This window comes from Cohnella rhizoplanae, from assembly GCF_948329515.1.
Lineage (GTDB): Bacteria > Bacillota > Bacilli > Paenibacillales > Paenibacillaceae > Cohnella > Cohnella rhizoplanae.
On sequence record NZ_CAOJCN010000023.1, the window covers coordinates 1 to 83,292 of the forward strand.

74 protein-coding genes are annotated in these 83,292 nt (G+C 57.5%); 48 read left to right on the forward strand and 26 right to left on the reverse strand.

Translation table 11 applies throughout. From position 1 onward, the window contains the following. Positions 1-467 precede the first annotated feature (467 nt). From PQG80_RS28910 to PQG80_RS23770, 4 genes are all read left to right on the forward strand, one after another. Positions 468-641 (forward strand): hypothetical protein, encoded by a 174-nt coding sequence (locus PQG80_RS28910; protein WP_432432803.1) that lies wholly within the window; start codon positions 468-470, stop codon positions 639-641. 102 nt (positions 642-743) lie between these two features. Further along, positions 744-1,418: a hypothetical protein gene (locus tag PQG80_RS23760; protein ID WP_271754154.1), complete on the forward strand. Its 675-nt coding sequence runs from the start codon at positions 744-746 to the stop codon at positions 1,416-1,418. Positions 1,419-1,565: 147 nt separating this feature from the next. After that, entirely contained in the window at positions 1,566-4,097 is a 2,532-nt protein-coding gene (locus PQG80_RS23765) for a TIR domain-containing protein (protein ID WP_271754155.1), read from the forward strand. A gap of 412 nt (positions 4,098-4,509) precedes the next feature. Then, a complete protein-coding gene (locus tag PQG80_RS23770) occupies positions 4,510-5,595 on the forward strand; it encodes an AI-2E family transporter (RefSeq protein WP_271754156.1) in 1,086 nt (361 codons plus the stop codon). Positions 5,596-5,653: 58 nt separating this feature from the next. Here PQG80_RS23770 and PQG80_RS23775 read toward each other — a convergent pair whose 3' ends face one another. After that, on the reverse strand, positions 5,654-7,081 hold the full coding sequence (locus tag PQG80_RS23775) for a hypothetical protein (protein WP_271754158.1): 1,428 nt from the start codon (positions 7,079-7,081) through the stop codon (positions 5,654-5,656). Between the two features lie 166 nt (positions 7,082-7,247). After that, a complete protein-coding gene (locus PQG80_RS23780) occupies positions 7,248-7,940 on the reverse strand; it encodes an ABC transporter ATP-binding protein (RefSeq protein ID WP_271754159.1) in 693 nt (230 codons plus the stop codon). A gap of 226 nt (positions 7,941-8,166) precedes the next feature. On the opposite strand from PQG80_RS23780, the gene PQG80_RS23785 reads away from it, so the two are divergent. Then, complete coding sequence (locus PQG80_RS23785; protein ID WP_271754160.1) at positions 8,167-9,648, forward strand: hypothetical protein; 1,482 nt, start codon at positions 8,167-8,169, stop codon at positions 9,646-9,648. Here the strand turns inward: PQG80_RS23785 and PQG80_RS23790 are convergent. Beyond that, positions 9,594-9,956, reverse strand: a complete 363-nt coding sequence (locus tag PQG80_RS23790) for a winged helix-turn-helix transcriptional regulator (protein ID WP_271754161.1) — start codon at positions 9,954-9,956, stop codon at positions 9,594-9,596. The genes PQG80_RS23785 and PQG80_RS23790 overlap by 55 nt on opposite strands. Positions 9,957-10,075: 119 nt before the next feature. Between PQG80_RS23790 and PQG80_RS23795 the strand changes: the two genes are divergently transcribed. The 4 genes from PQG80_RS23795 to PQG80_RS23810 are packed head-to-tail and all read left to right on the forward strand — an operon-like array spanning position 10,076 to position 12,728. Beyond that, complete coding sequence (locus PQG80_RS23795) at positions 10,076-10,753, forward strand: amino acid ABC transporter permease (protein WP_271754162.1); 678 nt, start codon at positions 10,076-10,078, stop codon at positions 10,751-10,753. A 26-nt stretch (positions 10,754-10,779) separates the two neighbouring features. Next, on the forward strand, positions 10,780-11,556 hold the full coding sequence (locus PQG80_RS23800) for an amino acid ABC transporter ATP-binding protein (RefSeq protein ID WP_271754231.1): 777 nt from the start codon (positions 10,780-10,782) through the stop codon (positions 11,554-11,556). 28 nt (positions 11,557-11,584) lie between these two features. Beyond that, a complete protein-coding gene (locus tag PQG80_RS23805) occupies positions 11,585-12,367 on the forward strand; it encodes a transporter substrate-binding domain-containing protein (RefSeq protein WP_271754164.1) in 783 nt (260 codons plus the stop codon). Between the two features lie 34 nt (positions 12,368-12,401). Further along, entirely contained in the window at positions 12,402-12,728 is a 327-nt protein-coding gene (locus PQG80_RS23810; RefSeq protein ID WP_271754165.1) for a beta/alpha barrel domain-containing protein, read from the forward strand. Positions 12,729-12,825: 97 nt separating this feature from the next. On the opposite strand, the gene PQG80_RS23815 is transcribed toward PQG80_RS23810, so the two are convergent. The 3 genes from PQG80_RS23815 to PQG80_RS23825 are packed head-to-tail and all read right to left on the reverse strand — an operon-like array spanning position 12,826 to position 17,152. Next, entirely contained in the window at positions 12,826-13,218 is a 393-nt protein-coding gene (locus tag PQG80_RS23815) for a carboxymuconolactone decarboxylase family protein (protein WP_271754167.1), read from the reverse strand. Positions 13,219-13,220: 2 nt separating this feature from the next. Beyond that, entirely contained in the window at positions 13,221-14,849 is a 1,629-nt protein-coding gene (locus PQG80_RS23820; RefSeq protein ID WP_271754168.1) for a thiamine pyrophosphate-binding protein, read from the reverse strand. Positions 14,850-14,887: 38 nt separating this feature from the next. Beyond that, complete coding sequence (locus PQG80_RS23825) at positions 14,888-17,152, reverse strand: EAL domain-containing protein (RefSeq protein ID WP_271754169.1); 2,265 nt, start codon at positions 17,150-17,152, stop codon at positions 14,888-14,890. 273 nt (positions 17,153-17,425) lie between these two features. On the opposite strand from PQG80_RS23825, the gene PQG80_RS23830 reads away from it, so the two are divergent. From PQG80_RS23830 to PQG80_RS23845, 4 genes are all read left to right on the forward strand, one after another. Further along, on the forward strand, positions 17,426-19,714 hold the full coding sequence (locus tag PQG80_RS23830) for a helix-turn-helix domain-containing protein (protein ID WP_271754170.1): 2,289 nt from the start codon (positions 17,426-17,428) through the stop codon (positions 19,712-19,714). 142 nt (positions 19,715-19,856) lie between these two features. Further along, positions 19,857-21,482, forward strand: a complete 1,626-nt coding sequence (locus PQG80_RS23835; RefSeq protein ID WP_271754171.1) for a type 2 periplasmic-binding domain-containing protein — start codon at positions 19,857-19,859, stop codon at positions 21,480-21,482. A gap of 15 nt (positions 21,483-21,497) precedes the next feature. Beyond that, the gene (locus tag PQG80_RS23840) at positions 21,498-22,463 is read left to right on the forward strand and encodes an ABC transporter permease (RefSeq protein ID WP_271754172.1); all 966 of its coding nucleotides are present in this window, start codon (positions 21,498-21,500) and stop codon (positions 22,461-22,463) included. Between the two features lie 16 nt (positions 22,464-22,479). Continuing rightward, positions 22,480-23,355 (forward strand): carbohydrate ABC transporter permease, encoded by an 876-nt coding sequence (locus PQG80_RS23845; protein ID WP_271754173.1) that lies wholly within the window; start codon positions 22,480-22,482, stop codon positions 23,353-23,355. 65 nt (positions 23,356-23,420) lie between these two features. Here PQG80_RS23845 and PQG80_RS23850 read toward each other — a convergent pair whose 3' ends face one another. From PQG80_RS23850 to PQG80_RS23865, 4 genes are all read right to left on the reverse strand, one after another. Next, a complete protein-coding gene (locus PQG80_RS23850) occupies positions 23,421-24,953 on the reverse strand; it encodes a vWA domain-containing protein (protein ID WP_271754174.1) in 1,533 nt (510 codons plus the stop codon). Positions 24,954-25,189: 236 nt separating this feature from the next. Continuing rightward, positions 25,190-26,176 (reverse strand): ABC transporter ATP-binding protein, encoded by a 987-nt coding sequence (locus PQG80_RS23855; protein ID WP_271754175.1) that lies wholly within the window; start codon positions 26,174-26,176, stop codon positions 25,190-25,192. A 20-nt stretch (positions 26,177-26,196) separates the two neighbouring features. After that, positions 26,197-27,015 carry an ABC transporter permease gene (locus tag PQG80_RS23860; protein ID WP_271754176.1) on the reverse strand — a complete coding sequence of 273 codons (819 nt, stop codon included), beginning with the start codon at positions 27,013-27,015 and terminating at the stop codon, positions 26,197-26,199. A 10-nt stretch (positions 27,016-27,025) separates the two neighbouring features. After that, positions 27,026-27,823 (reverse strand): ABC transporter permease, encoded by a 798-nt coding sequence (locus PQG80_RS23865; RefSeq protein ID WP_271754177.1) that lies wholly within the window; start codon positions 27,821-27,823, stop codon positions 27,026-27,028. A 152-nt stretch (positions 27,824-27,975) separates the two neighbouring features. On the opposite strand from PQG80_RS23865, the gene PQG80_RS23870 reads away from it, so the two are divergent. Further along, positions 27,976-29,550: an ABC-F family ATP-binding cassette domain-containing protein gene (locus tag PQG80_RS23870; protein ID WP_271754178.1), complete on the forward strand. Its 1,575-nt coding sequence runs from the start codon at positions 27,976-27,978 to the stop codon at positions 29,548-29,550. Between the two features lie 108 nt (positions 29,551-29,658). Here the strand turns inward: PQG80_RS23870 and PQG80_RS23875 are convergent, their stop codons facing one another. Continuing rightward, positions 29,659-30,291 carry an NAD(P)H-dependent oxidoreductase gene (locus tag PQG80_RS23875; RefSeq protein WP_271754179.1) on the reverse strand — a complete coding sequence of 211 codons (633 nt, stop codon included), beginning with the start codon at positions 30,289-30,291 and terminating at the stop codon, positions 29,659-29,661. Between the two features lie 132 nt (positions 30,292-30,423). Between PQG80_RS23875 and PQG80_RS23880 the strand changes: the two genes are divergently transcribed. Continuing rightward, the gene (locus tag PQG80_RS23880) at positions 30,424-30,783 is read left to right on the forward strand and encodes a winged helix-turn-helix transcriptional regulator (protein ID WP_271754180.1); all 360 of its coding nucleotides are present in this window, start codon (positions 30,424-30,426) and stop codon (positions 30,781-30,783) included. A gap of 376 nt (positions 30,784-31,159) precedes the next feature. On the opposite strand, the gene PQG80_RS23885 is transcribed toward PQG80_RS23880, so the two are convergent. Beyond that, on the reverse strand, positions 31,160-32,092 hold the full coding sequence (locus tag PQG80_RS23885; RefSeq protein ID WP_271754181.1) for a LysR family transcriptional regulator: 933 nt from the start codon (positions 32,090-32,092) through the stop codon (positions 31,160-31,162). Between the two features lie 204 nt (positions 32,093-32,296). On the opposite strand from PQG80_RS23885, the gene PQG80_RS23890 reads away from it, so the two are divergent. The 6 genes from PQG80_RS23890 to PQG80_RS23915 are packed head-to-tail and all read left to right on the forward strand — an operon-like array spanning position 32,297 to position 38,433. Beyond that, positions 32,297-33,910 carry an ABC transporter substrate-binding protein gene (locus tag PQG80_RS23890; RefSeq protein WP_271754183.1) on the forward strand — a complete coding sequence of 538 codons (1,614 nt, stop codon included), beginning with the start codon at positions 32,297-32,299 and terminating at the stop codon, positions 33,908-33,910. A gap of 54 nt (positions 33,911-33,964) precedes the next feature. After that, on the forward strand, positions 33,965-34,957 hold the full coding sequence (locus tag PQG80_RS23895) for an ABC transporter ATP-binding protein (RefSeq protein WP_271754232.1): 993 nt from the start codon (positions 33,965-33,967) through the stop codon (positions 34,955-34,957). Continuing rightward, positions 34,944-35,930, forward strand: a complete 987-nt coding sequence (locus tag PQG80_RS23900) for an ABC transporter ATP-binding protein (RefSeq protein WP_271754184.1) — start codon at positions 34,944-34,946, stop codon at positions 35,928-35,930. The genes PQG80_RS23895 and PQG80_RS23900 overlap by 14 nt, the downstream gene beginning before the upstream one ends. Continuing rightward, complete coding sequence (locus PQG80_RS23905; RefSeq protein ID WP_271754185.1) at positions 35,927-36,847, forward strand: ABC transporter permease; 921 nt, start codon at positions 35,927-35,929, stop codon at positions 36,845-36,847. Before PQG80_RS23900 ends, PQG80_RS23905 begins: the two co-directional genes overlap by 4 nt. 13 nt (positions 36,848-36,860) lie before the next feature. Further along, positions 36,861-37,703: an ABC transporter permease gene (locus PQG80_RS23910; protein WP_271754186.1), complete on the forward strand. Its 843-nt coding sequence runs from the start codon at positions 36,861-36,863 to the stop codon at positions 37,701-37,703. A 19-nt stretch (positions 37,704-37,722) separates the two neighbouring features. Continuing rightward, positions 37,723-38,433 (forward strand): glycerophosphodiester phosphodiesterase, encoded by a 711-nt coding sequence (locus tag PQG80_RS23915; protein ID WP_271754187.1) that lies wholly within the window; start codon positions 37,723-37,725, stop codon positions 38,431-38,433. A 96-nt stretch (positions 38,434-38,529) separates the two neighbouring features. On the opposite strand, the gene PQG80_RS23920 is transcribed toward PQG80_RS23915, so the two are convergent. From PQG80_RS23920 to PQG80_RS23950, 7 genes are all read right to left on the reverse strand, one after another. Further along, positions 38,530-38,973, reverse strand: coding sequence for a VOC family protein (locus tag PQG80_RS23920; protein WP_271754191.1), 444 nt, complete (start codon positions 38,971-38,973; stop codon positions 38,530-38,532). A 62-nt stretch (positions 38,974-39,035) separates the two neighbouring features. Beyond that, positions 39,036-39,917 (reverse strand): TolB family protein, encoded by an 882-nt coding sequence (locus PQG80_RS23925; RefSeq protein ID WP_271754192.1) that lies wholly within the window; start codon positions 39,915-39,917, stop codon positions 39,036-39,038. A gap of 33 nt (positions 39,918-39,950) precedes the next feature. Then, complete coding sequence (locus PQG80_RS23930; protein WP_271754193.1) at positions 39,951-40,403, reverse strand: VOC family protein; 453 nt, start codon at positions 40,401-40,403, stop codon at positions 39,951-39,953. Between the two features lie 52 nt (positions 40,404-40,455). After that, complete coding sequence (locus tag PQG80_RS23935) at positions 40,456-41,364, reverse strand: NAD-dependent epimerase/dehydratase family protein (RefSeq protein ID WP_271754194.1); 909 nt, start codon at positions 41,362-41,364, stop codon at positions 40,456-40,458. A gap of 24 nt (positions 41,365-41,388) precedes the next feature. After that, entirely contained in the window at positions 41,389-42,288 is a 900-nt protein-coding gene (locus PQG80_RS23940) for a carbohydrate ABC transporter permease (RefSeq protein WP_271754195.1), read from the reverse strand. 14 nt (positions 42,289-42,302) lie between these two features. Continuing rightward, positions 42,303-43,220: an ABC transporter permease gene (locus PQG80_RS23945; protein WP_334219846.1), complete on the reverse strand. Its 918-nt coding sequence runs from the start codon at positions 43,218-43,220 to the stop codon at positions 42,303-42,305. Positions 43,221-43,299: 79 nt separating this feature from the next. Beyond that, positions 43,300-45,006: an extracellular solute-binding protein gene (locus PQG80_RS23950; protein WP_271754196.1), complete on the reverse strand. Its 1,707-nt coding sequence runs from the start codon at positions 45,004-45,006 to the stop codon at positions 43,300-43,302. 488 nt (positions 45,007-45,494) lie between these two features. Between PQG80_RS23950 and PQG80_RS23955 the strand changes: the two genes are divergently transcribed. Further along, positions 45,495-46,328, forward strand: coding sequence for a 3-keto-disaccharide hydrolase (locus tag PQG80_RS23955; RefSeq protein ID WP_271754197.1), 834 nt, complete (start codon positions 45,495-45,497; stop codon positions 46,326-46,328). Between the two features lie 133 nt (positions 46,329-46,461). Here the strand turns inward: PQG80_RS23955 and PQG80_RS23960 are convergent, their stop codons facing one another. Then, complete coding sequence (locus tag PQG80_RS23960; RefSeq protein ID WP_271754198.1) at positions 46,462-47,502, reverse strand: LacI family DNA-binding transcriptional regulator; 1,041 nt, start codon at positions 47,500-47,502, stop codon at positions 46,462-46,464. A gap of 91 nt (positions 47,503-47,593) precedes the next feature. On the opposite strand from PQG80_RS23960, the gene PQG80_RS23965 reads away from it, so the two are divergent. From PQG80_RS23965 to PQG80_RS24030, 14 genes are all read left to right on the forward strand, one after another. Next, on the forward strand, positions 47,594-48,094 hold the full coding sequence (locus PQG80_RS23965; protein WP_271754199.1) for a heme-degrading domain-containing protein: 501 nt from the start codon (positions 47,594-47,596) through the stop codon (positions 48,092-48,094). Between the two features lie 465 nt (positions 48,095-48,559). After that, positions 48,560-49,078: a hypothetical protein gene (locus tag PQG80_RS23970; protein WP_271754200.1), complete on the forward strand. Its 519-nt coding sequence runs from the start codon at positions 48,560-48,562 to the stop codon at positions 49,076-49,078. Between the two features lie 136 nt (positions 49,079-49,214). Beyond that, positions 49,215-50,342 carry a YARHG domain-containing protein gene (locus PQG80_RS23975; RefSeq protein ID WP_271754201.1) on the forward strand — a complete coding sequence of 376 codons (1,128 nt, stop codon included), beginning with the start codon at positions 49,215-49,217 and terminating at the stop codon, positions 50,340-50,342. Between the two features lie 184 nt (positions 50,343-50,526). Further along, positions 50,527-50,994: a hypothetical protein gene (locus PQG80_RS23980; protein ID WP_271754202.1), complete on the forward strand. Its 468-nt coding sequence runs from the start codon at positions 50,527-50,529 to the stop codon at positions 50,992-50,994. Then, positions 50,991-51,998: a CehA/McbA family metallohydrolase gene (locus PQG80_RS23985; RefSeq protein WP_271754203.1), complete on the forward strand. Its 1,008-nt coding sequence runs from the start codon at positions 50,991-50,993 to the stop codon at positions 51,996-51,998. The genes PQG80_RS23980 and PQG80_RS23985 overlap by 4 nt, the downstream gene beginning before the upstream one ends. A gap of 48 nt (positions 51,999-52,046) precedes the next feature. Further along, positions 52,047-52,784 carry a glycerophosphodiester phosphodiesterase gene (locus tag PQG80_RS23990; RefSeq protein ID WP_271754204.1) on the forward strand — a complete coding sequence of 246 codons (738 nt, stop codon included), beginning with the start codon at positions 52,047-52,049 and terminating at the stop codon, positions 52,782-52,784. After that, a complete protein-coding gene (locus tag PQG80_RS23995; RefSeq protein WP_271754205.1) occupies positions 52,781-53,782 on the forward strand; it encodes a LacI family DNA-binding transcriptional regulator in 1,002 nt (333 codons plus the stop codon). The genes PQG80_RS23990 and PQG80_RS23995 overlap by 4 nt, the downstream gene beginning before the upstream one ends. Positions 53,783-53,803: 21 nt before the next feature. Further along, on the forward strand, positions 53,804-54,628 hold the full coding sequence (locus PQG80_RS24000) for an ABC transporter permease (protein ID WP_271754206.1): 825 nt from the start codon (positions 53,804-53,806) through the stop codon (positions 54,626-54,628). A 30-nt stretch (positions 54,629-54,658) separates the two neighbouring features. Next, positions 54,659-55,693 carry an ABC transporter ATP-binding protein gene (locus PQG80_RS24005; RefSeq protein WP_271754207.1) on the forward strand — a complete coding sequence of 345 codons (1,035 nt, stop codon included), beginning with the start codon at positions 54,659-54,661 and terminating at the stop codon, positions 55,691-55,693. Positions 55,694-55,721: 28 nt separating this feature from the next. Beyond that, positions 55,722-56,909, forward strand: a complete 1,188-nt coding sequence (locus PQG80_RS24010; RefSeq protein ID WP_271754208.1) for an extracellular solute-binding protein — start codon at positions 55,722-55,724, stop codon at positions 56,907-56,909. Continuing rightward, the gene (locus PQG80_RS24015) at positions 56,906-57,745 is read left to right on the forward strand and encodes an ABC transporter permease (RefSeq protein ID WP_271754209.1); all 840 of its coding nucleotides are present in this window, start codon (positions 56,906-56,908) and stop codon (positions 57,743-57,745) included. Before PQG80_RS24010 ends, PQG80_RS24015 begins: the two co-directional genes overlap by 4 nt. 467 nt (positions 57,746-58,212) lie before the next feature. Then, positions 58,213-58,377 carry a hypothetical protein gene (locus tag PQG80_RS24020; RefSeq protein ID WP_271754210.1) on the forward strand — a complete coding sequence of 55 codons (165 nt, stop codon included), beginning with the start codon at positions 58,213-58,215 and terminating at the stop codon, positions 58,375-58,377. An 83-nt stretch (positions 58,378-58,460) separates the two neighbouring features. Continuing rightward, positions 58,461-58,847, forward strand: a complete 387-nt coding sequence (locus PQG80_RS24025; protein WP_271754211.1) for a VOC family protein — start codon at positions 58,461-58,463, stop codon at positions 58,845-58,847. Between the two features lie 122 nt (positions 58,848-58,969). Beyond that, complete coding sequence (locus PQG80_RS24030; RefSeq protein WP_271754212.1) at positions 58,970-60,349, forward strand: serine hydrolase; 1,380 nt, start codon at positions 58,970-58,972, stop codon at positions 60,347-60,349. 121 nt (positions 60,350-60,470) lie between these two features. Here PQG80_RS24030 and PQG80_RS24035 read toward each other — a convergent pair whose 3' ends face one another. After that, a complete protein-coding gene (locus tag PQG80_RS24035; protein WP_271754213.1) occupies positions 60,471-61,139 on the reverse strand; it encodes a hypothetical protein in 669 nt (222 codons plus the stop codon). Between the two features lie 209 nt (positions 61,140-61,348). Here PQG80_RS24035 and PQG80_RS24040 point away from each other — a divergent pair, with 209 nt between their 5' ends. Continuing rightward, a complete protein-coding gene (locus PQG80_RS24040; protein WP_271754214.1) occupies positions 61,349-62,332 on the forward strand; it encodes an NAD(P)-dependent alcohol dehydrogenase in 984 nt (327 codons plus the stop codon). Positions 62,333-62,423: 91 nt separating this feature from the next. Here the strand turns inward: PQG80_RS24040 and PQG80_RS24045 are convergent, their stop codons facing one another. Next, positions 62,424-64,220 carry a cache domain-containing sensor histidine kinase gene (locus PQG80_RS24045; RefSeq protein WP_271754215.1) on the reverse strand — a complete coding sequence of 599 codons (1,797 nt, stop codon included), beginning with the start codon at positions 64,218-64,220 and terminating at the stop codon, positions 62,424-62,426. Beyond that, a complete protein-coding gene (locus PQG80_RS24050) occupies positions 64,217-65,782 on the reverse strand; it encodes a response regulator (RefSeq protein WP_271754217.1) in 1,566 nt (521 codons plus the stop codon). The genes PQG80_RS24045 and PQG80_RS24050 overlap by 4 nt, the downstream gene beginning before the upstream one ends. A gap of 180 nt (positions 65,783-65,962) precedes the next feature. On the opposite strand from PQG80_RS24050, the gene PQG80_RS24055 reads away from it, so the two are divergent. From PQG80_RS24055 to PQG80_RS24070, 4 genes are all read left to right on the forward strand, one after another. Further along, a complete protein-coding gene (locus tag PQG80_RS24055; protein ID WP_271754218.1) occupies positions 65,963-66,880 on the forward strand; it encodes an ABC transporter permease in 918 nt (305 codons plus the stop codon). A 22-nt stretch (positions 66,881-66,902) separates the two neighbouring features. After that, entirely contained in the window at positions 66,903-67,808 is a 906-nt protein-coding gene (locus PQG80_RS24060) for a carbohydrate ABC transporter permease (protein ID WP_271754219.1), read from the forward strand. Between the two features lie 58 nt (positions 67,809-67,866). Continuing rightward, positions 67,867-69,456: an ABC transporter substrate-binding protein gene (locus tag PQG80_RS24065; protein ID WP_271754220.1), complete on the forward strand. Its 1,590-nt coding sequence runs from the start codon at positions 67,867-67,869 to the stop codon at positions 69,454-69,456. A gap of 114 nt (positions 69,457-69,570) precedes the next feature. Further along, positions 69,571-71,226 carry a DUF4091 domain-containing protein gene (locus tag PQG80_RS24070; protein WP_271754221.1) on the forward strand — a complete coding sequence of 552 codons (1,656 nt, stop codon included), beginning with the start codon at positions 69,571-69,573 and terminating at the stop codon, positions 71,224-71,226. Positions 71,227-71,315: 89 nt separating this feature from the next. Here the strand turns inward: PQG80_RS24070 and PQG80_RS24075 are convergent, their stop codons facing one another. Then, positions 71,316-72,041: a 3-ketoacyl-ACP reductase gene (locus PQG80_RS24075; RefSeq protein ID WP_271754222.1), complete on the reverse strand. Its 726-nt coding sequence runs from the start codon at positions 72,039-72,041 to the stop codon at positions 71,316-71,318. A 178-nt stretch (positions 72,042-72,219) separates the two neighbouring features. On the opposite strand from PQG80_RS24075, the gene PQG80_RS24080 reads away from it, so the two are divergent. From PQG80_RS24080 to PQG80_RS24095, 4 genes are read left to right on the forward strand one after another with little or no spacing between them, the layout of a single operon-like run. After that, complete coding sequence (locus tag PQG80_RS24080; protein ID WP_271754223.1) at positions 72,220-73,698, forward strand: spore germination protein; 1,479 nt, start codon at positions 72,220-72,222, stop codon at positions 73,696-73,698. Between the two features lie 28 nt (positions 73,699-73,726). Then, a complete protein-coding gene (locus PQG80_RS24085) occupies positions 73,727-74,923 on the forward strand; it encodes a Ger(x)C family spore germination protein (RefSeq protein WP_271754234.1) in 1,197 nt (398 codons plus the stop codon). Beyond that, positions 74,923-75,168, forward strand: a complete 246-nt coding sequence (locus PQG80_RS24090) for a hypothetical protein (RefSeq protein WP_271754224.1) — start codon at positions 74,923-74,925, stop codon at positions 75,166-75,168. Before PQG80_RS24085 ends, PQG80_RS24090 begins: the two co-directional genes overlap by 1 nt. 3 nt (positions 75,169-75,171) lie before the next feature. Continuing rightward, entirely contained in the window at positions 75,172-76,266 is a 1,095-nt protein-coding gene (locus tag PQG80_RS24095; protein ID WP_271754225.1) for a GerAB/ArcD/ProY family transporter, read from the forward strand. A gap of 136 nt (positions 76,267-76,402) precedes the next feature. Here PQG80_RS24095 and PQG80_RS24100 read toward each other — a convergent pair whose 3' ends face one another. Beyond that, entirely contained in the window at positions 76,403-76,654 is a 252-nt protein-coding gene (locus PQG80_RS24100) for a WGxxGxxG family protein (RefSeq protein ID WP_271754226.1), read from the reverse strand. A 184-nt stretch (positions 76,655-76,838) separates the two neighbouring features. Between PQG80_RS24100 and PQG80_RS24105 the strand changes: the two genes are divergently transcribed. Further along, entirely contained in the window at positions 76,839-79,976 is a 3,138-nt protein-coding gene (locus tag PQG80_RS24105; RefSeq protein WP_271754227.1) for a hybrid sensor histidine kinase/response regulator, read from the forward strand. 608 nt (positions 79,977-80,584) lie between these two features. On the opposite strand, the gene PQG80_RS24110 is transcribed toward PQG80_RS24105, so the two are convergent. Continuing rightward, the gene (locus tag PQG80_RS24110) at positions 80,585-81,442 is read right to left on the reverse strand and encodes an SDR family NAD(P)-dependent oxidoreductase (RefSeq protein WP_271754228.1); all 858 of its coding nucleotides are present in this window, start codon (positions 81,440-81,442) and stop codon (positions 80,585-80,587) included. A 181-nt stretch (positions 81,443-81,623) separates the two neighbouring features. On the opposite strand from PQG80_RS24110, the gene PQG80_RS24115 reads away from it, so the two are divergent. Beyond that, complete coding sequence (locus PQG80_RS24115) at positions 81,624-82,091, forward strand: MerR family transcriptional regulator (protein ID WP_271754229.1); 468 nt, start codon at positions 81,624-81,626, stop codon at positions 82,089-82,091. Positions 82,092-82,280: 189 nt separating this feature from the next. After that, entirely contained in the window at positions 82,281-82,988 is a 708-nt protein-coding gene (locus PQG80_RS24120; protein ID WP_271754230.1) for a tyrosine-protein phosphatase, read from the forward strand. Positions 82,989-83,292 lie beyond the last annotated feature (304 nt).

Here is an 83,292-nt window from a genome sequence, read left to right on the forward strand (position 1 = left end):
CTGGCGAATTGAAATAAGTAAGGTGGCTCCGGGGGTGGAGTAGCGTATCAATGAAATTGCTGGTATCTGAAACAGAGCAAATCAATGCTCTGCTTTTTTTTGTTTAAATTTATTTTGAATACAGGAGCAACTGCTAAGTGTTCCAAGTACCATTTGAGAAGCATTTATAAATTGAATTAACCGTATTTACCCTTGATAATTGAAGATGTTTCCAAATAATTGTACTATTAGTAATAGGCATAAAACCCTAGTTTGGGAGTGTTGGGTTGTCCCACAAAACTTTTGTAAGTATCATCATGCTTATGTTCAATTCAGAGCTAATCATCTAAGGAATACTTATGTGGCAAATAATACATTAATAAATCGATCGTTATTAGATGCTTACGATGGTCCTAGTGATGATTATATTCTTCAAATGGTAAGGCAATATAGCGCAATATCACCTAAAAGAGTCGACCGTTACAATTGTGTTCAGCGAGGCCCACACGCAGAAATGGGTAGACTGGGAGATTTATGCTTCTCCGCGACCACATAAAGATAGGACGCGAATGGTCTTTTTGGAATATTCTCGCCTAATCAGTGATTTCCCAGCTAGGTTACTTGACTATATTAATAGTGGTTATGCAGTGACGATAAATTGAAATAATATCTCTTGGCAGTACCCTAGCAAGATAGATGAAGCATTCGCGAATAGACATAAAGACTATATCTCGTTGTGAATACGAGGGGAGACAGCGAAACAGTTGATGGCAAATCGCAGACGTAAGAAGGGGAGTCACACTTTGGTATTATTTGCGTTATTATTTATGTCTCTTTCAATAATTTTATTTACTATTAGTTTTTTTAGAGCATATAATCCAGGGAAGTTATCATTATCCGCCCCTTTTGGTTTGGGAAATATCGAACTAGATCGAGCGAAGCTAAGTGAAAAAGAGCTTGATATTGCGTGGAAGCTCTATGTACAGCTCTCTACAAGGAAAGCAGCAATTCCCTTAGAAGATAGTGATATCATCACTGAGGTATACGATTCTTGGTACCAGCTATTTTCAACAACAAGGGAGTATCTCATTGAGATGCCTGCTAGGGATATTGAGGATAATGAAAACGCACAGAAAATTATTGCCCTTGCACTTGATGTGCTAAATAAAGGATTACGTCCTCACTTGACAGAGTGGCAGGGGAAATATCAGAAGTGGTACGAAGATGAAATACAGTTAGATAAATATAAAGGAAAATCGCCACAAGAAATTCAAATAATTTACCCACAATATGATGATCTAATAAAGGACATGCGCAGAGTCAATATTGAACTCCAAAAATATGCTGATCAATTAAAACGCTTCTCCCATGAAACACCTGCCAATAAACCTACTAAAATCATTTCATGGTTCAAAGAGAAATGGAATACGACTGTTTAAATTATAAAGCTACGCTCAGCAGAGCACGGGTTATTGAAAATACTGTAGTTTTGCTTGAATTTTTTAGAAGATGTATTCGGAATTCATTTACTGTGCAAGATAGTTGGATATAGTACACGAAAAAGCCGATTGAGGAGTGCGACTCATATGAAAGCCTTTTTATCCCATTCTTCTAGCGATAAAGATTTAGTTCGAAGTGTTGCTAATGAATTAGGTAGACAATTTTGCATCTTTGATGAGCAAGCATTCTCAACCGGAGAAGAGTTCATTTACTCTATTGAAGAAAAACTATCAGAGTCCTCATTATTTGTTTTTTTTGCAAGTAGACAAGCATTAGAGTCTGCTTGGGTAAAGTTTGAACTACACGAAGCTGCGTACAGAAAAATTCAACAGCAAATCGACAAGATATTAGTTTTTTTAATTGATTCGATTGAAGTTAAAGAACTGCCCATGTGGTTGACAAGAGGAAAAATAGAAAGTGTTATATCACCGAAGCTAATAGCAGGAAAGATAAGACAGGTAGTTGATTCTCTCATGAGAAATCAACAGTTTCCTTATTTTGTTGGAAGATTATCTAACATTCAGGAGGCAGAAAATAAACTTATGCCTACGGATGGTTCGCACCCCCCAAAAATTATAAGTATCTTCGGCTTACGGGGGATTGGAAGGAGAACATTCACAACTAGGCTATCAAATGATCTATTAAATCTAGAACGGACTCAAACAATTCAAATAGAAAGTGGTGACTTGCTTAAAGATGTAGCAGTAAAACTGGCTGATATCGTTGAACCTTATGCAACAAAGGAAGGCCTGGAATACTTAATTGAAAGAATAAAAGCGGAAACTAATCAAGATACAATTAGTAGAATAATAAGTTACTTAAAAACACTCGTTAGAAACTCCATTATGCCAGTTTTTATTGATGAAGGTGGCCTTCTAGACGAGAACGCAATTATTTATCCTTTTGTAAGGGAATTAATTAGGAATATCCCAGTAGATGAGGATATATATTTAACCCTTGTCACTACGCGTAAGCCAATTTTTGAAGAAAGTTTTGGAGACTCTGTAATTCCTACAATTCGTTTAGATCCCCTTAAAAACGATGAGACAAAAAGGTTAATTGCAACACTGTCAAACAAAGAACAGCTAAAGCTAAGTGCAGTGCAGATTGCGGAATTAGCTGAATATGTTACAGGGTTTCCACCTTCATCTTATCATGCTATAGCACTTAGTAAGGAGTATGGAATAGATCTCATCCTAGCAGACAAGAGTAAGTTGGTCGAATTTAGGTCCACTTCCTTTATTAGGTTTTTGAAAAGTGATGTTAAATTGAGTGACACGGAGAAGGGGATATTAAAAATATTGGTAATCTATTCACCATTGCCTGTTGCTGTATTGGGGGTAGTGGTGGATCCAGAAAATCAGAACAATTGCCCGGACGCAATAATTAATTTAATCAATCTAGCACTAATAATTCCTGATGAGTTTGGAAACTATAGCATATCAGATCCAATTAGAGAGGCAGTTTATAGGGAGATAGGTAGGCCAGATCCAATGGTAAGTAAAGTTGTATACGAAAGATTAAATGAGTATATACAAAGTGCTGAATCCCCACATTTAGATTTATTTAGGGTGCTGTTTAGGGCACGAAGTATGTTTGAGCACTCAACAAAATCACAAGACGACAAATCAATAAAACTAGCAAGCGACATAGTACGCCTGACTGAGGAGCTGTACCATTCTCGGGATTATATGAGTTGTATTTCTTTTGCAAAAGATGCTCTACTAGAACGTCCGGATAATGTTAAGGCTAGGAGTTTTCTGATTCGGGCGTTAATTCAAGAGGAGCACTGGAAGGAAGCTCAGACCGAAATTGATATTTTGAAACGGGAAAGCAAGCTGCGAGATGCATATTATCTTGAAGGTTTTTTAGAAAGAAAAAGAGGCAGATGGCCTGAAGCTATTGCAGCATATCAAAAATCTTTGGATCATGGGCGCACAGGGACAGCGGTTTATCGTGACCTTGCACAATGTTACTTTTTACTTAATGACTATCCTAGTTCGAGGAAGTTTATTGAGTTGGCCGGCCAAGATTTTGATAATAGATACATTGTTGACTTGCAAATTCAAATATATATGAAAGAGGGCGATCAAGAAAAAGCCAGAGAAAAGCTATTAATATTAAAAGATATTGATTCACTTTCATACTATTTACATAGACTCTCAACGGTTGAGTATCAGTTTAACTCTCTTGGTGAGGCCTATAAGGCATCGAAAGGAGCAGTCGAAGCTGATAGTAGCCCTTCATTTGAAATGTTAGCGCAACTTGTAAATTGTGCAGTAGAAATTGGTGAACTTTCTATCGCGCTGGACAATTTAAAAATATTGGATGATAAGTATAGAAGGGTTAAAAGTGATGTACGGAATGGATTGAGAAGTAAATACGAGATTGCCAAGAAAAATTACCGTGATGCACTTAGTATTTTAAGTAACTTAAAGGAGAAGGATAAACCAGTAATCAAAGCGATGCGTTGTGAAGCAATAGAGGGGCTATTAAGGGAACACTCGATGTCGGATCGAGATAGAATAAATCTGCAGGAAGAATTAGATATATTGAAGAGGGATTTGGATGATGTGAATACTACTGAACTACGTTTTTATTTAGACCATGCCAATTAGCCACTATATACACTGCTATGGTTAGCTGAACCCTCTGAAGAACATACAATCTTAGTTCGAGGTTACGCCGTGAACAGTGCTTGTAGCAAAGCAAATAGCTAAACAAAAGATCGCTAATTCCTTTACAGGAGTTTGCCCAATCTATTTCCACAAAAGTAACTCCGCAACTTTGGTGTCGAAGTTATGTGACTGGAAAAATGTAAATTTCCATTATTGAGCCTTGAAGGTGTACTACCGACTTCAAAAGGTTTTCCCAGTGAATATCTTACACACATCGTCATGCTGGCGTTCAGCCGGACGATGTATTTTTTATGCTCTCAAATCAACAAGAAATCAACACTCAATCTTCCATAGACCTCCTGGTTTCTGCTCCTCCCCCCACCGGGTAATAGAGCCCAAAGGAGGGGCTGTCATGCCGCAAGCGAAGTTTTTTCGCATCATTCTCAGCATTATCTTCGTGCTGATGGCAATCTATTTTCTCTTCCTTGATCGATTCTTGTTCGCGCCGGTCGTTCGGCTGTTCGAAATTCTGATCCTACCGATTACGCTGTCCGGCTTTTTCTATTACCTCCTCCGCCCGATCGTCAACTTTCTACATCACCGGGGGATGAAGCGTTTGCTTGCCGTAACGCTGCTTTATCTGGTGTTTGCGGGTTTAATCGCGCTGTTTGTCTGGCTGGTGTGGCCGACGCTGCGCGATCAAGTGAACACCTTTATCAACAGCGCGCCCGAAGTGGTAGAGGACCTGAACGATCAGGTTCAGGATAAGACCGAAGACGGGAGCGTGGTCTCCGCCGTCCTGCCGGAGTCGTTCGATTTGGAAACCCGGCTTTCGGAATACGCCCAGAAGGCGGCCGCTTGGGCTTCTACGTATTTAACGAATTTGATATCCATCCTATCCCGTGCCGTCTTACTGATCGGCGTCGTGCCGGTCATTCTCTTCTTTATGCTCAAGGACGGGCGTAAGCTCGAGGATTCGCTGCTCTACTTGGTGCCGCGCAAATACAAGGCCGAAGGACATGCGGCCCTGTCGGAGATTGACGAAGCGCTCGGTTCGTTCATCGTAAGCCGGGTTGTGCTGAACATCATTCTCGGCGGACTCATGTACGTCGGCTTCCTGTTCATCGGGCTTCCGTATGCACTGATGCTCGTGCTAGTAGCCGTCGTGCTGAACTTTATTCCGTATATCGGCGCCATTATATCGGCTATTCCGATCCTGGTTGTCGCGTTTATGGAATCGCCCTCCATGGCCCTCTGGTCGCTGCTCATTATTCTGGTTGCGCAGCAGATTCAGGACCATATTCTGACGCCGATCATTTTCGGGCGGACGATGGCGATTCATCCCGTTACCATTATCGTGCTGCTGTTGGTTGGCGGCGATCTCGCGGGCGTGCTCGGCATGCTGCTCAGCATTCCGGCCTATATTGTGGTTAAAATATTGCTGACGCACATCTACAAGCTCTTCTTCCAGGAGAAGGTGGAAGAGATTGTAGAATAGCGGCGATCCAAGGACCAACGGAGCATCCGGCGCAAGCCCGTATGCTCTGTTGGTTTATTCATTTCACCCTAAAAGTACGCGGTCCCCATCTCTTAACCAGAATGATCGCCGTCACGAAGTAAACGGCCGTGATTGTGACTATGGCTATAGCTAGTCCCGCGGCATCGGCCTTCAAGAGGAGGGCCAATACGAAAGCCATAGAAACGGCAATGTTGACGAGAAAGAAAAAGGGATTTTTCACGTTGAGCTCGGTCGAATAAGGCTGCAGGATGTAATACAGGAACAGATGGTGGATGGAGAAAAATACGGATAGCGCAACCAGGCAGACCCACGTAAGGAGCAATTCGCTCGTCGGGACTCCCCCGGCCGTCAGCGCAAATCCGGTCAAGGCGGCTCCCATCCCGCCGGCAAGCGTGAGGTTAAGCCCGCAGATGCGGTATAGCCGTTGGCGGAAATGACGGTCGGCGTCATTGCGGTAGAAGCTGTAACGCATGAGGCTGAGATCGCAGTTATAGAACAAGGCCTTGCATGCTTTTTCCCCAATGGACAGAAAGTTCATGATCCAGATCAGCCAAGGCATTCCCTTGCTCCAGTTTGCAGCCAGGGCGGAGGCCCGTTCAGGGTCGGTCACAGAGAGCGCGACGCCGATTAAGCCTATAGCGCCGATAATGGCCATTCTGTTCCACAAGGGGCGCGATAGGAGGCTGCGATGCCTTGCGAAAAACAACGCATGGAGATAGGCATACCCTTCACGGCTGTTAAAGGGGACCGTCTGCCCGTCGCTATGCGTATAGTCGAGGTCCTTGTCCTTTGACTTGACTTGCATTTTATTTGCTTCGCTGAACATTTTCCCGAGATCGAGCAGCGGATCGTCCCGTCTCGCGGCGGCATCCACTGCGGTTCGATAGTCGGCATATCGTGCTAACCGCACCGCGGCGATCGCGCCCAGCGCCGCAATGACCATCGTAACGGGCCACAGCAGCAGCAGCTTGCCGCCGGAGGGAATCCAATTTAGAAAAATCGGCGCATAAGCAGCCGCGTAACCGAGTCCAATCGCAAGCCAAACGACCGCCGTATTTTTGATGAGCACGTTTCCCGTTTTCTGAAACAGCTTGAGATGAAGATATTCGCAAAACACCCGCCAAAGCGTGACCGACGCGGCCAGCGCGATCCCTTGAATAAAGGGGACGTCCAGTAGAGAGGCGAAGAGCAGCATAGCCGGTATGTAGTAGATAAAGTAAGAGAAATAACGATAGCCCAGCGACGCTTGCATATAGGCGGCAGGCTTCATCCGCATGAGCTTTACGGCAATGTACTTCTCTCGCTTCGTCTCCAGAACCGTGATGCTCGCGACACCCGCAACCAAGAAGCTAAGCAGCAAAAAGATATGCAAAAATAGCGACAGCTGATCCTCCTGGGATAGGGTCTCGTTCCCTACGACGGCCGGCAAGTAAACCATCAAACCCAGAAAAGCCAGCTTGGACACGAAGCCCCAGACGATTTGCAGAAGGAACGCGATGACGGCAATCGCCTTTTTCCCTTTCAGATTGGCATATTGCGTATCCTTAACGGCTCTGCCGGCCAACGGCAGCCTCTGGGCGTAATAAATCAGTCGATTGACGGCGGAGGAAGTCCGGATGGAAAACAGCGTGCTAAATGTCCTCAGCATGACTCGTATCCTTTAACAATGAAATAATGCTTGGCTCGAACTCCGCGCTGCCTAGCCAATCGGCCGGTACGGCGGACAATCGGCCGTTGTTCAGCACGACGATCTCATCGCATAAGTCGGCGGCCAACTGCAAGATATGGGTAGAGAAAATGAGGATATGATCGCGTTTCATTTCGCGCAGCATATTTTTCATCTCATGCGCCACGATCACGTCGAAGGAGGTCAGCGGTTCGTCAAGCAGGATGACCGGCGGTTTTGAAATGAGAAAAAGCATCATCTGAATTTTGTTTTTCATGCCATGGGAGTAGTTTTTAATAAGCCGGTGACGATCTTCCCCCGACATGCTCATGCGATCGAAGTAAGCGTCGATATTGGCGTCAGGATGCTTATCCCGGTTAATATCGAGGAAGAATTTAATGAATTCATAGCCGGTCAGAAATTCGGGCAGGATCGGCAGCGAATACACGTAACCAATATCCGCCTCGGCCAGTTTCCGCTCGCCTTCCCCATCCTTCAACCGCGCATGTCCGCCATCGATCTGGGTTTCGCCGCTCAGACAATTAAACAATGTCGTTTTCCCTGCGCCGTTGCGACCTAGCAGTCCGTATATTTTACCTTTTTGAAAATGGAACCCTGCGTCCTGGAGCACTTTTTTATCCCCAAAGCTTTTGGTCATTCCCTGTAGGATGAGTTCGATGCCGGTTACCCCATTTCTGATGGTATATGGTCACTCGTCTATTACGCAGCTGTAACCGGACCGTTGCGGACATTCCCGGGCAGGCGCGAGGCAGTTCCCGTTTGGTAACTATCTTACCGATCCGTGTCTATCGCACGAAAAAGTGCATTCTATTCGCATCGGAATGGCTGTGATAGGATGATCCAAACAGAAGGGAAGGTGCCGCATGTCAGCGTATCGTTTGGATGTGGGAAAGCAGAGGATCGTGTGGGGCGTAAAGCTGGATCCTGTCGCGGGTGAAACGCTTGGCCCGGAAGACGCGGCCGTGAAGCCTTCTGCCGAGAATGGATTCTGGGAGTGGGACTTGCCGAACGGGGTGTACACGGCCAGGGAGATCGTCAAGGCATTAGGGGTGCTGCTCGAAGCGATTGACGTTCAATTGGGGGAGGCGGCGAATCGCGAGGCGCTGCTGGCGAATATCGAGAAGACCCTCGCAACAGCCGGGCGGGAAACGGCGCTTCCCCTAGGCGCCTTGGCGCTGCACGATCATGGGAGGCTGGAGCTGTCCACGCAGGCTAGCCGGATCGGGGAGACGCTGGCGCAGTGGGCCCGCGCGTACGACGGAGAGGCGCACGGCCTGCGGGAGCTCGGCGGCGAGGTGCTGGGGCGTCTCGTATTCCGAAGCCGGTGCGACCATCATCTCTGGACCCATGAGGTGACCGATATGCTCACGGGGCCGGCGAGCGGGCCGTCCGTCATGCAGCTGTTCAACGAGTATCTGCACGAGATCGTGCTCCTGCGGGACGCGCTTCTCCCGTTCGAGAATTGGCAGGAGGTACCGCTGGAGCTGACGGCACGGCAAACCCGGGGGCTGCGGTATACCGAAGAAGCTCATGCCGCGTTCCTCTCGCAGCTTCTGGCAAGGCCGCTGGACCACAAGTCGCTTGTGCACTATGCGGCAAGCCTGCTGGCACCGGAGCTGTCGGCCGACGGCTATGGTTTTCAATATCGGCATGGGACGATTCTGCCGGCGAGCCTGGGGACCGAGCTGGCCGAGGCGCCCCGGTATCTTCTCCGGTGGTACCCGGTACGGATGGTCGAGTCAGACGAACGGGATGCGATCGCTTTTGCATATGAATACTCCGACTATTACACGGCGCCGCGATCGCAGCTGGGAACCGGTTCACAGGAGAGCGGGGGAGAAGAGGCGGAGACGGGGTTGGGCGGCATCGTCGAGGCGAGCCTGCAGGCGTCCCTGGCTCCGAGCGGCCAAGCGGTCATTTCGTTCCAGCTGCGTGCGAATGCAGACACGTATGCCGTCGATTTGGGCCAGATCTTTCGGGGCCATCGCTTTCATTACCGCACACCTCCTGCAGACGAGAAGCCGATCAGCCCGTCCCCGATCCCAGAGAAGTCAGATATCGCCTATCACGCTGCGGCGCATGTCTTCTCCCTCTCCGGATTGGTGACGAGTGAAGCGGGAACGCATCAGCTCGCGAGCGGAGGAAATGAACTCGTCGCAAGAGCGCTGCTCGGGAAGCTCTACCCGGAAAATGTCATCCTGCTCGAACGCGGCGATGCGGACGAACTTGAGGCGGCAAAGGACGCAGGCAAGCGATTCGGCGCAAAGTTTCTCCTCCTCGCAGGGCAGGATCAGGCTCGCTTGTCTTCCATAGAAGAAGCTTCGGCGGGGAAGCTGTCGATATAATCGGCTCCGAAATCGCACAGCTGCTTGAGAAGAGGGACCAGCCGCATGCCGCGGTCGGTCAGATCGTACTCCACCTTGGGCGGAACCACGGGATACACGCTGCGCGCGATCAGCCCGTCGCGTTCGAGATCGCGCAGCTGCTCGGTCAGCATCTTGTGGGTGGCGCCGGGCATGAGCTTCAGCAGCTCGCCGAATCGGAAGGTTTGGTCGGCCAGATGGCTCAGGATGAGAATCTTCCATTTGCCGCTGACGAGCTCCATCGCGATCTCGGAGGCGCAGCGGTATGCCTTATCCCGGAAATGGATCATACAGGCCCTCCCCCCTCTCTAAATCCAAGTAATTCAATCTAATTACAAAAGATTTTAACAAAACGGCAAGACCGCTTCAACCCTTTTCTTCAGGCACTCGCAGGCTCGAGGTGACATTCATGGCTCCAGAACGATTCGACCGCATCATGGAGATTGTCTCCATGTCGCTGCTGCCCTTGCTGAAGGGCACGGTCCTGTATACGATTCCGATCTCGCTGCTGTCCTTCGCGCTGGGACTCGTACTTGCATGGGTCATCGCCCTCGCGGGCTTATCGGCCAACGCCTATATCCGGATTCCCGCCCGGGTGTATGTGTGGATCATTCGCTGTACGCCGATTCTGGTGCAGCTCTTTCTCATATTCTATGGCCTGCCAAGCTTCGGCATTCTGCTGTCGCCGTTCGCCAGCATCGTGATCAGCCTAACGATCTCGGAGGCGGCCTATTCGTCGGAGATTATGCGGGCAGCCATCCTGTCGATCCCGCGCGGTCAATGGCGGGCGGGCTACGCGCTCGGCATGTCGGGGAGCCAGAACTTCATCCGCGTGATTCTGCCGCAGGCGTCCCGGATCTGCGTGCCAAGCTTGGGCAATCAATTCATCACGCTGTTTAAAACCTCGTCGCTGGCCGCGCTCGTGACGCTCCCCGATTTGTTCGGCGCGGCCAAACTGATCGCCGCCTCAACCTTCGAGCCGATGCTGCTGTACCTTATCGCGGGCACGTATTATCTCGTTCTCTGTTCCGCGCTCACGATCTGGCAGTCCCGGCTGGAGCGGCGGCTCGGGGCCTATCAGACCTAAGGAAGGAGGGAGCGGGCGTGACCCTCTTGTTAACCCTTCAAGGCGTAACGAAGCGATTCGGCGATGTGCCGGTCCTCAAGGACATCGATCTTGAACTGTCCCAAGGGACGACGACGGTTGTAATCGGGCCGTCCGGCTCGGGCAAGTCGACGCTGCTGAATTGCATCAATCTATTGGAGATCCCGACCGGCGGGAGCATCCGTCTCGGCGAGCGGCAGCTCCGCTTCTCCCCGGCGGAGAAGCCTAACCCGAAGGCCATCCTGGCCTTTCGCCGGCAGACCGGAACGGTCTTTCAGGGCAACCACCTGTTTCCGCATATGACCGCGCTCGAAAACGTCATGATCGGTCCGGTCACCGCGCGCCGGTTAACCCGCGCCGACGCACAGGCCCGCGCCGTCGCGCTGCTGGAGCAAGTCGGTCTCGGGGCCTACCGGGACCGCTACCCGTATCAGCTGTCGGGCGGACAGCAGCAGCGGGTCGGCATCGCCCGGGCGATGTCGATGGAGCCGCAGATTCTCCTGTTCGACGAACCGACCTCGGCGCTCGATCCGGAGCTGGTCGGCGAGGTGCTGGAGGTCATGCGTGCCTTGAGCCGCTCCGGCATCACGCTTATCGTTGTGACGCACGAGCTTGAATTCGCCGGCCGGGTCGCGGACCGGGTGCTGTTCATGGACCAGGGCATGATCCTGGAGGACGGGACGCCTGAGGCAGTCTTCGCGCATTCCCGCCAGGAACGGGTTCGGCAATTCGTGAGCCGCTTGGCGCCGGGTTTCGCTTCGCCTATTCCTGCGTATTCCATTTAATTTTCATATTATCGGAGGATGGTTGATCGTGTTCAGAAAACTGGTGATTCTCGCTGCTGCGGCAGGATTGCTCTTGAGCGCATGCAGCGTCAACAAGGGCCAAGACGGCAGCTCGCTTGCGCAATTGAAGAAAAAAGGGGAAATCGTCGTCGCCACCACCGGCACGTACCCGCCTTACTCGTTCCACGACGCCAGCGGCTTAACCGGCTTCGATATCGATATTTCCAAGGAAGTCGGCAAGCGGATCGGCCTGAAGGTGAAATTTGCCGAGGTCGAGTTCGCAGGCATGTTCTCGGGCCTGGACGGCGGCCGCTTCGATACGATTCCGCAGCTGTCCATTACCGAGGAGCGCCAGAAGAAGTACGACTTCTCGGATCCTTATCAATTCTCCAACTTGACCCTGATCGTGCTCGAGGAGAACAAGGAGATCAACGGCTTCGAGGACCTGAAGGGGAAGAAGACGAACGGACTTGCCGAATCCGTACAAGGGGCGCTTGCGTTAAAATATGGTGCGGTACTGGTGCCGGAAAATGGCGACTCCGTCGAGCTGCTGCAATCGAAGCGGGTCGATGCCCTGATCTATAACAGCTTGTATTTCCTGGATTTGCGCAAAAAGCGACCCGATCTCAAGATCAAGGTGGTCGACCGGTCCAGTGACCTCGAAACGGCGGCGTTCCTGTTCCGGAAGGGCAATGCGGATACGGTGGAAGCCTTCGACGAAGCGCTGAAGGCGATGCACGCGGACGGCACCTACGCCAAGATCTCGACGAAGTACTTCGGTAAAGACATTTCCGAAGGCGTGAAGCTATAAGATTGACTCTGAGTGGCCAGCGCCATCGACGCACATGTACATCGCCGCGCGGCCAGAGCGCCCCGGCGATGTAACATCATTATTGATCCAAGAGCGAGCGGGGGAGCGCGTTCCCGTTATCGGCGTCGGCGGCTTATGGACGCCGGAAGATGTCGTTCAAGCGCTCGGAACCGGCGTTGCTCTGGTTGGGCTTGGCCATGCCATGCTGCTGAATCCGGATTGGGTGGAAAAGGTTCGTTCCGGTCGCGAAGCGGAAATCAAAACGACGCTCTCGCGCGCCTCGCAAGAGGAGCTGCGGATTCCGGATCGGATGTGGGGGATGATCACCCATGTCCCGGGGTGGTTTAACGTGGTGGATTGAACGCGCGAATCTTTTATAACCGTTCACATTGAAAAGAGCACCCGCTCAGGTGCTCTTTTGTCACGCCTTACGCCTTATAGCGTACACATGCCCGCAACTAGACAATCTCTTTAATCCCTCGCTGCTCGAACACACTCATGACTTGTACCATCGCGCTGCATGCTTTTGGAAAGCCGACATAAGCGGCGCAATGGATGACGAGTTCGACGATTTCTTTTGGCGTCATCCCCACATTGAGCGCCCCGTTGATATGAAAAGCCATTTGTTCAAAGGCGCCCTGTGAGATTAACGCGGTCAGCGTAATGGTTTCTCTTTGTTTATAGTCCAAGGTTTCTCTGGAATAGATCTCTCCGAAGCCAAAGGAAACGAGGAAATCCGCAAAATCGGGATAAAACTTTTGAAAGGCTTCGATCGCTTTCAAGCCTTGTGCGCCGACCATCTCATTGAGAACTTCGATTCCCTTGTTATAATGCTCCGGATCTCTGCTCATATTTATCCCCTCTTCGTCGTTGGTGGCAGTTCAGTTGGATCAACCATCGCTTCGATAACGACAGTCGCCTTTGCCAGTTTAGCCTTTTCTATTGCCTCTCTCAGTTCCTCGGCATCGAAGCATTTAAAAGAGAGAGCCCCCATGGATTCCGCAAACTTTTGAACGTCTAACATCGTGGGATACACCGTCCCTACGGCTTTTCCTAAGTTCAAAGTCATCCCGGTATCCACCATGTCGATCTTCCCGTTATTGAACACGATAAAAATGACATTCGCTCCGTAGTTAACGGCCGTAGAAATCTCGGTACCATGCATGAACGTGCATCCGTCCCCGGTCAGGCAAACAATCTTAGCATCCGGCTTGGCCATCTGGGCGCCAATCGAATAACCTATCGCATGGCCCATGGTGCCGAACACGTCATCAAAAAAGAAGGTGCCGGGTCTCTTGATGCCGTAATGCTTGATCGCATAAAAGGTGTGACTCCCATCGTCTCCAAAAACAATCGTATCGTCATCTAAAGCTGCGCTCATCACTTTAACGGCTTCAACCGCAGACAATGGAGATTTAATTTCCACGGAGGGGGCTTCCACTTTATAATCGCGAATATCGAAGGGCATTTTCGTAATTTCTTTATAATCCAGTTTATCGAATAAGGCATGGAGATTGGTCTGAATGTCTCCCATAATCGGCAGGGTTTCCACTTCCATAGATTTACCTATAAAAGTTTGGTCCATATCGAACTGGATGACTTTTTTCGGATATTGGGAAGGCTTGAGACCGGCAAGGGACATGTCGGACAGCTTCGTTCCGATGACGATCATCAGATCTAATCCGCATTCCACGTAAGCGCTGGATTCCTCGGTCCCCCCCAGACCAAAAGCCCCCAGCGACAAATGGTGATCGCTCTCAAATACGCCTTTGCCCCCTGGCGTGGTCATGACCGGAATATTGAAAATCTCGGCTAACATTTTCACTTCTCGATAGGCCCTGCTCGAATGTACGCCTTTCCCGAGAAAGATCACTTTTTTGCCAGGAAGATTGATTATATCCCTGCACTTATCCAAGTTTGAAGCAACAGGATAGACCGCCTCCGGCAGGTCCATCTCGAACTCGGGTATCCTTTCGGCTAAAACGTCTGCAGCGACGGAGAGATGAACCGGACCTTTAACGCCGGAGTAGGCTTTTTCCAAGGCATGCTGAAAATAAGACTTAAAGGTATCCGCTCTTTCCACTCTGGCGCTAAACTTGGTCACGGATTCGAACATCTTGACGAGATCCGTGCCAAACATCGTCGAGTCTTGACCTAACGCTCTGCCCGAATCCTTGATCGAAGGATGTCCGGTGATAAATAAAACAGGCAGATGAGAGGCTTTGGCTTGACCGGCAGACGTTAAAAGATTCGTGCCGCCCGGCCCCGAAGTTCCGATGGCGACGCCCAATTTACGATTCATTAATGCGTAGCCGGCAGCCTCGAAGCCAGCCCCCGACTCATGCTTGGACAAGACGAACTCGATCCCGGAATGATGTAAATCCAGAATGAGCGGCGTGACAGGCTTGCCTGGGATGCCAAATACGTGGTTGATCCCCCACCTTTTAAAGTGGATTGCTAATATCTCGGATATCTTTTTCATATTAACCGTCCATCTCGCTTGAGGAATTATTAATACCGTTATTTGTTTATCGTGTCATTCAACGGATAAAACGACTTTTCAAAATCTTCGACGGACAACGGTTTGCTAAAATAATAGCCTTGAACGATATCGCATTTTTTCATCTGTAAAAAATCGAGCTGGTCTTTGGTTTCCACGCCTTCTGCTACGACGTCCAAGTTTAAATTGTGAGCCATGGAGATAATGGTGCTAACGATGTTCAAATCGTTTTTATCGAACATGATATCTCGGACAAAGGATTGGTCTATTTTTAAAGTATGGATAGGGAACTTCTTTAAGTAGTTCAGAGAGCTGTACCCGGTCCCGAAGTCATCGATGCTTATTCGTACGCCCAAAGCGTTCAATTGACCTAACACGTTTATCGCGCGCTCCACGTCCATGGTCATCGTTTCCGTAATTTCTAATTCCAAATAATGAGGGTCCATTCCGTTTTCATTTATAATATGGGAAATGACTTCGACCAGGTTATCCTTTAAGAATTGCTGCGAAGAAAGGTTCACCGCGATTCTGAATTTAGGAAATCCCCGTTCAACCCACCGCTTGCTCTGATCGCAGACCTCGTTTAACACCCATTCGCCAACCTGAGAGATCAACCCGTTTTCTTCCAGGATGGGAATGAATGCGGCTGGCGCAACAATGCCGTATTCCGGGCTGTTCCATCTTAGGAGCGCTTCCGCTCCGATGATTTTCTTATTTATGATGTCAACCTGCGGTTGATAGTACAGGATAAACTCTTTATTTTCTAAGGCCCTTCTTAATGACACCTCCAAGGATAGTTTATCTTTCTCCTTAGAATGGGACTTCATGTTGGCGTCGAATAGGGTATAGTTATTCCTCCCTTTTGATTTCGACTTATACATCGCATTATCCGCGTATACCATGAACGTCTCGGCGTCCGTCCCGTCATTGGGGTAGATGGCAATGCCGATACTCGCGGTTACATGGAACTTGGAGCCGTTGATCGTGAAGGCCGTGTCGAATAAGTCGATGATTCTCTTCCCGATTTGAGTCACTTCTTTTGCGTCGTTTAGGCCATGGAACAGGAATATAAACTCGTCTCCGCCCATTCTAAATACTTTCCCATTGTCGCCTAAGAAATCGATCAGTCTGCTAGAAACCTGTTTGAGTAAAAGATCGCCGTTTGAATGTCCGAAAGCATCGTTAATCGTCTTAAAGTGATCCAGATCCAGGAACATCAGTGCCAGATCAATATTGCTGCCTGAAGTCAGGGATGAAGAAATATGAAAATTCAGGGTCTCATGAAGCGAGCGTCTATTGGGCAACGACGTTAATTCGTCATGGTAGGCCAAATAATTGTGCCGTTCCTCATTCAGATAACGTTCCGTGATGTCTCTGAGTTGAGAGTAAGAACCTATAAAATTATGGGTTTCGTCATAGATGGGTTGGGCGTCGAATAAACAAACGACCTTTTGATCATGAACGGTTCTTAAAATCATTTGCACGTTATCAAAACTCTTTTTATTTTGGATGACCTGGTACATGTGACGACTTATTTGACATTCCGGGTGCCGGTTACTTCGATCGACGATGTTGGTGTCTTTGAGAATACCGAAGGATTCGACCACAAAGTCGTTGACCGAATTGATGATCCCGTCGGCATTGGTGATGATAATGCCGTTTCTATTTTTATTTACGATAATTTGATTGAGCATATTTAGCTTTTTATTCTGTTTTCGCAGCAGCAGCTCTCTCTCGATAGAGTCAACTACCGTGGATAACATGGTTAAGAAAAACGGATTATGCAATTCGGTTGCGGTCATGATACATATGCTACCGAGTAAATCGTTGATATCCGTATAATGAAAAGCCACTCCATAACAGGCCGAGCCATGAAGGAACGTATGGTAATGATTGGAGCCCACGAGTTGAATCGGATGGCGCTGTTGAAGAGACAAGCTCACCACGTTCGTACCCATATCTTCTTGCGTAAATTGGGCGCCGACTTGTATGCCTAATTGTTGTATGGTTGTTTTTATCGTTTCGTCGCCCACCATATGAAGCAAATAGCCTTTTTCATCCGAGATGACGATCAGTAACGGGGTTCCGCTTAACGAGTCCAAAATCTTTTTAGAAAAAAAATCAACAACGGATAAAATCTCGCTGTACGTCTTTCTTTTATTCGACAGTTCTTCGTCCGACATCGAATGCTTCGGTTTTCTAATTTCATTCGGATCCATTCCTGCTTCAATACATAGCCGTTTAGACGCGACGATATAGTCCTGTTCATGGTTCGGCTGTATCATTCTAATCACCTCCGATAATTCTAGCATTTTATATCAACGTAATCCTTGAACTTTACTAACCCGTAACTACATCTTTCATTATTATTCGGCAATAGATGATATTTAACCTTCAACGTTTCCTGCGGATTTTGGGACTTTAGCAATAATGATGGGCAAAAAAGGGTGCCTTCCTATCGACGATAGCAACTATTCACACCCCCCAACCTATGCTAAACTTCTTCCCATCATCTATTTTCCAGTCTGTGTCAATTCGTTTCCGAGGGAGGAGTCGCGGTGCTGCGCAATCGCAAAAGTGTTTTTTTGACGCTATGGCTCTCGTATATCGTCATTTTGATCATTCCCGTCTCTTTTTCCGCCGTCATGTATACGCGAATGGAGAGCCGGCTGATCGGGAACGCGAGCCGATCGAATCTGGCGATGCTCGAGCAGGTGCGTCAGGTGGCGGACAACCATCTGATGGATATCGATCAATTGGTCGTGCAGATCGCCACGCATCCCAAGCTGCAGACGATGTGGACGATCGAGGAGAGCGGCAAGTACATCCAGTATCAGGAGGCGGTGCAGGCGCTCAAGAATATACGCAGCGGCACCGGCTTCGTCGATGATTTCTTCATCCATTTGCGACAGCAGGACGTGATTCTGACGCCATCTATGAAAACGGATACAAACCTATATTTTAACAATCTTTACATGTTCCCGGGAATGAGCATGAGCCGGATCCGCTCCGAGCTGCTCGGGGACTACCACTTCAAGACGTTCTGGCCCGTGCAGCAGCTGAAGGTCGACGCGTCCATGAAGAACGTCATTCTGTGCGCGGTCTCCCTGCCGCTGGGGGACGAACGGCACATCTGGGGGACCTTGGTGATGATGATCGAGGACCGGCAATTTTTCGACTTGCTGAAGCAGATCGAGTGGGTGAACAGCGGCGCGATGTTCATACTCGACGAGCATGATAGGGTGATCCTGTCGACGTCCGGCGGCGGGCGGCTTCCGGAGGGGCTGCGGGAGGAGTGGTTCCGGTCGGGCAGCGGTTATAAGAAGGATGCGTCGGACCTGATCTCGTATACGACCGGCAAGAGCGGCTGGAAGTACATCTCCGTCGTGCCGGAGAGGGTCGTGCTGGCCCGGGTGAACGATATCAAGCTATGGGCGCTGGTCCTGCTCGGACTGGCCGTAGGGGCAGGGACGCTGGCGGCCTACTGGATGGCGTACCGGAGCTACAGTCCGATCAAGGATATGATGATTGCCCTCATGAAGGGCAAGAATGCGGAGAAGCCCGCTCAGCTGAACGAGTATGAGTTCATCAAGACGTCGATCGCGCAGACGCTGGCGGACAGCCGGGAGGCCAAGGAGCAGCTGGACGAATATATTCCCGTCGTGCGCGCCTACTTCCTCTCCCGGCTGCTCAAAGGGCAGGCGGAGCCGGCCGCGCTGACGAAGGAGTCGCTCGCCTTCATGGGCATTCGCCTCCCGCATGAGGAGGTCAGGGTCATGCTCATCGAGCTGGACGAGAGCGGCGAGCTCCTCCGCGACGGCGGCGAATGGGACTGGGCGCTCGTGCGGTTCCTGTTCAACGTGAGCAGCGAATTCATCGGGGAGAGCGGCTATGCGGCCGAGATGGAGCTGAATCGGCTGGCGCTGCTGCTGAGCGTGCCCGCGAGCGGAGAGAATCTGGGCGAGCTGGTGGATAGCCTGAAGCGGGTCGTCGAGGAACGATTCCAAATGAAGATCGCGATCGGCATCAGCTCGGTCCGGTCCGGCCTGCGGGAGGCCAGCCGCTGCTACACGGAGGCGGCGAGCGCGCTGGACTACCGGATCATCCACGGCTCCGATTCGGTCATTTATTACGAGCAGATCGACAGGACCGGGCGCGGCTACTACGACTATCCCATGGAGATCGAGTCGCAGCTCATCAACTATATGAAAAGCGGTGCGCGCGACGACGCCCTGCGGCTGCTGGACGAGCTGTACGAGACGAACATGGGGAGCGGGGCGATTACGCCGGAGATGGGCAAGGCGCTGTTCTTCGATCTCCTCAGCACGATGCTCAAGGTCATCCATGCGCTGAAGCTCGGCGAAGAGCAGCTGCCGTCCGCCGTCCGCGATCCCGCCAAGTTCGTGGCGGCGGGCAAATCCGCGGAGGATATGCTCGGCCGGCTCAAGTCGCTCTGCCGGGCCGTCTGCGACAGCGTCCTGGAGGCGAAGTCGGACCAGAAAGACCGGCTGAACGAAAATCTCAAGCAATACATAGCGGATAACCTCGCCCACAACGGGCTCAGCCTGACCGCGATCGCCGGTCACTTCGGCATGACGCCGCAGTACATTTCCGGATTCTTCAAAAAGCAGAACGGCGTAAACCTGACCGACTATATAACCGAGATTCGCATCCGTCACGCGAAGCGTCTGCTCGCCGGATCGGAGCTGTCCGTCTTGCAGGTGGCGCTGCAGGTGGGGTACGCGACCGATATCGGCTTCATCCGCGTGTTCAAGAAGCTCGAAGGAATCACGCCGGGCAAATACCGGGAAACCGCTCGGCAAGGGGGCAGGTTGAAGAACGGTTAGTCGGCTGAAAAGCGGTTGGTCGCCCATATGAAGAGCGGTTGGGACTTCAGTCAACGGACTGTAGGCAGACCGCTCTTGTTCTCTTTAAAGTGAAATGGCGGAGCACGCAAGCCGCGAACGAAACTACGGGAGGGTTCATGCAATGAAGAATGTTCTGAAAGTGCTTACAGCATCGGCGGCGGCAGTATCCTTGACGACGGCTTTGTTGACCGGGTGCAGCGGAAACGAAGCTTCACCCGGCGCATCGACTGCGGCCGCGTCCAAAGGGGCGGCGCCCGCGAAGGAAATCGGTTATCCGAAATCGCTGACGTACTGGGTCTCGCTCAACCCGAACGCGGCGGCCACCATGAAAAGCTATAACGAGATCGCCGCATACAAGGAAATGGAAAAAATCACGGGCACCAAGGTCGACTTCCAGCATCCGCCGGTCGGCCAGGAGGCGGACCAGTTCAACCTGATGCTCGCCTCGGGCAAGCTGCCCGACGTCATCGAATACGGGTGGGGCGGCGCCGCGAAGGGGCCGGACAGCTTGATCAAGGAGAAGCGGATCCTGCGGCTGAACGAACTGATCGAGCAGCACGCGCCTAATCTGGCCAAGGTGTTGGCGGAGAATCCGGAATTCCGCAAGCTGGTCACGACGGACGAGGGCAATATCTACGTGATGCCCTTCCTGCTGGGCGATCCCGTCCTCGCCGTCGTGAACGGCCCGGTGCTGCGCAAGGACTGGCTGGATCAGGTGGGCCAGCAGGTGCCGACGACCCTGGCGGAATGGGAGACGGTCCTCACGGCCTTCCGCGACCAGGATCCGAACGGCAACGGCAAGAAGGACGAGATCCCCTATTTGTTCTCGATCGCGGATATGGACTTTAACCATTTGTTCGTAGGGGCATGGGGCATCGGCTCCGACTTCTACAATGATGGCGGTACCGTGAAGTACGGACCGATCGAGCCGCCGTTCAAAGAATTTCTGGCGACCATGGCGAGGTGGTACAAGGAAGGCCTGATCGACCAGGATTATGCCACGACCGACGGCAAGCTGAAGGACGCCAAGGTCACGAACAACCAGCTCGGCGCGTTGTCCACGTACCCCGGCAGCGGCATCTCCCGCTATACGTCTCTAACCAAGGCAGGCACGCCTGGCTTCCAGCTCGTCGGCGCACCGTATCCGGGGCTGCAGGCGGGCGACAAGGTGATGGGCCAGTACACGATGCCGTTCACGGGGATCGGGGCGGCGATCACGACCTCCGCGCAGCATCCGGAGGAGATCATCAAGTGGCTCGACTACAAGTATGGGCAGGAAGGCCACATGCTGTTCAACTTCGGCATTGAAGGCGAGAGCTATAAGATGGACAACGGTTATCCGAAGTACACGGATCTGATCATGAACAACCCGGATAAGCTGCCGGTCACGCAGGCCATGGCCAAATACTTCCTCGCCAGCTTCAACGGTCCGATCGTGCAGGATAAGCGCTACATCGAGCAGTACTTCACGATGCCGGAGCAGCGCGAGGCGCAGCAGGTCTGGTCGCAGGCCGACCATAGCAAGGAGATGCCGCTGATCACCCTCACGGCCGACGAGAGCTCCAAGACGTCCTCGATCATGAACGACGTCAAGACCTACCGCGACGAGATGATCAACAAGTTCATCATGGGGACCGAGCCGATCGATAACTTCGGCAAGTTCGTCGACACCATCAAGGGGATGGGCATCGACGAGGCGATCAAGGTTCGTCAGGCGGCATTGGACCGCTTCAATCAACGGCAATAATAGGAGGGCATGCGGATGTCCCTGATGCCTAAGCAGCGGTCCGGCGCGGCAAAGCCGGCGATCGAGAAGGACGGCTGGAAACGCGGTACCCTTCGCGATCTCAGGATCAACAAGTATATCTATATCATGCTTGTCCCGGTCATCGCGTACTACGTTCTGTTTTACTACGTGCCCATGTACGGCCTGCAGATCGCGTTCAAGGATTACGCCCCCGGTCTGGGCATGTGGGGCAGCGATTGGGTAGGCTTTCGGTATTTTCATGACTTTTTTAACAGCTACTACTTCTGGAGACTGCTTCGCAATACGCTGCTGCTCAGCTTCTACGAGCTGCTGTTCGGCTTTCCCGCCTCTATCATCCTGGCTCTCCTGCTGAACGAGCTTCGCAGCTCCCGGCTCAAGCGGTTCGTGCAGACGGTGACGTACATGCCGCACTTCATCTCGCTGGTCGTGGTTGCCGGGATGCTGGTGGACTTTCTGGCGAGGGACGGCCTCATCAACAACATGCTGTCGTGGTTCGGCGCGGAGCCGATCGCCTTCCTGCGCGAGAGCGGCTGGTTCCGGACGATCTTCATCTCCTCGAATATCTGGCAGAGCGTAGGCTGGGGCTCCATCATCTATCTGTCCGCGATGTCCGGCATCGACCCGTCCCTGTACGAAGCCGCCCGCGTCGACGGCGCCAGCCGCTGGAGACAGACGCTGAGCGTCACGCTGCCGGGGATCATGCCGACGATCGTGATCCTGCTCATTCTCCAGATCGGGCACTTCATGAGCGTCGGCGCGGACAAGATCCTGCTCCTCTACAACAGCTCCACCTACGAGACGGCCGACGTCATCGGCACCTTCGTCTATCGGAAGGGCATTCTGGAATCCAACTTCAGCTACAGCTCCGCCGTAGGTTTGTTCAACGCGCTCATCAACTTCTCGCTGCTCGTGCTAGCCAACGCCATCAGCCGCAGGACCAGCGAGAACAAGCTTTGGTAAGGAGGTGCGGTCCCACATGACACGCAGCCGGGGAGAACGCCTATTCGACGGGGCGAACGTCGCGATCGTGCTTTTGCTTTCCGCGGTTACCCTTTACCCGTTTTTATACGTGCTGATCGCCTCGGTCAGCGACCCCGCGTGGGTGGTGAAGATGCGCGGCCTGGTCTGGTTCCCGCACGGCTTCTCGCTGGAGTCGTACAAGCTCGTGTTCGACAACCCCGCCATATTGACGGGATACGGGAACACCCTGCTCTACGTCGTCGTCGGCACGGCCTTGAACATCCTCATGACTTCGCTTGGAGCGTACGCGCTCTCGAGACAGAACGTGAAGTGGAAAAACCCGGTCATGTTCCTGATCGTGTTCACGATGTTCTTCAACGGCGGGCTGATCCCGACATACCTGCTGGTCAATAATCTCGGCATGCTCGACAGCCGCTGGGCGCTTATCGTTCCGAGCGCGATGAGCGCGTATAACCTGATCATTATGCGGACGGCCTTCCAGAGCGTGCCGGCCAGCCTGGAGGAATCGGCCAAGCTGGACGGGGCGAACGACTTCACCGTCCTGTTCCGCATCGTGCTGCCGCTGTCCATGCCGGTCGTCGCGGTCATGATTCTGTTCTACGGCGTCGGCCATTGGAACAGCTGGTTCAACGCGCTGATCTACTTGCGCAACCGGGAACTGTATCCGCTGCAGCTCATCCTGCGGGAGATCCTCATCACCAACAGCACGGACTCGATGATGACCGGCGTCGGGGGCGCGGACAAGATGCCGATCGGGGAGACGATCAAGTATGCCGCGATCATCGTGGCGACGGTGCCGATCCTGCTGCTGTACCCGTTTCTGCAGAAGTACTTCGTCAAGGGCGTGATGATCGGGGCGGTCAAGGGATAGGGGTTCCTGCCGGCCGAAACGCAAAACGGGATGCGCAGAGACATTTCTGCCGCATCCCGTTTTCGTTATTTCCCCCGAATATCCATAAACGCCCTAACCAACGCCCCGAACTCCTCCTGCCGCTCGCTGGCCGCGTGCTTCTCCGCCATCTGAAGGACCTGCTGAAGCCGGCTGTCCCCGACGCCTTCGCTGTCCTTCATGATCTGGGCGAACTCGGCGACGGCGGCGATGAACAAGGTGGCATCGGAGAGCGCCTCGGAAGGACCGATCGGGGCGGCGGACTCCCGCGACCGATTGTTGTCGTCCACGTCCTTGTATCGGATCGTGACCTTGCCCCAAGGCTTCGCAGCGCCGTCCTTCAACTGGAGCTCATACAGCGCGGTAACGGAATGCCCGGCTCCGACTTCGCCGCCGTCGACCTTGTTGTTGCGGAAGTCCTCGTCCGCGACCGCGCGGTTCTCATAGCCCAGGAGGCGGTAGCCCTTGACCTGCGCCGGATCGAAGTCGACTTGGATCTTGGCGTCCTTGGCGATCGTCTGCAGCGTCTCGGTCAGCTGCTCCTGGAAGATCTTCTTCGCTTCGTCGATGTCGTCGATATAGGCGTAAGCGCCGTCGCCCTGGTCTGCCAGCTGCTCCATCAGCACGTCGTTATAATTGTCCATGCCGAAGCCGAAGGTGCTGAGGTACAGGTTCTGCGCGGCGTAATCCTCGATCGTGCGGAGAATGCCTTCGGGACCCGTCTCGCCGATATTGGCCACCCCGTCCGAGCACAGAATCACGCGGTTTATCGCCTTTTCGTCGTAAGTTTTGCTCGCCATTTTATAGCCTAACAGCAGCCCTGCTTCCGCATTCGTCGAGCCTTCGATCTGCAGCCCGTCGATGGCCGCCAGAATCGCGTCTTCATCCTCGACCGCCGTAGGCTGCAGCACCGTGCGCGCCGTCGAGCCGTACACGACGATGCCGATCCGGTCGTTCGCCTTCAACTGATTGACCAGCAGCGACAGGCTGCGCTTGACCAGGCCGATCCGGTTGTCTTGGTCCATGGAGCCGGACACGTCGATGACGAACGTCAGATTCGCGCGCTGGCGCGACTCCGATTCGATCTCCTTGCCTTTGATGCCGATCCGGACGAGCTGCGTACCCTCTTGCCCGAACGGAGAGGGGCCCGCATCGACATGGATGGCGAACGTATCGTCCTTGGGCGGGGTATCCTTCAAGTCGAAGTAGTTAATGAATTCCTCCAGGCGGATCGCTTCCAGGGGCGGCACGTTTCCGTCTTGAATATAGCTGCGCGCCAAAGTATAAGAGCCGGTATCCACATCCATCGCGAAGGTAGACAGACGATCATTCTCTGTAGATACATAGGGGTTGGTGCCATAATCCTGAAAAAACATATCGGAGGGTGAGGAGGGCTGAGGAGCTGTCGTGCGGGAGGCTTCAGCCGCTTTGGAATCCGCTCTGGAATCCGCTCTGGAATCCGCTCTGGCTACCGATTGCGGCGCACTGCCGTCGGATGAATCGTTATCGCTGCTTGCGCTGCAACCGGCAACCGTGACGCCTAGCAAGAGTACGAACATCGTGCGCATCGTTCTTCTCATCTTGCACACCCCCGATTAATAATGAACCGTTCTCTTGTAATCCATGCTATTCAAGCGCTTTCTGTTACAGAAATATTACAAGCATATTTCCGTCGCGTAACAGAGCGATTAGCCTTTAGACGATCCAGCGCTAGGCCATGTTGCAACTTCTGTAAAATTTACCCTCTAAGGAGATAGGCTTCGGTCCATACAAACAAACGAGCGCCCCAGCCTTCGTCAGGCGGGGGCGCTCCATTTCAAGTCGTCTTATACACCTCGCGGATCGCGTCCTCGATGTCCGGCTCCTTCACGCTGAGGTCCCGGATCGGCAGCTTGCCCGACAGGTCGGCGATCAGCTCGGCGGCGGTGATGCGCGACTTCTCGAACTGATACCAGACCTTAAGGCCCTCCTGTCTGACGATCGTCGCCGCGGGGTGGTCCAGATCGAGATCCTCGCACGGCCGTTCGAGCTCGGCGACGAGCAGACGGTGCGGCGTCAGCTTGGCGATGATCGCGTCGATCGGCCCGTCTTCGACGACCCGTCCGTGATTGACGACCACCAGCCGGCTGCATAGCTGCTCGACATCGTCCAAGTCATGCGTCGTCAGAATGACGGTCAGGCCGCGCTCGCGGTTCATCTCCTTGATGAAGCCGCGGATCGCATGCTTGGCGTCGGCATCGAGCCCGATCGTGGGCTCGTCCAGGAAGAGGACGGACGGCTCGTGCAGCATCGCCGCCGCCAGGTCGCCGCGCATGCGCTGGCCGAGCGACAGCTGGCGAACGGGCGTATCGATGAACTCGTCCAGCTTCAGCACGTCGCTCAGCACGGCGAGGCTCGCCTCATAAGCCGCCTTGTCGATCTGGTAGATGCGTCGCAGCAGCTCGAACGATTCGCCAAGCCGCAGGTCCCAGTACAGCTGCGTCCGCTGGCCGAATACGACGCCGAGCTTGCCGACGACGGCTTTGCGGTCTTCCTGCGGCGAGATGCCGCATACGCGGACCGACCCGGAGGTCGGATGCAGGATGCCCGTCAGCATCTTGATCGTCGTGCTCTTGCCCGCGCCGTTCGGTCCGATATAGCCGACGATCTCGCCCGCCGCGATCGAGAAGCTGATGCCGTCCACGGCGCATACCTTCGTTTTCTTGGGCATCAGCAGACTACGGATCGATCCCCGCAGGCCTCTGCCCTTTTTGGCGATCATATATTCCTTGACCAGATCCTTGACCTCGATAACCGCGTTCATGTCGTACCGCTCCCCGTCGTTTAAGAGCCCGCGCTCTCGTATTTACGCATGCCCAGCCGGAATAGCCCATGTGCCAGGAAGAAGCTGACGATGCCCACCGCGGGCGTCCACAGCGCGAAGCTGAGCGGCAGCTCCAGTCCTCCGTCGTCCAGGCCGAGGAACTCGGCAGCCGGATAGAAGCTGATGAACCCGATCGGGATCAGGAAGGTGAGCAACGACTGCAGCGCATAAGGGTACAGGCTGAGCGGATACATCGTCGTGCGTTCCAGCGTGATGACGGCAAAGCCGACGACCGCCCCGTTCCGCTTGGTCCAGAAGGCGATCGAGCCGAGCGCGATGAACAAGGCAGCGCGGATGAGCACCCCGCCCAGCAGCACGAGGATCAGCTTGGCGATGGCGGCCGCCGTCCACTCGAAGCCCGTCAGATAGCAGCCGTATGCGAAAATGACGATGCCCGGGATGCAATCGATCAGGCCGATGAAGTTGACGTAGCTCGCCACCAGCTGAAAGAAGACGTTCATCGGACGCAGCAACAGCCGATCGAATTCTCCGTTGATGACCTTGCGGTCGATGGACCAGGTGTTGATGAAAAAGACGACAAGAATGCCGTGGCTGATCAGCCCGAGACCGTACAGGAACGTCAGCTCGGGGAAATCCCATCCGCCCAGCGGCTGAAACCGTTCGACGATCACGCGAAGCATCCAGATGCCCGTGAAGTAAGAGGTCGGAATCATCAGCAGCCAGCTGACCAGAAACAACGGATACTCCAGCTGCCGCTGCACGGCGAGCCGTGCGAAGCAGGAGGCGACGGATAGGTAATGCCGTAACGTAGCGATCATCGCGAACCCTTCATCCTCCCTGAATCAACGTCTTGGTCTTGGCCCGCCGCCAGACGGCCGCGAGCAGGAGCGCGAGAAGCGCGATCCAGACCGCCTGCACGGCCATGTCGCCCAGCGCTTCATACGTGCCGACCCTCCCGATATAGATGCCGAGCGGCGTCTGATAGGTATACTGGAAGGGCAGGAAGGCGGAGACGGTCTGTACGGGCCCGGGGAAAAACCATATCGGCACGAAGGCGCCGGACAGCACGCGCAGGATAACGTCCTTCACCATGCCCATATTGCCGAGCTCCATCACCCAGAACGCCACCATGCCGACTAGCGCCGAGAGCAGCCAGAGGATGCCGTAGCTCAGCAGGCAGCTGGGGATAAAGAGCGCCAGACTGAGCGGATCGGCAGGCCCGGGAAAGCCGAAGAAGAGCGCGGCGAACAGGAACAGCGGGATCGCGTTGTTCAGGATCGAGCTGAGCATGCCGCCGATATCGTCGGCCAGGTAACCGCCGAGCAGCGGGAGGGGGCGGTACAAGTCGGTGGCGATCTGCCCCTCTCTCATTTTCACATAGATCGTGTCCTGCACGTTGCAGACGAACAGCGCGCCGAGCGTGCTCGACAGGATGGAGTAAGTGACCATGTCGTCGACGCTCAGCGCTTCTCCCGCTCCGCCCCCGCCCCTGTAAGCCGCCTGCCAGATGAATACGGAGGCGAGCATCAGAATGAGGTTGGTGAAAATCGAGGTGAGCCATTCGAAGCGGTAGGTCAGGTTGGTGAGCAGCTTCATCTTGGCGATATACAAGTATGCCTGGAGCATGGGCGCCCCCTCGTTTGGTTAGATCTGTAAATTATAAGGCTCCTTTGTGAGCCCTACAACTGTTAATTTGGTAGATTCCCCCTCATAGAGGGATATCTCAAGCGAGAATGGTATAATCACGCTAGCATGCTGGAACCGGAAGGGTGATCGCCATGAGCGTTATACGGTTGGAGAACGTTACGAAGAAGTATGAAGACTCCATGATCTTTCGCGATATTTATTTTCGGGTGATGCAAGGGGAACGGATCGGTCTCATCGGGCGGAACGGCGCGGGCAAGTCGACGGTATTTAAGCTCATCCTGGGTCAAGAAGAGCCGAGCGCCGGCAGAGTCGAAGTGGACCCTCAGGTGCGAATCGGGTATTTCTCGCAATTCTCGGAGCTGCATGGCAGCCTGTCCGTTCAGCAAGTACTTGAAGCGTGCTTCGAGCAGGTTGCCCTGATCGAGCGCGAGCTGCAAGAGGTCGGAGAAAAGCTGGGCGTCGTTACCGACGATCGGGAGATGGACGGGCTGCTCGCGAGGCAGGCGGAGCTATTCGAGCAAATGGATCATCTCGATGGTTGGAACGTGTCCGTCGAGATCAATACGGTGCTGACGAAGCTCGGGTTTAACGACAGATCGCGTCATCAACCGATCGACGAGTTGTCCGGAGGCTGGCGCAACCGCGCTGCGCTCGCGAAGATGTTGATTGAGCAGCCCGATGTCGTACTGCTGGACGAGCCGACGAATTATTTGGATATCGAAGGCATCGCGTGGCTGGAGCAGTGGCTGTACCGGTTCAAGGGCGCGATGGTTCTGGTGTCGCATGACCGCCAATTCATCGATAAGGTCGTCACGCGCACGATCGAGATCGAGAACTATCATTTTCAGGAATACGAAGGCAACTACACCGATTACGTCCGCAAGAAGAAGATGCGCAAGAAGGAGCTGGACCGGCAGTTCGAGTGGGAGGAAGAGCTGCTGCTCATGGAGTCCGAGGCGATCGACGAGCGCGCGAGCCGGAAGTCCGGCTCCAAGGACCGTCTCTCGCGCAAGCTGGCGGATAACAAGAAGCGGATCGAGCCGCATCCCGTTAACGTGCTGATCACCGATATTTACGAGAGGCTGCGCTTCCCGGACAAGCTATGCGAGGTGAAGGGAATCGGGCAGACCTACGAGGGCCGGCGGATCTTCGAGAACGTCAGCTTCGATATTCAAAAGGAAGACCGCCTGGTCATCGCGGGACCGAACGGAAGCGGGAAGTCCACGCTCATCAAGGCGCTCACCGGGGCGGAGAAGCCGGAGTCCGGCGAGATCGTCTGGGAGAAGGGCGTCAGCTACGCCTACTTCAACCGGATGTGGGAGGAGCTCGATCCCAAGGATACCGTCAGCCACGCCGTGAATACGTATGGACTGGGACTGGATGCCCCGCGCAAAAAGGTGAACAAATTCCTGGCGATGCTGCAGTTCTCGGAGGCGGATCTGAGCAAGGCGATCGGCCATCTGTCCGGCGGACAAAAAGCGCGGGTGGCGCTGGCCAAGTGTCTGCTGTCGGGCGCGGCCGTGATCGTCCTGGACGAGCCGACCAACCATTTGGATCTGACGAGCATTCAGGTCATGGAGCAAGCGCTCATCCATTTCCCCGGCGCCGTCATCACGGTAAGCCACGATCGCTTCTTCATCGATAAGATCGGGACGAAGATGCTGTCCTTCGATCCTGCCAATGGCGTGACGCTGCAGAGCCTGTAGGGTCGTAGACGGCAGAAAGGCGACCATTCCGCGTCGAAAGAAAGGAAAGGAAAGGCTACAACCCGGCCGTAACCGGATTGTAGCCTTTTTACGATTGCGGGAGCCCCATTAGAAGCGTTTGGCCGCTTCCCTGGCATGCGCGATCGCTTTTTCTTTTACCGATACCGCCTGATCGGATAATGCCGTTCCTTCCACGAAAATAGCCTCGACCGACTCAACCCCATAGAATCGTAATACCTTCGTCAAATAGCTGTATCCCATCTCGAGTTGAGCGAGAGGTCCCTCCGAATAGACGGAACCGCTAGCTTGAATATGCAAGGCTTTCTTGCCCGGTAATAAGCCTACGGGGCCTTCTTTGGTATATCTGAACGTCTTCCCCGGGATGGAGGTCGCATCCGTGTAAGCCTTCAGCACCGGCGGGAGCGAGAAATTCCACATCGGCGATACATATACATACTTATCGGCGGATACGAATTGATCGACGACTTCCTCAAGACGATCAACTTTTGCCTTCTCGGCGTCAGATAGTGCATCCGACGTTGAACCGGACCGAAGCTTCTCCCAGCCGCGCAAAACGTCAGCATCGAAAGGCGGAATATTCTCTTTGTAGAGATCCAGATGAACGACCTCGTCCGCCGGATTTTCCGCGCTGTACGCTTCAATAAATGCTTTGCCTACCGCGAGGCTGTAAGATGACTGATGATCCAGCGGATGCGCGGTGATGTAGAGTACCGTTGCCATGAATCAAACTTCCCTTCTGTAATCGGATGAGTTACGTTTCCTGGGGTGATCATATTATATTTACTTACTTATGTTAAGTAGGCACAAATATGTGGTATAGTATGAAAAAAGGTACCGTAAGGTGGGCGATGTATGCAAAAGAACCCCGGCCAATGTCAGTTCGTCGTGGCGATGGATTCGATCGTCGGCAAATGGAAGCCCACGATCCTCTACCATTTGCTTCAAGGTAAACCGTTGCGGTTCAATGAGCTGCGAAGATTGCTGCCCGATATCACGCAAAGGATGCTAACGCTCTATCTGCGCGAATTGGAGGAGGAAGAGATCGTGAAGCGAGTCGTGTACCCGCAGATCCCGCCGAAGGTGGAATACTCGATCACGGCGTACGGCATGAGCCTGTCACCGGTTCTGGAGATGCTGCATCGGTGGGGAGTGGCCCATATTGAGCGGAAGCGGCTTAAAGAGGCGGAAAATGAACGAACGGAAACGGACTAGCGTTTGCATGCAAAAAGGCCCGAGAGCTTTGGCTCTCGGGCTTTTTTGGTAAACAGGCGGACATTCGTTAAGAACGGAAGGAAGAGCGAGCCGCGCAAGCGAGAAAAGCAACGTTACAGGAGCGGACAAGGGACTGGCGCGTGCGGCAAGCGAGAAAAGCGCGGCTCCAGGTGCGAGATGCGGCGGCAAGCGGGAAAAGCAACGTTACAGGAGCCGATAAGGGACTGGCGTGTGCTGCAAGCGAGAAAAGCGCGGTTCCAGGTGCGAGATGCGGCGGCAAGCGAGAAAAGCAACGTTACAGGAGCGGACAAGGGACTGTCGTGTGCTGCAAGCGAGAAAAGCGCGGTTCCAGGAGCAGGCGCCCGCGCCTCTCCCTCTAACCTGCAGGCCGATCCTTGCTATGGAAGGAGCTTTGCGCGATACGGATAAACTGATGGGCGGCGGCCGCCAGGCCCCGTCCTTTCTTGTAAGCGACGACGTAGCTGCGCGTCGTATTCTCCGCCAGGATCCGGCAATAAGTAGGCGGCTCTCCCGTAACGGTCGTGCCGATGAGGATCTCCGGCACGAACCCGACGCCCATGCCGGTGGCGACCAGCGCGTTCACCGTATCCCAGTTCATCGTCTCGAACACGATCTGCGGTTCGAAGCCGGCCTCCTCGCACAGACGCAGCCCCATGGACGTGAACTTCTGTTCCGGCTTGAGGAATACAAAAGGCTCGTTGCGGGCGAGGCGCAGGTCCATGAAGGGCAAGCCGTTCGACATCGCCGGCGTCAAATGGGCGTGAAGCCTATGCTGCGGAGGAATCGCCAGCAGGATCTGCTCCTGATAGATGGGGAGATGCTCGATCTCCCTGTGATGAAGCGGCAGCGGAAGCATGCAGAAGTCCAATTCGTCGTTGACGATCAGCTCTTCGAGATTGGCAGAATAGCTCTCCACGATGTCGAGCTTCACCTGGGGATGCTGCCGTCTAAAAGCCGGGATCATTCTAGGCAGGTAGTGGTTGCCGTAAAAGGGGGAGATGCCGATCCGCAAGTTGTCCTCCCGCTTGCCCGCGATAATCGAGATCTCCTGCGTCAGCTGTTGGCTGCGCTTGAGAATCTCGCCGCCTTCCTTCACGAACAGTTCCCCGGCGGCCGTCAATTTAAGCGTATGATTCTCGCGGAAGAACAACGGCGCATGAAGCTCCAACTCCAGCTTCTTGATGCATTGACTCAGGGCCGGCTGGCTGACCGACAGCTTCTGAGCCGCCTTGGAGAAACTCAGCTCCTTCGCTACCATGAGCGCGTATTGAATGTCGCGTAGCTGCACTTCCGCACCTCTATTATAATTTTTTATTATACGAGTATTATATTCGCTTATCGGCCGATTTTCAATAATCATCCATTATCCCTTATTATATTGGGATTTAATCTGGTTCTGCATGAGATTTTACAGCTGGTTTACGCTTTCTCTCTTGTCCTTGTCTATAATTATTTTGAATAATACTTCAGACATAGAAGGGACGTTATACGAGTGAGAAAGTCGAAATTTTCGCTGATCGCAGCACTTATCCTTTGCTTCGCCCTCTCCGCATGCAGCGGCGGCAACGCCTCGAACGATTCGAAGGAAGGGTCAGCAGCAGGCACAGGCACAGGCGCAAGCGCAAGCGCAGCCGCAAGTACAGGCGCAAGCGATACGACGGCTTCCAAGGAACTGGACGTTCTGCGGGTCGGAGTCGCCGAGCTCCCCGCGAATATGGACCCGATCCGAGGCGTCGGCAACGCCACGATCCGCATTCAATACAACGTCTTCGAGACCCTGATGCAGGCAGACCAGAAGAACGACTCCGCCTTGAAGCCGATGCTCGCCACCGAGTGGAAGCGGATCGACGACAAGACGCTGGAGGTGAAGCTGCGCCAAGGCGTTAAGTTCCATAACGGCGACGAAATGACGGCCAAGGACGTCGTGTTCAGCTTCGACCGCCTGAAGCAGAACATCGACGGCTCCGAGCTGGCAGCCTCCCTGCTCGCCGGCATTACGTCCGTGCAGAAGATCGACGATTATACGGTTCGATTCGTCACCGGGAAGAACGACCCGATTCTGGAGCAGCGCCTGGCTTCCAGCTGGGGCTCCTGGATCGTCCCGGCCGACTATATTACGAAGGTGGGCAATGAAGAATTCGCCGCGAAGCCGATCGGCACCGGCCCCTACAAAGTCGTGTCCTATTCCCCGGACAAGGTCGTGCTGGAGAGGTTCGACGATTATTGGGGAGAGAAGCCGAGCGCCAAGCGGATCGAATACGTCAACTACCCGGAGACCTCCGCCCGCATCACGGCGCTGATCACCGGAGAAGCGGACATCATCACCCAATTGCCGCCCGATCAGATGTCCGTGATCCAGAATGAACCGAACCTGAGCGTCGAGAGCCTGAACATCAGCAATCTGCACATGCTCGTCTACAATACGAGCTTCGGTCCGCTGAAGGACAAGAAGCTGCGTCAAGCACTGAACCTGGCCATCGACCGCCAGAAGCTCTCCGATGCGCTGTGGGGAGGCAAGGCGATCGTCCCGAAGGGCCATCAATACCCGGAATTCGGCGACCTGTATCTGGACGATTACCCTACGCCGGCGTACGACCTCGAGAAAGCAAAGCAGCTGGTGGCGGAGTCCTCTTATAAAGGCGAGACGATCGAATACGAACTGAAGTCGAATTACTACACCTTCGCCAATGAAGCCGCCCAAGCCATCGTGGATATGTGGAAGCAGATCGGCGTCAACGCCAAGGTCAAATTTACGGACAAGGTGACGCGCGCGCAAGTGTCCAACTGGTCCAACACCATGCGCTTCCCCGATCCGTTAGGCGGGCTATGGCTGCTCTGGGGACCCGAGACCGATGCCCGCGCCGAGTACTGGCAAGACATGCCCGACGGCTTTATCGCAACCGGAGAAGAGATGGAATCCGCGACGGATCCGGCGCAGAGAAAGGAATTGGCCAGAAAGCTCATGAACATCTGGGACGAAGAAGCGCCGGGCACCGTGCTCTATTATCCGTATGAGAACTGGGGCGTCCGCAAGGGACTGGCATGGACGCCGTATCCCTCGCAGGCGATGGACTTCAGGGCGGATAACTTTAAAGTCGTTGAATAATCCCGGCAAGCGAAGCATCGCGGCAAAAGGAAGGAAGGTGACGTCCCCTTGAACATGCTGTTATCCGTCCGCAATCTCAAGACCTACTATCGCTCCGGCAGCAGCGTCGTTCCTGCGGTAGACGGCGTGAGCTTCCACCTGCGCAAGGGAGAGGTGCTGGGCATCGTCGGCGAATCCGGCTGCGGGAAGAGCACGGTCGCCCGCTCCTTGATCAATCTCCTGGACAAGTCCAATGCCCGGATCGAAGGCGGCGAGGTGCTGTTTCATGGCGAAGATCTGATGAAGCAGAGCCGCAAGGCGTGGAGCCGCATCAGAGGCAAGAAGATCTCGATGATTTTCCAAAATCCGCAGTCCGCGCTGAATCCGGTCTATACGGTAGGCGATCAGATCGCCGAAGCGTTGACCGTCCATCAGAAGATGTCGCGCAAGGAAGCCAGAGACCGGGTCGTCGAGCTGCTGAAGCTGGTGGGCATCCCGGAGCCGGAATCGAGATTGACGAATTATCCTCACGAGATGTCCGGCGGCATGCAGCAGCGGGCGATGATCGCCATCGCGCTGGCGTGCCATCCGGAGATCGTCATCGCCGACGAGCCGACGACGGCGCTCGACGTCACGATCCAGGCTCAGATACTAGCCCTCATGGACCGGATCAGGGCGCAGTTCCAGATGGGCATGATTCTCATCTCGCACAACATGGGCATCGTGGCCGAGATGTGCGACAGGATCATGGTCATGTACGGCGGCGTTGTCGTAGAAGAGGGGGAGACGGCTGCGATCTTCGCGGCACCTTCCCACCCTTATACCAAGGGGCTGCTGGCCTCCATTCCAAGCCTCGACGAGGACAGAGATACGCTGTACGCCATTCCGGGCTCCGTGCCGCGGCTGACCGCGCCGGTCGGTCACTGCCGGTTCGCCGGGCGGTGCGCCTATGCCAAGAGCAAGTGTTGGGAGAGCGAGCCGCCCCTGATCGAAGGGGAGAATGGACATCGGTCGAGATGCTGGCTGATGGAGGCGCCAGATAGGGGTCATGACGATGAACGAGAATAAGGAAGTGCTGGCCGAAGTCAAAAACTTGAGAAAGAGCTTCCCCGTGAACAAAGGGATGCTCTGGAGACGTCGGTCCGGGGCGGTCCGAGCCATCAACGACGTCAGCTTCAACATCTACAAGGGGGAGACCTTGGGGCTCATCGGCGAATCCGGCTGCGGCAAAACGACTTTGTCCAGAATCATGATGGGGCTCACGGACGCCACGGAGGGCGAAGTTTTGTATAAGGGACAGCAGGTCGGGGCCGGCGCGCCCTCCGCATTCCGCAAGGAGGTCCAGATGATCTTCCAGGACCCGTATTCCTCGCTGGACCCGCGCATGAACATCCGCAGGATCATCGAGGAGCCCATGCGGATCCATACCAAGCTGAGCGCCCGGCAGAAGCTGGACCGGATCCTGTTCATTCTGGAGAAGATCGGTCTCGACGAGGATGCGCTCGAGCGATTCCCCCATGAATTCAGCGGGGGGCAGCGGCAGCGCATCGGCATCGCCAGGGCCCTCGTTCTTCAACCCGAGCTGTTGATCTGCGACGAACCCGTATCGGCGCTGGACATGTCGGTGCAAGCCCAGATTCTGAACCTGTTCAAGCAATTGCAGCAGGAAATGAAGCTGACCTATCTATTCATCTCGCACGACATGAGCGTCGTCAAGCACGTCAGCGACCGGGTGATGGTCATGTATCTGGGCCGGATCATGGAGCTCGCGCCCAAGCGGAAGCTCTTCGGGAACACGCTCCATCCTTATACGTCGGCGTTGATGAGCGCCATTCCGCTGCCGAACCCCGAGCTTCGAAGAGCGCGAACACTGCTCGAAGGCGACCTGCCGAGCCCCTTGAATCCTCCGGCGGGGTGCCCGTTCCAGACGCGCTGCCCGAAGGCGCAAGCCGTCTGCCGCACCCGTATGCCCGCATTGCAAGAAGCGGAGAAGGATCACTTCGTCGCCTGCCATCTGTATAGCGGGGAGGCGGGGGCATGACCCGGTTCATCGTGAAGCATCTGCTCAAGGCCATCCTCACCATCTGGTTCATCGTGACGGTCGTATTCGTCATCACGCGGATGTCGGGCGATCCTACGGACGGGCTGCTTCCGGACGATGCCTCGGCATCGGTGAGGCACGAGATGCGCGTCTCCATGGGCCTCGACCGGCCGATCCACGAGCAATACGCGGAATATTTGGGTGACGTCCTCGCCTTCGACATGGGCGACAGCTACTATTATCTGCGCCCCGTGAATGAGCTGTTCGCCGAGAGAGCCGGCCGCACCCTTACGCTAGGCGTCGCATCCTTCGTCATCGCGATCGCGATCGGCGTGCCGCTGGGCGTTCTGGCCGCCATCAGACGCAACTCCCTGGCCGACCGGTGGATGATGGGCTTCTCCGTCGCGGCGGACGCCATCCCCGGCTTCGTGCTCGGGATCCTGCTGATCTTTCTCTTCAGCCTGGGCCTGCGCATGCTTCCGAGCGGGGGCAGCGGCACGGCGGCGCATTATGTGATGCCGCTGATCGCGCTTACCCTGGGTTCCGTCGCCAATATTGCCCGGTTGACCCGCAGCTCGATGCTGGACGTTCTTCGCCAGGATTACCTGGACAGCGCCCGAGCCAGAGGCGTACGGGAAACCGCCGTCATCTTCAAGCACGCGCTGAGAAACGCCCTGATCCCGGTCGTCACGATTATCGGGCTTCACATCGGCGCGCTGATCGGCGGCTCGGTCGTCGTCGAGACGGTATTCTCCTTCTCCGGGCTCGGCTCGCTCATCGTGTCGGCCGCCCAGCAAAGGGATTTTCCCGTCATTCAGTACGGGACGATGCTCATCGCGATCGCCGTCACCTTCACCAATCTGCTGGTGGACCTGAGCTACGGCTGGTTCGATCCGCGCATACGCAAACCACACTGAAAGAGGGATGTCTATGATCGCGCGCAGATTCAAAGCGCCGCTCTTCATCGCCGCGCTGATCGCTTCCTTTCTGGCGATATTCGTATTGGCGATGCTCTCGCCCGTGCTGTTCCCGGTTGATCTGGGCGCCACCGATCTGCTCAACCGGCTGATTCCCCCTATCTTTCTTAAGGGAGGCCAGGCCAAGTATGTGCTCGGAACCGATTTTCTGGGCAGAGACTTCCTGATCCGGCTGTTCTATGCGACCCGCAATTCCTTGCTGATCGCGATAGCGGGCTTGCTGATCTCCTCGGCGATCGGCACGCTGCTGGGCGTACTGGCAGGACTGCTCCGAGGCTGGGTAGATCTGGTCATCAGCTTCGTGATGGATGTCCTCATGTCCATTCCTTCCATCATCATCGCGATCGTTCTGGCCTCCGCCATGGAAGCCGACTCCGTGACCATCGCCTTGATCGTCGGATTTACCGGATTCGCCAGCTTCACCCGCCTCGTACGCGGTCAGACGATTCAGCTGAAGGAAATGAGCTTTATCGAGAGCAGTCGCGCCTTGGGCGCCTCCACTACGCGCATTCTATTCGAGCATGTGCTCGTCAATATTTCTTCTCCGTTGATCGTGCACGCGTCCATGAAGCTCGGTTCGTTCATATTGCTGGAGAGCTCGCTGTCGTTTTTGGGGCTGGGCATTCAGCCTCCGGACACTTCGCTCGGCGCCATGGTCAGCGACGGACGCGACCACTTGATCAACAATTGGTGGCTGGCCATCGTGCCCAGCCTGATTATCGTCATCATCGTGCTGCAGGTCTCCTTGGTCGGCGATTGGCTTCGCGATCGATTGGACCCCAAACTTAAATCTTAGAGGAGCTTGAACATAGAATATGTTACTCATAGCGCATAGAGGCGGCACGGACCGTTACCCTGAGTTAACCCTGCAGGCGGCTAAATTCTCGTTAGCGCTTGGCGCCGATTATGTGGAGCTCGACATTCGGTATACGCAGGACCGCGTTCCGGTTATCGCCCATGATTCGGATGCCTTGCGCATGTTCGGCGTCCCGGACAGCATCGGCGATCTCACGGCCGAGCAGTATCGGTCCCTGCGATTTACAGGCCATTCGCTGTTCCACCCCCATACCCTGGAGGAAGTGCTGGCCAGCGGCGTCGCGCCTATTCTTTTTCATGTCAAAGGGGGCGGGAAGGATCTGCTGCCCATCCTCGAGATGATTCGCGCTTATGCGTACGAGGACAAAGTCGTGCTTGGCGTTGTCAACGTCTCGGACGTGCAGTTCGTCAAAAGTCTAGTTCCCGAGATCCGTGTACTTGCCTTCTCTCCCCTCCCCGGGCAAGTCGAAGCGTTCATCGAGGCGGGGGCGGACATCATCCGTCTGTGGGAGGCATGGGTGAGCGAAGAATCCGTAGCCCGGATTCGCCAAGCCGGCAAGCAGGTATGGATCATGGCGGGCAACAACGCCGGCAGGATGACCGGCTATACTTCCATAGACAACATCGCGCTGTGGCGTAAAATGAACGTCGACGGCGTGCTTCTGGATAAGGTGGAGGAGAATCTCCCCTACGTGAAGTCTAGTTCTTGAGCTTCGCCGCGCTTCGATCTGCAACGTAAAAACGGCCCGGCGTCATTTTAATGACGATCCGGGCCGTTTTTAATGCCGTATTGAACGTACCTGCCATCAATCGATATCGAGCAGCTCCAGAATGACGCCCAGGTCGTCCGTGCTGTCGACATACGCGTACTTGTCGCCGTGCTGGATGAGCGGGAAGCCGAAGTCTTCCAGCTTGGCGGCGGTCGCCATCATCCGGTCCTTGGCCTTGAAGGCGAAATGGTGGACGCCGGGGCCGTTCGTCTCGAGGAATTCCTTCCACGTAGAAGGGTCTTCCGTCGGCTCGATGAACTCGATGACCGTATTCTCCATATGGAAGAAGGAAAGCCTCACTTTGCCGGGCGTTGACGCTCCCCGGTAGGTGACGGTGTCGCTGCCGTCTTCATTGGCCATGATGATGGACGGGGCCGGGACGCCGAGCAGCTCGGCGAATTTGTTGGTGGCCTTCTCGACGTCGCGGACGACCATGGCGATCTGACAGACGAAGGTGGTGCCCAGAATCGTATTCGGCATGGGATCGGCTCCTTAGGAGTGGACTTGATGCGTGATGACTCGTGAAGACTTGTGAGGACGAACTACTCGCTGAGTCTATAGCTGACGAAGGCGAAGGTCCGGCTGTCCGGCGCCCAGGAATTCACGTTCAGCGTACCCTGCCCGCCGAACAGCGAGACGAGGGTGCGGGACTCGCCGCCGGCGGCGGGCATGAGCCGCAGCTCGACCTGCTTGTTGGCCGGGTGATCGCCCGGATCGACATCGCCCTTGCGGTAGGCGATATACACCACCCACTGCCCGTCGGGCGAGACGTGCGGGAACCAGTTGTTGCTCTCCTCCTGCGTCATGCGGACTTGGTCGCTGCCGTCGGCATTCATGCGCCACACCTGCATGAGCCCCGACCGCACGGAGTTGAACCAGATGTGCTTGCCGTCCGGCGAATACTCGGGGCCGTCGTTCAAGCCAGGCGCGTCGGTCAGCTGCGTCTCGATGCCGCCGATCGCCGGGATCGTGTAGATGTCGTACTGGCCGTCTCTCTCCGCGCAGTAGGCAAGCGTGCTGCCGTCGGGCGACCAGCCGTGCAGGTAGCTGGGGGCGAGCGGCGTGATGAGCTCGGGGCGCCCGCCCTGCAAGGGAAGGACGTAGATCCGCGACTGGCCGTCCTCGAACGTGTGATGGCTCACGGCGACGCGGTCGTTGTCGGGCGACAGGACGTGGTCGTTGTTGCACTGTACGGCGAAGCCCGAGTCGATCTCCAGGCTGGTGCCTGCGGCGAGGTCGTATTCATAGAGCCGTCCCTGACTGTTATAGATGAGCCGTCTGCCGTCGCGCGTCCAATTGGGCGCTTCGATCAGATGATCGAACTCGGCCAGGACGCGGCGCTCGCCGCTGTGAATGTCGACGGTCTCGAGGATGCTGACGATCGGGCTGGCTTCCATCTTGCGCGGTTCCTTCAATCGGTTCATTGTGCGAGTCTCCCTTGTCTGCGCCGTGCGGGCTTAAGCCCGCGGCTTGATGTTCAGATTGACGCCCAGATCGTCCTCGCTGTCCACGATCGTCCAGCTGCTGCCGGGATAATAGCCGATCGTGCGCATCGCGTAGCCCATCTCCTCGAGCTCGCCGACGATCGCGTCGCGCCGCTCGCCGACTTGGAAGCCCAGGTGATGGACGCCGTTGCCGTGCTTGTCGAGGAATTCGCGGAACGTGCTGTCCCGCTCGTCCGGCTCGTGCAGCTCGATGACGAAGGAGCCGACTTCGATATTCGCCAGCTTCAGGCCGTATTCGGCCGGCTTGCCGCGGTAGGTAAGATCGGGATTGGGAGCGGGCGGCTGATAGCGGATCTCGGGGACGGGGATGTTGAAGAAGCGCGCCCAGGTTTCCGCCGCCTTCTGGATGTCGTCCACGACGATCGCGATCTGGATGAAGCCGTCGAAGGAGAGCGTGTTTATCATAAGGGTCTGTCCTTTCTTCTGGTTGGATGGGTAGCTCGACGCGGCGGCGGCTCTACGGCTCCAGCGTGCTTAAGTATAGCAGGTGCTCCTTCATCCGCTCGTCCGCCGTGAAGGAGAAGCCGAACGAATCGCGAATGCGCGATACGTCGATCGGGGTGCCGTCCGGTGCGGGCCGGCCCTTGTCGATCAGCGTGATCTCGCTCCGCGAGCCCAGAAGGTCGACGGCCATCTGCGCGATCTGAGCCCAGGTGCGGTGCTCGGTGCTGACGGCGGTGAAGTAGCCGCGATTATGCTCCCGGATGTCCGCATGCAGGAGCGCCATATATACCTTCGCGAGATCGCCGGCCCATATGAACTGGGTGCCGTCGTTCTTGACGAAGGTCATCGGCTCGTTGGCGCGGGCTTTTTTCACCATGTCCATGAGCTTGAGGTCCGGATAGAGCGGCCCGCCCTTGACGCATGGATTGCCGAAGGTATAGCCCGGCCGTATCGCGTTCGCCTGCAGGCCGTACTCATATGCGATCGCCATGAGATACGCCTCGGACGCGGCCTTGGCCGCTCCGTAATAGTTCATCGGCCGGATATAGCCGGTGTCGTCGTGGCGCGCCGTGCCGAAGCTCGCGATGGACGAGGTGAAGAGCAGCTTCATGACGCCAGCCTCGGCGGCCGCCTGGAAGAGGCGGATCGTAGGCAGCGTCTCGCGAACGGCGTTCTCCTCGGCCGTGCCGCCGAGCCACGACAACGCGACGTGTATGCAGGCGTCCTGACCTTCAAGCCCTCGAGCGATGGCGGCATAATCTTCCATAGAGCCTTCCACAAAGCGGATGCGTTCATCCGCCTCGAAGGCGGCTACCTTGCGCGGATTGCGGGCCAGCAGCGTGAGCTCGTGCCCGTCGTCGAGCAGCGCCTTGGCGACGTAGGAGCCGATGAACCCGGTGCCCCCCGTGACGAATATTTTCATGCCGGACACGTCCTTCCCATCTTCTTATTCCTTGACGCTGCCCATCACCAGCCCGGTCGTGAAGTACTTCTGCAGGAAGGGATAGAGGCACAGAATGGGGATCATGGCCAGGAACATCTGCGCGGCGCCCGTCGTGCGCGCGCTGACCAAGGATAAGTACTTGGACAGATTGCCGCTGAGATCGGTGTTGTTGCGGATGAACTCCTCCGGGTTGACGACGACGGTCTGCAGGTAGGTCTGGAGCGGATAGTTCTCGATCCTGTTCATGTAGATCATGCCGTCGAACCAGCTGTTCCAATGGTCGACGAACGCGAACAGCGTCACCGTGGCGATCGTCGGCGCCGAGACGGGGAGCACGATGCGTAGCAGCGTCTGGACGTGACCGGCGCCGTCGATATAAGCGGCCTCGAGCAGCTCCTTGGGGAGGCTGCGCATGTAGTTCATGACGACCAGCATGCTGAAGACGGGCAGCGCGCCGGGCAGCAGGAGCGCCCAGATCGTGTTGATCAAGTCGGTGCTCTTGACCACCATATAGGTCGGGATCAGTCCCGCGTTGAACAGAATCGTAACGACGAAGAACCAGGAGAAGAAGGAGCGCGCCCGGAAGTCCCCTCTGGACTTGGACAGCGGGTAGGCCGTCATGATAATGAGCAGCAGGTTGAGCGGCACGCCGATGGCCGTACGCTTCAGCGATACTACGAGCGAATCGAAGAACTTGGAGGAATTCGTGATGAACTCGTAGGAGACGGTCGTGAAGTTGACGGGGAAAAAGGTGACTTCACCCGCGGCCACGGCGGTCTTGTCGGAGAACGAGACTGCCAGCAGATTGATGAAGGGCGCGATGCAGGCCAGGGAGATCAGCGTTAGCAGCACGGCGTTGCTCACCAGGAAGATTCTGCGCGATACCGATGTTCGTATATGCATAATCCCATCCTCCGCTAGAATACTTTGTACCCGGTGAACTTGTCGGCCAGGTAGTACGAGACGACGATGAATACGAAGGACACGCCCGACTTGAACAGACCTGCGGCGGTGGACAGCGAGTATTGGGCTTGTTCAATGCCGAGCCGGAATACGAACGTATCCAGAATATCGCCGGTAGAATAGACGACGGGACTGTACATGTTGTAGATCTGGTCGAACCCGCCGTTCAGGATGTTCGCGAAGCCGAGCACGGTCATGAGCACGACGATCGGGACGATGCCGGGCAGCGTCACGTGCAGCGTCTGCCGCCAGCGGTTGGCGCCGTCGATCACGGCGGCCTCGTAGAGCGCCGGATTGATGCCCGACAACGCGGCGAGATAGATGACCGATCCGAAGCCGAACGTCTTCCATACGTCGCTCACGATCATGGTCCAGGGAAAGGCGTGCGCGTTGCCCAGGAAGAAGATCGGATCGAGCCCTGCCTTGGCGAGCAGGATGTTGACGACGCCCTCGCTTGGAGAGAGCAGATTGATCAGGATCCCCGACAGGATGACCCACGACAGGAAGTGCGGCAGATACACGAGCGTCTGGAACACCCGCTTGGCCAGCAGATTCCGGATCTCGTTCAGCAGCAATGCGAACACGACCGGGGCGAGGATGCCCGCGACGATTTTGCCTAGGGCGATGACGACGGTATTGCGGATGACCGGACCGATGTTCGGCATTGCGAACAGCGTATGGAAGTTCTGCATCCCGATCCACTTCTGGTCGCCGAACATTCCCTTGGCGGGAATGAACTTCTGGAAGGCGATGATGACGCCCGCCATCGATCCATAGCTGTAGACGGCCACGAGACAGAAGGCAGGCAGGATCATCAGGTAAAGCGGGAGTTCCCGGGCGAACCGGTCCGAGAGGGCAAGCCTTGATTTCACGAAGGGTCACCGCCTTTCAGGGATTACGGGCGTCCGGGCTGCGAAGAGAGGTCTCCCGCTCGCAGCCCGGGCGTCTCGATCAATTCGCGGGGTACAGCTTGTCGAGCTCGTCGAGCGTCTGCTGACCGCCGGCCTTCAGCCATTGCTTGACGAAGGTGTCGAAGGCATCGGCGGGCTTCGCGCCGGTGATGATGTCGGTGAAGGTCGTGATCGTCAGCGTGTCGAGCGAGGAGGCGTTGGTCAGCCAGGCCTCGGGCCGCTCGATGCCGAGCGCGCTCTGGACGATCGCTTGGTCGGGGATGTACTTGTTCAGCACGATCGGCAGCGAGCCCGACTTGGACATCTGTCCCCAGTTGCCGTAAGCGTTATCGTCCTTGGCCAGGGAGCCGTCTTCGAATCCGGTGATATAGTCGTAGTTCGGCCTCGCGCCCGGAGGGAGCTCATCCGGCGAGCCCTTGTCGAGCGCCTTCAGGATGTCGGCCGCGTACACCTCGCCGGGCTGGTCGATATAGACCGGAGAGAGCCGGTATTGTTCGTTCGCCCAATACTTCTCGTAATCTTCCTTGGACGAGTAGTTGACGGTCTCGTCGTACAAGTTGAGAATCTTGATGGCGGCTTCGGGGTTCTTGAAGTCTTTGCTGACCATCGTCATCTGTCCGACGGCGTTGCTTTCGATCCCGACCTTGTAGTCGATGCCCGCCTTCGTCGGGATGGCGTACGGGCGGACGATGACGCCGTCCTTCTTGTAGACGTTGTTGTAGGGATACCAGGTGCCCCAGTTGTTGCCGTAGGCCATGCCGATCTTGCCGCTCGTGATGTCCTCGACCAGCGCCGACTCGTTCTTGGCGGTGAACTCCTTGTTGATGAGCCCCTTCTTGTACATGTCGGCGAGCTGGGCGAGCGCGTCCTTCATGCCCGGCTGGATCCAGGAGAAGGTCATCTTGCCGTCCGCGCCGCGGTAGAACACGCTCTCGTCGTAGCCCGGCACGCCGAAGGCCGCCGCGAGGCCCAGGATGCTGCCGTGGCCGGCCTTGATCAGATCCTTGTTCAGGGCCAGCCCATAGGTGTTGCCGTTGACGCCGTCTCCGTCGGGGTCGCCCGTCGCGAACTTCTCCGCGAGCGCGACCATCTCTTCGATCGTCTTGGGCGGCTGGGAGTTGGTGTTCTTCAGCCAGTCGTCGCGGATCCACAGGAACGGCGCTTCATGGAAGTTGTCGTTCATGCGGGGGATCGCATACAGCTTGCCGTCGATCGTCGCGCCCTTGAACGAATCGGCGAAGCGTTCTTTGTAGGCCTTGAGCGAGTCGGAGGCGTACTTGTCGAACACTTCGGTGAGATCGGCGAGCTGTCCGTTCTGCGCCAGCTGTAGGAAGACGTTGGCATCCTGCGTCTTGAACACGTCGGGCAGATCGCCGGAGGCGATGATGGCGTTCAGCTTGTTGTTGTAGGCGTCGGTGCTGCTGTCGGCGGAGAACGCTACCTTGAGATTAATGTTCAGCTTGTCATGGATCAGGCGACTCCAGCGGTTGTCGTCCCACGATTCTCCGTCGAGCAGCTTCGAGGCGGCGGCGGTTTGTACGGCCCAGGACATCGTGACCGGCTTGTCGTACTTGCCGAGCGGGTCCGACGGCTGAGCGGCGCCGCTTGCCTGGGCGCTGGACGAGGCGGCCTGGCTCGCGCCGGCATCGGACGAATTCGAACCGCTGTTGCAGGCCGACAGGCCGACGATCGCGGCCAGGCCGAGCAGGACGTGAGGCAACGTTTTACTGGCTTTCGTTTTCTTCAAGGACAACCCCTCCAATTCAATATTGGCCTTTCTTGGAGACTCTGAGGGCGGCGCGCATCGGTTTGGACGCGGTCGCAAGCTCGCGAGCATACGGCGGGCGAGCGCTGATCGGTTCGCCGGGTTCATGGCGGTCGAATAAGAAGGCATCCCTCCTAGGCGAAATAAACGCGTGTTAATTTTTGTCTAAAGATGGCTGAAGGCTTGGAGAGTTAGCTAGAATCGTTTGAAATACGTTTGTGAACACGCGTTCATTTTGCGGAAACAATAAGTCCAAACAAAGTACGAGACTTGATTTGGACGGTGGTGGTGGAGTTATGCTGTAAACGCGTGTCTGTGCGCTCATCATACGAAACAAATAAAGCGCTGTCAATCCTTAAATTACATGTTTTATTATGATAATATCTTGCATATCTTCTCATCACCGTTGAATAAACGCGTGTTAATGCTATCATCCGGGAAGAAATAAACAAACCGCTTAAGGAGGATCTATGGCGCCAACAGAGGATTCCTACGTGTCTCTCTTCGACGGCAAGACGCTTGCGGGATGGCATGCGGTGCCCCGCCTTCCGGTCGCTCGCGCGCCGGGAGCGCCTGAACCGGACCCGGCTTCGGAAGCGTATCTTCGCGCTTCGCGGACGTCCGGCAGCTGGACGGTGGAGGAGGGCGCGATTATAGGCCGTCAGAATCCGCCAGGCAGCGGTTACGGCGGATACCTGCTCAGCGACGGCGTATACGGCGATATCGAGCTGATCTTCGAGGCGCGGCCGGACTGGCCGGCGGATACCGGGATTCTCGTCCGGGCCTCCAAGCTTGGATCGCAAGGGTACCAGATTCTATTGGATCACCGCAAGTCGGGTAATATCGGCGGCGTGTACGGCAATGGGATCGGAGGCTTCCACGGCATTGCCTTCACGCTCGACGCGGTTATGGACGGCGACGGACGGCCGACGGGCTTGCGATTGGAGGATCCGGCTTCGAGCCTGGAGCCCATGACGCCCGACAAGCCGGCGCTGCTCGATTATGCGGCGACCGGAGAGCAGTTTCTGTCCGTCTGGAAGTGGGACGACTGGAATGAATTCCGGATTCGGGTCGAAGGGGAGATCCCGCGGATCACCGTTCTTATCAATGGACGGAAGATATCGGAGGTCGATACGGCCGCCATGGGACATCCGGCGTACGATGCCGAGGCCGTTCGGGAGCTGCTGGGAGACAAGGGCCATATCGCCTTCGAGGTCCATGACAACGACCCCGGGATGGGAGAGGCGCGGTGGGGGCCGAACGCGGCTTGCCGTTGGCGCCGTATCCGGGTCCGGGAGCTGTGAGGGAACGGCTGCGGACATGCCGAAGAAGCCCGCTTCGCAAGAAGGGGCCGGGGATTGGACCGGCGTCTTCCAGGGCTGCGCGTCGGCGTTCGCCGCGCAGATGCAGCCATAGGGCTGCAAGGCCCGCCAGCGCTTATATTCTCCGGCAGGAATCCCGCACGATCAGGCTGCAGTCGGACGCGATCTCTCTGGCGACCGCGGTCTCGTCTTCGATGGCAGAGATCACGCAGGTGGTCAGGCGCCGCAGCATGTCCGCGAATTCGACGCGGATCGTCGTCAAGGCGGGGTGATGCTTCGCGCTCATCGCGTGATCGTCGAAGCCGATGACCGATAGGTCCTCGGGCACGCGCAGACCGTGCTCCTTGAGCGCGCGGATCGCGCCGAACGCGACGCTGTCGTTGGCGGCGATCAGGGCCGTAGGCGGCGCGACCCCGCGTCCGACGAGCGATTGGATGGCCTCGTACCCGCTATTTTCCTGGAAGTCGCCCTCGAGCACCCAGTCCGGATTCACCTGCAAGCCGCACATGCGCATGGCGGCGAGGAAGCCCTCGTACTTGGTCCGGCCGGATAACCGGTTCATGTTGCCGTTGATCGTGCCGATCGCCGTATGGCCGAGACCGGACAGATAGGCGACAGCCATTTTCATGCCCGCGTCGTTGTTGAAGGTCGAGACGATCCGGTTGGACTCGGGCCGCTCCGGGAGCTCCTGGTCCACGATGCCGACCGTGAAGCCGGCCTTGACCAGATCTTCGATAAAGGGCTCGTGGCTCGCCGCGCCGATGAAGATGCCGCCGTCGATGCGGTGCTGATAGAAGATATCCATTACGCCCTTGATCGCTTCGGTATCCTGCGTGTCCCGAATGATGTGGGTGAGCACGTAATAGCCGTATTCGGAGGCGTTCTCGATGACGCTGACGATCAGCATGTTGGTCAGGGCGTCGCTCGATACGCTTCCCTGCGAGATCAGGAACAGCCCGATCGTCCGGATTCGCTTCCCGGCGAGGATCTGAGCGGAGACATTGGGGACGTAGTTATGCTGCCGAATGATCTCGAGGACTTTCTCCCGCGTCCTGGGGGGCACGTTCGAGTAGTTGTTGATGACGCGGCTTACCGTACTTCTTGATACGCCGGCCAGACGCGCGATTTCGGTGCTGTTGGCTTTTGTAGTTTTCATAGGACCACCCTTTATGAACGCGCGTTTATCCTCTATCATACACAAGACTGTAAATCGTTGTCAATCCTTATATGAAAGGGGAAAATTGCGAATGAACAAGGAAAATCGGGTGCTGGAGGAGCTGCTGATGGAGGAGGAACGGCTGCAATTCGCCTCCTTCACGAACGAGACGGCGCTGCAAATCGGGCTTGCGATCGTGCGCAAGGCTACGGCGGATCGCCAGAGCGTCACCATCGATATTCGCCGCGGCGGGCACCAGCTGTTCCATTATGCCTGCCCCGGCACCTCCGCGGACAACGACGATTGGGTGCGGCGCAAAGCCCGGGTAGTGGAGCGGTTCGGACATAGCTCCTATTACATGGAGACCGAATTACGTATGTCCGGGACAACGATCGCCGAGCGGTACTTCCTCGACCCTGCCCTGTACGCGCCGTACAATGGCGCCTTCCCGATCCAGATTCGGGGGGCCGGCGTCATCGGCGTCATCGCCGTGTCCGGGCTCGGCGGAGACCAGGATCATCGGCTGATCACGACGGTGCTGCGGGGGATGCTGGGGGAGGAGATGGGCGAAGAAAGTCGCGCAGGACGGTAATAGACGCTGGATCTGGACAAACCCACTTATGGCTGAAGTCATAGGTGGGTATTTTATTTTCTCTTGTAGCCATGTCACTTTCTGAGTAAATTACTATATAAGCACAGGAGGAGGGTGTCGAGTGGCGGATGCATAAACTAAGGTTGCTCACAAAGTTTTATACAGTCGTTTTGGAGCTCCCGCTCGTTCGCGATCAAGATGACTCGTTTGCTGTAAAAGCAGGGACATTCAACTTAGTCTTCGGACAAACTTCTGCAGAAGAAAGACCCTTCTACCACTTTGCCTTTGACATACCAAGAGTAATCAAGTGGAGGAATCCATCGCTTGGCTAACCGCAAAAGGCGTGTCGCTTCATCCGTTTTCAAATAACGTTCATCAGATATATTCGAACACCTGGGACGCCACATCTATTTATTTTAATGATCCCGCGGGCAATGTTGTCGAATTGATAACTGGAGCTAGGATATGAACAACAGTATAATTGCGCAAGAAGATTTATACCCTTTGCCCGTCGTGTTCAAAGGGAAGCTAAAGCGACGGATGCATTTTTTATGCGGCTCGTTGGTCTGCATCTTTACCGGCTTCATTTTCATTCCAGGCGATGACATAGTAAAGATTTTACTTAATGCGATGTGTGCGTTGTTTGCTCTCTTGTTTGGATTTTTCTGGTTTGCATTGGCGGTTTGGAGAAAACCATATGTAATACTAACCGAAGAGTGCTTTGAGTATAAGTGGATATTCGGTCATAAAACCGTTGCGCTATCGGCCATTTATCATATGGCGTTTCTTTCGGATCAAGGCGTTACTGTTCTTGGTTTCTGGGCTCATCAGCAGGGGAAACGAACTTTTTGGGAAAAGACTGACCGGTTATTCGGCAGAGACTATACGTTTGCCATTCCGGTCCTAACCTTCGCGACCATCGACTTTGACAAGCTGTGCCGGACGCTCTTGTCGAAGATCCGTCATCAACTGGATCGGCAATAATATTGGCTACGCATGGAGGAAGACAATAGAGTGCCTCGTATAAAATCTCACAACATTACCACTAACAAGCAGAAGGTTTATCCAACTCCCCGCCGAATTTTGTGTTGGATAGAAGATGAGATGGGGCGCATAGTTAATGAGTAATCGGAAGTTGATCCTCCCTGGCATTGTCGCAATCGCCGCTATCCTCCTATCCGGGTGTGAGAAGGCGGGGGCGGGGAATACAACCGCAACCGCCGGTCTGCCGGCAGCCGTGCATGCTGCCGATCCCATTAGACTTTACATTCTGCGCGACAGCGGCACTCAAGCGCTGGCCGCAGCGCAGATCAGCAACCTGGACGGCCGCTTACTCGAACTGGCCCGCAATGAAATCTACGCGAGGCACGGATACGTGTTTAAACGCAAGGATTTGCGGGATTATTTCGGCGCGAAGCCTTGGTATCATGCAAGCTCGGACTATAAGGATGATTTAAGTCCCGTTGAGAAGCAGAACGTTGAACTTCTGCGTGTATACGAAGCCAAGTACGCTGCCTATAAGCTGGTGGCGGCACATTCGGACGACTACCATCTACGGAATTACGAGGGGAACGCGAGCTTTAAAGGACAGCAGATGGAAGTTGATCTAGATGGGGATGGCATAGATGAACGGGTCCGGCTGATTCCCCCGGCCTCGGAAATGGCTCCATTCAGGCTGAAGGTTAACGACGCCGTGATAGAAATAGATAGCGAGCTTTTACCGTACTTTGATGTTGTGGATCTGGATGTCGATGATCCCTATCTCGAGATCGCCGTACAGATGGATTCGAACATGGTCTCTTGGAGAAACACTTCCTTTTACGAATACGCCGGCCGGACGATCAAGCTGATGGGCGTGCTTCCCGACTTCTCGGCGCACAGCTCCATGTTCGACGGACATGGGCGGGTGGTCAGCGCAGAACAAGGTCGGACCTTCCAGACCTGGTATCGCGACGCGGTATTCCAACTAGGCGCGGACCGGAAGCTTCACGAGCAGCAGCAGGATTTCTACCCGATGGAGCCGCCTACCCCTCTAACGATCAAGAAGGAAGTCATCGTTCAGCGTTCGAAAGGGGACGAGAAGGAGACTTATGCGCTGCAGCCGGGCGACAGCGTGAAGTTCCTCGGGAGCGACGAGCGCGAATATGCGAAGCTGGAGACTTCTGCCGGCGACATCGTATGGTACTTCACGGGCAATGAATACGCGGAGCTTACTGACTTTTTTGACGGACTGATTCTATATGGTTGACCGCTTCGTCCTCATCGGACGGAGTTTTTTTATTTATTAACCTAACGAGAGCAACTTGCCCCTAAATGATTAACATCCCATTATCAATCCCGAGACACTGCACAAACATTCTCCCTGTAAATTGAACGTGTGAGATCGTTCCCATACGGTTCGATCCACTACACCAGGAAGGGAGCTTGCGATCATGCTGCTCGACATAGAGAAGCACGTCACGCCGGAGCATTCCCGGTCGCATCTCCGGTTCCCGTTTCGATTGGAGCGGCCCGCCGCCAAGTTGAATATTCGTTTTTCCTACACGCCCAAGGTGCTGGAGGAGGACGCCGTCGCCAGGCGGCTGATGGAAATAAGCATCGAGCGGTACATCGAGCCGGAGAGGCAAAAGGCGGCGCTCGAAAACCTGGAGCGGTATCTGCCGCTGCAGAATCTCATTACCGTATCAGTGGACGACGCAGACGGTTATCGGGGCGCTTGCCACCGACACGACCCGGCACAACAGCTGTATCTGTCCGAAAACGGCGCCTCTCCCGGATTGATCGGGGGACGGATCGGGGTCGGAGATTGGGCGGTCACGCTCAGCGTTCACTCGGTCGTAACGGAGTCGTGCGCCTGCCGGCTGGAAGTATGGGTGTCGGGAGAGGAAGGATTCGAATGAAGTGGGTAGCAAGCGAGCTGCACACGCATACGGCGCACAGCGACGGCAAGCAGACGCTGCCGGAGCTGGCGCGGGGAGCGAAGAAGCTCGGTTATGATTGCATCGCGCTCACCGATCACAATACGATGTCCGGCCTCGCGGACAAGGAAGCGGTCGAGCGCGAGACGGGGCTGGCGATCCTGCCGGGCATGGAGTGGACGACCTTCTACGGGCATATGGTGACCGTCGGGCTCCGGGCATTCGTCGACTGGCGCCAGGCGGAGCCGGACAATATCCGGGCCGGGCTGACCGAGATTCATCGGCATGGCGGCGTCGCGGGCCTCGCGCATCCCTTCCGCATCGGCAGTCCGGCTTGTACCGGCTGCTACTGGGAGTTCGAGGTCGAGGATTGGAACGAATTCGATTATATCGAGGTGTGGTCGACGACGTTCGCGCCGATCCGGCCAGACAATCGGCGGGCCTACGCCTTATGGACGGACCGCCTGAATGCGGGAGACCGCATCGCGGCGACCTCGGGCCGCGACTGGCATGAGCAAAAGGCGACGGACGATCCGCTGTCCGTTACGTATCTGGGCATCGAGGACGAGCAGGCGCCGCTCGCCGAACAAGCGCTGCTCGCCCTTCGGGCGGGCAGGGTCGCCGTCACGCTCGGACCGCTCCTCACGCTGGAGATCCGGTCGGGCGCGACGGGGCGGACCTACGGTATCGGAGCCGTGGTGCCGGCGGCTGCGGACGAGGGCGTTTCAGCCTCATGCACCGCTCTGGTCAGTCTGCAATTTTCGGTCAGAGAAGGCCTGTGGGAACTGCCGCCGCAGTCGTACCGGCTCGCGATATGGAGCAACAAGGGCGTGGTCGCGGAGCGCCGGATAGAGGCGACGGATGACGCGACGTACAGTCTTGACATCGACGCCGGCGATACGACTTGGACCAGAGCCGAGCTGTGGGGCGTCGTGAAGGGCATATATACGCTGATCGCCTTCACGAACGCCATATATTTTGCCTAAGTAGGATTGCTTCGCATCGTACGCATAGTGCGCATAGGAGGAACTAGCATGGCCGCATTTCCACGTATAACGGCACATACCGGCTGCGAGCATACGCCGGACAATTCCATCGCGTCGGTGGAGGCGGGCCTCGGGCTGCAAGCCGACATCATCGAAGACGATATTCGCGTGACCCGGAACGGCGTGCTCGTGCTGCATCATGACGATGAAGTACGGCTGTCCGACGGTACATCGGGCCGGATCTCCTCGATGCGGCTGGAGGAGCTGCGAAGCGCGTTCCCTGCTCCGTTAGCCGAGTTGGAGACCGCGCTCGGGATGGTGGACGACGCAGGGAAGCTGATGAACCTGGATCTTAAGGCGGATGCCTGCATCGAACCGGTATCGGAGCTCGTCCGCAGGCTCGACATGAGGGATCAGGTCTTCCTGACAGGTTGCGACTATAACCGTTCGCGGCTGGTCAAGCTGCAGGCGCCTCATCTGCGGAGGCTGCTGAACGTCAATGTTTCTCGATACATGCACATGGACTTCGAGGAGGCCGCCCGACTGGACTGCGAGGAAGCGCTCGATGCCGGCTGCTTCGGACTTAACGTTCCGTACCGGCTGGTCCAGCCGGCGCTGCTCGAGCTGGCAGCCGACCGTCGGCTGCCGGTGTACGTCTGGACGGTCGACGAGGAGGCGTTGATGGAGCAATATGCGGGCATGGGCGTTCACTCGATCACGACCCGGAGGGTCGCCGCCCTGCAGGCGCTGAGGCGTGATTGGCAGAAGGAGAGCGGCCCCGCATGAGCCACAACATCAAGGAAATCGCCAAGCTGGCCGGCGTATCCCGGTCCACCGCCTCCCGCGTCATATCGGGCAAAGGCTATGCCAGTCCGGAGGTGCGGGAGCGCGTGACGGCGGTCGTCGAACGGCTGCAGTACAAGCCCAATGCCGTGGCCCGGGCGATGGTCTCGCAGCGGACGCACAATATCGGCGTGATCGTCTTCCGCGAGCGGCCGCCGATCGTCTCCCACCCGCTCTACGGCAAGCTGATCGATTCGATTCTGACGGCCGCCGAGGCGAAGGGTTACTCCGTATTCCTCAAGACCGATCAGGAGATGTCGCTGCGGTCCACCGACTACTTGCTGGAGCAGCGCGTGGACGGACTGATCCTGATCAGCAGGCTGCGCAAGAACGTCATCGATTATGTGAAAAAGTTCCGTATTCCCTACCTGATGGTCAACGGTTCGACGGACGATCCGGAGGTCATCCATCTGGTGAGCGACGACGAGGCGGGGGGCGCGAACGCGGCGACTTACCTGCACGGTCTCGGCCATCGGCGGCTGATGATCATCGCCGGACCCCAAGAGCATCGCAGTCATAATCTGCGGCTGGCCGGCTTCAAGAGAGGCCTGGAGGAAAAGGGCGACATCGAGAAGCTGGCCGTCGTGCCCAGCCCGGAGTCGACCTTCGAGCAAGGCTACCGTCTGATGGCGGAGAACGCGGAGGCATTCGCGGAGGGAGGCTTCACGGCGTTGTTCGCCACCAACGACATGCTCGCGCTGGGCGCCATGAAGCTGCTGCTGGAGAGAGGCTGGTCCATTCCCGGGCAGGCCGCCGTGATCGGCTATGACAATATCGGGCTCTCGGGCATGTATTTCCCGGCGCTGACCTCCGTGAATGTCGACCTCGACGCGATGGGCCGCGACTCGGTCGAGCTGCTGGACCGTCTGATCCGCGGCGAGCCGGACCTGTCCAAGTTGAATGAATACCCCAGCGAGATCGTCATCAGACAATCGACCTGATCCAAGGGAGAGTGAGTACGGGTGCTATGGTACTTCCGCGGCATCGGCAAGCGCAAGATCGTCGAGTTCGTGCTGCTGGCCGCCTTCATTCTGTTTTTTGCCGGGCCGCTGCTTAATCTGGTCGTGCTCGCCTTCAGCGGGCAATGGGCGTATCCCGACCTGCTGCCCAACCAATGGTCGCTTAGATGGTGGCGCTTCGTCTTCCAGCAGGACGACGTTGTCCAGTCGATCGGCCTGTCGTTCCTCATCGCGTCCATCGTGACGGTACTGTCCATCGTCATCTGCATCCCCGCCGCTTATGCCTTCGCGCGCCTGCGGTTCCCGTTCAAGCGGATGTTCCTGTTCTCCTTTCTGCTGACGCATGCGTTCCCCAAGATGGGGCTGTACGTGTCCATCGCGGTGCTCTTCTACAAGCTGGGGCTCATGGACACCTTGCTCGGCGTCATTCTGATCCACATGATCAATGTCCTTATGTTCATGACCTGGATCCCGACGGCCTCGTTCCGCAGCGTTCACGCCGCGCAGGAGGAATCCGCGCGCGACGTCGGCGCCTCGCCGTTCCGCGTGTTCCGCAGCATCACGCTGCCGATGGCCATGCCGGGCATCCTGGTCGCTTCGATCTTCACCTTCCTGAACTCGCTGGACGAGGCGCAGGGGACGTTCCTGGTCGGGATGCCCAATTACAAGACGATGCCCATCATCATGTATTCGATCATTACGGATTTTCCCAGCAGCGCGGGCGCCGTCTTCTCGATCATTCTCACGGCCCCGACGATCCTGCTGCTGCTCCTCTCGCAGCGCTTTGTGAGCGCGGACGTGATGTCGAGCGGATTTCAAGTCAAATAAACGGACAACGTCCGGCGTATGGAGGCGCTTATGAGCATTCAGCTGTCGATTCGTGGCATGGCCAAGCGATACAAGACGGGCGAGGGCGTGTCGGATATTAACCTGGATGTGCGAAAGGGAGAGCTCATCACGCTGCTCGGTCCTTCCGGGTGCGGCAAGACGACGGTGCTGCGGAGCATCGGCGGGTTCCTGAAGCCGGATGCGGGCGACATTCTGATCGAGGACCGTAGCGTCATCGCGCTGCCGCCCGAGAAGCGTCCGACGTCCATGGTGTTCCAGAGCTATAACCTGTGGCCCCACATGTCCGTGTACGATAACCTAGCCTTCGGCCTCCAGATCCGCAAGAAACCGAAAGCGGAGATCCGCGAGTCCATCGCCGACGTCCTGCGCCTGGTGCGTCTGCCGGGCGCCGAGAAGAAGTCGCCTGCGCAGCTGTCGGGCGGACAGCAGCAGCGCGTCGCCCTGGCGCGTTCCCTGCTGCTCAAGCCGGCGGTCCTGCTGCTGGACGAGCCCTTTTCCGCCCTGGATGCCAAGCTGAGGCACGAGATGCGGGAGGAGCTGCGCGAGATCCAGTCGCAGACCGGCCTGACGATGGTATTCGTAACCCACGATCAAGAGGAGGCGCTGTCGCTGTCCGACCGGATCGTCGTCATGAACCACGGACGTATCGAGCAGATCGCGGCGCCGCAGAACATTTATAACGAGCCGGAGTCGCTGTATGTCGCGCAATTTATCGGTAAGATGAACTTTCTGGAGGGGGTGGTGGAGGCGGACGTCATCCGCGTGGGAGAGCTGGCCGTTCCGAATGCGAAGCGGCTCGCGGGTCCGGCGGCGGTCGTCGCGGTCAGGCCGGAGGATGTGAACCTGGACAGCGGGATCAAGGAGGGGCTGCCCGGCGCCGTCAAGCAGATCATGGTGCTGGGGCATTATGCCGAAGTATCGGTCAATCTGGGCAAGCATGGAATCATTCGTTCCTTCCAGTCGAAGGACGCGGCCCAAGCGCTGAGCCTCGGTCAGCATGTTCGGGTTTCTTTTGCCAAAGTGACTTCATTTCCAAAAGAGTAAGGAACCTATTCTAGGAGGATGATTAACGATGTCTCGGATAAATACACGCTTTACCGCGCTTGGCGCCCTGGCGCTGACCTTCTCCATCCTGTCTGCCTGCGGCAGCGCCAACACCAACGCGAGCTCCGGCGGCTCGGCCTCCGCGCCCGCGCCTGCCTCCTCGTCCGCTTCCCCGTCCAAGGCCGACACGGTCAAGTTCGACTTCTATTTCTCCGGCTCCCAGAACGTCAAGGATCTGTGGGACACGCTCATCCCGATGTTCGAGGACCAGAATCCGAACGTCAAGGTCAACGCCGTCTATATCCCGTCCGGCACCGACAATCAGACGTACAACAAAGTGCTGGCGGCCAAGAAGGCGGGCAAGGGCTCGGGCGGCATCGACCTGGTCGAGGACGGCATCGTCACGGTGACCCAGGGTCAGGAAGACGACGTATGGGAAAAGCTGAGCGCGGGCAGCATCGCGAATCTGGCGAACGTCGACGCGCAGACGATGACGGATGCCGGCAACATGGCCATTCCGTACCGCTCCTCGGCGGTCATCCTCGCCTACAACAGCGAGAAGGTGGCGACGCCGCCGAAGACGATGGACGAGCTGCTGGCCTGGATCAAGGCCAATCCGGAACGATTCGCCTACAACGATCCGTCGACCGGCGGCGCAGGCAGCTCGTTCGTGCAGACGGTCCTCTACAAGGACCTGCCTGCGGACGCGATCCACAGCAGCGACCCCGCGATCATGGAGCAGTGGAAGACAGGCTTTGACGAGCTGAAGGATCTGGGCAAGTATGTGTACGGCGAGGGCATCTATCCGAAAAAGAACCAAGGCACGCTCGATCTGCTGAACAGCGGCGAAGTGGATATGATCCCGGCATGGTCCGACATGGTCCTGCAGCAGCTCGCGGCCGACCAGCTGCCCGCGTCGACCAAGATGGTCCAGATGACGCCCGGCTTCAACGGCGGTCCGACGTATCTCATGGTGAACAAGCAGTCCGAGAAGAAGGACGCCGTCTACCAATTCCTGAACTACGTGCTGTCTCCGGAAGCGCAGACGGTCATCGTGGACAAGATGAACGGCTTCCCGGGGATCGAGGTCTCTCATCTGTCCCAAGAAGTGCAAGATAAGTTCAAAGGCGTCATCGAAGGCTTCCGCACCTTCAACCTGGGAGACCTGGGCACGGAGATCAATAAGCGCTGGCAAAGCGATGTCGCTGCGCAATGATCAAAGGACGCAAGGAAGCGGTATTGGGGCTGATCATGGTCAGCCCCGCTTTTCTCCTCCTGCTGATCATCGTCGTGCTGCCGATCGTCCAGACGTTCGTCGTCAGTCTGCATAGCGAGGATGGCGGGTACGACCTGAGCCGTTATGCCTTTCTGTTCACGGATCGTTTAATGCGGATGAACATCGTGTTCACGCTCAAGGTCACGGTGATCTCCAGTCTGCTGGTGCTGCTGGTCAGCTACGCGATGGCCTTGTTCATGAGCTTCAGCTCCGGCAAGCTGGTGGACCTGATCCGCAAGACGTATATGATCCCGCTGTTCATCCCCGGCGTCATCGCGACCTACGGCCTTATCAATCTGCTGGGCAACCATGGCTGGCTGTCGCGTATGCTGCTGCCGCTCGGCATCGCGCTGCCGCGCCTGATCTTCGACGAGAAGGGGATCGTCATCGCGAACCTATGGTTCAACATCCCGTTCACGACGATGCTGCTCACCTCCGCGCTGGCCGGCATTCCGGCCTCGGTCATCGAGAGCGCCAAGGACATCGGAGCGGGCAGGCTGAGCGTTTTCCTCCGCGTGATCTTTCCGTTGTCGTACAAAACGTTCCTCGTCGCGCTGACCTTCGTCTTCATGAGCGTCATCGGCTCGTTCACCGCGCCTTATCTGCTCGGTCCGAACTCGCCGCAGATGCTGGGCGTGTCGATGCAGCAGGTGTTCGGCATCTTCCGCGAGCAGGAGCAGGCCGCGGCGATGGCCGTCTTCACCTTCCTGCTGTGCTCCGTCCTCGGCTACTTCTACATCCGTTCGATGGCGAAGGACGAGGCGGCGCGGATGTGAGCTTCAGGTGCCGTAAGAGAGAAAAACCGCTGCTTTTGTAAATGTCGGAGAGAGATCTCCGATTTACGGAAGCGCGGTTTTTTATGCGCATAAATTAGTTGCAATAACATTCTATTCGGCAAATACTTACGATTAGTTGCAATAGCATCCTATTGAAGAGGGGGAACGGTCTTTGAGCGAACATCGGACATCTAACCTAGAGTCGAATGACAGCGCCGCTCCGGAATCGCACGGACAATATATCTCGGCCATCTACCGCCATATGCAGGTGCTGATCTCAGCCGAGCTGGCGCCGCACCGGATCGGACCCGGGCAGTATATTTTTCTCAGCCGTCCACGCAGAAGTCGCTCAGCCGGCAGCTGCTGATCGACAAGACGACGACGGCCAAGGCGATCGCCAAGCTGGAGGAAGAGGGCTACGTCGGAGGGAGGCCGATCCGGCCGACAACCGGTATCATCTGCTTTTCTTGACCGATGCGGGGCATGAGGTCGTACCGAAGGTGCGGGAGGTGCTGGCGCGCGTGAAGAGCAAGACGCGAAGGGGCATCGACGACAACGACTATGATCATCTATTAGGCATGCTGGGCATAGTGCTGCGCAATCTGACTGAAAAAGAGGAGACGGAAGAATGAGCGATCCTACGTCCACGACGTTCGTCTATTGAGATCGCCCGCGCCACGAGTACGATCGGATGATCCGAAAGGAGAGGTAAACGATGATAGCTGCTCCATTTATCGTGGTGGACCATTGTCAGGACGAGATCAAGCACTATCAAAGCATATTCGGCGGCGAGATCGAGATTCTGCGCAGGCACGGGGAAGCGGTGCTCAATGCGGACCTGCATGTGGAGGGGGCAACCCTGAAGTTCGCGGATACGCTTGCGGCGAAGCCGGCTCGGATCGGCGACTATGTCCGGGTTTTTCTGAACATCGAGACGGAGGGCCGGTTCCGGGAGATCTACGACAAGCTGGCTGAAGGCGGGACCGTTCTTGTGGAGGTATACGCGGCCCCCTTTAACGGCCTGCTCGCCATCGTGACCGACCGGAACGGCGTGTGCTGGGTGTTGTCTTATTACCGGCAGCGCGTAAACCATCCCTGTTAATCGCTTACATCATGTTATTTATGACATAAATACTAACATTTACTTTTCATTACATTATACAGAACAAAGTTAATGTTATATTATGTTACATGAGGTAGATAACATGAGGGGGCATACGCGCTATGGCCAAGAAATCATCGATCCTGAAAATCACGCTTCTCACGTCTCTACTTACCGCATCCTTGCTCCCCGCTCTCCAACCGTCGAGCGCCTCGGCAAGCGGCGCAACTCCGGATCTCGCGGGAATCGCCGGCGTCGTACAACCGATTATCGACGACGCTTGGGCCAAGGGCATTCGCGTATCGGTCGGCATCGAGGACCTGAGCGGCGCCTACGGAGACGACGGCATCCTGCTGGGCAGAGACGATACCTACAAGCCCGCCAGCACCATTAAGATGGCGCTCGTCTCGACGCTTATGCAGCAAGTGGATCAAGGCGTTCTGAAGCTAAGCGACGCGGTCACCGTCGAGCCTTCCGACGTGGTGGGCGGTACGGGCTCGCTGCAGAAGGAGACCTTCCCGGAGGACGTGACGCTTGAGCGTCTGGCCCGGCTGATGATCACCCAATCGGATAACACGGCTACCAACGTGCTCATCGACGTCGTCGGACTAGATAAAGTCCAGGCGCTGCTAGATAAGCTCGATCTGAAGGTCATGCATCTGGGCCGCAAGATGTTCGCGGCCGCGCCGACGCCGGAGCAGGACAACTATATCAATGCCAAGGATCTGGCGACGCTCCTGGAGGACATCTACGACGGCACGTTCTTGACCCCGGCCTCCCGGAACCAGATCATCGCCTGGATGGGCGCGCAAGAAGTGAATACGAAGTTCGGAGCGGCCCTGCCGGATGCGCCGATCGCTCACAAGACGGGGGAGAATGCGAACGTCACCCATGACGTCGGCTATTTTCTTCTCCCCGGCCGCGAGCTGGCGGTCAGCGTGATGACGGAAGTAACGACGACGGATGACTTCGATGAAGCGCAGGAGCTGGGCAATCCGGTCGTCCAGGAGATCGCCAAGGCCGTCTACGGTCAAATGCTGGCGGACAACGTGGCGGATGCCGGGAAGCTTGTGACGAGAGCCGAATTTACGTCCCTGCTCGCCCGCGAGCTTGGACTTAAGGCTTCAGAGGACGTGATGGCATTCACGGATGTGGCGCCGGGCACGGCGTATTACGAGGAGATCCTGGCTGCCCGGGCGGCGGGTATCGTCAATGGCTTGCCCGACAACAGCTTCGGCGGCGGCTCGGTCATCACGAGAGCGGAGATGACGGCGATGTTTATTCGCGCATACGAGCTTGTGCACGGCAAGATCGACGCCGGCGATGCGGTGTCCTACAAGGATCAGTCGCAGCTCCCGGGCTGGGCCGAGGAATCCGTACGGAAGGCAACCGCTCTGCATAAGATAGGCGGTTATACGGACGGCACCTTCCGGCCCGTGACGCAGGCCAAGTATGCGGACGGCGTGAAGGTCGTCTCCGGACTGTGGACCGTATCCAAATAAACAACGATACACCGCTACGCTAATTCCCATGCGCTGACACGGACAAAAGGCCGTAAGCCTGTTAATAGGCTTGCGGCCTTTTGTCGTTCGTGACGACAGCCGGATGACAAGCGGTTCTGCCTTACCCGCCTCCATCGGCGCGGTCGCGCGCCAGCCGGTCTATGGTGAGCCACAGGGACAGCAGCTGCAGCCACTCGAAGACGTTGACGGCGGCCGAGCTCTCGATCGGGAACGGGATCGCGCTGCCGGCGGCCATCAGGGCCGTGCCGGCGAACATCCAGGGCCAGCGCCGCCTGCGCCATACGAGGATGCCGGCGACGACGAGCGGGATGAGGATGAGGAGCACCATGATCGGCGGACCCGAGGATTCGACGGGCACGTACCGCAGCGCGCCGTACTCGCGGGATGGCGTCAGCTCGAGCCCGAGCGTCGACGTGAACAGCTCCAGCAGGATCAGCGCGGGCACGGCGATCCAGGCGATCAGGCGCGTCGCGGGCTTCAGCGCGAAGGGATGGCCCGCCCGGCCCGCGATGTCCCAGGCAATCGGCGCGAGCAGCGGGGTCACGAAGGCATGCAGCCAGAATCGCGACAGGTTCAGACGCTCCAGCAATGTACCCTCTCCGATCGCCCTCCCTAAGGCGACGATGCCATTGTCCCAGATGAGGCTGGCCGTTACGAGGAACAACAGATAGCGCGCTCCCATGTGGCGGTCCCGCAGTCCGATCCTTAAGCCGTAGACCAGCAGCACGGCATAGAGCGCGGCCAGTATCGCGTAGAGAAAAGTGTCCATAGCGGCCTCCTTTTCCGGAAATTCAGGGATTTACCGCTGATTTACCCGATTGCGGGCCGGCGCTAACCCCCGCGTCACGCGAAGCTAACCCCGCGTCATCGCAATCGGCGGCAAAGGGTTTACAACGTCTTCCCATTCGCATTAATGATATTATCAAATAGATAATAACAAAGTGGTTATATCTTACGGTGGAGGAGGAGGGGATGACGATGAAGGCTATGGTATATGAAAAGTACGGGCTGCCCGACGTCCTCCGAATCGAGGAGACGGAGATTCCGAAGCCGAAGGACGACGAGGTGCTGCTCGCGGTTCATGCTGCCTCGGTGAATTCATGGGACTGGGACCTGCTGCGCGGGAAGCCGTACATCAACCGGATCGGCGGGCTGCGCAAGCCCCGCTACCGCATTCTCGGCGCGGATGTCGCGGGGACCGTCGTGGCCGCCGGCGCCGCCGTCACGCGCTACCGGCCCGGAGACGAGGTGTTCGGCGACCTCTCCGGCTGCGGATGGGGCGGATTCGCGGAGTACGTATGCGCGCGCGAGACGGCCTTGACGCCGAAGCCTGCAGGGCTGAGCTTCGAGCAGGCGGCGGCCATCCCCCAAGCGGCCGTGCTCGCCTTGCAGGGAATGCGCGATATCGGCAGGCTGGATAAAGGCTGCCGAGTGCTGATCAACGGGGCGGGCGGCGGCGTAGGCACGTTCGCCATTCAGTATGCCAAGTGGCTCGGGGCGGAGGTAACGGGCGTGGATCGCGGCGATAAGCTCGATCTGCTGCGCGACGTCGGGGCGGACCATGTCCTGGATTATGCGAGAGAAGACTTCGCAGCGAACGGACCGCGGTACGACTTGATCCTCGACGTCGTCGGCAACCGGTCCGCGGTCGAGGTCAGGCGCGCGCTGCGGCCGGGCGGCGCGTATGTCATGGTTGGCGGCTCTCTGCCCCGCATCCTCCAGACGCTGCTCGCGGCGAAGCCAGCCGCATGGCTGGAGAAGAAAAACCTGGCGGTGCTCGTCCACAAGCCGAAGCACGAGGACCAGCTCGTCTGGAGTGACCTTGCCGAAGCGGGGCACGTCAAACCGGTCATCGACCGGCTGTATACGCTGAACGACGCGCCCCGGGCGCTAGCGTACTTTGGGGAAGGCCGCGTTCGGGGCAAGGTCGTCATCGCAATCCGGAGCACTCCGTCTTTCTAGGAGGCTCCGGATTTTTTTCGGTTCGCCCGGGCGTCCGATCAACAGCCAAGTCAAGCGGGCCGCCCCTGCCGCAATTCGCGGAGAGTGGGGGCTAGGCCTCCTCCTCCGCGACCGTGGCGGGAATGAGGATCTCGACCCGCGTGCCCTCCCCCTCCGCGCTTCGGTAGGTCAAGCCGTAGGGCTCTCCGAAGCGATGGCGGATCCGCATATGCACGTTCCGGCTGCCGTAAGCGCGGTCCCCGGTCCGCTCGCCGTGCAGTCGGGAGATGGTCTCGGCCAGCTCCCCGGCGCTCATGCCGATGCCGTCGTCTTCGACCGTTAGGCGAATATCGCCGGCATCCGTCCGCTCGCCCGATATGCGGATCGTTCCCGTCCGGTTTTCACGGCCCAATATGCCGTGCAGGATCGCGTTCTCGACGATCGGCTGCAGCGAGATCTTGGGTATCGCGTACCGGAGCAGGTCCTCGGGGACCTCGTTGAGAAAAAGAATCTGGTTGTCGTAACGGATGTTCTGGATCTGCGCGTAGAACGATACATGGTCGAGCTCTTCCCGGATTGCGATGACATCCCTGCCGCTGCTGAGGCTCACCTTGTAGAACCGGGCCAGCGTACGCACGACGTTCTTGATCTCGTCGTTCATGCCGCGCGCCGCCATCCAGTTGATGAGATCCAGCGTGTTGTACAGGAAGTGCGGATTGATCTGGGACTGCAGCGCCATGAGCTCCGCGCCCTTGGCCTCCTGGCCGAGCAGATATTGCTGCTCGTTCATGAGCGCGATTTTCTTGATCATATAGTTGTACGTCTGGATCAGCTCGCCGATCTCGTCGCGGCCCTGCACCGGGGAGAGGTCGGGAAGCTGGCCCGTATCCGCCACGCGGATGCGGCGGGTAAGCTTCGAGATCCGGCGGGTCACCGATATCGCCAGCACGTACGCGACGGCATAAGCGGCCGCCGCGATGCCGATCAACAGCAGCAGCAGCTGCTCGCGAAGCTGGCGGCTCTGCTTCATCACCTCGTCCATGGGGATCACGGTGACCATGCTCCACTGCGAGTAGGGGACGGGATGGGTCAAGTAATAGATCCCGTCCCGCGTGAACATGTCCGTCCGGCCGCCGACGGCAAGATTCGCCAGCGGCTCGGTCAGCGAAGAAGAGACCGGATCGGAGGAGAGAATGACGCCGTCGCCGCGGTCGTACAGCATCGTGACGCTGTTCTTGACGACGTTCGCCTTCCGGAGGATTTCCTTCAACTGGCCGCCATCGACATCGACGCGCAGCATGCCGACCGAAGTCGAATAATCGTTCGGATCGAGAATGTTCCGAACGACCGACAGGACCGGCGCGGACGTCGGCGCATCTCCGGACGACGACGTCTCGGGCATGCACCAGGTGTATTTTTGCTTGTCGTTCTTCAGCCGCTCGAGGCACGGACTTCCCTCGGACAGGCTGAGCGGGAGGAAGTTCTCCAGCTCCCGCGCATAGAGAAACGTGTCGGGAACGTACATGACGACGCGGTAGATGTCCAGATTGTCCCGGGCCGAGATCATGAGCTGCTTGAGCTCGATATATTGCTCCATCTGCTCGTTGATGTCTTCCGCCAGCAGCGGATGCTGGATGGCGTTCGCTACGGACGGATTGCCGACCAGCACGTCGGTCGTCTTGGCGATCCGCTGCACCCGGTAGCTTAAGTAGGCATACGTCTGCTCGAAGCCTTGCTCCGCCGAGTACGTGACTTGCCCTTTGAGGATCGCCGTGATCCTGTCCGAGGCGGCGTATTGGAAGATGCCGAGGGGAAAGACGATCAGCGCGAGATACGTCAGCATGATCTTGTGCCGAAGCTTCGTGTTATACAGCCACTTGCCGAACAGGCGGCTCAAGGAGGCCATCATGGGCGGAATCGATCCCGGTATTCGGACGGCGTCATGCCCGCTTGCTTCCTGAACTGCTTGGCGAAGGACTCCGCGTCCTTGAATCCGGCTTGGGAAGCGAGGTCGGTCATCTTGAGCCGTTCGCGGACCAGCAGCTGCTTCGCGATCTCGATCCGATATTCGGTCAAGTATTGCTTCACCGTCTTGCCCGTGCTCTCCCGGAAGACGGCGATCAAGTGCGACGGGGTGATCTGCAGGTGCTCCGCGATATCGCCGACGGACAGCTCGGCGTCCGCGTAGCGCGAATGGACGTACTTCATGACCCGGGAGGCCGTGCCGCCCCTGCCGCGTTCGGAGACGGCATCGCGCAGCCGATGCAGCGTCCGCCGGATCTCGTCCTGCACGTCGTCCAGGCAATCGCAGTCGTGCACGAGCTGCCAGGGCGGATTCTCGCCGGCGGACGGAGGGAACAGCTCGATGCCTCTGGCGGCCGCGAAGGCGTCCATATCGACGAGCATCCGGTAATATAGATCCTTGGTTGTGTTTACATGCATGGACGGACGTTCGCGCAGACGGAGCGTGAGGCGCTGCACGCAGCGGTCGGCCTCCTCGAATCGCTCCTGCCGGAGCGCCTCCTGCAGCTCGTTCAGGCAGGGCTTGATCGCATCCGGGTCGGCAGGGGAGTCGTCGCCGGCTTCGGCGACGACCGCGCCGGGCGAGCGATAGAATGCCTGCTGCATGCGTACGACCGCCGACGTATAGGAACGATTAAGAGAAGCGAGTCCCTCCACAGGGCGGCCTACGGCGACCGCGTATGGCCGGAACTCCCGGCCCAGGCCGGCCGCCATGGCCGCGCCGGTCTCCTTCAGCGCCGCTTCACTCAGGCCGCGATCCGTCCCGAACAGGTGGACGACATAGTGCCGCTCGTTTTTCCGCGCGAACAAGAATTCGAGCGAGGACGTCTCCAACGCCGCCGCGACGTTCGCGGCCACGGCTTCCGTCCGTGCCTCTGGCGCCGCGGCCTTCAGCAGAATCGTCGCGCAGGCGACCGGATCGGGGAGGCTGAACCCGGCCGTCCGCAGCCGCGCCCGAAGCGTCTGCTCGTCGAACGGCCCGCCGATCAGACGCAGCGCGGCCTCCTGCTTGATGAGCGCCGCGCCCGTCTCGATCGTCTCCGCCGCCGCCATCGCCGCTCCCCGCCGGCAGAGGTCCGCCCGACGCTGGGCGGCGGCCTTTGCGACGGCTTCTTCGATCTCCTCGATCTCGATCGGTTTTTCCACGTATTGAATCGCTTGCAGGGTGATCGCTGCTTTTAAGTAGGGTTTGTCCGCATAGCCGCTCATGAAGATGAGCTTGCAGTCGGGATCGGTCCGGCGGAGCTCGGTGGCGAACGCGATGCCGTCCATGCGCGGCATCCGGATATCGGTGAGCACGATGTCGGGCAGGTAATCCTCGGCTATGGCCAGCGCATGCTTCCCGTCCCAAGCTTCCCTGACTTCCGTAATCCCGATTCGTCTCCATTCGATGGCTTCGAGGATGCCTTCCCGGGTCATTCTCTCGTCTTCGACAATCAGCAGCTTCACGGGCCATCCCCTCCATGAGACCATATTACCTTCTTTTTCATTCGCGCTCTACGACTTTTGTCGAAATCGATATGGATGACAGAAAATCGATATTTTATCGGGTTATGCGAGCGCGAGTCTCCTGTTAATTTGAAGAAGCGGGCCGTGGGACGGTCAAGGAGGAAGAAGGGGGAAACACACATGAAAAGGGGCATCATCTCTAGGCTGGCGGCGAACAAGACGCTGCTTCTCATGATTGCGCCTGCGGCAGCCTACTTTTTTCTGTTCAGCTACATTCCGATGGCGGGCGTGATCCTGGCGTTCAAGCAATTTAATTACAAACTGGGCATATTCGACTCTCCCTGGGTCGGGTTCGATAACTTCCGCTTCTTTTTCATGACGGGCGACGCCTGGCGGGTGACTTTAAATACGTTCGGATACAACGCTTCGTTTATCATCGTGAACAACGTGCTGGAGATCGTGATCGCGATCTTGCTGGCGGAGCTAGGCAGCAAATGGTTCCGCAAGCTCGCGCAGACGACCTTGCTGCTCCCGTATTTTCTGTCGTGGGTCGTCGTGGGCGCCATCGCCTATAACTTATTCAATTACGAGCACGGCTTGATCAATACGATGCTCGCGTCGGTCGGCTTGGACCGTCTCGACATCTATACGACGCCGGAATATTGGAAGTACATCCTCGTGGCCGTCTCGGCTTGGAAAGCGGTCGGATACGGGGCCGTATTCTACATGGCCGCCATTATGAACGTGGACAAGGAATCCTACGATGCGGCGGAGATCGACGGCGCCAACCTGTTCCAGCGCATCTACCATATCACGCTGCCGGCGATCCGGCCGACGGTGACCATCCTCGTCTTGCTGGCCATCGGAGGCATATTCCGCGGCGACTTCGGATTGTTCTACCAGCTTGTCGGCGGCAACGGCTTGCTGTACCAAGCGACGGACGTCATCGACACGTACGCCTACCGCTCGCTGATGATCGACAACGAGATCGGCATGTCGGCGGCGATCGGATTCTATCAATCCGTCCTGTGCTTCGTCACGATCCTCGCCGCCAACTATCTGGTCCGGCGCACCGACAAGAGCAATGCCCTATTCTGAGCCAGTAAGGAAGGTGATCGCCATGAACGCGGCGGCAAGAAAGAAAATGCACGCGGACCGACTGCTCCTGAACGTCGTCGGCTATCTGTTAGTAGGGCTCGTGGCGCTCGCTTGCCTGATTCCGCTGATCGTCGTGATCAGCGGGTCGCTGACGAGCGAGACGCACATTTTAGAGGACGGCTTCCGGTTTTGGCCGAAGGCGTTCGATACCAGTGCCTATGCATTCGCATTGAAGGAGCCGGCTACCCTGCTCCGCTCCTACGGGCTCACGATCTCCCTGACCGCGGTCGGGACGCTGGCCGGCCTGTTCATCTCGGCGATGGCCGCTTACGTGCTGCAGCGCCAGGATTTTCACTGGCGGTCCGGCTTTGCCTTCTACTTCTACTTCACGACGCTGTTCGGCGGCGGCCTCGTGCCTTGGTACATCCTGATGGTCAACTATCTCCACCTGAAGAACACCTACGGTGCGCTGCTGCTTCCGCCGATGCTGAGCGTGTTTTACATTCTGATCCTGCGCACGTTCATGCGGAGCATTCCCGAGGCGATCACCGAATCGGCGAAGATCGACGGCGCCGGCGACTTCACCGTCTTCGTCCGGCTCATCCTGCCGCTGTCCAAGCCCGGACTCGCGACGATCGGCCTGTTCACGGCGCTGAACTACTGGAACGACTGGTTCAATTCGCTGCTATTCATCGAGAGCAGCAGCGAAAAGCTGTACACGCTCCAATACCTGCTGTACCGCTCGCTCGGCAACCTGGAGGGCGTGAGGAGAATCATGGAGGTGACGGGCCTGAACGTCGGACCGCTGCCGGGCGAGAATCTCAAGATGGCGCTGGCGATCATCGCGACGGGACCGATCGTGCTCCTATACCCGTTCGTTCAGCGGTATTTCGTGCAAGGCTTGACGATCGGCGCGGTCAAAGGATAATCCCGGGGCTTCCCCGGTTATCGCATAGCAGGTATATATAAATAGGGAGGAAATGAACATGCGCAAGAAGGCGTTCAGAAAAGGAAAATGGGGAATCGCGCTCATGATGGCGATGGCCTTCGTCGTCAGCGGATGCGGGAACAATAACAATGGTTCCGAATCTCAGTCTTCGGCAAGCGCTTCCGCGACCGGCTCTCCGTCGCAGGCAGCTTCTTCTCCTGCGGCGTCCGCCAACGCGGACATCGACACGAGCAAGGAAGTAACGCTCAAGATGGTGCTGCTCGGCGCCAAGCCGGCCGACTTCGACGAAGTCTACGGCGAAGTGAACAAGCGGATGAAAGGGAAGATCAACGCGACCCTCGACGTCAGTTTTATCGACTGGGGCGAGTACGAGCAAAAGTATCCGCTGCTGTTCGCGGCCAGCGAAGACATCGATCTCGCCTTCTCCGCCAACTGGAACAAGTACAGCCAGATCGCCACGAAAAACGGCTATCTCGAACTGACCGAGGAGATGCTCCAGAAGTACGCTCCGCAAACGTGGGAAAAAGAGCCGAAGGTCGCTTGGGAACAAGCTAAGGTCAACGGCAAGGTCTACATGGTTCCGCAAGATCAATTCGAGTACGAGCACAAGCTCGTCGCCATCCGCGGCGATCTGAGAGAGAAATACGGCATTCCGGAGATCAAGACGCTTGACGATTACCACTCGTTCCTGGCGACGATCTCCAGCAAAGACAAGTCCATCATCCCGAGCATGGGCGCGGGCGAAGGCTCCTGGCTGGACTTCACGCAGCCGAACGAATTCTACCACCTGTCTTATCCGCTCCCGATCGTCTACAAGATTACGGACGCGAGCGGCAAGCTGATGAGCTATGCGGATACGCCTGAATACACCCAGTACATCGAGAGAATGTACAAGGCGGCCCAAGCCGGCGCCTGGCAGAAGGACGCCATCGTCAGCAAGCTCGACCGGAAGCAGGCGTTCATCGACGGCAAGCTCGCCTCGCTCGAATGGAATATCGGCACGCTGACCACCACCAAAGTTTCCATCGCGAACGCGCACCCGGACTGGAAGATCGAGATCGTCGATCTCAGCGCCGACAAGAAGCGTTTGCTGCTTCCGTACATCGGCAACGGCATGTCCGTCGCCGCTTCGAGCAAGAACCCCGAGCGCGCGCTCATGGCACTCGACCTGCTGCGTTACGACCAGGAGATCCATGACCTGACGAACTACGGCATCGAAGGGAAGCACTACGAGAAGGTCGGCGACGACCAGTTCAAATCGCTCGAAGCGTCCGCGAACTTCCCGGCCATGAGCGTATGCCCGTGGGGCTGGAACTCGCTGAACGAGCGGACCGACGTCACTATCGCGGACGAGCGCAACGCGATCATGGAGCAATTCAAGGCCAACACGGTCAACCACCCGCTGCAGATGTTCGTCTTCGACGACTCCGCCGTGAAGAACGAAGAAGCCGCTATCAACAACATCATGGACACGTACGGCAAGCCGCTCCGCTTCGGACTGGTCGAGCCGAACGATCCGAAGCGAGGCGTCAAGGCGTTCCAAGAAAAGCTCAAAGTAGCCGGCATCGAAAAGGTAATCGCGGAAATGCAAAAACAAGCCGACGCTTTCCTGCAGGCGCAATCCTAATTTAATCTAGTTTTATCCCGAAGCCGGTCGCGGACGCCTAGTCCTTGGCCGGCTTTGAATAGTAGAACAGGATCGCCGATAGACATCCAAGATAACGGACATGGAGGGGCAAGCATGACGACGACTTTTTCTTTTCGATTGACGGATAGCCTGGAAAAGGTGCTGCCGAAGCGGCAGCCGCGCGCGATGGACGATGGCGCCGTCCTGTCGGGCTTGTACGGGGAGACGCTGTCTTTTCAACTCGCGTATGCCTGCGCCAGCGACGAATATGACGTCCCCAGCTACCTGTTCAGGCTGCATGCGCGTTCGTCGTTGGGGGACCGGATCAGGCTCCGCAAGGTAGAGCTCGTTCCGAGTTCGTTTCCTTGCTATGGCAAATGGGACGACGATTATCTCACGACGGAGCCGGGACTGCTGCCGGATCTGCTCACGCCCTTATCCCTCGACGAGCCGATCAAAGCGATCCCTGCCCAATGGCGTTCGCTGTGGATCGACGTACCGCTCGACGCCGGCATGACCGAGGACACGTATTCGATCGTCCTCTCCGCGGAAAAGCTGGACGGCACCCCGCTGTGGGAAGGCCGGGTCGACATTCGCCCGGTTCCGCTCGCGCTGCCCGAGCAGAAGCTCCTGCACACGGAGTGGTTCCACGCGGATTGTCTGGCGGACTACTACAAGGTTCCCGTATTCAGCGAGGCGCACTGGCGCGTTATCGACAACTTCATGGCCTCGGCCGCGAGCCACGGGGTGAACATGCTGCTGACGCCCGTCTTCACGCCTCCGCTGGATACGGCCGTGGGCGGCGAGCGGACGACGATACAACTGGTCGACGTGGTCAAGGAAGGGGACGGCTACGCCTTCGGCTTCGGCAAGCTGGAGCGGTGGGTTCGGCTCTGCCAAAGAAACCGCATCCCGCATATCGAGATCTCCCATCTCTTCACGCAGTGGGGGGCGCAGTTCGCGCCGAAGATCATGGCGACGGCAGACGGCCGCGAGACGAGAATCTTCGGTTGGGATACGCCCGCCACGGGAGAATATGCGGCGTTCCTCCGGAGCTTCCTCCCGCAGCTGAAGGAAGAGCTCAAGCGGCTGGGCGTCTTCGAGAATGCCTGGTTCCATATCTCGGACGAGCCGCACGACCATCAAAAGTCGACCTACGCCGAAGCCAAGGCTCTCGTGGCAGACTTGCTGGCGGACTGCAAGGTCGTCGACGCGCTGAGCAGCTTCGACGTCTACCGCGAGGGTATCGTGGATAAGCCGATCGTGTGCATCGACCACATTCAGCCGTTCATCGATGCGGGAGTCGACCGTCTCTGGGCTTATAACTGCTGCGTGCAGGCGGTGGAAGTCAGCAACCGGTTCATGGCCATGCCTTCGGCGCGCAACCGGATCCTGGGCGTCCTCCTGTATCTCTACCGCATGGAAGGCTTCCTGCATTGGGGGTTCAACTTCTACAACGCGCAGTATTCCGTTCGCCCGATCGATCCCTACCGGGTGACCGACGCGGGCGAGGGCTTCCCCTCCGGCGACCCGTTCCTCGTCTATCCGGCGCCGGACGGCACCGCGTACGACTCCATCCGCGGCATGGTGCTGAAGGAGGCGCTGTACGACCTGAGAGCGCTGGAGCTGCTGGAGGCGCGGATCGGGAGAGCGAAGGTCGAGACCCTGATCCAGGAAGGCGTGCAGGAGAAGATCACGTTCACGCAGTATCCGAAAGGCTGGGAATATATCGATCAGTTAAGAAAAAAGATGAACGGCATGCTGCGATAACGGCAGCGCGGCCTTGAACGAGCCGGCATATGAAAACGGACCTCCCCGTCGATCGGGAGGTCCGTTTTTTTTGCGGATTAGCGCGCGACTCAGAATGGATTCGTGTTCAACAAGCTCGCCGTCTTGATGTACATCCGCTGAGACAGCTTGAGTTGGGCCACGATGTATTCCGCGATATCCTCCGGATGCATGTACTGCTCCTCCTTGCCTTCCGCGATCAGCGACGAGCTCTTGGCGAGGTCGGTCGCGATCGTGCTGGGCGTCAGCGCGGTGACTCGGATGTTGTTGCGGCGGACCTCCTGGGCCAGCGATTCCGACAGGCCGACGACGCCGAACTTCGACGCGCTGTAGGCGCTGGATCCCGGCGCTCCGCTCAGCCCGGCCGTTGAGGAGATATTGATGATGTCCCCTTGGTTTTTGGCGATCAGCTGCGGGAGGACGGTGCGCGTCACATAGTACGTGCCCAGCAGGTTCACCTCGATGATCTTTTTCCACAGCTCCGGGTCCATCTCGGCCAGCTTCTCGAAGGTACCGATCCCGGCATTGTTGATCAGAATATCGGCGGTGCCGATCTCCTCGGCGATCTTGCCGATCGCCTGTTCGACCTGCTCCAACGAGGAGACGTCGGCCGCCGCGTAGGCCGTCTTGACGCCCAATGCCTGAATTTCGCGCGCCGTTTCCAGCAGGTCTCCCTCGGTTCGGGCGATCAAGCCGACATGAACCCCTTCCCTTGCGAGCTCGAGCGCGACGGCTTTGCCGATCCCTTTCCCGGCTCCGGTCACGATCGCTGCTTTTCCTTTAATCGTCTGCGCCACGGTAGACACTCCTTTATTTTGCGAATGGACAAACACGCCAATGCCATTATATCGAATCCCGTCGATCATCCCAAATCCGCATGCCTATCGTGCGATAAGCCGCGCAAAAAGGACGCACGCTGCATAAAATCGGCCGCTGGTTGGAAAACCTACCCACTGTCCGAATAACTGCACGGAGGTGGTACCCATCGCTGCGGATCGTTTATCGAAGCAATTGCCCGCGAATCTCGCCCGGCTGGGGGACGTCTACAAGCAGTGCGGGGACCTGGAGATCAAGGACTGGCGTTACGGTCCTGACCTGAAGCACCGCGCGGCTTCCGTGTACTTCAAGACGATATGCGAGGGCAATACGAATTATATGAAAAGCGCGCTGCAGGACCTCTCGAACCACGTGATCGGTCCGGGGCTGGACGTGACGCCGGAGATGATCCGCGTGTTTTTCGGCGCGCATGGCGTGTCGTCCGAGCATGCCACCCTGGAGCGCGACTGGTCCGCCGTCGATCGGCTTATGCTGCAGGGCTACTTGGTCTTGCTGATCGACGGTTGGGACTACGCGCTCTGCTTCGAGTCGGAGGAAATGGAGACGCGCCCGGTGGCGGAGCCCGAGACGGAGCCGGTCGTCCAGGGGCCGCGCGAGGGCACCGTCGAGAGCTTGAAAAAAAACATCGGCATGATCCGCAAGCGGATGCAGACGCCGGCGCTGAAGATACAATACTTCCGGGCGGGCGGACATACCAACACGAATATCGCCTACGGCTATCTGGAAGGCGTCGTCGATCCCGCGGTGCTGGCCGAGTTCGAGCGTAGGCTGCAGCCCATCAGGGGCAGGGGGGACATCGTCGACACCTCCTATATCGAAGAGATCATCGAGGACCGCCCGCTGTCCCCGTTTCCCCAGTTCCGGTATACCGAGCGTACGGATACGGCCGCGGCCGCGATGCTCAACGGCAAGATCGTGCTCCTGACCGAAGGCTCGGGCTCGATCATGATCTGTCCGGGCTTGTTCTTCGATCTGCTGCAGTCCAGCGAGGACTACTATCAACGCGTGCTCGTATCGAATTTTATCCGCTGGCTGCGCTTCATCGCCCTCATGATCGCGATCTCGCTGCCCAGTCTGTATATCGCGGTCTCCACGTTTCACACCGAGCTCATCCCGACCGTCCTGCTGCTGGCGATCGTGGATTCGCGCGAGGGCATTCCGTTCGGCGCCTTCGTCGAGGCCGTCATCATGGTGTTTTTCTTCGAGCTGCTCAAGGAGGCCGGCATCCGACTGCCGAGGAACGTCGGCTCCGCGGTCAGCATCGTAGGCGCGCTGGTCATCGGAGAAGCCGCGATCAATGCGGGGATCGCCTCGCCGATCATGGTCGTCATCGTGTCGCTGACGGGGATCGCCTCGTTCTCGCTGCCGCAGTACAACTTGTCCATCGCGCTGAGGCTGATCCAGTTCCCGCTCATGGCGCTATCCTCTCTGCTCGGCGGCTTCGGCATCCTGCTCGGCTATCTGTTCATCTGGCTCCACCTGGTCACGCTAACCTCGCTCGGCGTGCCTTTCCTGACGCCGCTCGCGCCATGGAAGGGCGACCAACTCCGCGATACGCTGATCCGGACCAAGCTGCCCGCGCTGATCAAGCGGCCGAGGCCGCCCCGTTCCACCTAAATTGACTACCCGCGGAGGTGCTGCCGTGATGCCCCGATACGCCATCATAAGCCGGCTCGTACTCCTGGCGGCGATGCTCTGCGCGCTGCCGACCGGCTGCGCCGAAGGAGACCGGGCCGAGATTCCGCAGAAAGGCTTCGTCATGGGGGTCGCGCTGGACGAGGCGCCCGAGGGACGGATCGGGTTGACCGTCCAAGTATTCAAGCCTTCCCAGAATATCGTCGGACGCGGCAAGCCCGAGAAGTCCTTCATCAACATCCGGACCGATGATGAATCGATGATCGAAGCCGTGCGGGATATCACGATTCGGCTCGGGCGCAAGGCCCAGTGGAGCCATATGCGCATCATTCTGGTAGGCGAGCAGCTGGCGCGCAAGCATTCGCTCATCGCGCTGCTCGATTTTTTGTACCGGGACCACGAGCCAAGGCTGACCACGCATTTGCTCATCACCAAGGGGGATGCGGCGCAATATATGGAGATCCCTCCCTACATCGAGAACTCGGTCAGCCAGCAATATTTCTTGAGCGAGCAATCCTCGCACGAGATGACGGGCAAGACGGTCTCCGCCAACCTGCTGCAGCTGGCGCTGCAGACCCGCAGCCCATCGGCGGTCGCGATGATCCCTTATCTGTACGAACAGAAGTCGCGCGATGAAGTCACTCCCGCCGTGGCGGGCGCCGCCGTGCTCGTCAACGGCCGGCTTAAGGAAGTCATCCCCTCCAAGCTGCTGGAAGGCGTTCAACTGCTCGCTGGCAGTTACAAGTCCGGAATCGTGGAAGTTCCCTGTACCGCCGACCCGACCAAAGAGCGCGCGCTGCAGGAGGACTCGGTGGAGGTGCTGTCGGCCAAGACCGTGATGCGGGTGAAAACCGCGGGAGACCGGCTTCATCTCGCCTTCCGGCTAAAGGTCGAAACGGCGCTCTCCGAGCTCGTCTGCGGACAGTCCCTCAAGCCGCAGGAGGATCAGGCGCTCCGGCAGCGCATCGCCAAGACGATAGAGCAGACGATGCGGGAGGGCATGGACTGGCTGCTTCAGAAGCGGGTCGATGTGCTCGGCGTAGGGAACCTGCTTTTCGAGCGTCATACGAAGCTGTGGAGGCAGTGGAAGAAGGATTGGCCGCAGCAATTCGCGGGCGCGACGTATGAAGTGCACGCCGACGTCACGATCATGACCTCGGGCACCAATGTCGGCAAGCCGATCGACAAGAGGCCGGGTGATTCCTAATGCGGGCGTTACTGTTGCTGGCGTTGGCCGCCTTCCTAACGTACGACTGGAAAGAGAGCCGACTGGGCGGCGCGAAGCTGCGGACCAAGGTCGTTTACGCGCTGCTGCTGCTGATCGCCGGCTACCATATGCTGATCGTCTTTGGCATTTTATCCGCCGCGTCGTACTACGACCTGTTCCTGCGGATCTTCGGCGGGATCGCCGAGCGCATCATCTCCGGTCTGGAGCCGGAAGGAGGGGACTAGTCCATGAGAAACAAGATTACGCCCTCGCAGGTCGCGGTGATGCTTTTCGTCTATTTGACCGGGTCGGCCATCATCAACATACCGGCGCCGCTCATCTCGGTGAGCGACAACGAGGCCTGGATCTGTCTGCTGGCGGCTGCCGGGATCGGGCTGCTCCTGCTCGTCCCCCTCGTCAGTCTCGCCCGCAGATTCCCCGACTTGGACTTCATCGAGTACGGCGCCAAGCTGACGACCCGTCCCGTCGCGGTGGCGTTCGGTATTTTGCTGCTGCTGCTGCAGGTCCATATCGTGGCCGGCATCGTCATGGATATCGCGATGTTTCTCAAGAGCTCGATGATGCGCGACACGTCCTTCGCCTACTTTATCACCCTGACGATGCTTGCCGTGGCGCTGACGGCGCGGGTCGGCATCGGCCGGTTCGCGGGCATGTTCGGCTTGCTGATGCTCTCCGTCATGCTGTTCGTGCTTTTCAATATCTCGCTTGCTTCCGCGGGCTTCCATCCGCAATATCTGCTGCCGGTCCTCGACCATGGCGTTAAACCGATTTTTCACGGCATCTATTTTATATCTGGCTTTCCGTACGGGGAGATGGCGTTGTTCTGCATGATCCTCCCGTTGGTCAGAACCCGGGCCAAAGACCGCACCGGGTCGAAAATGGCGCTGGCCGTGGCGTTGAACGCAGGATCCCTGCTCTTGGTCACGCTGGCGACGGTGCTCACCTTCGGCCCGATCTCGGGAGAGCGCAAGTATTCGATGTTCGAGATGGCCCGGACGGTCTATGTCACCGAGATCTTCGAGCGGCTGGAAGCGCTGATGGGCTACTCCATGATCGTCGCATCCTTCATGAAGGCGACGATCGCGCTGTTCTCGGCGCATCTGACGCTGAACAGCCTGCTCAAGCTGCCCCGGGACAACCGGCAGCTGATCTTCCCGCTCGCCTTTATCGTGACGCTGATCTCGATCTCCGTCGGCCTCCGCGGCGAAGCGTACTGGGACTTCATGATCTCCGGCATTCACCCGCTGTGGGTGTTCACCTGCGGTATTGTGCCCCTGCTCGTTGTGTACGCGGCATCGCTGGTGCGCAAGCGGGTGACTTGAGGGAGGGCCGTCTCGGTCAAGGCTTCCTTAAACATCAAAATGCTCCCCATTCGGCAACGGGCTTTTACGATTTCGCCTGTCCGCCTTATAGGGAGCATTCTACTTTGAGCATAGCGCTTTTTGTTTTTAATTGCTTTTAACGCTTCGTATTGTCAACGCGGGTTACATGTTCATGACGGTCGCGCCGCTTTAATCCCGCCAGTCCTGCGAGGCCAAGCAAACCGAGGAGGCCCCATTTCCCGCTGTCATCGTCATCATGATTTGTCGTTTGCGTTTGCGTGGCAGCTGCATCGGTCGTGCTCGTGGACTCCTCCGCGAACGCCGCCGTCGAACCTAGTGCCGACACGATAAGCAGGGTCATGAACATGAACTTAAATTTCTTGAACATTTTATCAGCTCCTCTAGGTTGTTGGTTGTTCCGAGAGATATGTAACCCCAGGCTGTGTATTCTAAACCGTCCTCGGTCGGACAAGCGAATAAACCGCATTAAATCGAGCTCCCCGTTGCCGGGACGATCTCTTGCCAGTACAGGCAGCGAAGGAATTTCACAATTTTTGTCGAACCCGTATTCTATGATGAAAAAAAGAAAGATTTTCGCCGTCGTCGGGCTGTTCCTGCTCGCGCTCACCGGCATTCGCCTGATCTGGATCGGCATGCAGACGGACACCGAGAGGGCCGAGGCCCAAGGCGGCGTGCTGGATCTTAGCGGCTGGGATACCGCCTCCCATCCGATCTACTTCCTCTCCGGACAATGGACTTTTTACCCGTCGCAGCTGGTCGCGCCCGGGCCGGACGGCACGTTCCGGCCGCAGGGCGCCGCCGGATCGGCGAAGGTTCCCGGCAGCTGGAAAAAAGCGTTCGATCCGCCGCGCGCGTCCGCCATCGGATACGGGACCTATCGGCTGCGCATCGTGCTGCCGTCCGCAGGCCTGCCGGAGCTGACCGTACGCGTGCCGGGGATTTCAGCGTCATCTGCGCTGTACGTGAACGGGCGCCTGATGGGCGGCGCCGGCATTCCGGCCGACCGCGCATCCGCCTACACGACGGGCAATGCGCCGTATTCCGTCACGTTCGCGGCCGACGACGGCATGCTGGACCTCGTGCTCCTGGCGGCCAACTACGACGACCGTATCATCGGCGGACTGATAGAGCCCGTCAAGCTCGGCACCGCACGGGCGATGAACCGGGACTACTGGCTGTCCGTCGGATCGCAAGCCGCCTTTATCCTGCTGATGGCCATGCATGCCCTCTATGCGCTCGCCCTTTATTTCATTGGCACCCGGCAGCGGCCGCTCCTGATTTTTGCCCTGCTCGGGATATGCGGGGCGCTATCCGTCCTTTGCAACACCGACCGCCTGCTGACCGTCTGGTTCGGAGCGGATTTCGAGGCATTCTATAAGGTTTTCTACCTATCCTACCTGGGAGGGGCAGCCCTGCTGCTGCAGTACGTAAGAAGCCTGCTGCCCGAGTTTCCCGGTCTGCGCCATGCCCGCTGGCATTTCGCCGCATGCATGGTTTTCGGACTGTTCGTGCTGGCGTCTCCTGCCCGGGCGATTACCCATCCCATTGCGGACGGGCTGCATACATTTCTGCTGCTGGCCTCGTTCGGCGTCGCCCCGATCTTCATCTACCGGGCCGTCCGCAGAGGCTCTCCGGATGCGATCTATCTGCTGCTGGGCGCCGTCGCCGTCGCCTGGAATCTGCTCTGGGGGATCTTCGGCTACGCCAACTCCATCGACGTCGGCTACTATCCGTTCGATATGCTTGCTTTTTTCGTCGCCTTCGCGCTCTACTGGTTCAAGCGATATTTCCGCAATGCCGCCGAGACCGTCCGGTTGGCGGAGCGCCTGCAGGCGGCGGACGCGCGCAAGGACGAGTTCCTGGTCCACACCTCGCATGAGCTTCGCAATCCGCTTCACGGCATGCTGAGCATGGCCCAGTCCGTGCTGGACGGCGGCCGCCGGACAGACGACGCCGTCAACCGGGAACGTCTCGCGCTGCTCGTGTCAATGGGCAAGCGCATGTCCTTTCTGCTCCACGATCTCATCGATCTCAATCGGCTCCGGGAGAGTCGCTTATCCGTGAACCCGGCGCCGCTCCGGCTGCAGACAGAGGCCGCCGGCGTGCTCGACATGGTCCGGTTCATGACGGAGGGCAAGCCGGTTCGGCTCGAGAACCGCGTGCCGGATACGCTGCCTGCGGTGATGGCGGACGAGCAGCGTCTGGTGCAGATCTTGTTTAACCTGCTGCACAACGCGGTTAAGTTTACGCACGAGGGCCGGGTCTGGATCGAAGCGGCCGCCGAGGGAGACCGGGTCGTCGTGCGCGTCGCGGATACCGGGATCGGGATGGACGAGGAGACGGCGAGCCGTATCTTCGGGCCTTATGAGCAAGGCGAGCGCCGGGCGGAGACCAACGCGTCCGGCTTCGGGCTGGGCCTGGCGATCAGCAAGCGGCTGGTCGAGCTGCACGGCGGTCGGTTAACGGTCGGCTCGAGCCCCGGCTTCGGCTCCGTCTTCAGCTTTACGCTGCCTGCCGCGGAGACGGAAGGCGCGGATACGGCCGAGCGCGAAGTCGCCGCGACAAGCTGGCTCCCGGATGCATCGGTTCCCGCTGACGTTGACCCGAAGGCCGAACGCCGGCCGGCAACCGAAGCGCGCCAAGACCGCTCCCGCATCCTCGCCGTCGACGACGAGCCGGTGAATCTGCGGATTCTGCAGCTCGTACTGCCCTCGGAGCTGTACGAGCTCACGACCGCTACCAGCGGCGCCGAAGCGCTGTCCCTTCTGAATTCGGGTCCCTGGGACCTGCTGATCGCGGACGTCATGATGCCGGATATCTCGGGCTACGAAGTCGCGCGTACCGTCCGCACGATCTTCTCTGCCTCCGAGCTGCCGATCCTGCTGCTCACGGCGCGCTATCGGGCCGAGGATATCGAGGCCGGCTACAAGGCGGAGGCCAACGACTACGTCGTCAAGCCCGTTGATGCGCAAGAGCTGCGGATGCGGGTCAAGGCGCTGACGGGCGTCGCCCGGGCGGCCCGCGAGCAGAAGCGTCTGGAGGCGGCTTGGCTGCAGGCGCAGATTCAGCCGCATTTCCTGTTCAATACGCTCAATTCCATCGCGGCGCTGGGAGATGTCGATACCGCCCGCATGCGCGAGCTGCTGTCGGCCTTCGGCGATTACCTGCGGGCCAGCTTCGACTCCGCCAACTCGGATCAGCTGGTGCCGCTGCACAAGGAGCTTGGCTTGGTGCAGGCTTACTTGTACATCGAGAAGGCGCGGTTCGAGGACCGAATTCAGGTCGCTTGGGAGGTAGATGAGCACCTTCTGCCGGAGGTGCCCCCGCTGTCCGTCCAGACGCTGGTGGAGAACGCCGTACGGCACGGGGTGCTCAGACGCCCCGAGGGCGGCACCGTCCGGATCCGGATTCAGGAGCGCGGGGGCGTCGTAGAGATATCGATCGAAGACGACGGCCCGGGCCTGACGCCCGATACGCTGTCGCGGGCGCTGCAGCAGGACGGGCTGTCCGGACGCCATGCAGGCGTCGGCTTGGCCAATACCGACCGCAGGCTGAAGCAAATATACGGCAAGGGGCTGCGCGTTCGCAGCCTTCCCGGTAAAGGGACGACGGTCTCGTTCGTCGTGCCCAAGCAACAGGCCAAGCGCGGGTTCGCCGCCGATCGGGCACATGATGCCGCGAGCGATTGACCGCGACCCGAGTGCGGCTTGCTAGGAAAAGTATCCGCTGTACACAGCCGCTGCAGGCTCACTTTATGAGCTTACAGCTCCCAAGGCAAGCGCTTCCGTCGCTGCACGCGCACATTTTGAGCTTACAGCTCCAAAGGCGGGCGCTTCCGTCGCTGCAGGCTCACATTTTGAGCTTACAGCTCCCAAGGCGGGCGCTTCGGCCGCTGCACGCGCACATTTTGAGCTTACAGCTCTCAAGGTGGGCGCTTCCGTCGCTGTAGGCGCATATTTTGAGCTTAGAGCTCCCAAGGCGGGCGTTTCCGTCGCTGCAGGCTCACATTTTGAGCTTACAGCTCCCAAGGCTGGTGCTTCCGTCGCTGTAGGCGCATATTTTGAGCTTAGAGCTCCCAAGGCGGGCGTTTCCGTCGCTGCAGGCTCAAAATGTGCGCCTACAGCTCCCAAGGCTGGTGCTTCGGCCGCTGTATGCGCACATTTTGAGCTTACAGCTCCCAAGGCGGGCGCTTCGGCCGCTGTAGGCTCACATTTTGAGCTTACAGCTCCCAAGGCGGGCGCTTCGGCCACTGTAGGCGCACATTTTGAGCCTACAGCTCCGGGCGAACATGCCTGCCTCAGGCACGCACGCCCAAGTATTCCTGCTCATAGATCGCATGCACTCTTTCCAGCACGCTGCGCGCCTGGTCTTTAAACTTTAACTCCGTCACGCGCCCCTTTACCAGAAATACGCCGGTCGCTTGGCGATGTTCGCCGAGCGCGCCTTCGTAGAGTTGGCCTGCGCCGTGGGTAGGCGGGGAAAAGAAAAGCTTCATGAGCATACCCACCACCAAGGGCAGGCCGGACGTTTTGCCCTTTCTGAGCGTATTGTTGCCGCCGGGATCGACGCTGCGAATGCGGATGCCCTCCTCGAGCAGCCGCGGGGCGATCTCCTGCGTCCACAGCGAGAGCGCCAGTTTGGACGCGGCGTAGGGACCCAGCAGCTTGCGGAACGTCTTGGGGCGCTCCAGAATGTCGATACTCAACGCCTTCGTAAATTTAAGCGCCGATGACGAGGTGTTGATTACCGTTTTGAAGCGGCCGTTCTTCAAGCTCTCCGTCAGTTCCCGCACGATAATATACGGCACGACCGTCATCAGCTCATAGTGCTGCTCGCGTCCCTGCGCCGAATAGCTCAGCTCGGGGAAGGACCCGCCGGCATTATTGAACAAGATATCGATGCGCGGCTCCTTCGCTTTCACATCATCCAGGGTTCGCCTCAAGCCGGTAAAGTCGGCGAGATTCGCCGTCTTATAAATACGGAGCCGGCCGCTCTGGACAGCCTGCCGAATGTCCGGGTCCTCCGCCGGGAAGTCGGAACGTATCACGGCCGCCACCTGCCATTGCGCAGCCAGCAGCTTCCGCGTTAACTCCAGCCCGATCCCGGCGCTCGCTCCCGTAATCAGGGCGATATTCTCACGATCCCTCATATCCATGCTTATCAACGCCTCCTCCAGATGCCGGGGTCGTTTCCCCGATAGCGCACATTCTATAAGTTGGAGCCGACTCCAAGTCAAGGGCGCAGCTTCATCGTTTTATTTCATTCCGTGCGCTTGACTTGGAGTCAGCTCCAAGATATACAATGCATCTAAAAGGAAATCTCCGGGAGGGAAGAGGATGAAGGCAGAACCTGCGTATACCATCAAGCAGATCGCGGACCGCACCGGCATCTCCGAGGACACGATCCGTTATTACGAGAAGATCGCGCTGCTGCCCCGGGCGGTGCGGAGGGACAACGGGCATCGCGTCTACCGGGAGGAGGACCTGAGCACGCTCCGGCTGCTATCCTGCCTGAAGAAAACGGGTATGCCGCTGGAGGAAATGCGGCCGTTCCTGACGGTATCCGCCGATGCCGACCCTGCGGATTATCCGGAGCTGGTGGAGCAATTAAGGAGTCATCGCGAGAACATCGTCGGCCAGATCGCGTCTCTGCAGCAGGTCGTCGACTTTATCGATATGAAGCTCGACGAGGGCCGATATCGCGGCCATTGCTCGGGCGAGGAGCGGGAAGATGCGCAGAAAAAGCCCGTCTCGCCGACGGAGATGAGCTATTTTCCCGTAACGGGATCACGAAGCGGACTATAATTGGCGGAAGCGGAATTCATCGAAGTGCAATCGCTAGAATATGCGACGGTGGAATCCTGAGACTCGCCGGAGGATTTGATTTTTCTCCCGAAGCGTACGCCAATTCTCCCCGGCTTCGGCCAAGGAAGTCTCCTTGTCGCTCGCATAGTCATCTGCTAACATAGGGGGAAATGCGAGGGAGGTGCGGACATGATCGATATACACTGCCACATCTTGCATGGCGTGGACGACGGCGCGAAGGATCTGGCCGAGTCCGTGGCGATGGCGCGGATCGCGTACGAGGATGGCGTACGGGATATCATCGTGACGCCTCACTTCAACCACGGGTTCCTCACCATGGCCGACGTCGTGCACCGCAAGCTGGAGGAGCTGGAGCGCGAGCTCGACAGGCAGGGCGTCGACATCCGCCTGCACCCGGGTACAGAGGTCCAACTGGTGAGCGCGGCGTTCTTCGACGAGCATCGCCGGAATCGCTCCTTCGCTCTCCTTGGCCGGCCGGGTACGCATCTGCTCATCGAGCAGCGCTGGAGCGACTATGACCCGGGTACGCCGGAGATCGTGCAGCGACTGCTGGATGCGGGCGTGACCCCTATTCTGGCGCATCCGGAGCGGCATCCCTTCTTCAGGGACGACCCGGAGCTGCTGCCGCAGCTGATCGAGCTCGGCCTGTGGACGCAGGTGTCGGCGGACAGTCTCGTCGGCAACTTCGGGCCGGATGCGCAGCGCTACGGGCGAGCGCTCATCGCTGCGGGTCATGCGCATACGATCGCGACCGACGCCCACAACGTGAACAGGAAGCCGAACCTCGGCGCGGGCATGGCGATATACGAGGAAATGGCGGGCGCAGCGGCGCGGACCGAGCTGGAGGCGCGGATGCGGAGCATCGTAGCTGGTTGATGCGGTTGCGCGCAGACCAAATGACCGAGTACCACACGAAGCACCTCGCCGAGTCGAGGTGCTTCTTTTCGCTAACATATAATGGAACTGATATAATGCCAAATGCGCTTATCGGCCGCCTCAGCCTATGCTGAGCTCGCACGATAGTGCCCAAATGCGCTTATCGGCCGCCTCAGCCTATGCTGAGCTCGCACAATAGTGCCCAAACGGTTCAACCCCCTAACCTTGGACACTTTCGTCCAAAACCCGGGGTTCTCTCCCTAAATCGCAATATTTATCGGCTTAATGGCGCCGGAGAGAAAAT

Bases quoted from the DNA above. Each gene is read 5' to 3' on its own strand.
- PQG80_RS23765 (WP_271754155.1), top strand. From the start codon at position 1,566: ATGAAAGCCTTTTTATCCCATTCTTCTAGCGATAAAGATTTAGTTCGA.
- PQG80_RS23770 (WP_271754156.1), top strand. From the start codon at position 4,510: ATGCCGCAAGCGAAGTTTTTTCGCATCATTCTCAGCATTATCTTCGTG.
- PQG80_RS23780 (WP_271754159.1), bottom strand. From the start codon at position 7,940: ATGACCAAAAGCTTTGGGGATAAAAAAGTGCTCCAGGACGCAGGGTTC.
- PQG80_RS23785 (WP_271754160.1), top strand. From the start codon at position 8,167: ATGTCAGCGTATCGTTTGGATGTGGGAAAGCAGAGGATCGTGTGGGGC.
- PQG80_RS23790 (WP_271754161.1), bottom strand. From the start codon at position 9,956: ATGATCCATTTCCGGGATAAGGCATACCGCTGCGCCTCCGAGATCGCG.
- PQG80_RS23795 (WP_271754162.1), top strand. From the start codon at position 10,076: ATGGCTCCAGAACGATTCGACCGCATCATGGAGATTGTCTCCATGTCG.
- PQG80_RS23810 (WP_271754165.1), top strand. From the start codon at position 12,402: ATGTACATCGCCGCGCGGCCAGAGCGCCCCGGCGATGTAACATCATTA.
- PQG80_RS23815 (WP_271754167.1), bottom strand. From the start codon at position 13,218: ATGAGCAGAGATCCGGAGCATTATAACAAGGGAATCGAAGTTCTCAAT.
- PQG80_RS23820 (WP_271754168.1), bottom strand. From the start codon at position 14,849: ATGAAAAAGATATCCGAGATATTAGCAATCCACTTTAAAAGGTGGGGG.
- PQG80_RS23825 (WP_271754169.1), bottom strand. From the start codon at position 17,152: ATGATACAGCCGAACCATGAACAGGACTATATCGTCGCGTCTAAACGG.
- PQG80_RS23835 (WP_271754171.1), top strand. From the start codon at position 19,857: ATGAAGAATGTTCTGAAAGTGCTTACAGCATCGGCGGCGGCAGTATCC.
- PQG80_RS23840 (WP_271754172.1), top strand. From the start codon at position 21,498: ATGTCCCTGATGCCTAAGCAGCGGTCCGGCGCGGCAAAGCCGGCGATC.
- PQG80_RS23845 (WP_271754173.1), top strand. From the start codon at position 22,480: ATGACACGCAGCCGGGGAGAACGCCTATTCGACGGGGCGAACGTCGCG.
- PQG80_RS23850 (WP_271754174.1), bottom strand. From the start codon at position 24,953: ATGAGAAGAACGATGCGCACGATGTTCGTACTCTTGCTAGGCGTCACG.
- PQG80_RS23855 (WP_271754175.1), bottom strand. From the start codon at position 26,176: ATGAACGCGGTTATCGAGGTCAAGGATCTGGTCAAGGAATATATGATC.
- PQG80_RS23860 (WP_271754176.1), bottom strand. From the start codon at position 27,015: ATGATCGCTACGTTACGGCATTACCTATCCGTCGCCTCCTGCTTCGCA.
- PQG80_RS23865 (WP_271754177.1), bottom strand. From the start codon at position 27,823: ATGCTCCAGGCATACTTGTATATCGCCAAGATGAAGCTGCTCACCAAC.
- PQG80_RS23870 (WP_271754178.1), top strand. From the start codon at position 27,976: ATGAGCGTTATACGGTTGGAGAACGTTACGAAGAAGTATGAAGACTCC.
- PQG80_RS23875 (WP_271754179.1), bottom strand. From the start codon at position 30,291: ATGGCAACGGTACTCTACATCACCGCGCATCCGCTGGATCATCAGTCA.
- PQG80_RS23880 (WP_271754180.1), top strand. From the start codon at position 30,424: ATGCAAAAGAACCCCGGCCAATGTCAGTTCGTCGTGGCGATGGATTCG.
- PQG80_RS23895 (WP_271754232.1), top strand. From the start codon at position 33,965: ATGCTGTTATCCGTCCGCAATCTCAAGACCTACTATCGCTCCGGCAGC.
- PQG80_RS23900 (WP_271754184.1), top strand. From the start codon at position 34,944: ATGAACGAGAATAAGGAAGTGCTGGCCGAAGTCAAAAACTTGAGAAAG.
- PQG80_RS23905 (WP_271754185.1), top strand. From the start codon at position 35,927: ATGACCCGGTTCATCGTGAAGCATCTGCTCAAGGCCATCCTCACCATC.
- PQG80_RS23910 (WP_271754186.1), top strand. From the start codon at position 36,861: ATGATCGCGCGCAGATTCAAAGCGCCGCTCTTCATCGCCGCGCTGATC.
- PQG80_RS23915 (WP_271754187.1), top strand. From the start codon at position 37,723: ATGTTACTCATAGCGCATAGAGGCGGCACGGACCGTTACCCTGAGTTA.
- PQG80_RS23920 (WP_271754191.1), bottom strand. From the start codon at position 38,973: ATGCCGAATACGATTCTGGGCACCACCTTCGTCTGTCAGATCGCCATG.
- PQG80_RS23925 (WP_271754192.1), bottom strand. From the start codon at position 39,917: ATGAACCGATTGAAGGAACCGCGCAAGATGGAAGCCAGCCCGATCGTC.
- PQG80_RS23930 (WP_271754193.1), bottom strand. From the start codon at position 40,403: ATGATAAACACGCTCTCCTTCGACGGCTTCATCCAGATCGCGATCGTC.
- PQG80_RS23935 (WP_271754194.1), bottom strand. From the start codon at position 41,364: ATGAAAATATTCGTCACGGGGGGCACCGGGTTCATCGGCTCCTACGTC.
- PQG80_RS23940 (WP_271754195.1), bottom strand. From the start codon at position 42,288: ATGCATATACGAACATCGGTATCGCGCAGAATCTTCCTGGTGAGCAAC.
- PQG80_RS23955 (WP_271754197.1), top strand. From the start codon at position 45,495: ATGGCGCCAACAGAGGATTCCTACGTGTCTCTCTTCGACGGCAAGACG.
- PQG80_RS23960 (WP_271754198.1), bottom strand. From the start codon at position 47,502: ATGAAAACTACAAAAGCCAACAGCACCGAAATCGCGCGTCTGGCCGGC.
- PQG80_RS23965 (WP_271754199.1), top strand. From the start codon at position 47,594: ATGAACAAGGAAAATCGGGTGCTGGAGGAGCTGCTGATGGAGGAGGAA.
- PQG80_RS23970 (WP_271754200.1), top strand. From the start codon at position 48,560: ATGAACAACAGTATAATTGCGCAAGAAGATTTATACCCTTTGCCCGTC.
- PQG80_RS23975 (WP_271754201.1), top strand. From the start codon at position 49,215: ATGAGTAATCGGAAGTTGATCCTCCCTGGCATTGTCGCAATCGCCGCT.
- PQG80_RS23980 (WP_271754202.1), top strand. From the start codon at position 50,527: ATGCTGCTCGACATAGAGAAGCACGTCACGCCGGAGCATTCCCGGTCG.
- PQG80_RS23985 (WP_271754203.1), top strand. From the start codon at position 50,991: ATGAAGTGGGTAGCAAGCGAGCTGCACACGCATACGGCGCACAGCGAC.
- PQG80_RS23990 (WP_271754204.1), top strand. From the start codon at position 52,047: ATGGCCGCATTTCCACGTATAACGGCACATACCGGCTGCGAGCATACG.
- PQG80_RS23995 (WP_271754205.1), top strand. From the start codon at position 52,781: ATGAGCCACAACATCAAGGAAATCGCCAAGCTGGCCGGCGTATCCCGG.
- PQG80_RS24005 (WP_271754207.1), top strand. From the start codon at position 54,659: ATGAGCATTCAGCTGTCGATTCGTGGCATGGCCAAGCGATACAAGACG.
- PQG80_RS24010 (WP_271754208.1), top strand. From the start codon at position 55,722: ATGTCTCGGATAAATACACGCTTTACCGCGCTTGGCGCCCTGGCGCTG.
- PQG80_RS24015 (WP_271754209.1), top strand. From the start codon at position 56,906: ATGATCAAAGGACGCAAGGAAGCGGTATTGGGGCTGATCATGGTCAGC.
- PQG80_RS24025 (WP_271754211.1), top strand. From the start codon at position 58,461: ATGATAGCTGCTCCATTTATCGTGGTGGACCATTGTCAGGACGAGATC.
- PQG80_RS24030 (WP_271754212.1), top strand. From the start codon at position 58,970: ATGGCCAAGAAATCATCGATCCTGAAAATCACGCTTCTCACGTCTCTA.
- PQG80_RS24035 (WP_271754213.1), bottom strand. From the start codon at position 61,139: ATGGACACTTTTCTCTACGCGATACTGGCCGCGCTCTATGCCGTGCTG.
- PQG80_RS24040 (WP_271754214.1), top strand. From the start codon at position 61,349: ATGAAGGCTATGGTATATGAAAAGTACGGGCTGCCCGACGTCCTCCGA.
- PQG80_RS24045 (WP_271754215.1), bottom strand. From the start codon at position 64,220: ATGATGGCCTCCTTGAGCCGCCTGTTCGGCAAGTGGCTGTATAACACG.
- PQG80_RS24055 (WP_271754218.1), top strand. From the start codon at position 65,963: ATGAAAAGGGGCATCATCTCTAGGCTGGCGGCGAACAAGACGCTGCTT.
- PQG80_RS24060 (WP_271754219.1), top strand. From the start codon at position 66,903: ATGAACGCGGCGGCAAGAAAGAAAATGCACGCGGACCGACTGCTCCTG.
- PQG80_RS24065 (WP_271754220.1), top strand. From the start codon at position 67,867: ATGCGCAAGAAGGCGTTCAGAAAAGGAAAATGGGGAATCGCGCTCATG.
- PQG80_RS24070 (WP_271754221.1), top strand. From the start codon at position 69,571: ATGACGACGACTTTTTCTTTTCGATTGACGGATAGCCTGGAAAAGGTG.
- PQG80_RS24085 (WP_271754234.1), top strand. From the start codon at position 73,727: ATGCCCCGATACGCCATCATAAGCCGGCTCGTACTCCTGGCGGCGATG.
- PQG80_RS24090 (WP_271754224.1), top strand. From the start codon at position 74,923: ATGCGGGCGTTACTGTTGCTGGCGTTGGCCGCCTTCCTAACGTACGAC.
- PQG80_RS24095 (WP_271754225.1), top strand. From the start codon at position 75,172: ATGAGAAACAAGATTACGCCCTCGCAGGTCGCGGTGATGCTTTTCGTC.
- PQG80_RS24100 (WP_271754226.1), bottom strand. From the start codon at position 76,654: ATGTTCAAGAAATTTAAGTTCATGTTCATGACCCTGCTTATCGTGTCG.
- PQG80_RS24105 (WP_271754227.1), top strand. From the start codon at position 76,839: ATGATGAAAAAAAGAAAGATTTTCGCCGTCGTCGGGCTGTTCCTGCTC.
- PQG80_RS24110 (WP_271754228.1), bottom strand. From the start codon at position 81,442: ATGGATATGAGGGATCGTGAGAATATCGCCCTGATTACGGGAGCGAGC.
- PQG80_RS24115 (WP_271754229.1), top strand. From the start codon at position 81,624: ATGAAGGCAGAACCTGCGTATACCATCAAGCAGATCGCGGACCGCACC.
- PQG80_RS24120 (WP_271754230.1), top strand. From the start codon at position 82,281: ATGATCGATATACACTGCCACATCTTGCATGGCGTGGACGACGGCGCG.